A 101743-nucleotide genomic window follows, 5' to 3' on the forward strand; every position below is an offset into this window, starting at 1 on the left:
CGTAACGAATCTGCCACAGGCTCCGGGCGGCGTTCCTCTCAATCCAGCGAGGCCCAGGCCAGCGAACTGCGTGCCCGTGCACGACGCAGGCTGGTCGGCGCATTGGCGCTGGTGCTGGCGGCGGTCATCGTTGTGCCCATGCTGTTCGATAGCCCCGTGCCGCCCGAAGAGACAAGCACGCCGGTCGTCATCCCGGCCATTGACCCGCCTCCATCTCCAGACACCTCAGTAGCATTGGCTCCAGAACCGGCCGACCCGTCTTCCGGGGGCAACATACCTTTGCCGGCAGACACACCGCTGGCGGTCGATCCCGAAACCGATGCCGACACTGCACTTTCAGGCCCCACACCGTCGACCGCGCCCGATACAGGTACGACGGGTGGCCGCAATTCGGAACAGGCGCAGGCACCGGTCAGTCCAGAACCCGTGGCAAAACCAAAACCGGCTGAAAAACCCGCTCCAAAACCGGAAGCAAAGCCGGAAACGAAGTCGGCCACCGAGCGCACCGACGACGGATCAGTGGCGATAGCGCTGCTCGAAGGGCGCGCGCCTGCCAAGAAGGCGCCGGCGCCTGCCGCCAAGGGTAATTTCACGCTACAGATCGCTGCCTACGGCAATGACCAGGACGCCCAGACGCGCCGAGACCGATTGGTAGCCTCCGGGGTGACCAATGCCTACGTTGAAAGCGCCGTGTCGGGCGGCAAGAGCACTTATCGATTGCGGGTGGGGCCTTTCCCTACGCGTGACGCTGCACAGGCCGCGCAGGCCCGCTTACGCGCATTGGGTTACGACAACGGATTCATCTCGACTAAGTGACGAGCTTCGACTATATCGTGCTGGCCATCCTCGGCGTGTCGGCACTGCTGGGGCTGATGCGTGGCCTCATCAAAGAAGTGCTTTCCCTTATTGCCTATGTGGTTGCCTTCATGGCCGGCATCTGGTGGGGTCCCACTGTATCCATATGGCTGACCCCTTATATCGATAACGCGCTGTTCCGTACGGGCGTCGCCTACGGAGCCGTGTTCATCATTGTGCTTTTGCTGGTGGGCCTGGTGAACATCACCTTGAGCACGCTGATACAGAAAACCGGGCTTACGCCTGCCGATCATGGCCTGGGAGCCTTGTTCGGACTGCTGCGTGGCTCGCTGGTTGTGCTGGTGCTTGTGGCACTGGCAGGCTACACCGAATTGCCCAATGAACCATGGTGGCAGGATGCCAGGCTGTCGGGCGCAACCGTCTCGGGCGTGCAGCAATTGAAGCTTCTCCTGCCGCCGTCCCTGGCGTCGTGGTTACCGTATTGATCGTATTCACAGGAATATCAAAATGTGTGGAATAGTTGGGGTAGCAGGATCGGGCCCGGTAAATCAGTTGATCTACGACAGCCTGCTGTTGTTGCAGCATCGTGGCCAGGATGCTGCCGGCATTGCCACGTCGCATGACCAGTTCTTCAATATGTACAAGGCACATGGCCTGGTGCGCGACGTCTTTCGCACCCGCAACATGCGGTCATTGCCCGGCAATAGCGGTTTGGGCCAGGTAAGATATCCCACGGCGGGCTCCAGCGACAGCGTCGACGAAGCCCAGCCTTTCTACGTCAATGCGCCTTTCGGCATTACGTTCGTTCACAATGGCAACCTGACAAACTGGCGCGAATTGCGCGAGGCGTTGTTCAGGGTCGACCGGCGTCATATAAACACCAACTCCGACTCCGAAGTGCTGCTGAATGTTTTCGCGCACGAGTTGCAGCTTGCCGCCAACGGTGGCTCGCTGGACGAAGACGCCATCTTTACGGCGGTATCGTCAGTACACCGTCGTGCAAAAGGGGCCTATGCGGTCATTGCGCAGATCGCCAGTTATGGCATGGTGGCGTTTCGCGACCCCTTTGGCATTCGTCCCCTTTGCCTGGGCTCGATTCAGACCGATAGCGGCACCGAGTGGATGGTCGCATCCGAGTCCGTGGCCCTGACCGGCTGTGGATTCACCCTGGTACGCGACATTGCCCCGGGTGAAGCGATATTCATCGACCTGGACGGCAATATGGTCAGCCGCCAATGCGCCGAACACACAGCGCTGACGCCTTGCGTATTCGAGTATGTCTATTTCGCACGCCCTGATTCGCTGATGGACAACGTATCCATCTACGATGCTCGCCTGAACATGGGCGAGTATCTGGGTGATAACGTGGCTAAATCCTTGCGGCTGGGCGAAATCGACGTCGTCATGCCCATACCCGATTCTTCGCGGCCGTCCGCCATGCAGCTGGCTGCGCGGCTTGACCTGAGCTACCGGGAAGGCTTCATCAAGAACCGTTATATCGGCCGGACGTTCATCATGCCGGGACAGGCGGTGCGCAAGAAGTCGGTACGCCAGAAGCTCAGCGCCATCGACATGGAGTTTCGAGGCAAGAACGTGCTGCTGGTCGATGATTCCATCGTTCGCGGAACGACCAGCCGCGAGATTGTCGATATGGCGCGCGCGGCAGGCGCCAACAAGGTGTTTTTTGCATCGGCGGCGCCGGCGGTGCGTTTTCCCAATGTCTATGGCATTGATATGCCCACCCAGACGGAATTGATCGCCACCGGGCGGGATACCGACGAGGTGGCGCGCGAGATAGGCGCGGATGGCCTGGTGTACCAGGAGCTGGCCGATCTCGAGCAATCCATCCGGGATTTGAATCCAGCCATGCGGGAATTCGAATCCTCCTGTTTCAATGGCCGCTACGTTACCGGCGATATCGATGCCGCTTACCTTGATCGCCTGAGTCTTACGCGTGGCATGCGTCCGACTGCGGGCGAAATGGCCACCAGCAACCAGGAGCAATAGGAAGAAGGGCGCTTGCCATTCTTCGAAGGCGCTTCAGTGCAGATGCTGAAGCGCGGGACGGATTGTTCGCTCATATCGAAAGTTGGGTGAACTGGCTTCTTGGCAGTAAGCGCTTGAAGTCACTATCGAAGCGGGCGCGGTGAACGCAGGAACGCACCGATAAGTCCAAGCACGCCCGTCACGACGAACAGGCCAAGCCCCCACAATGCATACTCCAGGCCCAATAAATCCACCCGGGCGTCCATGCAGGAAGCGAAGATGCCGAACATCCAGGGCAGGTTGGCATCCAGCCCGCTACTGACCATGAATCGATCTGCGAAGGTCATGTCGCAGGAAAACATATTCGCGGCAACGGTGTATTGATACCAGGCGGCGACCACGCCGCCCGCGCTCAGCGCAGCGGCCAGAAATGCGGCGATCCGACCTATCGCCGCGCGACGCCGGCCAAGCAGAAGGCCCAGCACACAGACGGCGGCAATCGCCAGGAAGATCAGGCGCTGCAAGACGCACCAGGCGCAAGGCTGCATACCGAAGACGTGCTGTGAAACCAGCGCTATGGCCACCGCCGCCACGCACAGTAAGGCGATGGCGGAAAGCAGCCGGGAAGTAGTCGTACTCATGGAAGGTTCCTGAAGACGGAAGCTTGACGCAGAAGCCCAAGCAATAATTCCTGCATGCCGTCCCACACGATCTGCACGCCTAGGCACAGCAGAATAAATGCAGACAGGCGCATCAACACCGCCGTGCCATTGGGACCCAGCTTGTGCAGGAACTGCGCAGCGAATCGCAGGCAGAAATAAACAACCAGCGATGCGACGCCGATCGCCACCAGAGACCCCGTCAGGTTGGCGGCGGTATCGAATGAGGCCTCGGTATGCAGTGTCGCGCCGACCGTGAGTGCCGCGGACAAGGCGCCCGGTCCGCAGATCATGGGAAAGGTAAGGGGATAGAACGCCTTCGAACGGACCTGGTCCAGGGAATAGGTTTCGGCCATGTTCTGGGCATGTTCCGCGTCGTAGTCGGATGCACTGACCAGGCGCCATGCGGTGGCAACGACCAGCAGGCCGCCGCCTACACGGATGATCGGCAATGATATTCCGAAGAAATCCAGCACGAGGTTGCCCGCAATCATGGCGATCGCCAGCATGATGCAAATGTTGACAGCCACCCGATGTGCCAACTGTTCACGCGTGCCCGCGCTGGCACCTTCAGTGAGCGTCAGGAAGATGGGCGCAACCGCAGGCGGATTGAGTATGGGCAGCATCGTCGCCAGGGCAAAAAGAAAACTGCGCCCGAAGTTTATTACCAGATCATTGAAGGCCATGGTGGTCTCGGAAGAAAGGCACGGTGATCACGAACCCGAGCTGTCAAGGGTGGCCAGTATATCGCGCTCGAACTGAAGCTGTGCCCGAGGGTGGCCGAGCCTGTCGCCTTCGATGATGAAGATGTCCTCGATCCGGTCCCCAAGCGTCAGGATCTTGGCCATTTTCAGATTTATGGCATTGGCGGCGAACACCTGTGCCAGGCTGTATAACAGGCCCGGCCTGTCGGCGGCGGTTACCGAAAGACGCCACGAGGTGCTGTGCTCGTCAGGCTGCAGCTCGACATTGGGAACAATCGGGAAGATACGTGAACGCCGGGAGCCGGGTCGTCTTGTGAGGCTGTTGCCGGCCTGGTGAGAGGAATGCTCGCGGGCCAGTGTGAGATGGGCGTGCAGCTCATGCTCAACCAGCGACGCATTCGAACGGTAGTCTTTGTCGTGGGCCGGCAGCAGCACGATGAAGCTGTCGAGCGCCCAGCCGTGGTGAGTGGTGTGGATACGTGCATCCTGGATGCTCAGGGCTCTATGATCAAAGTACTGGCATATCTTTACGAAAAGATCATCCCTATCGCGCACATAGACCATTACCTGCAGCGCCTCGTTGTGGCCCACGACACGCGCCTTGACGACTGGCTCGGGCGAGTTCACGCGATAATACAGTTGGCGGGTGTGCCACGCGATCTCGCTGGCCTCGTGGCGCAGGAAATAGGCAATATCAAGCTGTGTCCAGAAGGCATCACGGCTTTCATCCCGCAAGCCCATCAGTCTTATCTCGTTGGCGGCGTGGTCTTTACGCTGGGCCTGTACGGTGCGGCTGTCAGTCTGTGCGCCACCCAGCGCCGCCAGCGTCAGGCGATAAAGGTTTTCGAGCAGCTTGCCTTTCCAGGAATTCCACACCTTGGGACTGGTGCCCCGTATATCGGCAACGGTCAAGAGGTAGAGGGCGGTAAGTTGCCTCTCGTTCTTGACGCACTGGGCAAAATCGCGAACCACGTCAGGGTCGCTGAGATCGCGCTTTTGCGCAACCGTCGACATGGTCAAATGCTGGCGCACCAGAAATTCGGCCAGCTCTCGGTCCTCACCGTCGATACCGTGGTCTTCGCAGAAACGCCGGACTTCCATGGCGCCAAGTTCGGAATGGTCCCCGCCGCGGCCCTTTGCGATGTCATGGAAAAGTGCCGCGACGTAAAGCAGCCAATGATGGTCGAAACCGGCAATCAATTGACTGGCCAGCGGGTATTCCTGCGCGTGCTCCGGCATGGTGAAGCGGCGCAAATTGCGCACCACCATCAGGGTGTGCTGGTCCACTGTGTAGGCATGGAACAGATCGTGCTGCATCTGTCCCACAATGCGGCGAAACACAGGAAGGTAGCGGGGCAGTATGTTGAGCATGGTCATGCGGCGCAGGGCATGCACAATGCCGCGCGGCTGTTGCAATATCTGCAGGAATTGGCGACGGTTGACCGGATTGTGACGAAACTGGGCATCAATGCGCCACCTGGCGTGCCACATGGCGCGCAGGACCTGGGCCGACATGCCCAGAAGCTCAGGGCGTTCCTGCATGACCAGGAAGGCTCGAAAGAGCAGGGCGGGGTTGCGGTCAAAGCTGTCCTCGCGCCGTGTTCCCAGGCGTCCCCGTATCATGCAGAAATCATCGTCGATGATGTGCAGCTGATCGTTGGGCGGAGGAAACAACAACTCTTCGATGCTTTGCATCAATATGATGTTCAGCTGGCTGACCACCCTGGCGGCCCAGTAGTAACGCTGCATCAGGATTTCGCTGGGGCGGCGGGCCCTGATGCCTTCGAAGCCGTAGACGGCGGCCAGGCCAGGTTGCAAATCAAACAGCACGCGATCTTCGCGGCGACCGGACAGCAGGTGCAGTTCTATACGTAGACGCTTGAAGGCGACGTCGGCGCGACGCAGCGCGCGAAACTCGGCCGCCGTCAAAAGATCGCTGCGGGATATCTCGAGCCAGGTGCTGCCAAGTCCTGCAGCCTGGGCCACCCATAGCACTACCTGCAGGTCGCGCAGCCCCCCGGGCGCTTCCTTGCAATTGGGTTCAAGGGCGTAGGGGGTATCTTGGTGCCGGGCATGCCGCTGCTGCATTTCGGCGCGTTTTGCCTGGAAGAACACCTGCGCATCCAGCTGTTCGTCCATCACCTCGCGCAGCGTCACAAGCAGTGATTTATCGCCGGCAAGCCAGCGCGCCTCCATAAGTGCCGTTTCCACAGTGATGTCGTTCGCCGCTTCACGCTGGCAATCTTCTATGGTGCGTACGCTATGGCCGGGCTCGATGCCGAGGTCCCACATGGCGGCGATGAGCGCTTCTATCAAGGCGTTCTCGCCATCGGTGGGCGGCTCGCGCAAGAGAACCAGCACATCGACATCGGAGTAAGGATAGAGTTCACCGCGCCCGTAGCCGCCCACGGCCGCCAGCGCGGAGCCGTCCGGAAGAGGGTAGAGCTTTAGAAGCTCGCGCAGTGTCTGGTCCACAACCCGGCGCAAGGCGGTAAGCAGGAGTTCGGGCCGCAGGTGCTCACGAAAGCTGCGGATGACCTCGCTGCGCCTTTCGGCCAGTTGTGTCCGTAACAACGTCACCGTGGGCGCGCGCATCGTGTTCCTGTCGAACGAAATCAGCTTGCCGATACGAAAGGAGGTGGCGCAGGCATGCCTTTGGATACCGTCAATATCTCGTAGCCTGTGTCCGTGACCAGAATGCTGTGTTCCCATTGGGCCGACAGGCTGTGGTCGCGCGTCACGACTGTCCAGCCGTCGGCCAGCGTGCGAATTTCCTTGCGGCCGGAGTTCAGCATGGGCTCAATGGTGAAGATCATGCCGGCCTCCAGGGTGATGCCCGTGCCGGCCTTGCCGTAATGGAGCACCTGGGGATCCTGGTGAAATTTGCGGCCTACGCCATGGCCGCAATATTCACGCACGACCGAAAAGCCATTTTTTTCCGCGTGTTTCTGGATGGCATGACCGACATCGCCCAGCTTTGCGCCGGGACGCACCTGCTCGATACCGAGCCACATGCATTCGTAGGTGGTTTCGGTAAGCCGGCGTGCAAGGATGGAGGGCTCGCCGATGTAGTACATGCGGCTGGTATCGCCGAACCAGCCATCCTTGATGACGGTGACATCGATGTTCATGATGTCGCCGTTCTTCAGGACCTTGTCACCGGGAATACCATGGCAAATCACGTGGTTGACCGACGTGCAGATCGAAGCGGGAAAGGGCGTGTAGCCGGGCGGCGCATAGCCGACCGTGGCCGACTCGACCTTGAGTTCGTTGGTGATGTAATCGATGCAAAGCTTGTCCAGCTCACCGGTGGTGACGCCGGCACGTACGTGCGGCTCAAGGAAGTCCAGGGTGGAGGCGGCGGCTTGGCAAGCGGCGCGCATTTTATCGAGATCTGCAGGGTCTGTAACGAGACTACTCATGGCAACTTGAATTAGGTGGGCTAAAAATAGTAGAATTATGGGCTTTCTTAAATTTCCTTTAAGAAAGAGGCGGGTTTTTTTGGTTCCTGGGCATTATAGACCCTAGGGCTAACGGCCTTGCTTTTGAAGAAAATCGCGTGCCTGGTTAACTCAGGGTGTTCGCTTTTGCAATGCGTATTACGCAAGCATGGCGGATGCAGACCTGGCACAAGACCAAACCCTCGGAGAATATTATGTCGTTAATGCGTGAAATGCTTGAAGCCGGTGTGCACTTTGGCCACCAGACCCGTTACTGGAACCCCAAGATGGCACCGTACATCTTCGGCCATCGCAACAAAATCCACATCGTCAATCTTGAACAGACTGTCGTCAAGTATCAGGAAGCAGCCAAGTTCGTGCGCCAGATCGCAGCCCGTGGCGGCAACGTCCTGTTTGTCGGCACCAAGCGCGCCGCGCGCGAATTCGTAGCCGCCGAAGCAGCCCGTTGCGGCATGCCTTACGTCGACAGCCGTTGGCTGGGTGGCATGATGACCAACTTCAAGACGGTCAAAAGCTCCATCAAGCGCCTGAAAGAAATGGAAGTCCAGATTGCCGACGGCGCCACCGAGCGCATGAGCAAGAAAGAAGCCCTGATGTTCGATCGCGAACTCGAAAAGCTGAACAAGGCCATCGGCGGCATCAAAGACATGAACACCCTGCCCGATGCACTGTTTGTCATCGACGTGGGCTACCATAAGATTGCCATCGCCGAAGCCAAGACTCTGGGTATTCCTGTCGTCGCTGTAGTCGATACCAATCACTCGCCCGACGGCGTGGAATACATCATTCCTGGTAACGACGACTCCGCCAAGGCCATTGCGCTGTACGCCCGTGGCATGGCAGACGCTGTGCTCGAAGGCCGCGAACAGAACCTGAACGGTCTGGTCGAAGAAATTGCCGAAGGCGATGAAGAGTTCGTCGAAGTCGCACAAGAGCGCGAATAAGCGCCACGGCCGTCATCTCGGCCGGGCCTGGGGTTTGCTGCCATAAGGCAGCAAAATCCCTGATCGTATCGTTGTGCACCTGCCCCGGCTATGCCGGGGTGTGTTTTAGTGAACTGGAGAAAAAAGTGGCTCAAATTACCGCATCTATGGTTAAAGAATTGCGCGAGAAAACCGACGCGCCCATGATGGAATGCAAAAAAGCACTGACCGAAGCCGAAGGCGACCTGGCCCGTGCCGAAGAAATTCTCCGCGTGAAATTGGGAAATAAAGCCAGCAAGGCAGCCACTCGCGTAACCGCTGAGGGCCTTATCGGCTTGTACATTACGCCCGACAACAAGCGTGGCACCGTGGTTGAAGTCAATTGCGAAACCGACTTTGTTGCCAAGAACGACGATTTCGTCGGCTTCATCAATCAAGTGGCCGAATTGATCACCGAAAAGAACCCCGCCGACGTGGCCGCTCTTTCCGAATTGCCCATGGGCGAAGCCACCGTCGAAGCCACCCGCTCCGCACTGGTAGGCAAGATCGGCGAGAATATTTCCATTCGCCGTTTCCAGCGTTTTGAAACCAGCGACCAGTTGGCCAGCTATGTGCACGGCGGCAAGATCGGCGTGCTGGTCGAATTCGCCGGCCCCGACGAAACCGGCAAGGACCTTGCCATGCATATTGCTGCGACCAAGCCCCGCGCACTTGATGCCAGCGGCGTATCGCAAGCCGACATCGCGGCCGAGCGTTCCGTTGCCGAGCAAAAAGCCGCCGAATCGGGCAAGCCAGCCGAAATCGTGACCAAGATGGTCGAGGGCTCTGTTCAGAAGTTCCTGAAAGAAGTCACGCTGCTTTCCCAGCCTTTCGTCAAGAACGACAAGCAATCCATCGAACAGATGCTCAAGGAAAAGGGCGCCAAGGTTACTGGTTTCGCTCTGTATGTCGTGGGTGAAGGCATCGAGAAAAAATCGGAAGACTTCGCAGCAGAGGTTGCCGCGGCCGCCGCCGGTACCGCCTGATACTGACTTGTCAGGAAAAAAGCCTGAGTCGTGCTGCCAGGCAGCCGCGACTCAGGCTCGAACATTTGTTGGACTGCCCACCTAGGATCTTACCCATGACCACCAGATCGTATAAGCGCGTTCTTCTCAAACTTTCCGGCGAAGCGCTGATGGGAGAAGACGCGTTTGGGATCAATCGCGCGACTATTTTGCGCATGACCGAAGAGATCGCCGAAGTGGCCGCCATGGGCATCGAGCTTGCCATCGTAATCGGCGGCGGGAATATTTTCCGGGGCATTGCACCGGGCGCCCAGGGCATGGACCGTGCCACGGCCGACTACATGGGCATGATGGCCACCGTCATGAACGCCCTGGCCTTGCAGGATGCACTGAAGCACCGTGGTATCGATACCCGGGTGCAGTCGGCGCTTAATATCGATCAGGTCGTTGAGCCTTACATCCGCCCCAAGGCCTTGCGTTATCTTGAAGAAGGCAAGGTCGTCATTTTCGCCGCAGGCACTGGCAATCCGTTTTTCACCACCGATACGGCGGCTGCATTGCGGGGCGCTGAAATTGGCGCCGAAATTGTCCTGAAAGCCACCAAGGTCGATGGTATATATAGTGCGGACCCCAACAAGGATCCCACCGCTACCCGATACGCGCGTATCAGCTTCGATGAAGCAATCGTGCGGCGTCTTGAGGTCATGGACGCAACGGCGTTTGCCTTGTGCCGCGACCAGAAACTGCCCATCAAGGTGTTTTCCATCAATAAGTCCGGCGCCCTGAAACGCGCGGTGTCGGGTGAAGACGAAGGTACACTGGTACACGTTTGATAAAGGAACAATAATGAGTCTTTCAGAGGTCAGGAAATCGACTGAATCCCGCATGGTCAAGTCGCTTGAAACGCTCAAGGTCGCTCTGTCCAAAATTCGTACGGGGCGTGCTCACGCAGGCATACTTGACCATATCATGGTCGAGTACTACGGATCTCCGGTGCCTATCAGCCAGGTGGCCAATGTCAATCTGGTGGACGCGCGCACCATCAATGTGCAGGTCTGGGAAAAGAACATGGCCGGCCCGGTAGAAAAGGCCATTCGTGATTCCGACCTGGGCTTGAACCCCATTTCCATGGGCGACAGCATACGTGTGCCCATGCCTGCGCTTACCGAAGAGCGGCGCCGCGACCTGGCCAAGGTCGTCCGTACAGAAGGCGAAGATTCCAAGATTGCGGTGCGCAATTTGCGTCGCGATGCCAACGACACGCTCAAGAAGCTCGTCAAGGAAAAGGAAATCTCGGAAGACGACGAGCGTCGCATGCAGGACGAAGTCCAGAAGCTGACCGACAAGCATGTCATCGAGATCGATAAACTCGTTGCACAAAAAGAAGCCGAAATCATGACGGTCTGACCGCCATCGATACGGAACCTCCTACATGCTACCTAGCACGACATTGTCGGTGCCCGAATGTACGGACGTCCCACGCCACATTGCCATAATCATGGATGGCAATGGTCGTTGGGCGACCAAGCGCTTTTTGCCTCGTACGGCCGGCCATGTCCGTGGCGTGCAGGCAGTGCGGCGCGTGGTCGAAGCCTGCGGCAAGAAAGGCGTCGACTACCTAACCCTGTTTGCCTTCAGTTCCGAGAACTGGCGCCGCCCCCAGGACGAAGTCTCCTTGTTGATGCGCCTGTTCATTAAAACCCTGCAAAAGGAAGTCGACAAGCTCGACGACCAGGGGGTGAAGCTGCGCATTGTTGGCGACTTGTCACCATTTGAGCCCCGTCTCCAGGACCTGATCAAGCTCGCCGAGCAGCGGACACAGCACAATACAGGCCTGAATCTCACCATTGCCGCCAACTACGGCGGACGCTGGGATATCCTGCAGGCCATGAAGCGTCTGCTGTCGGCACGGCCGGATCTGGCCGTCGATCCTCAGGCCATCGACGAAACGCTTTTAAGCGGCTACCTCTCCATGGCGTTCGCGCCCGAACCCGATCTCTTCATTCGTACCGGCGGCGAACAGCGCATTTCCAATTTCCTGGTTTGGCAGCTGGCCTATACTGAGCTATATTTTTCCGACGATTTTTGGCCCGACTTTGGCGCCAAGGAACTTGAAGCCGCTTTCCAGTGGTATCGAACCCGGGAACGCCGATTTGGACGCACCAGCGCCCAGATTGCAAAGAAAACCTGAACGCGGGAGCCCCACTATGTTGAAGCAGCGCGTCATAACGGCGATTGTCTTGCTTGCGGTATTGCTGGGGGCCTTGCTTGCTCCCGGTCCCTGGCCCATTGTCCTGCTCTTCACGATTATCGCCGCGTGCGCCCTCTGGGAGTGGCTCAGACTTACCCTGCCTAGCCAGCGCGCACAACTGCCCATCGTGCTGGCGGTGCTTGCAGGCGCGACACTGCTGATCGTGGCGGGGCAGTGGCTCTCGCCCGAGCCTGCGCCTTGGTCTTTGCAAGTGCAGTCCACGGTCAACCTATGGCTCATGCCTGTCGTCGCCGCCATATGGGTGGTTGTGGGCACCAGCATGGTGATCCGGGGGCAGGCCAAAACACGCAGTCATGGCACGTGGCTCAGTCTATTCGGCGTTCTGGCGGTCCTTGCCGTCTGGGCGGCGCTAGTGCAACTCTTCCTTTCACATGGGGCGTGGTTCCTTGTTTCGCTGCTTGCGCTCATCTGGTTCGCCGACATCGCCGCCTACTTTACGGGCAAGAGCCTGGGCAAGCATAAGCTTGCCCCAAAGGTAAGTCCGGGTAAAACATGGGAAGGCGCCGTCGGCGGGGTGGTCGCGGCAACCGTGTGGGTATTGGCAAGCGCTTATTGGCCGGGCAGCTTCGGGGCCGTTTTATCCCAACGCTGGCCCTGGTGGGGCGTGCTGCTGATTGCAATATTTCTGGCGGCGCTGTCCATCGTCGGCGACCTGTTCGAATCCTTGCTGAAGCGGCGCGCCGCCGTGAAGGATTCCAGCCAATTGCTTCCCGGCCATGGCGGGGTATACGATCGCATTGATGCGCTGTTGCCTGTCGCGCCTTTGGCTTTGCTATTGGCGGGAGTGTCGCTTTGATGACGCATCAACAGGTGTGTGTCCTGGGGTCTACGGGTTCAATCGGGGAAAACACCCTGGATGTCATCGCGAGGCACCCCGAAACCATGTCGGTATACGCGCTAAGCGCACATAGCCGGATCGAACGCCTGGCCGCCCAGGCGCTTGCCACGGGCGCCAAGGTAGTCGTGGTGCCGTCAGATTCGGCCCGCAGCCGCTTCTTGCTGGCCTGGACCGGACCCGGCCCTGTGCCGGAATTGCGCGTGGGCAGCCAGGCGCTTGCGGACACGGCGGCCGACCCCATGGTCACCACGGTAATGGCCGCGATCGTCGGCGCGGCTGGGCTTCCTGCGGCGCTTTCAGCAGCGAAGTCTGGCAAGCGAGTTCTGCTGGCGAACAAAGAAGCGCTGGTCGCCGCGGGTGGCCTGTTCATGCAGGCTGTGCGTGAACATGGTGCCGAGCTCCTGCCCATAGACAGTGAACACAACGCAATCTTCCAATGCATGCCGCAGGGAACACGGGCCACTGCGCCGACGACCCCGGCAAAAGGCGTCAGGCGCCTGCTGCTCACCGCGTCGGGTGGGCCGTTTCGTACGACACCTCTGGCCCAACTGGCTGGCGTCACCCCCGACCAAGCCTGTGCGCACCCCAACTGGAGTATGGGCCGCAAGATATCCGTCGACTCCGCGACCATGCTTAACAAGGGACTGGAAGTCATAGAGGCCCACTGGTTGTTTGCCATGCCGGTCAACCAAATCCAGGTCGTCGTGCATCCCCAAAGCATGGTGCACTCGATGGTCGAGTATGAAGACGGTTCCATTCTGGCCCAGCTGGGTCAGCCCGACATGCGTACGCCCATCGCTTATGGCCTGGGATTTCCCGAGCGCATCAATAGCGGCGTAGGCCTGCTGGCCTTGACCTCGTTAGGCCGACTGGACTTCGAAGAGCCCGATCTTGAACGATTTCCATGCTTGCGCTTGTCATTCGATGCCCTCAAGTCCGGCCAGGCGGCATGCGTGGCGCTCAATGCCGCCAATGAAATTGCCGTAGACTGTTTCTTGAAAGAGCAGATTCTCTATACGGAAATCGCCGGTGTCATCGAGGACTGCTTGGCCCGGATGGAAGGCATGTCGCGTCCGGCACTGGACACACTGGATGACGTCCTGGCGCTGGACACCCAGGCCCGTAGCATTGCCGCCGGACTCTGCCTTCTTAAAGGTTAGTAGCGCTGTTTTTCAGGAATTTCATGCTTTTCACCTTGCTTGCCTTTGCCATCGCCCTCGGGGTGCTGATTACCTTCCATGAGCTCGGCCATTATTGGGTGGCACGTCGCTGCGGCGTCCGGATACTGCGCTTCTCGGTCGGTTTTGGCAAAGTACTCATCCGTCGCACCGACCGTCATGGAACTGAATGGGCGGTTTCGGCCATCCCCTTGGGCGGCTATGTCAAGATGCTCGACGACGCGCCGGAGAACAGCACGGCGGAAGAGCAGGGGCGCGCCTTCAACAATAAATCGTTGAGTCAGCGCAGCGCTATCGTACTGGCCGGCCCTGTCGCCAATCTCGTGCTGGCCGCCTTGCTGTATACGGCATTGGGCCTGGCCGGCACCAACGAACCCGCCGCCATTCTGGCTGCGCCGCCACCCAGCACGACGGCCGCACAGGCCGGATTCCAGGCGGGTGACCAGATCACAAGCGTCAATGATGAACCGGTCCAATCCTGGAGCGAAGCCCGCTGGCAGATGCTTGACGCCCTTACCAGCGGCGGCGAGGCCCGGATACAGGTGAACACCGCGACCGGCCGGTCGCATGAGCGGCGCCTAGATCTGCAGCCAGCCGCGATAGAGCCCGAAGGTTCCGACCTGATGGCCGATGCGGGACTGATGCTGGCAGCTCCACGACCACTGATCAATCAGATCACCCCAGGCGGGGCGGGCGAACAAGCGGGCCTGCGCGATGGCGACGTCGTTATTGCCCTGGGATCGCTCAAGGAGCCGTCCGCCAACGCCGTTGTCACGGAGATCCAGAATCACGCCGGCCAGCCTCTGCCGATTACGGTTCTCCGGGACGGGGCTCCGGTGACTCTAACGGTCACGCCACACGCTCAAGCCGGGGACGACGGCGCAACGATAGGCCGTATCGGGGTTCTGCTGGGTGCCGATTTCCCCATGGTGACCGTGCGCTACGGGCTTTTCGACAGCCTGGGCCGCGGGATATCGCGGACCGTGGATACGGCCTGGTTCTCGCTGAAAATGATGGGGCGCATGGTGACCGGCGATGTTTCGCTGCGCAATGTAAGCGGGCCGGTTACTATTGCCGACTACGCAGGCCAGACCGCGCGCATCGGCTTGGCCGCTTACATAGGGTTTCTGGCACTAATCAGTGTTAGTATCGGCGTGTTAAATTTGCTGCCCGTGCCCATGCTGGATGGCGGCCACCTGATGTTCTACATTATAGAAGCTGTCCGTGGCAAGCCGATACCCGACAAATGGCTGGAAAGCAGTCAGCGTATCGGGCTGGCTTTGCTGGCGGGCCTGATGGGCTTGGCGTTTTTCAATGATTTTTCCCGCCTTTTCACATAGAGGCATTGTGCCTTACAATCTTCCACCAATTATTCCCCCAAGGATCCTCCAGGATGTCGTTTAGCCGGAAATTCCCATTTGCCAAGCGCGCCATGCCCGTTTTGCTGGCAGCTATGCTTCTCCCCAGCCTTGCGAGTGCGTTTTCACCATTCGTGGTGCGCGACATCCAGGTCAATGGCATCCAGCGTGTCGATGCGGGTACCGTATTCAGCTATCTGCCGGTCAAGGTGGGAGAGCAGTTCACCGAAGCCCAGGCCAGTGAAGCCATCCAGCGCCTTTACGCCACTGGTTTTTTCAGCGACGTCAAAATCGACACCGTCAACAATGTACTGGTCGTGTCGGTAAAAGAAAGGCCAACCATCGCGTCGGTCACCTTTAACGGCATGCACGAGTTCGACGCCGCCGCCATCACCAAATCGCTGGGGCAAGTCGGTTTCGGCCAAGGCCGCGTGTTTGATCGTTCAATGCTGGAACGCGCTGAATTCGAGCTCAAGCAGCAATATCTGTCCAAAGGCAAGTATGGCGTCGAGATCAATCCCATCATCACGCCGTTACCGCGCAACCGGGTAGGGGTCAGCTTCGACGTGTTCGAAGGCGACCTGGCCAAGATCAAGCAGATCAATATCGTCGGCAACGAGACCTTCTCGGAAGGCACTTTGCTGGGCGAAATGGAACTGACCGATTCCGGCATGATGACGTGGTACACAGGGACGGACAAGTATTCGCGTGAAAAGCTTGAGGGCGATATCGAGCGCATACGTTCTTTCTACCTCGATCGCGGCTACCTGGAATATTCGTCCGAGCCGCCCCAGGTCAGCATTTCGCCCGATCGCCAGGATATCTTCGTTACGCTCACCATCCATGAAGGCCAGCCTTACACGGTGCGCAGCGTGAAACTGGCGGGCGACCTGCTAGGTCTCGACGCCAATATCCAACCGCTCTTGCAGGTGAAAGAGGGCGAAAAATTTTCCGCAACCAAAACCAACGCAACCGTAAAAGCGATTACAGAATATCTCGGCAGCCTTGGGTATGCATTCGCCAATGTGAATCCAAATCCCGTGCTCGATCGCGAAAACCACGAAGCCGATCTCACGTTCTACGTGGATCCCGGCCGCCGTGTTTACGTGCGCAGAATCGAGATCGGCGGGAACACGCGTACCCGGGACGAAGTCATTCGTCGTGAAATGCGCCAGCAGGAAGCGGCCTGGTATGACTCATCCAGCATCAAGTCATCGCGTGACCGTGTCGACCGCCTGGGCTATTTCAACGACGTAAACGTTCGCACCACACCGGTTGCGGGTTCGTCCGACCAGGTCGATGTCAACGTCGATGTCAAGGAAAAGCCGACCGGCCTGATCAACCTGGGCGTGGGCTATGGTTCCACCGACAAGGTCATTCTGTCGGCCGGCATCAGCCAGGATAATATATTCGGCAGCGGCAATACCTTGTCTTTGCAGGTCAATACCAGCAAGACCAACCGCGCGGCGATTATTTCACATACCGATCCATACTGGACGCGCGACGGCATCAGCAAGACCACGTCGCTGTATTATCGGCGCACGACGCCCTATGACAGTAACAACGCCTACGGCGACTACGAAGTCACGGCCATCGGTGGCGGCCTGAACTTTGGCGTACCCATTTCCGAATACGATCGTATCTTCACGGGCGTCAGCTTCGAGCACAACAAGCTGGGCAAGCTTAACGCGCTTTATACACCACAGGCCTACCAAGACTTCGTTGCCGAATATGGTGATTCCACCAACTCGCTCATATTCAATCTGGGCTGGTCCAAAGACACCCGCGATAGCGCCATTGCTCCTACCCGGGGAAGCTATACCCGTCTTTCCGGCGACATATCCACCGGCGATCTACGCTACTACATGCTCAGCGCGCAGCAGCAATACTATCTGCCCCTGGGCAAAGCGTACACCCTGGCTTTCAATGGCCTCGCGGACTATGGTAAATCGTTTGGCGGAAAATCCTTCCCGGTCATAAAGAACATTTATGGCGGCGGTATCGGATCGGTACGAGGCTACGAGGGTGCATCGCTTGGAGGCCGTGACACCCTTACTAACGATTACCTTGGCGGATCCCGCCGTGTCGTGGGTAATATACAGTTGTATCTGCCATTCCCGGGCGCTACGCGTGACCGCACCTTGCGGTGGTTCCTGTTTACCGATGCAGGGCAAGTCACCACCACTGGCGCCAGTTCATGCGCTCACGGTATAGGGAACGGAGCAGAAGATCCATGCGGCTGGAAGTATTCGGCGGGTGTCGGTTTGTCGTGGCAGTCGCCACTGGGCCCACTGCAGTTGTCTTACGGACGTGCGCTCAATGCCAAGCCGGGCGACGACAAGCAGGCCTTCCAGTTCCAGATCGGCACAGGTTTCTGATTCCCGCCATTTAATGGCACAATAGCTTTTTTATCTCTGCTACATTGCAAGGTAGATTTTTCATGAAGTCTCAATTAGCTTTAAACGTTTCTGCTTTGACCCGTACTATCGGCCGCGGCAATCGTGCCCTGGTCCTGGCTGTTGCCCTGGGCGCAAGCGCCATGGCGGCCGCGCCTGTTTATGCCCAGTCGACCAAAATCGGCTTCGTTAGCACAGAACGCATCCTGCGAGACTCCAAGCCAGCCAAGGCGGCACAATCCAAGATCGAGGCCGAATTCAAGCGCCGCGATGACGAATTGCAGAAAATGGCCAATAGCCTGCGCTCACAAGCGCAGAAGTTCGACAAAGATGCACCGGTTCTGTCCGAATCGGAACGCGTCAAGCGCCAGCGCCAGTTGGCCGACCTCGATTCCGACCTGCAACGCAAGCGCCGTGAATTCCAGGAAGACTTCAATCGTCGCCGCAACGAAGAATTCTCCAGCATTGTCGAGAAAGCCGATGCCGCCATCAAGAAGATTGCGGAACAACAAGGCTACGACCTGATTGTTCAGGATGCAGTTACGGTAAGCCCCAAAGTAGACATCACTGACCAGGTCATGAAAGCACTGGGCGGCTAACGTCAATGCCGGTATTGCTAGCTCCTGATCAGGCGCCCACACTTCACGAACTCCTGGCCGAAGCAAACACCGTCGGCCTGGACTGCAAACCGGTCGATACCCGCAACGAATCCGTGCCGCGTATCCAGGGGCTGGGTTCGTTGACGTCCGCAGGAAGCACGGAAATCAGCTTCCTGTCCAATCCCAAGTTGCGAAATCAGCTGGACGGTTGCGCCGCGGCAGCCGTCATCATGACCGACGCCGACTACCAGTCGCTGGAAGCTCGTGATCACTCCTACTGCATCGTGCTTTGCAGCCAGCCCTACCTGATGTACGCCTTGTTGGCGCAGTGGTTCGACCAACGCCGGGTCAGCCGCCTGGAAACAGGCATACACCCGACCGCCATCATCGCGCCCACCGCGCATGTGGCCGACGGCGTCAGTATCGGCCCGTACTGTGTCATCGAAGAGGGCGTACGTATCGGGCAGGGCTCACGCTTGGGCGCCCACTGTGTGATCGGCACGAACGTGGTGCTGGGCAACGACTGTCTGCTGCACGCGCGCGTAACGCTCTACCATAATGTCACCGTCGGCGATCGCGCCATTCTTCATTCAGGCTCGGTGTTCGGTGCCGATGGTTTTGGGTTTGCACCCGACCCGCATAATGCCGCGGGGGCCTGGGCCAAGATTGCCCAGATCGGCGGCGTGATCCTTGGCAATGACGTCGAGATCGGCGCCAACACCACGGTCGATCGCGGCGCGCTCGAGAATACAGTCGTCGGCAATGGGGTCAAGCTCGACAATCAGATAATGATCGGACACAACGTCAAGATCGGCGACCATACCGCCATGGCCGCTTGTGTCGGTGTCGCTGGCTCGACCATCATAGGACAGCGCTGCACCATAGCCGGTGCGGCCATGCTGTCGGGGCACCTTGTGCTGGGCGACGATGTCCATGTATCGGGCGGCACCGCCGTCACCTCCAATATCAGTACCCCCGGCCGTTACACCGGGGTGTATCCGTTTGCCGAACACAGCCAGTGGCAGCGCAATGCCGCGGTCTTGTCCCAACTGGCACAGTTGCGCCGTCGCCTGCGGGCAGTGGAAAAAACGCACAGTAATCAATAAATCGTATCGTACGATTCAAGCACGCAGGATATAAACAAAGATGGAACTCGACATCAAACAAATCATGGAACGGCTGCCACATCGTTTTCCGATGCTGTTGGTTGACCGTGTCATTGAAATGGTACCGGGCAAGAGCATCGTGGCCATCAAGAATGTGACGATGAACGAGCCTTTTTTCACCGGCCACTTCCCGCACCATCCGGTTATGCCGGGGGTATTGATCATCGAAGCGCTTGCCCAGGCAGCTGCCTTGTTTTCATTCGAGGACAACGATGTCAAGCCAGCCGACAAGAAGATGGCCTATTATCTTGTAGGGGTGGATGGCGCTCGGTTCAGGCGTCCCGTCGTCCCCGGCGACCAGCTGCGCCTTGAAGCGACCGCCGACAAAATCAGCCGGTCCATATGCCGATACAACGCCAAGGCGACCGTCGATGGCCACCTTGTCGCTGAAGCCAAGATCATGTGTGCGATTCGCGTCCTGGAAGATTAGCAATGTCCAGTCTGATACACCCCACAGCAGTAATCGCTGACGGAGCAGTCATTGCCGACAATGTCAGCATAGGTCCTTTCTGCGTCATCGGCGAGCACGTGTCGATAGGCGAGGGTACTGTAGTAGGCCCGCACTGCATGATAGACGGCCACACCACCATAGGCGCCAATAACAATTTCTATCGGTTCTGCTCGGTGGGCGGAATGCCCCAAGACAAAAAATACCGTGGCGAGCCCACCCGCCTCGAAATCGGAGACGGTAATACCGTTCGCGAGTACGTCACCATCAATACCGGTACAGCCCAGGATGTCGGCGTTACGCGTATTCTGGACGATAACTGGATCATGGCTTATGCGCATATCGCCCACGATTGCCAGATAGCCAGCCATACCGTCATTGCCAATGGCGTGCAGCTTGGCGGGCACGTGCATATCGGTAACTGGGCGATTCTTGGAGGCCTTTGCGCCGTCCATCAGTTTGTCCGTATCGGCGACCACACCATGATAGGCGGCACCAGCACCATGCGCCAGGACACCCCGCCTTACCTGATCGGCGCGGGCGATCCGTTTCGCCCTGTAGGTATCAATTCCGAAGGGCTTAACCGGCGCGGCTACGCTCCCGAGGCCATTGCCGCGCTGAAAGAGGCCTACAAATTGCTTTATCGCCGCAATCTGAAGCTTGAAGAAGCGTGCGAAAAAATGCGTGCCTTGCAACAGGAACGGCCCTTGGCCCATGATGCATTGCAGGTAATGATCGACTTCCTGGCCGCATCGACTCGCGGTATTGCACGTTCATGACCTTACGCATCGGCATGGTCGCGGGAGAGCCTTCGGGCGACCTCCTCGCTGCCAGGGCGATACGGGGTGTCATGCAGCATGCGCCCGACTCCCGGTGCGAAGGAATAGGCGGTCCCGCCATGCGCAAGCAAGGCTTCAACGCTTTGCACCCCATGGACACTTTGTCGGTCTTTGGTTATGTGGATGCGCTCAAACGATTGCCCAGCCTGCTTTCCACCTATTCGAATGTGAAGAAACACTGGCTGTCTCAACGGCCGGATGTGTTTGTTGGCATTGACGCCCCTGACTTCAATTTGCGCCTTGAGCTTCAACTGAGGCAGGCTGGAATACCGACCGTTCATTTCGTCGGACCATCCATCTGGGCGTGGCGCTACGAGCGTATCCATAAGATACGGGAAGCGGTGTCGCACATGCTTGTGTTGTTTCCGTTCGAAGAGGAAATCTACCAGAAAGAGAACATACCGGTCACCTACGTCGGTCACCCCTTGGCCGAGCTTATCCCCATGGAGCCCAACCGTGACGCGGCGCGCCGCTACTTGAAGGTCGATACCGGCGCACGGGTTCTCGCTTTAATGCCGGGGAGCCGGGCTTCCGAGATCAAGCTGCTTGGGCCTCGCTTCTTACAGGCGGTGCAATTGCTGGCACGGCAAGATCCGACCTTGCAGGTGCTGGTGCCCATGGTGAATGGTCATCGACGGCGCGAATTCGAGGCCTTGTTGCGCGAGTATCCCGTGCCGAATTGCCGTATTATTGAACAAGCTACGGCTGCCACGCCAGCGCTGGCTGCGGTTTTCGGCACACTTGATAGCGACGCCTATTTCGACGGACGCCCGGCGGCATGGAATGTCATGCAGGCGGCCGATGCCGTTCTGGTGGCCAGCGGCACGGCGACGCTCGAAGCGGCCCTGTTCAAGCGACCCCTGGTGATCTCCTATGTGCTTTCGCCCATGATGAAACGCCTTATGTCCTGGAAATCGGGGCAGGCCAGGCCTTATGTGCCTTGGGTGGGTCTGCCCAATGTGCTGGCCCGCGATTTCGTTGTTCCCGAGTTGCTGCAGGAAGACGCTACACCACAGGCGCTGGCCGAAGCCACCTGGAAAGCGCTTAGCGATACACCGTATGCACAGCAGGTCGTGCAACGATTCCATGCTATCCACGAGTCCTTGTGGCGCGACACCCCCACATTGGCTGCCAAGGTCATACTCGAGCAGGCACGCCATGCGTCAAACTGATCTTTTCGGTGGCACTATGCCGGCGGCGATGCGCGTGGCAGGAATCGACGAAGCAGGCCGAGGCCCTTTGGCAGGCCCGGTCTATGCGGCAGCGGTCATACTGGACCCCGCCAGGCCCATCGCGGGCCTGGATGATTCGAAGAAACTGACGGCACAGCGGCGCGAAGAACTGGCTTTGGAGATACGCAGCAACGCGCTGGCATGGTGCATAGCCAGCGCGACAGTGGAAGAGATAGACAGTCTCAATATTCTCCAGGCCACCATGCTGGCAATGCGGCGTGCCTGCGAAGGCTTGGTCATCCAGCCCGATATGGCGCTGATCGACGGCAACTGCCTTCCGCGCGGGCTGGTTTGCCTGGCTGAAGCGGTTGTGAAGGGCGATGCGACCGTGGCGTCGATTTCGGCGGCATCGATACTCGCCAAGACGGCGCGCGACGCCGACTGCCTGACGCTGCATGCCGCCTATCCGGACTATGCCTTCGACCAGCACAAAGGCTATGGCACGGCCTTGCATCTTGTTCGCCTGGAAAGCCATGGTCCGTGCCCCGCGCACCGACGCAGTTTCTCTCCGGTCAGACGCCTGTTGCCCGACTATTGCGGCTCGATATGAAGCACATCAGTTCGCGCGACAATCCCGCCTACAAGCGCGTGTTGCGCCTGGCCTCCGGCAAGCGTGCTGAAACGGACGACGGGGGGCCACCCGGCCATCATGTCGTGCTCGAAGGCATTCATCTATGCCAGTCCTGGCTGCAGCACGCAGGCAGCCCGCAGCTGGCCCTATTCGACAGCGACCGCCTGCAGGACAGCGACGAGGTGGCCAAACTGGCGCTGGCGGTCGATACACGGCTAAGCCTATCCTGCGAGCCCCGGCTCATGAAATCCCTGTCTCAGGTCGAACACGGGCAGGGCGTCTGCTTTGTCGTGACAGTACCTGCACAGAGCCTGCCACCACGCATAGACCATAACTGCATCTGGCTGGACCGCATCCAGGACCCAGGAAATGTCGGAACACTGCTGCGTACCGCGGCGGCAGCCGGCATACCCAACGCCTATCTTTCGCAAGGCTGCGCATCGGCATGGTCGCCCAAAGTACTGCGCAGCGGCCAGGGCGCGCATTTTGTAATGTCCATCTACGAACACGTCGATCTGCAACAGGCTCACGAACGCCTTGCCATCCCACTGATCGCCACAGCCCTCGAAAACGCGACTTCCCTTTACAAAACTCCCTTGCCCCCCGCCGCCGCCTGGCTTCTCGGCAACGAAGGGCAGGGCATCGATCCCGCCTTGCTCGCCCTGGCCGACAAACGCATCTTCATCCCCCAAGCCGAAAACGTAGAGTCCCTGAACGTAGCCGTAGCGGCAGGCATCTGCCTATTCGAACACCGCCGCCAACACACCCTGTAACTACACCCCGCATTCGCACCCGCATTCGCACCCGCATTCGCACCTTCAAATCCGTGGCGCGAAAGTCAAGCACTGCAATGTCTACGGCGCGGCTATTCAAAGCTGCTGGACACTGAACAAGGTCCACCTCGCAACCCACCGCGATACACGAAACAATGCATTTGAAGGCCCGGCAGGCGGGCCTTCAAATGCGAGCGCCTTCACTTTTCCTCATTGCCAAAAGCGAACGCAAAAACGCCAAGCAACCAGTTCACGCCAAACCCATTACCCCGATTTCGTCTGCAGTCGTTGGCGCCATGGGGCCGGTGCGCCGACGTTCGGGGCCTTCCAGCGAGCCGTCGGCGAAGGCAGCCCGAATGGGCGAACGAGCCAGGCCACGCTGGTTCGGCGCGCAGGGCGCCGAACCGGGCGACGCGTCGGCGCACCGGTCCCATGGCGCCAGCGACGTGTAAGCAATAACGTGTAAGCAGCAAAGAACGCCCAACCCTATGCAATGAAATTCACACGCCCCTCACACTCAGCCTGACGCACGTCAATAAATCCTCCTATCCAACCCCACCTCGTCCAGCACCTTCGTCGATATTTCCTCGATCGACTTCGTCGTCGTCGAAAGCCAGGGAATATTCTCCATTCGCATCAAACGCTCCGCCTCGGCGACCTCATGCCGGCACTGCTTGATCGATGCGTACTGGCTATTGGGCCGGCGTTCGTGGCGCACCTCGGCAAGCCGTGCCGGCTGGATCGACAAGCCAAACAACTTCTTCCGATAGGGCACAAGCGTTGCAGGAAGCATACCCCGGTCAAAATCCTCGGGAATCAAAGGAAAATTGGCCGCTTTGACCGCATACTGCATGGCCAGGTACAAGCTAGTAGGTGTCTTGCCGCAACGGGACACGCCCACAAGAATCACATCGGCCTGTTCCAGGCCATGGACGAACTGGCCATCATCGTGCGCCAGACTGAAGTTGATGGCCTCGATCCGATTGTTATATTGCTTGGACAGGCCACCCATGTGCGAACGACCGACCGAATGGCTGGACTTCACGCCCAGCGCCGTTTCGATATGCTGGACGAACGTGCCAAACAGGTCGAGAAAAGTACAGTTTGCTGTCTGGATCTTGAGTGCTATTTGCGGGTCCACCAACGTGCTGAAAACCAACGGCGGCGCATTTTGCTCGTCGGCGCAGCGATTGATGCGCAACGCGGCGGCGTTGGCTTTTTCGATCGTATCCAGGAAGGGAATGCGTATTGCCTGGAATTTTATTTGTTCGAATTGGGACAGCACGGAATTGCTGAAGGTTTCGGCAGTAATGCCGGTGCTGTCGGAGACAACGAATACCGTACGCTCGATAATAGGAGTGGTCATGTAAGTTGATGCAGAAGATGCCGGAAACGGTACAATCGCAAGATTAACAGTCGCCCAACCAGCAGGCAAGGCTGGTTTGCTTAATGCGTAGCGCATGCACACCTTTCGGCAAGGCATGTATTTCAAGCGCTGCGCAATAAGCAAACAAGCTTTCTTCTATAGTTCAAAGGTGACTTTATGTCTTATGTTGTATCTTTCGAGCAGCTCCGCATGACGGACGTCGACTCGGTGGGGGGTAAAAATTCATCGCTCGGTGAAATGATCAGTCAACTGGCAGAAGCGGGTGTCAGGGTGCCAGGCGGCTTTGCCACTACCGCCGACGCTTTCCGCGACTTCCTCAAATCCACCAAACTCGACCAGCGCATTGCCGATCGCCTGCTCACGCTCGATTCCGAAGACGTGCGCGAGCTCGCCAACGCGGGTGGGGAGATCCGTCAATGGATTATCGATACGCCATTTCCGGCCGACTTCGAGCAGGCTATCCGTACAGCGTTCGCTGAACTGGATGCCGATGGGAACGGTTCGTTTGCCGTGCGTTCATCCGCCACGGCGGAAGACCTGCCCGATGCATCCTTTGCTGGGCAGCAGGAAACCTACCTGAACGTCGTCGGTATCGACGAGGTTCTGGAAAAAATCCGCCATGTATTCGCCTCGCTGTACAACGACCGCGCCATCTCCTACCGGGTGCATAAAGGCTATGCGCATGCCGATGTTGCCTTGTCGGCCGGCATACAGCGCATGGTCCGTTCCGACCGCGGCGCCGCCGGCGTGATGTTCACCCTGGATACCGAAACGGGATTCAAAGATGTGGTGTTTATCACTTCGTCTTACGGACTGGGCGAAACCGTGGTGCAGGGCGCCGTCAATCCCGACGAATTCTACGTATTCAAACCCACGCTCGAATCGGGGCACTATCCCATTATCAGCCGCCGTATCGGCTCCAAACTGTTGAAAATGGAATTCGACCCGGAACGCTCAACCGGTCATGCCGTGCGGACCGTCGATGTGCCGGTCTCCGAACGGAACCGTTACTCGCTGACTGACGATGAAGTCATCGAACTCGCGCGCTATGCCGTGATTATCGAAAAGCATTACCAGCGCCCCATGGACATTGAATGGGGCCGGGATGGTATCGACGGCAAGCTGTATATTCTGCAAGCTCGTCCGGAGACCGTAAAGTCCCAGATGGGGCATCACGATGTCCAGGAGCGCTATCGCTTGAAGGCGACTGGCGAGGTCCTCATCACGGGCCGTGCCATCGGCCAGAAGATCGGTTCCGGCAAAGTGCGTGTCGTGGGTGACATTTCGCAGATGGACCAGGTCAAACGGGGCGACATCCTCGTCACCGACATGACCGATCCCAACTGGGAGCCGGTCATGAAGCTGGCCTCTGCCATTGTCACCAATCGCGGAGGACGCACCTGCCATGCCGCCATCATTGCCCGTGAACTGGGCATTCCGGCCGTTGTCGGCTGCGCGAATGCCACCGATGTCCTTAGCGACGGCAGGGAAGTCACGGTATCCTGCGCGGAAGGCGATGAAGGGCGCATCTACGACGGCCTGATCGAAACCGAAATCGAGGAAGTCCGTTGGGGCGAGATGCCCGAGATCGGCCTCAAGATCATGATGAATGTGGGCAATCCGCAACTTGCCTTCGATTTCTCGCAAATTCCCAACCATGGCGTTGGCCTGGCGCGGCTCGAGTTCATCATCAACAACAATATCAATGTCCATCCCAAGGCAGTTCTCGATTATCCAAATGTCGATCCCGAGCTCAAGAAAGCGGTAGAGTCAGCGGCGCGGGGCTATGCCAGTCCGCGCGCTTTCTTCGTCGAGAAATTGGCGGAAGGCATCAGTACCCTGGCGGCCGCCTTCTATCCGAAGCCTGTCATCGTGCGCCTCTCCGACTTCAAGTCGAACGAGTACCGCAAGCTGGTGGGTGGGTCGCGTTACGAGCCCGAAGAAGAGAATCCCATGCTGGGCTTCCGCGGCGCCTCGCGCTACGTGTCGGCGGAATTCGAAGAATGTTTCAGGATGGAATGCGAGGCACTCAAGAAAGTCAGGGACGACATGGGTCTGACCAACGTCGAGATCATGGTGCCTTTCGTGCGTACCTTGCCACAGGCGGCCAAGGTCGTTGATCTGCTGGCCAAGAACGGCCTGGCGCGTGGCGACAATGGCTTGCGCCTGATCATGATGTGCGAAGTGCCCTCCAACGCCATTCTGGCTGACGAGTTCCTGCACTACTTCGACGGCTTTTCCATAGGTTCCAACGATATGACGCAGCTTACGCTGGGCCTGGATCGCGATTCGGGGCTGGAGCTTCTGGCTGCCGACTTCGACGAACGCGATGAGGCGGTGAAGTTCATGCTCAGCCGCGCCATCAAGGCATGCCTGACCGCCGGAAAGTATGTCGGCATTTGCGGCCAGGGCCCCAGCGACCATCCAGACCTCGCGCAATGGCTGCGCGATGAAGGCATCCTGTCGATGTCCTTGAATCCGGATACCGTCGTCGATACCTGGCAGCGTCTGGCGACCGCATAAATTGCTGGCTATGGCCTCGTGCAAAATCGCACAAGTGCCATAACGGCAACGCGCCTTGCCCACCCGCCCAATAAAGAATCTCTCGAGACTTTATTGGGCGGTTCCGTATACGCGCAGGAAAATGTCCACAATGCAGCCAGCCTTTTGTTCTACTTCCTTGTCGTTCATGACACGACCAGCGCCCAGCAGGTTGCGTATCAGTTCCGACTCGCACAGGCTGCGCAGAAGCATGGCCATCATGTCCGGATCGCTATCGCGCAGGTTTCCTTTGCTGACTTCGTCCCGCAGGACCTTGGTGATTTCGACCCAGCAAGTACGCGTTCCCAATTCATAGAATTGACGTCCGATATCTGATGTGCCACCTACCGAAATGGCTACCCGCAATATTTCTATGGGTTCAGCGGAGCCGACAAGCTTAAGTAGCGATACGACAAAGCGACGCAGTTGCGTGGGTAAATCGTCAGAAGTCTGCAATAGCCGCAGGACTTCGCGCGCATAGTTATCGCCCGAAGCCACCATGGCCGCCAGCAATAATTCCTCTTTAGACGAAAAGTAGTTATACAAGGTCGCCTTCGAACCGCCCACCCGCGCGGCAATTTGCGACATCGATGCGGCATCGAAGCCCACTTCGCGAAACACATTTAGGGCGACCGTCATGATCGCCTCACGCCTTGCCTCGCTTTTCGTTCTCATTTCGCCCTCATAGTGTTGGACCAACCCGTACAGTTTTGCTTGACACGGTTCTTTTGTCAAGCGTAAACTGACCGTACAGTACGGTTATAACAATCTTATTATGAGTTTCTATGACGCCAAATCCATGCCGCCCGTTACTTCAGACGCTTTCCCTATTAGCGGGCGCACTCGTTCTCGCCGGTTGCAGTGAGCCGGTCGCCCAAAGCGGGCCACCTCCGGTGCCCGAGGTCAGCGTGAAAACCATCGCTCCTCAGCCGGTATCCCTGACCACCGAACTGGCGGGACGCACGAGTGCATTCATGGTGTCGGAAGTCCGTCCGCAGGTTGGCGGCATCGTCAAGAAGAGATTGTTCAAGGAAGGCAGTGACGTCGAAGCGGGAGAGACCTTGTACGAGATCGACTCCGCAAGCTACAAGGCGAATCACAACAGCGCCAAGGCGGCGCTTACGAAGGCCCAGGCAAACCTCAAGGTCGCCGGGCTGACTGCCGGCCGCTATAAGGAACTGGTGAAGATCAACGCGGTCAGCAAACAAGACAATGATCGCGCCGCCGCAGAACTTCTCCAGGCGCAGGCCGATGTTGCCTCAGCGAAGGCCGCCCTTGAAATGGCTGCCATTAATTTGGGCTATACCCGCGTCACCGCGCCAATTTCAGGCCGTATTGGCCAATCGAGCATCACTCCGGGCGCATTGCTTTCAGCCAGTCAGGCCAGCCCCCTGGCGACCATCCAGCAACTTGATCCCATCTATGTTGACGTCACGCAATCCAGCATCGAGTTGATGCGTTTGCGCCGTGCACTGGACTCCGGGTCTTTATCCGCCTCGACCGAAGCGCGGGCCAATGTCAAGCTCATCCTGGAGGACGGTACGGAATACGCCCAACCCGGTGAGTTGCAGTTCTCGGATGTCAGTGTTGATCCCGGCACGGGAATGGTTACCCTGCGTGCCGTGTTTCCCAATCCCGGACAACAATTATTGCCGGGGATGTATGTACGAGCCATCCTGGAAGAGGGGGTTCGTGAACAGGCCATATTGGTACCGCAGCAAGGCGTGACTCGGGATTCGAAAGGTAACGCAACAGCGCTGCTCGTCAATGCCGAAGGCAAGGTGGAAAGCAGGGCGTTGACGGCTACACGCACTATCGGCGACAAGTGGCTGGTCGATGCCGGCATCGAGGCTGGCGAGCGGGTGATCGTAGAGGGAGTGCAGAAAGTGCGCCCCGGCGCCCCGGCACTAGCGGTCGAAATCACTGCCGGCTGAACCGACTCACTCCAGGAATACATAGACCATGTCACGATTTTTCATTGACCGCCCGATTTTCGCCTGGGTACTTGCCCTGGTGATCATGCTGGCGGGCGGGTTGTCCATCCTCGGCTTGCCAGTCGCCCAGTATCCCAGTATTGCGCCGCCGCAAGTCACCATTTCGGCCACTTACCCCGGCGCGTCCGCCCAGACACTGCAAGATACGGTCACGCAAGTCATCGAGCAGCAAATGAAGGGCATCGACGGCATGGACTACATGTCGTCGACCAGCGACTCGTCAGGCAGCATGACGATCACCGTTACCTTCGCCTCGGGGACTGATCCGGATATTGCCCAGGTTCAGGTGCAGAACAAACTCTCGATAGCAACACCCATGCTGCCCGAGGAGGTACAGCGCCAGGGAGTTATCGTCACGAAATCGACCGCCAACTTCCTGATGGTGGTCGGCCTGATTTCAGAAGACGGCAGCATGACCGCCACCGATCTAGGCGACTATGCGGTGTCCAGCCTACAGGATCCCTTGAGCCGGGTTGAAGGTGTGGGCGAGCTGCAAGTCTTCGGCAGTCAATATGCCATGCGTGTGTGGCTCGACCCGAACAAGCTGTATAGCTACAATCTGGTGCCGGGCGACGTCGTCAGTGCCATACAGGCGCAGAACGCGCAGGTTTCGGCCGGGCAGCTGGGCGCAACGCCCTCGGTTCCAGGCCAGCAGATCAATGCCACCATTACCTCTCAATCCTTGCTGCAGACTCCGGAGCAGTTTGGTGAAATACTGCTGCGCACCACACCCGATGGCGCGGCGGTACGGCTACGCGATGTGGCGCGCCTGGAAATGGGCAGCGAGACCTACAACGTTGTGGCGCGCTACAACGGAATGCCGGCCGCCGGGATCGGTTTTAAACTGGCCACCGGGGCGAATGCGCTCGACACGGCAGAAGCCATCAAGGCACAAGTCAGCGAGCTGGAGAAAAACTTTCCCCCCAGCATGAAGTCGGTGATCGCCTTCGACACGACGCCTTTCGTGGAAGTGTCGATCTCAGGCGTCGTATCTACGCTGGTCGAGGCGGTCATCCTGGTATTCCTGGTCATGTACCTGTTCTTGCAGAATTTCAGGGCAACGATCATTCCCACGATTGCGGTTCCTGTGGTCTTGCTGGGTACCTTCGGTATTCTTGCTGCTTTCGGCTTCTCCATCAATACGTTGACCTTGTTCGGCGTGGTGCTGGCAATTGGGTTGCTAGTCGACGATGCCATCGTCGTGGTCGAGAACGTTGAACGCCTGATGACGGAAGAAGGCTTGTCGCCGAAAGAGGCGACGCGCAAGTCCATGGACCAAATCACCGGGGCTCTGGTGGGCATCGGCTTGGTGATTTCGGCCGTCCTGGTGCCAATGGCCTTCTTTGGCGGTTCCACTGGCGTGATCTATCGTCAGTTCTCAATCACCATCGTCTCGGCCATGGGACTATCCGTGCTGGTCGCCATTGTGCTGACGCCGGCTCTCTGCGCAACCATGCTCAAGCCTGTTGCCAAGGGCGAGCACGCTACCAAAGGTCGATTCTTTACCTGGTTCAACCGCAATTTTGACCGCGGCACCCAAAAATACCATTCCTGGGTCGGGCATATGATTGCCCGCAGCACCCGCTATCTGCTGATTTATCTGGCGTTGGTGGTTGTCGCCGTGTTGCTGTTTATCAGGATGCCAACGTCTTTCCTGCCTGACGAGGACCAGGGCGTGCTCTTTACTCAGGTCTTGCTGCCGGCCGGTGCGACTCAGGAGCGCACGCTGGCCTCGCTGGACAAGATGGAAGCTCATTTCATAAACAATGAGAAGGACAACGTCGAATCCGTGTTTACGGTAGCAGGGTTCAGCTTTGCCGGGGCCGGTCAGAATGCGGGCCTGGGCTTCATCAAGCTGAATGATTGGAGCATGCGCCCCGGTGAGGAAAATAGCGTTGCGGCGATTGCCGAACGCGCGTCAGCCGCCCTGTCGGAGATTAAGGACGGCATGATATTCGCATTTGCTCCACCCGCCGTGCTTGAGCTGGGCAATGCCAAGGGCTTCGATATGTATCTGCAGGATCGTGCCGGAATGGGACATGAAAAACTGACCGAAGCCCGTAATCAATTGCTGGGCGAGGCCGCCCAGAATCCTGATTTGATCGCCGTGCGCCCCAACGGGCAGGATGACACACCGCAGTATCGCATCGAGATCGATCAAGCCAAGGCAGGCGCTTTGGGACTGAGCATGGGTGAAGTCAACAGTACGCTTTCCAGCGCATGGGGAGGTGCCTATGTGAACGATTTCATCGACAAAGGGCGCGTCAAGAAGGTTTATGTGCAGTCCGAAGCCGACTTCCGCATGGTGCCCGAGGACCTGCAGAAATGGTACGCACGCAACGCGTCGGGCCAGATGGTGCCCTTTTCGGCCTTTGCAACGGCACATTGGGAGTACGGTTCGCCTCGCCTGGAGCGATACAACGGTATCCCAGCAGTGCAAATTCAGGGCGAACCGGCACCGGGCATAAGCTCGGGCGACGCCATGGCGGCGATGGAAGAAATTGCAGCGCGATTGCCGGCTGGTTTCGGTATTGAATGGACCGGGCTTTCGTATCAGGAACGCATGTCCGGCTCCCAGGCGCCGGCCTTGTACGCCATTTCCTTGCTCGTGGTCTTTCTGTGCCTGGCTGCCTTGTATGAAAGCTGGTCCATTCCAGTCGCCGTCATGCTGGTTGTGCCCCTGGGGGTACTCGGGGCTCTCCTGGCCGCTAACGGGCGGGGAATGTCCAACGACGTGTACTTCCAGGTCGGCCTGCTGGTAACCATAGGGCTGGCTGCGAAGAACGCCATCATGATTGTTGAGTTTGCACAGGGCCTCATAGACGAAGGCATGGGCCTGGTTGAGGCAGCGTTGGAGGCAGCAAGGTTGCGCTTGCGGCCTATTCTGATGACATCCATCGCATTCGGACTAGGGGTACTGCCCTTGGCCATCAAGACAGGTGCCGGTTCGGGCAGCCAGAATGCCATCGGTACCGGAGTGCTGGGCGGAACCATTGCAGCAACCGTTCTTGGTATTTTCTTTATCCCTGTGTTCTTCGTGGTGGTGCGCCGGCTGTTCTCGTCAAAGAAGAAGGCCGATCAACCTTTGTCCGACTCCACGGCAACGCCCTCCGAACAGAAGATCTGACATGAAATATTTATCGTTGACATCAATCGCCGCAGCGATGCTGCTAGCTGGATGCACAAGCATGGCCCCCAGCTATCAACAGCCGAGCGCACCGGTGAGCGCAGAATGGCCCACCGGCCCCGCCTATGGTAAAGACGGCGGGGAAGCCGCGGCCGAGGTACCTTTGGCAGCCGACATCGCCTGGCAGCAGTTCATAATCGATGCCGACTTGCGCAAGATCGTTTCAATGGCGCTCGAGAATAATCGCGATCTGCGGGTGGCGGCGCTGAATATCGATCGCGCGCGGGCGCAGTACCAAATCCGACGCGCCGACCAATTTCCTTCGATAGGAATGTCCGGCTCCGGCACAAGCCAGCGCTTGCCCGCCGATCTTGCCCCCACGGGCGAGGCAGGCATAAGCCGTCAATATAGTGCTGGCGTAGGCATGAGCGCCTACGAGCTTGACCTGTTCGGCCGCGTACGCAGCCTGAGGGATGAGGCCTTACAGCGTTACCTTGGCACGCACGAGGCGCGCAATGCCGTCCAGCTGTCGCTGGTGGCGGAGGTGGCCAATGCCTACCTTACCCTGGGCGCGGACCAGGAGCGCCTGCAGCTTGCAAGGCAAACCTTGAAAAACCAACAGGATGCCTACGCGTTGATCCGGCGCAGCCAAGAACTGGGCGTTGCCTCGATGCTGGACCTTCGACAGGCGCAAACCGTGGTCGAATCAGCCCGCGTGGATGCAGCCCGCTTTACCAGCCAGATCGCGCAAGACAAGAATGCATTGGTCCTGCTCGTGGGTGGCAATGTTCCCGACGAATTGCTGCCGACGTCACAACACGACGACAAGGTGACCCTGGCGCAGTTGAATGCAGGTATTCTTTCCCAGGTCTTGCAACGGCGCCCTGACGTCGTCGAGGCGGAACGTCTGCTGCAGGCGGCCAATGCCACTATCGGCGCGGCACGGGCGGCATTCTTTCCCAGAATCAGCCTGACTGCCTCGGCTGGAACCACCAGTAGCGCTCTGTCCGGTCTGTTCGATGGCGGCTCGGGATTCTGGAGCTTCGTGCCTCAGATCAATATACCCATATTCGAGGGCGGACGAAATCGCGCCAACCTGAGGGTGTCTGAGGTGGATCGCGACATTGCGCTTGCCCAGTACGAAAAATCGATACAGGCCGCATTCCGGGAAGTGGCGGACGGATTGGCTCAACGTGGTACTTTAGACGAGCAGCTGAATGCGCAAACAGCCCTGGTCGATGCGTCAGCGGATAATCATGTCCTGTCGACTGCGCGCTTTAACAGCGGCGTGGACAGTTATCTTAATGTGCTGGACGCCCAGCGTAGCCTTTATGCTGCCCAGCAAGACCTGATAAGTTTGCGTCTGACCAAGAACAGCAATCACGTTACGCTTTACAAGGCACTGGGAGGCGGCTGGAATCCACTACCGGTCGTGGCTATTCCTTAGTATCCTGTTCAGTCCATCGCGAGCAAGGGAATAGAAAATGACGCAGGTAGAAGCACACCGGGTTGTGATTATTGGCGGCGGCGCCGGAGGCCTTGAACTGGCCGCCAAGCTGGGACAGCGGTTCGGACCCCAGCATGTCTTTCTGGTCGACAAGGCGGGCGACCACATCTGGAAGCCCTCCTTGCACGAAGTTGCCGCCGGTACGCTGGATATACACCGCGAAGGGCTGTCGTATTTCATGCTGGCCAAGGACAAGGGCTTTACCTTCATATTCGGCGAGGTGGCGCATATCGATCGCGATGCCGGACAGATACAGCTCGAGCCGGTGCTCTCCGATCAACAGGTCGAGGTATTTCCTGCGCGCAGGCTACCTTACGACACACTGGTCCTGGCGGTGGGCAGCAAGTCGAACTTTTTCGGAACGCCCGGCGCCGCCGAGTTCGCAATAGCCCTTGATTCCACGGAAGAAGCGGAACGGTTCCGGCTCCGCCTTCTGCACGAGCTCGTGACTGCAAATCAGAAAAAGTCGGATCACGACAGCTACGCCTTGAATATAGGGATAGTCGGCGGAGGCGCGACAGGCGTGGAGCTGGCGGCCGAGCTGCGCGAAGCCTGCGCCGATGCCGTCTTCTATGGGCTCAATAGCCTCGATCCCCAAAAAGACATACAGATAACCCTGCTCGAAGGGGCCGATCGGATTCTTTCCGCACTATCGCCAAAGATGTCCTCGGCGGCCCAGCAGCTATTGGTCGATCGTGGTATTTCCGTAAGAACCTCGGTGCGCGTGGCCAGGATCGAGGCGGACGCCTTGTACGATACCAACGGCGTGCGATATCCGGTCGATCTATGCGTATGGGCCGCAGGCATTGAGGCGCCTGCCTTTCTGAAGCGCTTGGGTCTGGAAACCAACCGCATCAACCAGCTTGTGGTGGACGGCGGCTTGCGTAGCAACGATCCCGCAATCTTTGCCATGGGTGACTGTGCCCAGGTGCCCTGGGACGGCCCCGGAAAGTTCCTGCCGGCCAAGGCACAGGTAGCCCACCAGCAAGCGGTCTTTTTGCTGCCCATCATGGCTGAACGCATACAAGGCAAAGAAGTCCAGACGCGCCAATTCCATTTCCGGGATTATGGGTCGCTGGTTTCCGTCGGCCATAGCCGTGGCGTCGGCAGCCTCATGGGAGTCCTCACGGGGAAGAACTGGTTCGTGCAAGGACTATTGGCAAGGCTTATGTACATGAGCCTGCACTTGATGCATCACCTGGCCATCCTGGGCTTCGTGCGCACGGCGTCGCTGGCGCTGGGACGGCTGCTGATGAAACGGGGAAGTCCGCGGGTCAAGCTGCATTAAAGCCAGGAGAAGACAATGACGTTTTACGCGCAGATGCCATCGCGGCTGGGCACTATGCTGCTGTGCTCCAATGGCAGCCACCTGAGCGGCGCGTATTTCATCGGCCAGAGCGATTGTCCTTCGCCGAACGGCACAGCCTTGTCCTTGCCTAAAAACGAAGGCCCCTCCACCGGATTGATGGCCGGGCTGCCTATCAGGAAATTCAAGGCGCGCCGGGCTCCGCAGGGCGAACTGTTCACCGCTGCCGTGCCATCCCCCGATGAAGTCAATACTCCTGGTTCCGGTTCCGGTCCCAGTCCCGGAACCGGGCCTGGCGTCCAGGCCTGCGACGCCCCGGACGAAAACCCGCGGAATTCCGCTCTCGTCATGCAAGCGGACACCCCTGATCGCGTCAAGGAACTATTTCAACAGACACAGGAAGAACTCGATGCTTACTTCAGATCGGAACGTAGGTCGTTCACCGTTCCACTGCATGTCGAAGGTACGGAGTTCCAGAAGAAAATATGGCGTGCCTTGCTGGATATTCCTTACGGTGAATCAGCGTCGTACGGCGACGTCGCGCGTGCGGCAGGGCTCACGCCGCAACATGGCCGCCCGACAGGCATGGCAGTGGGGCGCAATCCCATATCCATCATTATTCCGTGCCATCGCGTACTGGGCGGTGGCGGTGTCCTTACGGGCTATACCGGCGGGCTCGATCGCAAGCTGATGCTGCTGCAACTGGAAGGGTTCACAATGGGCAAAGGGGGACTAAACCAGCCCCCCAGACCCTAATTGCGCGTGTCGTGCTTCATGATGCGCTGTTTTTCGCGCTCCCAATCTTTGTCGCGCGCGACATCGCGTTTATCGTGCAACTTTTTGCCGCGCCCCAAACCGAAATCCAGCTTGATCCGGCCATTTTTGTAGTGCAGGTTCAGCGGTATCAGCGTAAAGCCGCGCTGTTCCACCTTGCCGATCAGCTTGCTGATTTCTTCGGCATGCAACAATAGCTTGCGCGTGCGCGTCGAGTTGGGGTGGATATGGTTGGATGCCGTGGGCAATGGGCTTATATGCATTCCGATGATCCATAATGCGCCATCACGCACAATGACATAGCTTTCCTTGAGCTGTACGTGGCCCGCACGTATGGCTTTCACCTCCCAGCCTTCCAGCACGAGACCCGCCTCGTAGCGGTCTTCAATAAAGTAATCGTGCGTTGCTTTGCGGTTGTCGACAATGCTCATGAATCAATTTGGTTGTAGGCTGTAAAATCAATACATTCTATCCATTAACTACTTTCAATGCATACAGTCCAGCGTTCCGTCCTCGTTCCCTATAGCCGTTCGCAAATGTTCGACCTCGTTGCCGATGTCGCGAGGTACCCGGAATTCATGCCCTGGTGTGGCGGCACCGTGGTGCACAAGGACACTGAGAAGGAAATGGAGGCCTCCATCACCATCAGTATCGCGGGCATCAAGCAGACATTTACGACGCGCAACGAGCATGACTATCCGCGGCTTATTACCTTTCACCTGGTCAACGGTCCATTCTCGACATTGACCGGTAACTGGGAATTCCACGAACTGGATGAGAAGGCCTGCAAAGTCGTCTATGTCATGGAATACGCGTTTTCCAGCCGCACGCTCGAAGCGGTGGTCGGGCCTATCTTCAACCGGATCGCCAGCAGCTTCATCGACTCGTTCACCCAACGCGCCCAGGCAATTTATGGTGAATGATGCCCGACGTGAATAAGCTCTCGGTACAGGTGGTCTACGCCCAAGCGCATTCCGTGTGGCAGGTCGTCGTCCAGGTGCCCGCCGGCACCACGGCGGCCCAAGCCCTTGAGGCCAGCCGTTTCGCGAGCAGTTTTCCGAACTATCCGGGCGATACCATCATGATGGGCCTATACGGTCAACGGTGTGTCCCGGACCATATCCTGTCGGACGGAGACCGCCTCGAGATCTATCGGCCGCTTACCTTTGATCCCATGGAATCACGGCAACGACGGGCATTGCATCGCCAGGCATTCATGACCAAATCAAGGCACCGGCCCAAGCGGCGCAAGGCCAGGATTGCTGCAGGGGTCATGGATCCCTGAAAGCGGCAAATTGTCGTGTGCATGACATAAGAACAACCAATAAAGCGCTATGGTAGGCACCATAAAAAACAAGCCGGCACGCAAGATAAAAATAGCGGGCCATTCAGGAGACATGCAAAATGGAATTTCGACTCAGCGACGACCAACAGGCCTTTGCCCAGGCGGCAAGGGATTTCGCCATCGGTGAACTCGAGCCGCACGCGGCACAGTGGGATGCCGAAGGCATCTTTCCTCGCGAAACATTCGAACGAGCAGGCGCAATGGGTTTCTGCGGTATCTATGCGCCCGAGTCGATAGGTGGACTGGGACTACCTCGTTTGGATGCCTCGCTGGTATTCGAGGAAATGGCCGCCTACGACCCGTCCACCACGGCCTTCCTGACCATCCATAATATGGCGACATGGATGATAGGGTCCTGGGCGACGGACGCGGTACGTGAGGCGTGGGGGCCAGCGCTGGCGGCCGGCGAGAAGCTCGGTTCCTATTGCCTGACCGAACCCGGGGCCGGATCCGACGCCGCCTCACTGTCAACCAGGGCCGAAAAACGCGGCAACCGGTACGTCCTTAACGGCGCCAAGGCATTTATTTCCGGCGCCGGCGATACCGAAGTGCTGGTCGTCATGGCCCGTACCGGCGCAGCCGGTGCCAAAGGCATTTCGGCTTTCGTCGTGCCGGCCGACACCCCGGGTGTCACCTACGGCCGCAAAGAAGACAAGATGGGCTGGAACAGCCAGTCGACGCGTCCCGTCGTCTTTGACAATGCCGAGATCCCGGCCGAGAATCTGCTGGGCCAGGAAGGCGAGGGCTTCAAGTTCGCCATGAAAGGCCTGGACGGCGGCCGTATCAACATTGCCGCGTGCTCGGTGGGCGCCGCGCAAGGGGCTTACGAAGCCGCACGGCGCTATATGGGTGAACGAAAGCAGTTTGGCCAGCAGCTGGCCGGCTTCCAGGCCTTGCAATTCAAGCTTGCCGATATGCTCACCAGCATTGTTGCTTCGCGGCAGATGGTGCGCCTGGCCGCCGCCAAGCTGGATGAAGGCGACGCGCAGGCGTCCACCTATTGTGCAATGGCAAAAAGGCTGGCCACCGACCTCTGCTTCCAGGTCTGCCTGGACGCGCAGCAAATACACGGTGGTTACGGCTACCTCAAGGATTATCCCCTGGAGCGCCTGGTACGCGATACCCGCGTCCACCAGATCCTCGAAGGAACCAACGAAATCATGCGCGTGATCATCGCGCGCCAGCTACTCGAAAAAGGAGCCGAGATCCGATGACTTCCCCCGTGTTGTTCCAGGTGCTGGACACCGCCGACGCCATGAAGGTGGGTGTCGCCACACTCAATACTCCACAAACATTGAATGGCCTGTCGCTGGAAATGTGCGAGCTGCTCGAAACGCAGCTTGGCGACTGGCAAGCCGACGATTCGATCGCAATGGTTATCCTTAAGGGTGCCGGAGAACGGGCATTCTGTGCGGGTGGAGACTTGCATGGGCTGTACAAATCCATGCAGGAGAACGCCGGTGGGCAGGCCTGGGACAACGTCCACGCGCGAACCTTCTTCGATACCGAGTACCGGCTCGATTACCTGATCCATACCTATCCCAAACCCATGCTTTGCTGGGGTAGCGGCATAGTCATGGGCGGCGGTGTGGGCCTGATGATGGGTGCCAGCCACCGGGTCGTCACAGAAACCACCCGGTTTGCCATGCCCGAAATAACCATCGGTCTCTTTCCCGATGTGGGCGGTTCATGGATGCTTGCGCGCCTTCCTGGCGGCACCGGCTTGTTCCTGGCACTGACAGGCGCGCAATTGGGCCACAGCGACTGCCGCTACCTGGGCCTGGCCGACTACACCCTGGACTCCGGCCAATGGGAAGATGTCGTCCAGCAAATACAGGCCGAAAGCTGGTCGAAAGACCGTAGCGAGAACGACATCCACCTTGGGCGGTTGCTGCGCGACTTGCGGGCCGAGCCCGAAACCCTAGAGCCTGGCCCACTGGAAAAGCATTATGGGCTTATCAGGCAGGCATGCGACGGCAAGGACTTCGACGCTATCTGCTCGAGCATTTCGTCCTGGATAGACAACGATGATCCCTGGCTGAAGCGCGCCGCAACAACGTTTATGTCGGGGTCGCCGGGTTCTGCCCGGCTGTGTTTTGCACTGCTGGACCGGGTGCGCCTGCATTCCCTGGCCGATGTATTCCGTGAAGAGTACATCGTGTCGCTGCACTGCGGCGTCCAGGGAGATTTCCAGGAAGGCATACGCGCTCTGCTCATCGACAAGGACAAGCAGCCCAAGTGGAATCCGGCCACACTGGCACAAGCCACCGACAGCTGGGTCCAGCGCTTTTTCCAGACGCCCTGGCCGGATTCCGTCGACCATCCGCTGGCCGACCTGGGCGCACAACCGACACGCCGGCAAAATCCGGTCCGCTAGCTGGCAGCCAGCCTGCCATCAATCAACAAGAACTAGGAGACAAACAATGAGTCGTATCGCTTTTATTGGTCTGGGTCACATGGGGGGGCCAATGGCCCTGAATCTGGTGAAGGCGGGCCATGAACTGACTGTGTTCGACTTGGTGCCGGCGGCCATCAAGACACTGGTCGACGCCGGTGCCAGCGAAGCAAGATCGGCGCAAGAGGCCGTCGGGAACGCGGAAGTGGTTATCTCCATGCTGCCCGCCAGCAAGCACGTGGAAGGCCTGTACCTGGGCGAAGCAGGTCTTCTGGACCAAATCGCCGCCAATACCTTGGTCCTCGAGTGCAGCACGATTGCGCCCGAGTCGGCCCGCAAGGTTGCACAAGCAGCCCACGACCGCAAGATACGCATGATCGATGCGCCGGTCTCCGGGGGCACCGGCGGTGCGGTGGCCGGCACGCTGACGTTCATTGTCGGCGGAGATGCCGACGATCTTGAAGCGGCCCGGCCTTATCTCGAGAAAATGGGCAAGAACATATTTCATGCGGGAGACGCCGGAGCAGGGCAGGTGGCCAAGATCTGCAACAACATGCTGCTGGGCATACTGATGGCAGGTACCTCGGAAGCCCTGGCGCTGGGCGTAAAGAACGGGCTCGATCCCAAGGTCCTGTCCGATATCATCGCGAAAAGCTCCGGCCGGAACTGGGCAACCGAACTTTACAACCCGTGGCCCGGCGTCATGGAGCATGCGCCCGCATCCAAGGACTATGCGGGAGGTTTCGGTGTCGACCTGATGCTGAAAGATCTTGGGCTGGCCGCCGAATCAGCCCTGAACGCGCGCGCCTCGGTACCGCTGGGCGAACTGGCGCGCAACCTGTATTCCATGCACAGTGCGCAAGGCAATGGCGCGCGGGATTTCTCCAGCATCCTGAACCTGTTCAAGAACTAGCGGGCTATTCGCTGTCGACTTTGGTCCGATAGGGCAGCGGCAGCAGTTCGATGACAGGACCATCCGCCTTTTCCAGGCGGAACTCCTGCGTCGGAAGGTCGGAAAGCTGCACCTCGATCAGAACATGCAGCGAATCGCAGCTTGCCGCGTTGATGATGCGCCCACAAGGCGCATCCGGGCTGCCGGTCTTGTAGATATCGGTGCCAGCCAGCGTGCCGGCGCTTCTGTCGCCGGCTTGCGCCACTATGCCATAGGCCATGCGGCGTTTTACCGTGCCCCGGTAATGGCTGCGAGCCACCACTTCCTGTCCCGGATAACACCCTTTGGTAAAGCTTACCCCATCGATCAAATCGAGATTCAGCGTTTGAGGAATGAATATGTCCTGGGTGGCGGCATCAATCCATGGCAGACCGGCGGCAATGTCCGCCGCACGCCAGCATTCGTCATCGGCGCCATTACCGGTCGTTTCGAGCGCCGCCTGCACGGACGGGCTGCCAGGATCAGAAGCAACAAACCACCAGCGTGCCGTATCGCGATCGTCCGACGGGGCAGCGATCCAGGTACCGCCGGCACTACGGACGACGTCCCAAGGTTTTTGCTGCGCAGAAATTACGGCAGCGTGCTTGAGAAGATCCGTAGACGCCGTGTTTTCATCGGAGCAAGAATGGTCGACCGTAATTCCGAGCACTTTCAGTGACGACAACTGCAGGGTAACCTTGGCGCGCAGCACGAACATCGAAAGTCGTTTGATCAGGGCGGAGGCGATATCGGCCTTGACAAGCGCATACAGGACGGACGCGTCGTCCTTTTGTCCTGACCAGACCACCATGCTGCCAAGCAAGCGCCCCTTGGCCGTGCAGTAACCCGCCAGGCGTGCCCGATCGGACGCCATCCCCGTGATGTCGTGGGTCAGCTGTCCATGCAAAAAAACGGCGGCGTCCGGTCCGGAGATTCCGATGACGGCAAGATCATTCAGTGGGGCAACAAAGCGTGAAAGGTGTTTCATGGGTAGAACTGGGCTCGCAACAAGAGACATAGGCGGAGGGAGCGTTTATGATAACGGGCTTCAGCAAATTATGCAGTGATACTCATTATCGTGCGGTGCGCCCGACTTCCTACCGATCGCCCCGTTTCTAGCCCGGGCTACACTTTGGTTCAATGACAAAATTAAAATCTTTCATGCTGTACACGCTATTGCTGGTGGCGCTCGTCGCCACCGGCCTGAGCGCGGCGGCCTGGTACTGGGTCGAGCGCCCCGTTTCCATGAACGCGGAACGCATCGACTATGTCGTTGAATCGGGGAGCCGCCCGCGGACCATCGCCCAGTTGATGAATAAATCGGGCATTATTATCAACGAAGACGCCTTTGTCGCACTGGCCCGCCTGACAGGGCGCGATACCTTGATCAAAGCGGGTGCCTACGAGGCAGTACGTGGCGATACGCCGCGCACATTGCTCGAGCGCATGGCCAACGGCGACATGACGCAAACCCAGATAACCTTGGTGGAAGGATGGTCGTATCAGCGCATCCGCCAGGCCTTGGAACAGAATCCGCAGGTCCGGCAGACGCTCTCGACGGTCTCCGATGAAGAAATAGCAAAGAAGCTGGGCGCGACCGAAAGCAGCCTGGAAGGCCTTTTCTATCCGGACACCTATATCTTCGTGCCGGGTTCCTCAGACTTTGATATCTTGCGGCGCGCCTATCATGCCCAGCAACAATTACTGGCTTCAGCCTGGGCCGAACGCGATCCTGAATTACCATTGAAGAACCCTTATGAAGCCCTGATACTGGCTTCCATCGTCGAGAAAGAAACCGGCCACAGCGCCGATAGGCAGCGTGTGGCGGGGGTATTCATCAACCGTCTTCGGCTGGGCATGCCATTGCAGACCGATCCAACGGTCATCTATGGAATGGGTGATGCCTATCAGGGTCGGATACGAAAAAAAGACCTCACCACCGACACGCCCTGGAATACATACACGCGCGGGGGCCTACCGCCAACACCTATCGCCAGTGCCGGAAAGGCAGCATTGTTATCGGCCCTGCATCCCGAAACCCACAAGTTTCTCTATTTTGTTTCCCGAGGCGACGGAACCAGCGAGTTCTCCATGAACCTCGTCGACCACAATCGGGCGGTATCCAAATATATATTGGGGCGACGTAACTGATGCATGTTCAGCGCGGCTGTTTTATTACTCTTGAAGGGCTGGATGGGGCCGGGAAAAGCACGCATGTCCAGTGGCTTGTGGAACAACTGCAGAGCCGGGGCCTGCCGGTGGTGTCTACGCGGGAACCAGGGGGGTCGATCCTGGGCGAACAATTGCGCCAGTTGGTGTTGACGCAATCCATGGACCTGAAAACAGAAACCCTGCTCATGTTTGCTGGCCGGTGCGAACATCTGGAGACAGTCATCAGGCCTGCACTACATGCCGGCAAGTGGGTGGTATGCGACCGTTTCACCGACGCGACCTATGCTTATCAAGGCGGTGGGCGGCAATTGGGCGAGGACCGTATCAGCGCGCTCGAACAATGGGTGCATGCCGATCTGCAACCCGACCGTACCTGGCTTTTTGATGTTCCGCTCGAGGTAGCCCGTGAGCGCCTTGGCAATAGCCGGGATCTGGATCGGTTCGAGCAAGAAGGCGACGCCTTTTTCGAACGGACCCGTCATGCCTACCATGAGCGGGCCCGCAAGCATCCGCAGCGCTTACATATCATCGACTCAACGGTCTCTATCGAAGCAGTGCGCCGGGCTCTGCTCCTGCAGATCGATGAGCTGGTGTCGGCCCATCAGGAAGGCAGCATCCAATGAGTGATCTGGCGTCATTCCTGCCTTGGCAGGAACAGCTCGCGGCGTCGTGGCTCACGCAGCGCGAACGGTTTGCCCACGCCTGGCTCATTCACGGCGTTCCCGGCATCGGAAAGCGCCAATTCGCCCTGGCGGCCGCCGCGAGTCTCCTGTGTGAGTCGCCGCAGAATGGGTTGGCTTGTGGCCGTTGCGTCGCATGTCACTGGCTGGCCAGCGGCAACCACCCCGATTTGCGTCGTGTCCGGCCTGAAGCCGTTGCGCTCGAAGAGGGTTCGGCGGCCGCGAACGGGAACGCGGACGAGGATGACGTAGCGCCAACTACGGCCAAGAAGGCGCCGTCGAAAGACATCCGGGTGGAACAATTACGAGGCTTGAGCTCCTGGTTCAATACCGCAACCCACCGTGGCGGCTGGCGTGTCGCCGTGGTGTATCCCGCGCAGGCCATGAACAGCATTTCCGCGAATGCGCTGCTGAAAGTGCTCGAGGAACCCCCCGAGCATACGGTTTTCCTGCTCGTTGCGGACGCGCCGGACCGTTTGCTGCCCACGTTGCTCTCGCGCTGTCGCCGCCTGCCTTTGCCCGTACCGGAAAAAAGCGCAAGCCTGGAATGGCTGGGGCAACAACAGGTGAACGACGCGAATCTGTGGCTTGCCGCGGCGGGCGGAGCACCCTTGCTGGCGTTGCAATTGGCGCAAACCGGCCAGAGTCCGTGTCCCGATTGGCTCAGCCAGCTGATCGCGCCATTGGCCCAGTCCGCTCCCGTCGATATCGGTCCACTGGCTGACCACCTGGAAAAGGTGCCTACCGAAGTCTGGATCGACGCACTCCAGCGCCTCTTCATGGACTTGCTTCTTGCGGCCAGCGGCGCACCGCTGCGTTATTATCCGGGTCTCGAAGAATCCATACGCCTTGCTGCTGCGCATGCGGCGCTGGCCAATCTGGCGGAAACAGCAAAATGGCTGGCACAGCAACGTGCAACAGCCAGGCATCCGCTCAATGCCAAGTTGCTGATACACAGCACTTTGCAACGCGTGGCACTGGCGTGCCGGCCTTAGGAACGATTATGTACGTAGACTCTCATTGCCATCTCGACTTTCCGGAACTGGCAAAGAACTTGCCTGATATTCTCAGCCGTATGGCGCAAAACCAGGTCAGCCATGCTTTGGTCGTCAGCGTGAACCTGCCGAACTGGCCGGGGCTCATGGAACTGGTCGCGCCGCATCCCCACTTGTACGCATCAGTAGGGGTACACCCGGACTACGAGGATACGCCCGAACCGACGGTTCAAGAGCTGGTGGACATGGCCCAGTCGCCAAAAGTCGTGGCCATAGGAGAAACCGGCCTGGACTATTTTCGCATGGCCGAACCGCTGGAGTGGCAGCGCGATCGCTTCCGTACCCATATCCGGGCGAGTCGCGCCAGCGGCTTGCCCTTGATTATCCATACCCGTTCATCCAGCGCGGACACCCTGCGCATCATGAAGGAAGAGGGAGCCGATCAGTACGGCGGAGTCATGCACTGCTTTACGGAATCATGGGAAGTCGCGCAAGCGGCGATGGAGCTGAACTTTTATATTTCCCTATCCGGTATCGTTACGTTCAAGAAAGCCCAAGACCTCCAGGAACTGGCCACCAAGCTTCCGCTGGATCGCCTTCTGATTGAAACGGATTCTCCTTATTTGGCACCCGTTCCTCACCGCGGTAAACTGAACGATCCGTCGAATGTCATGCATGTGGCGGAAAAAATCGCAGAGCTACGAGGAATTTCAGTCGCCGAGGTGGCAAAACATTCGACTGACAATTTCTTTAGGCTTTTCAATAAGATAGGGAATTAAGTTTAGAAATAGGATTATATTGATACTAGATAATCCGAATCGATGAAAAATTTCAAATAAATTCTTATTAATCAAGTCATTACGAACACAAATTAATGTTGATTATATAAAGCAAAATAGTTAATGTTAATTAGTTAAAGTAAATTATGAAATTACCTCCGCTTTTTCTTGCATGTCGTACCTGGGGGCTCGGCTTGGCAGCCGCACTGCTGTGTCTAAGCGCGCATGCGGCCAATCCGGCTGACTGGTGGGTAGACATCGCGAATGATCGCGTTTCGAACGTAAAGACCATGTTGGCGCGGGGCGCGGACCCAAACGAACTGAGTCCCAAGGGCCAACCCGCCATCATGCAGGCCATCCGTGACGGCGCTTGGGGCGTCTACGACGTGCTTGCCGCGAACAGAAAAACCGCACTCAATGCCATCAACGTCAATCGTGAAACGCCACTGATGTACCTGGCGGTGCTCGGGGATACCAAGCGGGCAAAAGACCTGATCCGGCGCGGGGCGATGGTGAATCGCCTGGGCTGGACGCCGCTGCACTATGCTGCATCGACGGGCAAACTGGAAACAGCCAAGATGCTCATAGCAAATAACGCGATCATCGACGCACCCGCGCCAGACGGTACTACGGCCTTGATGATGGCGGCACATTCAGGAAGCGAAGCGATGGTCCGCTTGCTGTTGGATCATGGGGCGGAAGTCACGACACAGAATCTTCAAAAGCTGGACGCGGCCGACTGGGCCATCAACAACAAGCACACGGCACTGGCGGCTATGCTCGAGTCCCTCACCGACAAGACCCTGAAACAGCGCGCAGCCGCGCGTCAAAGCGAAGGTCAGCGGGCCGAAACCGGCAGCAATGCATCGGGAATCAAGACGATAGACCTGGGCGACGTGGATGCAGGGGCCGCAGCGGCTGAACGCAATGTTCCGCAAAAGAAAGCGGAAAAGCCGGCGTCGACATCGCCTTATTTCGACCTGGACCGCTTCAAGTAAAAAGCGGTGCCTTGAAAAAGGCACCGCTATGATCAGGTAGGTATAAATTCAGGCCGTAATATCCCTCGCAGCCTGCTGTAGGGAATCAGCAGTTCCGGCTGTCCGGACGAGTAGGGCGCGATCTGGTACGAGTCGTATTTCACCAGTAGTCCACCATCCGTAAAGGCGAAATTGCTGCTGGCCTGGAACGGCCACAGCCGGTTGTACGCGGCCGGGTCATTCATGGCATCCGGATTCGTCGCCAGCCATTGCGCATGCACCTCTTTCAGGGCGGCAAGGTAGGCGTCCTGTTTTCCGCTCTCCAGCACATTAGCCAGGCCCAGTACCTTGCCGGTTGCATTGTCCCAGTTCAGGAACTGAGTGGCCGATATGCCATGGGCAGCTCCGGTGAAATACTGCCAGGTATTCAGTTCAACGACAGTCAGGTACTTGTTCCGGTAACGTGTCTTGGCCGCCAGCAGGGTGGAATCGCGTGGGGCCGCCGTCTTCCAGAAGTACGCCTCGTATTCTTTTATTGTTGCATAGGGTGGAGCGCCGCTGCTGCCTACGCCGGTCATGACAGCCAGAGCGTGGTCCACCAATTCGGTCAGTCGCGCAATGCCCGGAAAAACAATGGAGTCCAGCTTTACAGTGGGGCAGTCGCCCTCGCAACCGGGCTTCTTATGTTCCCACTTGACCGCCTGCGTGAACAGGCCGTCTTTGCTGGTTTGCTCAGCGGTCTGGGCGGGAATAAGTGAAATATTGTCCGACGGGCCGCTGGCGCACGCGGTCAATACCGATGCCGCAATAATGGTGAGTGCCAGGCGGACAGTGAGTGCTGAATTCGATCTTTTCATTTGATCGTTGCGGCATCCTGGCCGAAAAGGATTTTACGGGATTCTTCGTCGCTGACCGAAGGCGCCGTGTTGATTTCGTCGGCTAATGCGTAGGCGCGTGCCGTGGCAGGGCGCTGTCGTATGGCGTCGAACCAGCGTTGCAGGTTGGGAAAATCGTTCAGGTCTTGCCCTTGGCGCTCGTACGGAACCACCCATGGGTAGCAGGCCATATCGGCAATGGAATATTCCCCGGCAATGAACTCCCGACCTTCCAGCCGACGGTCAAGCACCTTGTATAGGCGCGCCGTCTCACGCACATAGCGGTCAACGGCATATGTGATCTTTTCAACGGCATAATTATTGAAATGATGATTCTGTCCGGCCATGGGACCCAAACCGCCCATTTGCCAGAATAGCCATTGCAAGGTGTCCACCCGGCCTCGTAGGGTGTTCGGGATGAACTGGCCGGTTTTTTCCGCCAGGTACAACAATATGGCGCCCGACTCGAATACCGAGACCGCGGCACCTCCATCGGCGGGAGCATGGTCGACAATGGCTGGGATACGGTTGTTGGGCGCCACTTCCAGGAATTCTGGCTTGAATTGTTCGCCCTTGCCGATATTGACCGGAAAAATCGTGTAAGGCAGCCCCGTTTCCTCAAGAAACAGGGTAATTTTGTGACCGTTGGGGGTAGTCCAATAGTGCAAATCGATCATGCTGATCCTTTATGTCGTTTCCGGGGAGGCTGCCTGAACGTTCAGGGCCTCTTCAATATCGTTACGCAAGGCATCGGGCTTGGTGGTTGAACCGTAGCGCTGCAGCACCCGGCCGTCGCGGCCCACTAGAAATTTCGTGAAGTTCCACTTGATCGCGCGCGTACCCAGGACTCCGGATTTTTCACCTTTAAGCCATGCAAACAGTGGATGGGCGCCAGGTCCATTGACCTCGATTTTGTCAAACATCGGAAACGAAATTTCGTAGTTGCTGGAGCAAAAATTGGCGATCTCTTGTGCGCTTCCTGGCTCTTGGTGTCCGAATTGATCGCACGGGAAACCCAATACCGAGAACCCGCGCTCGTGGTATTCGCGGTAAAGCGATTCCAGCCCTTGATATTGGGGCGTGAATCCGCATTGGGACGCGACGTTGACGACCAGCAGAACCTGGCCCCGATAGCGGGACAGGTCCTCGTGATCGCCGTGCAGCGTCTGAGCCGAAAAAGAATAGATCGTTGTCATCGCTTACGCATCACTCTCTGGCTATTGATATTTACACTTTACCATTGAAGACCGCCGCTATCGTCACCCCCGATATAGCTTGGGCGCCAGTTCCGGCGAGCCGTTTCGGCTTTCCTCATTTGTTCTTGGCCGCCCATTCTTTGACGGCCGCCATGGTGTTGGCCACATGATTGTCCGGACTCATGCTGCTGTAGTGATAGTAGATTTTTTGATCCGGCGTTATGACATAGGACACGCGGTTGGCCATATCGGGCTTGAACGCCATTTGTGCATCATAGGCATTTATAACCTTGGCCTCTGGGTCGGCCCCCACGGCAAACTTGCCTTGGCAAGCGCTGACTGAAAACTCTTTCAGTTTAGCGAGACCGTCAGCCGACACGCCCAGCACGGTGGCGCCGTGCTTCCTGTATTCGTCAGTCGCTTCAGCAAAATCGTGGGCTTCGATCGTGCAGCCCTTGGTGAATGCGGCAGGGTAAAAATACAGTACGACTGGCCCTTTTTGTAGCGCATCGTTCAATGAAAACGCGAAGGCATTTCCTCCGAGCGCCGCATCGATCGTGAAGGCGGGCGCGGCGGCGCCCACCTCCAGCTGCGCGTGAACAGCGAATGGCAATGTGAATGACAAGGCGAGGGCCGTGCACCCAATAATCTTGAATTGACGAAAAGAACCCACGATTGCTCCCGGTAGGTGATTCAAAGCGCTAAGATAGCGGACCTTACAAGACTTCACGTTAATGGCGATGACCACGATCTATCATAATCCTCGTTGCGGCACTTCGCGCACTGTGTTGCAGGCACTGCAGGCGCGCGGCATAGAAACCAACATTGTCGAATACCTCAAGACACCGCTTTCACGTGGCGAATTACGCGACCTCATACACAATGCAGGCCTGTCGCCGCGCGAAGCCATACGCAGCAAAGAGGCCCTCTTCGATGAGCTTGGCCTTGGAGACCCGGACGTCAATGACGACCAATTGATCGACGCCATGGCCGAGCATCCCATCCTGATGAATCGTCCTTTTGTCGTTACCGGCAAAGGCACGCGGCTGTGCCGGCCCGCGACTGTCCTGGAAGAAATCCTGTAGATACGGCGTGACACTCATGGCCGCGGTTTCCCGATGACGCTACAAGTCTTTTTATTGGTCGTCATCGCGGCCGTCCTTCATGCGTCCTGGAACCTGATTTCCAAGCGCGCGGCAGGTGCCGGCGCTTCTTTCGTCTTCTGCTATCGGCTCATGTCCACGGTGCTGTACGCGCCATGGGTGATCTACATCCTGTGGAATGAGGGCATGGCATGGAGCTGGGAAGTGGCCGCATTCATTGGGCTGTCCAGTGCCTTGCACCTGGGCTACAGCATCTGCCTGATGCGCGGCTATCGGGCCGCCGATCTTTCCGTGGTCTATCCCGTGGCCCGCGGCACCGGTCCACTGCTGGCCAGTGCGGGCGCGTTCCTGTGGCTGTCCGAGGTGCCTACCGCTGTCGGCATACTGGGCATCTGCAGCGTGGTGGCAGGCATACTGCTTATCGCCACCCAGGGAAACTGGCGCAAGTTCGCCCAGGCCCAAGCCTGGACAGGAATACGCTGGGGCTTGCTGATAGGGCTGTTCATCGCCGCGTACAGCCTGAGCGACGCCTACAGCGTCAAGGTTTTGCTGATCGCGCCGGTTCTGCTGGACTGGCTTTCCGCCTGTGGAGGTACGCTGCTGCTGGCTCCTAGCACCTGGGTGCGACGCAAGACCATGATGCAGCAGATGCAGGGCAAGTGGCATTTGGCGCTTGCGGTCGGCGCCTTGTCGCCCATGGCCTATATTCTGATCCTGTATGCCTTGCAGCAAGGCGCAGAAGTGAGCGTGGTGGCCCCCTTGCGCGAGATGTCGATGATGATGGCGACGTTCGCCGGCTTCTTCATTCTGAAAGAGAAGGTGCCGCCCGCGGGATGGCTGGGGTGCATCGTGATTATTGCCGGCGTGATCCTTTTGTCCGTCCGCTAAACATTATGCCGCCTCGTCAAGGAAGACGTGTACCTGCCGCGGCTGAATGACGAGTGACTCGCTCTCCTTCAGCTGTAGTTGTCGCAACCGTTCCTGCGATATCACCACCTCGATCAGTTCGGCGGTATCACTGCGCATGAGCTCGAGCTGTGCCAGTGGACCGACGGCATGAATACGCTCCAGGCGCACCACCAGTCCTTTGGCTCCCTGCGAATAGCGTTCTATATCGATATCGTGCGGACGCACATAGGCCGTACCCTGTATGTCGCGAACATCCTGGTGAGCCGGCGCATGGAACGCCGCATCACCGGTTTCCAGATAGCCATTGTGTACACGTCCTCGGAAGAGATTCACATTGCCCAGGAAGCTGTACACGAAAGGCGTTGCGGGCTGGTTGTACACCGATGCGGGCGTACCCACCTGCTCGACCTTGCCACGGTTCATGACTACGATTTCGTCGGCGACCTCGAGCGCCTCTTCCTGGTCATGCGTCACGAATATGCTGGTGACTTGAAGCTCATCATGCAGGCGGCGCAACCAGCGGCGCAGCTCCTTGCGAACCTGTGCGTCCAGGGCTCCAAAGGGCTCATCCAGGAGCAACACCCGCGGCTCCACCGCGAGGGCGCGCGCCAGCGCAATCCGCTGTCGCTGCCCGCCCGACAGAGCGGCCGGCCTGCGGTCCGCCAGCCAGTCCAGCTGCACGAGCTCCAGCAGCTGCATCACTTTTTCGCGGATGGCGGCTTCGGACGGGCGGAGCTTGCGGGGTTTCACCCGCAAGCCAAACGCAATGTTCTCGAACACGCTCATATGCTTGAAAAGTGCGTAGTGCTGGAATACGAATCCAACTTGACGTTCGCGAACGTGCCGTTCGGTTGCACTTTCATTGTCCAGCAGAATCTGCCCCGAATCCGGATACTCGAGTCCCGCGACAATGCGCAGCAAGGTCGTCTTGCCGCAGCCGGAGGGCCCCAACAGGGCCGTCAGCTTACCGTCGGGAAATTTCAGTGAAACATTATCCAGGGCCGAAAAGTCACCGAACTGTTTGTGTATATGGCGTACTTCAATACTCATGATCCATGCTCCCGCGCATGCTGTGATGGCAGCGCCTGCCATTCAATCCAGGACTTCAGAACCAGCGTCAGCAATGCAAGCAACGCCAGCAATGACGCAACAGCAAACGCGGCCGAGAAGTTGTACTCGTTATAGAGAATCTCTACGTGTAGCGGAATCGTGTTGGTCATGCCCCGTATATGGCCCGATACGACCGATACGGCACCGAACTCGCCCATGGCGCGTGCGTTGCACAGGATTACGCCATACAACAGGCCCCACTTTATATTCGGCAGAGTGACATGCCAGAACGTCTCCCAGCCCGAAGCACCCAGCACCAGGGCTGCCTCCTCTTCGTCACTGCCTTGCGACTGCATCAACGGTATGAGTTCACGGGCGACAAAAGGAAACGTGACAAAAATGGTCGCCAGCACGATGGCGGGCAAGGCAAACAGTATCTTGATATCGTGCTCGTACAGCCAGGGTCCCAGCCATCCCTGTGCACCGAAAATCAGTACATAGATCAGCCCCGATATAATCGGCGACACTGAGAACGGAAGATCGATTAGGGTGATGAGCAGGTTCTTGCCGCGGAATTCGAACTTGGCCACCGCCCAGGCGGCGCTGACGCCGAATACAAGATTCAGCGGCACCGAAATCAGAGCAGCCAGCAACGTCAGCGTGATGGCCGATACGGCATCTGGCTCAACAATCGCCGCAATATAGGCATCCCAGCCTTTACGCAATGCCTCGGCAAAAACCGCGAACAAGGGAATGAACAGGAACAAAACCAGGAAAAGAAGGGCGATTCCGATCAGGCCGTATTGGACCCAGCGCGGTTCGACGGTGGCCGCCTTCCCGCGGACGGACGAGGCTACCGGGGCCACTGCGGTGGGCAAGGTTACATCTAGGGTGGACATATTCAATTTCTCGTCACTTTACTGCGTCCACGTGTCCATGCCTGCAACAGGTTGATGGCCAAAAGAAGCAGGAAAGAAATGGACAGCATGACGACAGCGATGGCGGTCGCCCCGGCATAGTCATATTGTTCAAGCTTGGTCACAATGAGCAAAGGCGCGATCTCCGAAATCATAGGCATGTTTCCAGCTATGAAAATCACCGAGCCGTATTCCCCTGTGGCACGAGCGAATGCCATGGCAAAGCCGGTAAGCAGTGCAGGAAGTATGGTCGGGAATATCACGCGGGTAAAAGTCTGCCAGCGGCTTGCGCCCAAGCTGGCGGCAGCCTCTTCAAGCTCGCGCTCCGCCTCTTCAAGCACCGGCTGCACTGTCCTGACGACAAAGGGCAAGCCGATGAATGTCAGCGCCACGACGATGCCTAGCGGGGTGAAGGCCACCTTGATTCCCAGCGGCTCAAGATACTGGCCTATCCAGCCATTTGGCGCATACAGGGCAGTAAGTGCTATTCCGGCGACGGCGGTCGGCAGCGCAAAAGGCAGATCGACCAGCGCATCGACCAGTCTTTTGCCGGGGAAGCGGTAACGAACCAGCACCCACGCCACAATGCCGCCAAAGACGACATTGATGGCGGCGGCTATAAGCGAAGCCCCAAAGCTCAAGCGATAAGAGGCCATTACGCGATCCGACGTGACGGCCTCCCAGAAGCCGCTCCAGCTCATTGTGAACGTCTTCAAGAAGACCGCGGATAGGGGAATCAGCACGATCAGGCACAGGTACACCAGCGTGAAGCCCAAGGTGATGTTGAATCCCGGAATAACGCGGAAGGGCGAGGATCGCATGGCAGGTATGGCGGCAGCACTGAACATGGTTCAGCGGCCAGGAACGTATATCTGGTCGAAAATGCCGCCATCACCAAAGTGTGCTTTTTGAACTTTATCCCAACCGCCAGCCACGTCTTCGATCGTGAATAGCTTTACGTCAGGGAATTGCTGCGCATACTTCGCAGCGATTTTTTCTGAAGTAGGGCGGTAATAGTTCTTCCCTGCAATATCTTGTCCCACGTCGGTATACAAGTACTGCAGGTACGCCTGGGCAACCTTGCGGCTACCTTTCTTATCCACGACCTTGTCCACGATGGCGACAGGTGGTTCGGCCAGGATGCTGATTGATGGCGCCACAATTTCCACTTTGTCAGGACCCAGCTCTTTGATCGCCAGAAGAGCTTCATTCTCCCAGGCCAGCAGTACATCGCCAATGCCACGCTCGACAAAAGTGGTGGTCGAACCCCGCGCACCGGAATCGAGCACCGGCACTTGCTTGTACAGCTTTCCTACGAATGCTTTGGCGCTCTCTTCAGTGCCGCCAGGCTGCTTCAATGCATAACCCCACGCCGCCAAATAATTCCAGCGGGCGCCGCCCGATGTTTTAGGATTGGGTGTAATGACAGAGACGCCCGGCTTGACCAGGTCGCCCCAGTCCTTGATTTGTTCAGGATTGCCTTTGCGAACCAGAAATACGATGGTGGACGTGTATGGTGAATTATTATTGGCAAAACCTTTTTGCCAATCGGTCTTGATGGCTCCGCGCTGAGCGATGGCATCTATATCCGATGCGAGTGCCAATGTGACGACGTCGGCATCGATTCCATCGATAACCGACCGGGCCTGCTTTCCGGAGCCGCCATGCGATTGCTTGATGGTAACCGTGTCGCCCGTGGTCTCTTTCCAATGCTTGGCGAAGGCCTGATTGAACTCTTGGTAAAGTTCACGTGTAGGGTCATACGAAACATTAAGCAGCGAGATCTCGGCGGCGGTCGCCGACTGCGCGACGACGGCGCCCGCTACAAGCAAAGCGTTGATGAAATTCGGCAGCAACATGGGCACATCCTTATTTATGGCTGTTTTCAGGTACAGGATCAAGACTAAGGGGCCGCGTCCGAAAGTAGAACGAATACTTCGGTCATTGTTAATAAGCGCAAGCCATAAGATTTGCGCGCTATATGCTGATTCCCCGCTGGAGTGCCAGGGTTTCCCATCCGGGTTTTGTCAGACAGGGCTTGTAAACTCCGGTTCCGGAGTATAGAATGACCGTAAAAGGAGTCACGCCATGAGCCTCGCCTACGCTTATCCATCAAGCCGGTTCGAACCGGCGCCGGTTGTCGACCTCAACGACAAGGCCGCACGCGAACGCTTGTCCAAATCGGCCCTGCAAGGCTTTTTCAAGCTTGCGCAGGCATGGAAGCTTCGCGACGAAGATGCCTGCATTTTGCTGGGTGGAGTTTCAAGCAGCGCGTTCTACGAATGGAAGAAAAAGCCCGGGCGCGTACTCGAGGTAGACCGGATCACCCGTATTTCCTACCTCCTGGGTATCTACAAGGCCCTGCATATTCTGTACGGCGACGACCTCGCCGACCAATGGGTAGGCATGGCCAATCGCAACGTCATCTTCGGGGGCAAGACGCCGCTGCGCTATATGCAGGAAGGCGGGCTGCTCGCCATGCAAACCGTGCGGGCCTTGCTCGACGCTCGCCGCGGAGGCATGTAGCGTGCGGGCACCACCGCTTACCCTTATACGCCAACTGGATACCTGCCGCCTATTGCCTTCTCGCTTTGCCGACCAGGAAGACTCAGTGCTTGCACCCCTGGCCGAAAACGCTGCGCATCTGAAAGACCTGTTCGACCTCGATAACGCCAGCAACCAGCGCCTTGCCGCCGAACGCGGTGCCATGCCCGGCATCGGCATAGACGAACTGGTGTTTGGCGTGCCCAACTTTCGCATGATCAATGCGGCCTACGCCTATGCCCGCCCGGAAGGCAGCCGGTTCAACACCGGTGAGCGCGGCGCGTGGTATTGCGCGTTTGAAGTGGAAACAGCATTGGCCGAAATCATTTTCCACAAGATAGTCGAATACGCTGAAATCGATTATTTTCACGATACGATCAGCTATCAATTGTTGTTGGCCGACTTCAGCGCCGAATTTCACGACGTGCGCAACGCCGCGTCGTACATGGCTTGCCTCGACCCCGCCAGTTATGTCGCGTCGCAAAAGCTTGCCGTCCATTTGCTTGAACAAGGTTCCTTGGGCATTGTCTATCCCAGTGTCAGGCGCAAGGGGGGTACCAACCTTGCCTGTTTTCGTCCGGCACTGGTGGGCAATGTCCGCCGGGGTGCTGCCTACACCCTGAGCTGGACCGGCGACCCGCAACCTTCCGTAGCGGCGGTTGCCGCCACACCGAAAACCAAGTCAAAAGCCAGATCCAAACCAGCCAAATAATAATCAACGACAGACGGAGACCCCATGAGCCTTTATGCGCAGCTTCAACAACGAGCCGCAACGAATAACCCCATACGTATCGGGCTGATTGGCGCCGGTAAGTTCGGTTCCATGTATCTCGCCCAAATTCCGCGCACGCCTGGCGTGCATCTGGTTGGAATCGCCGATCTCTCGCCCGATGCGGCGCGCCAGAATCTGGCCCGCGTCGGCTGGAAACCGGAGCAATGCCAGGCCGCGTCCGCGCAAGTTGCACTATCTACCGGCGGCACATGGATCACCGACGACTGGAGGGCACTCGTAAGCCTTCCTCAAATCGATGTCATCGTCGAATGTACCGGCAACCCGGTTGCCGCGGTCGAGCACTGCCTGGAAGCCTTTGCGCAAGGAAAGCATGTCGTCAACGTCACGGTCGAAGCCGATGCATTCTGTGGACCGCTGCTGGCATCCAGGGCCGCAAAGGCCGGCGTTATTTATTCGATGGCGTTTGGCGACCAACCGGCGCTAATTTGCGATTTGGTCGACTGGGCTCGAACCTGCGGATTCCCCGTGGTGGCAGCCGGCAGAGGCCACAAATGGCTGCCTCATTACTCCGAGTCAACGCCAGAGACAGTTTGGGGGTACTACGGCCTTAGCCCCGAACAGGCACAACGCGGCGGCCTCAATCCCAAAATGTTCAATAGCTTCCTCGATGGTTCCAAACCATCCATCGAGAGCTGCGCTGTCGCCAACGCGACCGGTCTCTCCGTACCGTCCAACGGCCTGCAATATCCGCCGGCCAGCATAGAAGATATCCCCTTCGTTACCCGGCCTGTCAGCGAAGGCGGCGTACTTGAACGTAAAGGCATGGTCGAAGTGGTTTCGTCGCTGGAAGCCAACGGCCGGCGCATACCCTACGACATCCGCATGGGTGTCTGGGTCACGATAGAAGCGGAAACCGACTACATCAAGAACTGCTTTGAAGAGTACAACGCGCACACCGATCCCACTGGCCGGTATTTCACGCTCTATAAGCGTTGGCACCTCATCGGTCTGGAAGTCGGCATGTCGGTCGCCTCCGTTGCCCTGCGCGGCGAAGCCACGGGCGTAGCGGCTGCCTGGACGGCGGATGTCGTGGCCACGGCAAAGCGCGATTTGCAAGCCGGCGAGATACTCGACGGCGAGGGCGGCTATACCGTATGGGGCAAGTTGCTGCCCGTTGAAACGTCACAGCGTCTGGGGGGCTTGCCGCTGGGCCTGGCGCACAATGTCAAACTGCTGCGACCGGTAAAGAAAGGACAATGCGTGTCCTGGGACGACGTGGCCATCGACACCACCACGGCTGCGTACACACTGCGCAAAAGCATGGAGCTCTTGTCAAAATCGGATTAGAATCGCAGCTCTCCCCGGCGTTTCTGAAAGATCTCGAAATTGAATAAACAGTGGCTTACACGCTGCGGTTGCCTAATACTGGGCGCAGCCGGAATCACGGCTCACGCGGGGCCGTCGATGGTTCAATGCAACGGCATCAAGGATCTCGTCTTTGTCGCGCACCAAGACGACGATCTGCTTTTCATGAACCCGGATATCGAATCCACTATTGATGCAGGCGGCTGCGTGCAAGTGGTATACCTCACCGCCAGCGAAAGGGGCGAGGGCGAGGCCTATATGCTGGGGCGTGAACGAGGTGTGCGGTCGGCATACTCCTATATGGCCCAGGAACCGAATATATGGGCCGAGGATTTCGCTGCTATCCACGATAGGCATGTGGCGCGTTTTACTTTGCATGGGAACAAACGCCTGCAATTATTGCACCTGCGGCTTAAAGATCCATGGCTGGGCAAAGGCTGGGGCAGCTTGACGCCGCTCTCCCGGACCGAATCCGTAGCAGGCGCAACAGTCGAATCGTTGGGCCCCGCTGCAGAAATCTATTCACGATCCGACCTTGTAGAAACCCTGGAAAACATCATCCAGGACTATCAGCCTTCCACCATCCGGCACATGGATGGCAGCATTACGGTTCCGTATGAGCGCTTATGTTGGCGCTGCGCCGGTCACGCCCATCCCGACCATATCGCAAGCGCGCGGCTGGTGCATGATGCCATCGTGAATCAACCCGGCAATTATGCTGAAATTGCTTACGTTGATTACCCCAGCCAAGAGCGCGCCGCCAATTTGTCCGCTACGGAGATCACCGAGAAGACCCAGGCTTTTCGACGTTACGCCTGGGATGATTACCGATATTGCGCCAATGCCCGGCTATGCCAGGAACCTGCGGGCCCTGCGGCGGCCTGGGTGGGACGGGCCTACTATGTGTCGCGCAATAATGAAGCGCCTTACATAGTAAGTCGCCTCGATGGAGGCTTCTTTGTGTTTGCACTCGGCGAGGCCAATGCCGCGGCCAATGCGTGGCAAAGTACCGGACAGCAATGGATCAGCCTGGGCGGGCGTACTGCCGACCCCATCGCAGCGTTCGAAAGCAGCAACGGCCGCCCAGGAGTCTTTGCCCGCGACGCCACTGGCCTGGCATGGGTCAGCACCCAGACACCGGCAGGTAGCTGGGCAAGCTGGCAACTGATTCCGGGGGCTCGGATCACTTATTTGCCGGTAGTGTCAGCGGAAGGCCCTTTACTTGCGGTTGCGATGGGAAACGATGGTCTTCTTCACTATGCCAAGCCGGAAAATGACTCGGGCGCGTGGACGGCCTGGCGTGCACTGCCGCCGCTGCCGGGAGCCTTGCCTCGGGTAGCTCTTGCATCCGATGATTCCGGCGCATCCATGGTATTTGCAACGGACGAAGCGGGGCGCCTCTGGCATAGCGTCTACCGGACCCGTTGGTCACCGTGGCAACGAATCAATGTGCCCGACACCGACGGAGGGCTGGCTGCACTGCAAAATGCCAGTCACATCATTGAGTTATATCTCCGTGACAAGGCCAGCGGCCACATGCTGCAGATTGTCCAGCAACAAACGGGCGATCCCGCCGGCTGGTCGCAACCGACCGATCTGGGTTTGACCTATATTGGGAGCCCCGCCGTCGGCTTGAACGAAACAGGCGCCGTAGCGGTGGCCGCGCTTGAGCATCCGGGCGGACCCTTATGGCTGATGGAGGCGGGGCAGGCCACAAGGCTGACGGCCACGGCCGGATCGCTGCCATCCCTGGGAACCATTGGAGGCGCATTTTATGTCGCGGCACGAAGCGCGGAAGCAACACAGGCCTATTGGGTAAGGGTGCGCCGCCATGGCGCATGGGACGAGCCCAAGATGATTAAGGCCCCACCCGCGGATGGCGGTGGGGCCTTCAAGCCAGACTACTCTCAGGAAACAATCCCGATCAAGCCTTTACCCTCGCCCTACGTCCGGCAGGGGGCTCCATCGATTGCGGCGTTCACGGGTTCCACCGACGCATTGTCCGGAGACACACACCCTTAGCGAGGCGCAAACGGACCTAGTCCCAATAGCCGTGATGGCCGTAGTATTGGTGCAGTTCCGTTTCGTAATTTCGGTTCAGCGGTGCATCCTCGTCGTACTCGGGGCTGTTCTTGATTTGCTCGCGCGACAATTTCGTCTGGACGGTAGAGTCGGACCAGTCGATACGTTCTATCCACTTCGTGCCCAGCAACACTTTCTTACCGCCCGGCCACCAGTTTCGGGTGTCCACCAACAGATATCTCACCGCCCAGTCCTTATCATCGAAGATGAAATCCTTGACGTGGCCGATTTCCTCGTCCGTGCCAAGGATATGATATCCACTGACCTTATCGCTGCTGCGCAGGTGACTGTCTTGCTGTTCATCCGTCGCTCGCTGAGCCAGATCCTCGGGTCGCTCGCTCATAGGCGGCACGCTCCCGGCGTCCGGCATCGGATACTCGGGATAACCGGCTGCTCCCCAAAGATACGGACCCGTCCAATAATTACCGTAGCCGTAATATTGCGAGTAGTCGCCTTCCAGCTGGCGCGAAATCGGTTGATGCGTGTCGATGTCGGGACTGTTCTTAACTTGTTCGCGCGTCAGCGAGACTTCGATTATTCCGTCTTCGTCGTTGATATGCGTGACGGAATAGGGCGAGATAAGCACTTTACGACTGGACAGCCACGAGCCTGTTTCCACAACAAGGTAACGAATGCCCCATCGCTCATCGTCGAAATAGACTTCTTTGACACTGCCTAATTCGTCATCGGTGGCCTGAATGGTGTAGCCGTGCACACTGTCTACGGTACGTAACATAAGCGTTCTCCTTTTGGTTGTCTGGAATGCTTACAGCAAACACCGTGCCTGGTCGCGCCAGTCATCGACATGGACTTCACTTTTGCACGGGAGAATAGCCGGCCTCGCGTATGGCCGCTGCGACGGCGGCTACGTCGCTTGCGCCATTTACCCTTACACGGTGGCTGGACAGGTCGATATCGACCACGGCGCCCGGCGAGGCGTCCTGAACGGCGCGGGTAATGGCGGCCACACAATGACCGCAGGTCATGTCGTTGACGTGGAAATCAAACATTGCATTCTCCATGAGGTAGCAGCCCAATGCTGCACACAAGAAGATAGCCTAAGGGTTCCTATTATGGTAATGTCAAGGGCGCTATCGCACATATAGGGCATGAACGTGAATATAGGACAAGCATCAGCCGAATCCGGCGTCACCGCCAAGATGATTCGCTATTACGAGAGCATAGAGCTTGTGGCCGCCGCGTCGCGCAGCGACTCCGGCTATCGGCAATATTCCGCGAAGGACGTGCAGGCCTTGCGGTTCATCAAACGGTCACGCGACCTCGGGTTTCCGCTGGAACGCATCAAGACACTTCTCGGGCTGTGGCAAGACACCGGCAGAAAAAGCGGCGACGTCAAGAAGCTGGCACGCGAACATATTGCCGGGCTCGACGACCATATTGCCAAACTTCAGTCCATACGCGACGAGCTCGAACATCTGGTTGATTGCTGCCATGGAGATAATCGGCCTGACTGCCCGATTCTCGCTGACCTGGCGAAATCACAATTGGTAGTTGCCGAAGTCGGCAGGACACAAAATGTATAGTATCTTGATATCCTGTCACACTTAACTCTGGTGCCACCAAGGACTTTCAACATGCGGCTTCCGTTTTATCAACGAACCATCCTGGCCGCTGCGATCTTGTCGGCAACATCAAGCACATTGGCGCAGCAGTCCGCCGAAACTCTCGCTCCCATCATCGTGCAAACCACACGTACCGAGGCATCCTTGCTTGAAACACCGGCCTCGGTTTCGATTATCGACGGCGACACCCTGCGGCAAGACAGGCTCCAGGTCAATTTGTCGGAAAGCCTGGGCAGCGTACCAGGTGTACAAATACAAAACCGCCAAAATTACGCACAGGACCTTCAAATCTCCATACGCGGTTTCGGCGCGCGGTCGGCGTTTGGCGTGCGTGGCCTGCGCCTGTATGTAGACGGTATTCCCGCCACCATGCCCGACGGGCAGGGCCAAACGTCCAATATCGATATCGCGTCCATCGACCGTATCGAAATTCTTCGTGGGCCTTTTTCCGCGCTATATGGAAACTCATCGGGCGGCGTCATCCAGGTCTTTACAGAAGACGGGTCTTCACCCACTACGTTGTCGGCAGGCATGGCGGCAGGAAGCTATGGCACCTATCGCTACGGAGCCAAGGCCAAGGGGCTCAGTCAACTGGGAAGCACGGAACTCGATTACGTACTAAGCGCGAACCGGTTTACAACGCAAGGCTACCGGGACCACAGCGGTACGCGTAAAAACCTGGGCAACATGAAACTGGGCCTGCAGTTCAACGATGACAGCCGGCTCACCCTGATCGGCAATAGCGTGGACATCAAGGCAGACGATCCACTGGGCCTTGACCGCGACACCTTTGAAAACGACCCGCGCAGTGTCTACGGCGGGGCGCTGGACTACAACACGCGCAAGACCGTCAAACAGACGCAAGGCGGCCTGATCTACGATCACCGCATCAGCACGAATCATGAATTGCGCGCCATGGTTTATTTTGGTCAACGCAAAACAACGCAGTACCAATCCATTCCGTTCTTTGCACAAACCAGCGCTTCCAATCCCTTGCACGCGGGCGGCCTTATAGACCTCAAGCGCAACTACGGCGGCGCCGACCTGCGCTGGACCTCCAAGCTGGCTTTTGCCGGCAAGCCCCTCACGCTTATCGGCGGTATTGCCTACGATGAAATGACCGAGCAACGCAAAGGCTATTTCAATTTCGTCAATACCCCAACTGGGCGACAGCTCGGCGTGCAAGGCGACTTACGCCGGGACGAGACCAACAAAAGCTGGAACCTCGATCCCTATCTTCAGGCATCCTGGCAATTTGCAGAGCAATGGACACTCGATGGCGGGCTCCGGTACAGCACAGTCGATTTCTCTTCAAACGACCATTACATCAACCAAATCAATGACGACGGCAGTGGCGATGCGCGCTACCAGAAGGCACTGCCCGTGGTCTCGCTGCGTTTTGCGGCAACACCCGATATCAGTCTTTACGCGTCGGCCGGGCGGGGGTTCGAAACGCCCACCTTCAACGAAATTTCTTACCGGTCCGGCGGCGTGGCGGGCTTGAACTTCAACCTGCAGCCATCCGTCAATAACAGCGTCGAGCTCGGAGCCAAGGCTCAAATCGGGGCTGGTCTCCTCACTGCGGCCTTATTCCAGACCCGCACTTCAGACGAGATCGTGACAGCAGAAAGCGTGGGCGGCCGCACTGTATACCAGAATGCCGGCGGTACGCGCCGCAACGGCTTTGAACTGGGCTGGACCGGGAAGTTCTCGCGCAACTGGAATACCGACCTGGCCTACACCTGGCTAGACGCCGAATATCGTGATAATTGCCTTTCCCCTACGTGCTCCAGTCCCATCTACGCCGGCAATAAAATACCGGGAATTGCGCGCCAGGCCTTCTATGCCGCCGTCGGCTGGACGCCACCCACCGGATGGCGGGCGGGCGTCGAAGCCCGTTACTTAAGTGATATCCCGGTAAACGACGCCAACAGCGAATCAACTCCCGCCTATTTCGTGGCCGCAGTCAGCGCCGGTTACCTGTGGCGTACGGGTCCTTGGGAAGTCAGTACCTTTGCGCGCATCGACAACCTGTTCGATCGGCATTATGCAGGTTCGGTTATCGTAAATGAAGGAAATCAGCGCTACTACGAGCCGGCTCCGGGGCGTAACTGGAGCGCCGGCACGAACATCAGCTATTCCTTCTGAAGCAGCGGTTGCTACCATTCCGCTACAGGCGGCGGCCATAGCCTTACGGGCTACGGTTGCGGCCTTTTTTAATCCGTCAGTTTTTTAATGCTTTTTCCAGCAGCGCGCCTATCACCTCGTTGGTACTGATATTTTGCGCAGTGGCCAAGGCGCGAATTTCATCGGCCTGGGTTTGCTTGATCTTGACGGGAAACGCGACCAGTCCCAGGGCTTGGTCAAGCTTGCGCTGTTCGCGGCGATCAATAGGGGCGCCGGCGGAATCGCTGGAAAAACGACCAGGAGTACCGTCTTTCTTCATTTTCTCCACGATTTTCAACGCTTTGTTCTTTTCCAGATCGGTCTTCTTCATGTGGTTCCATCACTAGGGTTCTATGGCAAGCAAATTGCGCCACGATGTGGATTATACGGTGTGTCCGGGAAATGGCCGACGGGCAGCATGGCAAGAAATAGCCTTGCGCCCGGGTTGATCATCCGGCATTGGGCGGTTCTTGAATTCTAGGGTAAACGGCCTAGTGTTTCAGTAGTGAATGGGTGTAGCATCAATACGCTTGCGGTACCGCAAAAACGCCAAGCTTTTCTCATATCTGGAGACAATACAATGAAAGTCACGATGCGTGTTTCGGCTGTTGTAGTGGGTGTTGCCTGCGGTGCTTTTGCAGGCTTTGCAATGGCCCAGGATAATGTTCAGAAACTCATGAACATGAATACCACGGGGGCATCGCTTGATATCGAATCCGTGCCGCAAACCGGCCCTCAAGCCGATAACATAAAGCGCAATCTCGAAAACATAAAACTGCCGCCGGGCTTCAAGATTGCGCTTTATGCCGTTGTGCCTGACGCCCGGCACATGGCCGTCGGCCCCTCTACCGGCGTGGTTTTTGTCGGCACACGCAAGACGAAAATCTGGTCGGTCACCGACAGGACCAAAGCCCGCGTCGCCGATGACGTAAAACGCTTTGCACCTTCTGTGACCATGAAGGTACCCAATGGCGTGTGCTTTTCCCGGGATGGCATGCTTTACGCCGTCGAGCATAATCGGGTGCTGGTGTATCCGGCCGCGGAATTCTTCTACGAGGGACCGGATGTAGCAGCCGGCATTGTCGTGCCACAAGGCGAACTGGTTCCGGTGACGGAAGAAAGTTTCAACCATGGTGCTCGAGCCTGCCGTGTCGGTCCCGACAACAAGCTCTACATCACCTTGGGCAATCCTTTCAATGTCCCCTCGGCTGAAAAAGCCGAGATATACGGCAAAAACGGGATGATGGGCATCGTACGCATGGACCAGAACGGGCAGAACCGCGAAGTCTACGCGCAAGGCGTGCGCAACTCAGTGGGACTGGACTTCAATCCCGATGACAAGACCCTGTGGTTCACCGATAACCAGGTGGATGGCATGGGAGACGACATCCCTCCTGGTGAACTGAACAGGGCGACCGAAATGGGGCAGCATTTCGGCTTCCCGTATTATGGCGGCGGGGACGTGAAAACGGTGGAATTCAAGGATGCTGAAGTACCCGTCGACGTCGTTTTCCCGCAAGTCGAAATGGACGCCCATGCCGCCGATCTGGGAATGACATTCTATAGCGGCCAGATGTTCCCGGAGCAGTATCGGGGCGGTATCTTTTCTGCTCAGCACGGGTCCTGGAATCGCACTACGCCTGTTGGCGCGCGCCTTATGTTCACCAGCCTCAAGGAAGACGGCACCGCCGACACGACCGAAGTATTCGCCGAAGGATGGCTTAGCCCCAATAACGAGTATCTGGGCCGCCCGGTCGATGTAGCCGTACTGCCCGATGGTTCGTTGCTGGTGTCTGACGACTATGTCGGCGCCATTTACCGGATCTCGTATGAAGGCGAGTAGTTGCGTTATGGCGGTCGCGAGCCAATGTTTCCTGACCTTGGCCGCGCTGTCGCTGACGGCGCCGGCCTGGTCTGCCGATATGGCGGTGGGCCGGGCCAAAGCGGTGCAATGCGCAACATGCCACGGCATGAACGGGATTGCAACGCTGCCCGGGGCACCGAACCTGGCGGGGCAAGACACCACCTACTTGGCCAAGGCGCTGCGCGACTTCAAGTCGGGAGCACGCAAAGACGAGATGATGTCGCTGATGGCGGCAAACTTGTCCGACACCGACATCGAGAATCTGGCGGCGTTCTACGGCGGCCTGCAATGCAAGCCCGAATAAGCTGAAATCGCGGAACTCGCATGATGTGCCTCTATGACATAATAATTTCCGGAGCGACTTTTCACGGACGTAATTATGGAAGCAACTTTTCGCATACTGGCCGAACGGATTTCGAATATCGTAGGCACATCATGGTCGTTCATGACAGCCATCGGCCTGGTTCTTGTCTGGGCAATCACCGGACCGTTGTTCGGGTTTTCCGACACCTGGCAATTGGTGATCAATACTGGCACGACCATCATCACCTTCCTGATGGTCTTCCTTATCCAGAACACGCAGAATCGCGAAGCAGTAAGCGTTCAACTCAAGCTGGACGAACTGCTTTGCTCCGTGCAGGGCGCTCGTACCGAATTGGTTAATCTTGACACGCTTAGCGACGCCGACCTGATGCGCCTGAAGAAAGAATTCGAGCGCCTGGGAAAAGAAAACGGGTCGGACACTATGATGGCGATGGATACCGAAGTCACTTCAGCCTTCCAGCACAACCCTTGATCCATCCGCCAGAATAAACCAGGCCTTTACGCCCATCGTCCGGATCAGCGATTCGGCATCCGGCAAGGGCATGTTCGAGAGCCCGGTGGATAAGGCATCGGCAGTGGTGGCGTTAGACGCCAGCACCGAGACGCTGCGGTACCGCGCTTGGCTTGAACCAGTCCCAGGATCGAAAATATGCGCAAAACGGCCCGCCGCATCCAGGTGCGTGCCGTAGCCGCCCGACGTGGCCAAAGCATGATTCCGAATCGATACTGTTTCAAATACTTGTTCCGGATGCTCGGGATCGGCGAGGCCCACACGCCATGGCAACGCATGTTCATGCCGGTCCATTGCCTGGATCTCGCCCATGTCGACCAGCGCGCGATCCAGCCCCGCCTTGCGCAATAACTGTGTGACCCGATCAGTGATATAGCCTTGGGCAATACCGTTAAGGGTAAGTGCCATGCCGGGGCGCAGCAAGCGGATTCTATCCGCGCCAATCTCGATGCTTTCATGGTCCACCAAAGCCAGGACCCGTTCTATCGCCGCCCGTGAAGGTCCGCCCGGATCGGCATGGGCTTGTGAGAAATGGTCTGCATACAGCGTCCACAAAGGCTGCACGGAAGGATCGAAAGCGCCGCCCGTCACCATACTGAAGTGCCGACTGGTGCTGAGTAAATTCAGCAAATCGGCCGGTGGGGTATCAAGGAACCCTTGGCGGTTAAGGATGGAGAGGACACTACCGTCTTGATAAAGGCTGAATATTTTTTCCAGCCGGTGCACTTCAGCTACGGACTGGTCGATCAGCCTGCGGGCAATCTCAGCGTCCGGATGATAGATATGCAATTCCGCGTCGGCGCCCAAGGCAATGCCCCGCCAGCTGGTCAAGGGCGGGGCAGGTGGTGAGTGGGCGAGCGCGCCGCGCAATGCGCCCGGCACAAGAAGCGAACCCGTGGCGGCCGCCAGTATCCCGATAAAACGGCGCCGGGAAGATAGATTTTTCAATGTGAAGGTTCTCCATGTGGCGACGAGGGGGCAGACTTTAATCCCTGGGCCGCAGCATCGTGGTTCAGGATGTAATGTTCCGGCATGTCGTTGAAGCTGACGACTCGTCCGCGATACTTGTCGGCAAATTCCAGAGCCTTGGCTTTATCGCCAAAGGGCAATGCATCTTCGGCGCCCATTCCTCCGATGAACTCGCTCTCGATGACATAGAAGGCGCTGCGCGCGTCTATCCAGGTGCCGGTCTCCGGTTGGTTCCAGTCGTGCACCTTGCCCATATCGTGCACGTAGATGGCGCTGATACCCTTGGGCTCTTCGGGCAGCAGTGTGTAGGCGAACACCTGTTTGATGGCGGTAAACCAGACAGGAGTTTCACGGCCATAGACAAAGATCTGCCCTTTCGGGCCTGAATGTTCGACCAGGTTCATGCCGCAATAGTGGCCCACCGAATCAAGGGTGACCTCTTGCGCCGCAGGAGGCTGTGCCTTGGGGTCATCTTCGGTGCCGCATGCGGACAGCGCCAGAAAGACGAGGAATACACTTGCGAACCGGCGCAACGTCATAACTGCCTCCGTTGAAAGAAAGCGGCGGCAAGGGAAAACGGAATCACAATCCATAATAACTGAGCAATAACAAGTAGGGGCATGCCCAGACTGGTTTGGCCACTTAAGCCTGCCATTCCTGAGAACATGGACACATTCTCGTACCCCGTCAGGTTAAGCAGCCTGTACACGTCTGACGGATTGAACAGTAATACTTTGTTCAGCAGCCCGGCGGTAATGAAACGTCCCTGGTCCGCAACCAGGACTCCCAGCAGCGCCATATCGTAGATCACCACAAAGAAAAGCCAGACGCCGATGGCGATGCCCGCAGCGGTGGCGCGCTCGCGCACCACCGCGCTGATCATGTAGCCCATGGCAAGAAAGCTTGCACCCAACAATACACTGGCCAGTATCAGGAACGCAAACGCCTGCCATGCGGCCGGGTCAGGTGCGCCATGCACCCATTGCAAGGCTACGCCGGCCGAGCCATAGCCTACCGTCGTGGCGACGGTGAGAACGACCAGATGGCCGACGAATTTTCCCACCATGATCTGCCATCGCGATACCGGGTAGCTGAGCAGCAGCGCCATGGTTCCACGGTCTATTTCACCCACGATGGCGTCATAGGCCAATAGCATGGCGATCAAGGGCACCAGAAATATCGACAGGCTTGAAAGACTGACCACCGTAACTGTCAGCGGGTCGACCTTGACGGCTCCGGTAGGCGAACTGCCCAGAAAGCCCAGCGAAAGTGCCAGCATTGCAAGCAGCAATGCTGTGGCCAGCACCCAGCGATTACGCAGTCCGTCGCGGACTTCCTTGCCAATAATGATGAAAACAGCATTCATAAGTCTTCTCGCCTGAGAAAATGGGCGTACATATCATCCAGGCTGGGGGTATGTATTTCAATATCGTCGATGGCCACGTTCAAGGTTCCAATGCTGCGCATGGCATCCACCTTGTCGCTTTCAGTGCAGGCCAACTCGAACTTCGATTCATCGATCCGCTGCCACACGTCGGGCAACAAGCCGGCTGTCGAACCGTCACCAAGTTTCAAGCGGATACGAATGGGCAGCCCCGCGGTGTGCCGCAACTGAGACATTGATCCATCAGCAATCTTGCTGCCATTTTTCATGACCACAATGCGGTCCGTATGACCATCGAGCTCGGATAAGGCGTGCGTGCTGAGCAACACGGTCGAGCCACCATTACGCAGTTCACGCACGATTTCATAGAACATCAGGCGTGAAGCTGGATCCAGGCCGGTGGTCGGTTCGTCGAACAGCAGCACTTTAGGCTTACCCAGCAGTGCCTGTGCCAGGGCTAATCGTTGACGCATGCCTTTCGAATAGACGCCCACCCGCCGCTGAGCGGCCTGTGCGATGCCCACCCGGGAAAGAAGGGCCGCATTGGCGGAAACGGGCTGCCGTTTGAGCCGGGCATAGAAAGCCAGCGTCTCGGCGCCTGTCAGCGATGGATGCAGTGCTACGGTCTCCGGCAGGTAGCCGATGTTGCCACGCATGCGCACTGCAGCGCGCCCTGACGCCTCATGGCCCAGCAACATCACTTTGCCGGAGCTTGGACGTATCAGTCCGAGTATCAGCTTGATCAGGGTGCTTTTGCCGGCGCCGTTGTGTCCGGCCAGCGCGACACATTCGCCAGCGCGTAGCGTCAAATCCATATTATTGACAGCACGTTGCTTGCCGTAGTTCTTCGTGACGCCTGACAGCGACACATGAAACTCTGTCATGGCAGGTCCTTTGATTTCTTCAGTGCATGCAGTATGGGAGCCTCCATGAGTGGGGCGCTATCGACCACACCCCCTGGCAATATGGCGGGGAATTGGGACTGTGCCCACCGGACTATGGAAACGGCCGGGCTGTTGAGCAACAAACGGGCGGAAGGCGCCCGCCATATCACCTGATCGATAACGTCATTGGGGCGATAAGCGGTGTCGGCAATTCCGTCGCCATCGAGGTCGAAGGCGGTGTTATCGCTCCAGTAATTGCCGCGGCCGTTCCTGGACCAGTCCAGGTGACGCGTTCCAACGTACTTGACCTGATTCCGATTGTTGACGAAAGCATTATTGCTCATGTAGTTGCCTTCGGATCCTGCCGTGAAGTGTATGCCGATGGCGCAGTCCTGGAAATGGTTGCCATCAAATAGATTCTGGTTGGCGTTATAGATGAAAACGCATTTTTCCCCACCCTCGACCAAATTGCCGGTGATGGTCGAGTTGTTTGCATAATTGAGCATCAAGCCCTGGTCCTGGCTATTGATGGAGATATTGTCTTTGACGATCAGCTTGTCCGAGAACATGATGGCGTAGCCAATATCATTGCCCACGGAAACATTGTCGCTGACCTCGCTGTCGTTGGTGTACATATAGTGCACGGCATAACGCAGATCGCTGAAGCGATTGCCGCGGAAGACGTTCCGTTTGCTCGTGTTGACGAAAATACCGTCGCGGCCCTTTGAAATATCATTGCCAATGACACTAGAGCCGGGCGTATTCCATAAAGTTACCCCGTTACCACGTTCTGCAACCCGCAACTCGCTATTGCCGACGATGCGGTTGTCTTGCACGACGACATCATGAGGACCCCACACATAGACGCCGACCGAATTGTCGAGTACATCGTTTTGCTCTACTCGGGCATTGTGGGCGGGTTTATCAAGAAAAATCCCTGCGTCCATCTCGGAGAGACTCAGGCCTGAATTTTTGACCGTTAGATTGCGTATCGTGACATCAGGCGCCTGGACCCACAGGGTCCGGCCCTTTCGCTCGCCCAGGATGATGGCTGATCGATCCGCCGGCCCTTCAATGACCAGCGGTTTATCGATGACAATATTGCCCACATATTCGCCTGGAGCAAGCCGGATAACATCGCCCGATATCGCCGATGCGATGGCGGACTGAAGCTTATCGCCGTCCGCGACATGGATCGTCTTGGCAAGGCTGGCTCCCGACAGGCAGAGTCCGATCAACGATACGATGACCGGCCCCAACCATTGCACTAGAGAATATGCAGGTTTCATGCAGACCTACACAGACGCTTTGGGATGAACGATCAACTGACCCGACATTTCCATATGCAAGGCATGGCAGAACCACTGGCAGTAATACCAATGCACCCCGGGCCGACCCGCCTTGAAGGTGATTGAAGCTGTTGCCTGCGGTCCGATTTCCATGGCCACACCATGTCCCTCCAGCGTAAACCCGTGGGTCAGATCTTCAATGACTTCCATATTGGTCACGACCACGGTGACTTCATCACCTTCATTGACCTCGATTTTTTGAAGGCTGAACATCGGCGCTACGGCAATCATGTAGACGCGCACCTTGTTGCCATCGCGAATGACGTTGGCCGCGCCTTCCAGCGTTACGCCATCCTTCTTGGCCATTTCACGGGCATCTTCCCACATCGGATCGTCACGCTTCCATACGCTTAGAGGCCGAACCTTGCTACGATGCACCAGACACATATCGTGGGGTTCGGCAAAACTTGGGCCGTCGTGCACAAGCTTCATTTCATCGCCCGATATATCGATGAGCTGATCGTTTTCGGGCTTCAAGGGACCCACGTTCAGGAAGCGATCTTTCGAAAACTTATTCAATGAGACCAACCACTTGCCGTCGGCTTCCTTGGTTTCACCCATGGTCGTATGGTTATGACCGGGCTGATAATGGACGTCGAGCTTCTGGATGATGGGGTCGACTTTTTCACCCTTGTAGGCGCGCTTGGCTTTGTCGATGTCCCACTTGACGATCTGACTGTCGATAAACAAGGTGGTGTAGGCATTGCCCCGGCCGTCGAAAGCAGTGTGCAGCGGACCGAGTCCCAACTGGGGCTCTGCCACCACGCAATCCCGGGGCTTGATCTTGTCTTCGAACAAGTCATCCAGCGTGCGAACGTCAAGAACCGTCACCGTAGGCGATAGCTTGCCAGCCAGTACGACGTGGATGCCGTCCGGCGCGGCATTGCAGCCGTGTGGCGAATTGGGTACGGGAATGTAGCGCGTATATTTGGAACCATGACGGCCGTCAATGACCGGTACGCCGCCCATTTCTTTGAAGTCGCCATTCTTGACGGCTTCTTCAATACGCTTGAGGTTGAATACGACGACCCAATCCTGCTCGTTCGCCGAAATCTCTTCGACAGTGACCCCTTTTTCGGAGTTGTAGCAGGTCGAGAATGAGTATTTGCCCTGGTAATCGGCGTCTCCATTGTCCAGGTTTCCGTCCACCATAACCTGCCACGCCACCTTCATGGTGTCGCCATCCAGCGCGGTGTAGACGGCAAAGAAGTTTTTCTTTGGGTCGTCGAGGATCTTTCCGTCGTTGGGCAGAGGAATAATATGTTCGCCGTTGGCAAACACATAGCCCGTGCGAGGGTAGCGCTGCGGACGCAAGCCATGCACACCCGACACATTGGGTATCTCAGTGATCTTGTCCGTTTTCATGACGTCGAGACGGATGCGCGCGACACGGGTATTGGCCTTGTCGTTGATGAACAGGAAACGCCCATCGTAGGTGCCGTCGGTAAAGGATAGATGAGGGTGATGCGCATCACCGTTCGGGAATATACCGCCCTGATCCTTCAGATATTCGCGAGTCCGCGCAGTGAGCCCTTCCGTCAGGATCTTGCGACTTTCGAGCGTGCGGCCCCAGCCGGTCGCGCTGCATTGATTGAAGACCGGAATGCGTAAAAGCTCGCGCATCGATGGCAAACCCAATACGCGGACTTCACCAGACTGACCGCTGGAATTGAACGCATAGTATTCATCGAGTTCGCCTGGACCCACATGTCCGGACATCCCCTTTGCACCCTTCTTGTCGTCCTTGGCATAAGCCGAGGACAAATGGGTACCGCCTACCAGGCCGGCGGCTCCGGAAATCGCGGCGGTCCCGAGGAAGCCCCGGCGACTCAGTCCCGGTTTCTCGAATTTTTGATCAGACATGAAAACTCCTTGCGTTGGTTGGCGTCCGTATGCGAGCTGTCGAATGCCGGCGCCGTGGTGAAGTGCAGCTGTATATAGTCAGTAGCAGAGTGAGGTGTGCAATATCAGGGTTCCGGTTCGGAAGCTGGCCTTTTGGCCGCCGCGGGAATGAAACGGATCACTGTCTCTTCGGGCATGGCGTCCGGCGGTGGCACGTGGCGCTTCTGCCGTTTGGCATTCTTCTGAATCAGGTGCGGGCATTTCGTTTCGTGGTGGTAGAGCATCTGGCAATGGAGGCATTGAATACACTCATTGGGATTGATGTCTCCCTCGGGATTGATGGCCTGCACTGGGCATTCGATATTGCAACGCTGACAGGGATTGCCGCAGGTGCGATAGCGACGCAGCCAGTTGAATACCCGTAAACGCGCAGGAATTGCCAGTGCGGCTCCGAGCGGGCAAAGATAGCGACAGAAGAAGCGTTCAATAAACAGGCCGGCAACCAATAACAACACGGCGAACAATACGAAGGGCCAATAGCGCACGAACTTCAGGATAATGGCCGTCTTGAAAGGCTCCACTTCGGCCAGCTGTTCAGCGACTGAAAGCTCGTACAGTGAGAACCCGAACAGCACGATAAAGATTACGTACTTGATCGTCGAGAGCCGCTGATTCACGCCATGCGGTACATTGATCTGCTTGACGCCCAGGCGTTTGGCAATGCGGTTGGTGAGTTCCTGCAATGCACCGAACGGACATAGCCAGCCACAGAACGCACCACGGTTCCAGAACACCATGGATATGGCGGTTGCGCACCACAATATGAATACAACGGGATCCATCAGGAAATATTCCCAGCGGAAGTCCGTGCGCAATGCGGACGTGAAGGTAAGAACATTGACGACGGAAAGTTGGGCTTGCCCGTACCATCCGATCCAAAACAGCGTGAATGTCAGGAATACCAAGCGGAAGCGATCGTAGAAGACGGGTCGGCTTGCCAACTGATCCTGGAAGAAAAACACGCCCACGAGTATCAACAAGGCGGCCAGTACGGCCGAGACTTGGCCCGTCTTGGCACTCCAGATTTGCTTCCACAGGGGTGGGGCATTTTCGTATTCGGCGGCAATTTCGACATTGCTGCCGGCCGCGCCTGGAGCGGCGGAAGTGCTGGCATCCGCAGAGCTTTCCGGTGTGGTCGCTGGCGTGGCTACTACCGCGGCAGGATCCGTACGCGTATATTCCGATGGCAACTGGTAATCAAGATCGAAGGTAAGGAACGCCTTCTCCTTGACGCTGACGACTCGTTGAACCATAAGCTGCAAGCGCCATGGCGCGACAGGATCCAGCGTCGCGTCATCGGGTACGACGAACAGAGCAATTTCCTTGAACCCCGGCGCGCCTTGCGCGAAGATATCGCCCAGGCGTAGATGATCGCGGTCTTTGAAGCGAAAACTGTTTTCTTGCTGGATCAGCTCAATGCGATCGAAAATACCGCCGCGCACGTAACCCGACCCCTTGAACGAATAGCGCCCATTGCCCGCCACAAGGACGGCCTGTTGTCCCGGTTTCAGTCGTTCGCTTAATATCTTCCACTCCGTCTCGCCAAGCAAACTGCGCCCGATTGCAGGAACGCTGACGAGCGCTGTATACAGGTCGATGAAATCCTCGTCCGGGTCGCCCGATTCGGGATGGTCGATGGCGCCTTGCCTTCCTGTGGCCTCGAAGGCCTTGTTGATGCCGTCGACCGTCAGATGCAGACTGCGCACTGCACCATTGGCAACCAGTTCGTCCCAGCCCTGCACCTTATCCTGCGTTTCGTCGACAATGCGCGCCGCAACCGGCGCTGCCTTGGACTCACTGCTTTCTGCGCTTCCTATGTGATAGGCACGTGCGACACTTATGGCCGAGCGCGTAATGGAGTCGCCGATGACCATCATGGTAACGGTGGCGCCGCTGATGATATCCACCGGTGTGGGTGCGCCGTGGCGCGGAGGGGCATCTACAAAATTCAGCCCGACATAACCTTGGATAAAGTCGTCGACCTTGGCCTGCGGAATGCCTATCAACACGATAGGTTCGTGGTGCTTGACCAGCTTAGCCCCAACGATTTCACCGTTATCAGCGATGGCGACGAGCGTATCGATAGGTTTGCTGGAATAGCCCCTCGTATTGACGACATCGGTCGTGAGGTAGACGAGACCTAACTGACGGTCACCCGCATAGGCGCGGGCTATCATGGGCTTGCCCTCGGGCGGCCCCAGGCGGTCCGCACCGGGGAATATTTCGGCAGGCTTGAGGGTGTCGAGGAATTCGGGAAGCCGCTGTGCATGCGAGACCTGAACCATCACGCTAACTGCAAGCAACAAGACAAGAAAAACGAACTGTGCTGCTCGGACTAGCCCATGTAGTCGGGGGAGGCTGATCATGCGGCTACTCTTTCAACGATTGACTGACTTGAATGTTACGCACTTATCGGCTCCGTCATATTGACCTGGGTCAATTAGCAAGGGAATTCACTACAAGATTCACTGCAAGTAAGAACGGGGAAGAAGACGTGTGATGCTCGGGACCTGCTGCCAACGGGCGGTCCGGATGCCATGGATGCTTTTGTACTGAGCGGAAAGAGCAGGTGGAGCGGATGGAAGAAGTGGAACGAAAAGCACAACGCGGTGACAAGCACCGCGTTGTTGACCAAATTTAGCTGCTGAGTTTCAGCGTGCCTGTCATGATGGCCCAGTGGCCGGGGAATGAGCAGAAGAACGAGTAGTTCTCACCCGCTGCCAACTTGCTGACGTCGAATGTGACGGAATCGGTTTGACCGCCGCCAATGACTTTCGTGTGTGCAATGACGCGGGCATCGTCAGGCTTGACGTAGTCTTTTTCCAGGCCGGCGGTCATGCCGTCAGTGGCTACGCCTTGCTTGTCGGCGGCTTTCGTCAGGACCCAGTTATGGCCCATGGCGGCTGCAGGAAGTTTGCCCGTGTGTTTCAGATGCACGGTGTATTGGGTGCAACTTTTGTCGACGGTCATTTCCTTCATGTTGAACTGCATCGCATCATTGCCTTCGATGGTGGCTTCGCAATTGGCGGCCAGCGCTGGCAGGCTCATGACGGACAGCAGTGCGGCAAAAGCAACTTTAGCAAACATAATAAATCTCCGGTGACAACAGTAGTAAACAAAAACCAAGACTCGCAAAAGTACAACGACTCTATCGTACGATGATATTTAATACCAAGGATAGCCGATAAGTCTTGATCCGTATCAAAAAACCAAGGCATTGAGACCGGTGCAATGCAGGCCCGTCTCTCGCACAAGGCAGTCTTCAAGCTGAAGCCCATTGTACGTGACATGCGCCGTCGAACCCTTGAAAAGCCGCCCGCCCAAGGAGGGTATTCATACGGGTAGTAGCGGATTTCGGCCGCAATCCTGCAGTGACGCGCGCAAGCGTTTCGTTGTTTAGTTGACCCACGTCAATTTCCAACAACTTGCCATATTGCCGCAGCACACTATCTGCAACAGAATATTCACTTAAAAAATGCAGCATACCTTTACAAGGCTATAGATGCGCGTCAATCTACCGGTGTCTCAACAACAATACGAAATCCCCGCCGACACAACGCTCATGTTGGTGACTGACATAAAAGGCCGCATCACCTACGCCAACTCGGCATTCCTGGAGGTCAGTGGATATGGCCCAGAAGAATTGCGTGGCAAAGCACATAATATCGTGCGCCATCCCGACATGCCGCCTGCAGCGTTTGCAGATCTATGGCACACCTTGCATGACGGACATTCCTGGACCGCGATCGTCAAGAATCGCCGCAAGAATGGTGATCACTATTGGGTACGGGCCAATGTCACGCCGGTGGTGCGCGACAATGAGTTGGTCGGCTACTTGTCGGTGCGCACCCGCGCTGGCGCCGACGAAATCAGCAGCGCCCAAGCGCTGTATGCCGAATTCCAGCGTGGCAGCCAGAAGGGACGCAAGTTTCACCGCGGCCTCCTGGTTCGCACCGGATGGCTGCGCGCCCTGTCTTTCAACAAAACAATCTCGCTGCGTGCCCGCTTGTTCGGCGGGGTATCAATAGGCTGGATGCTGGGATTGGCGTGCATTGCCATACTGGATTTACCCCCGGCTCAACTGTTTGCGATGGCCGCGGCGCATACGGTACTGGCCGGCCTTGTCCTGCTATGGCTCGATCTGCAGATCTACCGCCCGGTAAGAATCGTGCTGAAGCAGGCACAAGACCTGGCCGCCGGACAACCCGGTCAGCAAATTCACATGAAACGGGTAGACGAACTCGGGTCTATCGCACGCGCCATAAACCAGGCAGGATTGAACCTGAAGGCATTGGTCGACGATGTTGCCGAGCAGGCTTGCGGGGTGCAGGTCGCGAGCACCGACGTAGCGCTGAGCAGCGACAAGCTGAACGTGGAAACAGACCAGACGGCGGCCAGCCTGCTGCAAACCGCGGCATCCATCGAGCAGCTGATGTCAAACGTCGATAACAGTGCACAGGCGGCCGCAAGGGCTGTGCAGCTATCGGCGACGGCGACCCAGTCCGCCTCCGAGGGTAGCGAAATCGTCAACCAGGTTGCCTCGACCGTGGAAACCATCACGGCATCCAGCAACAAGATCCACGACATCATAGGCATCATCAATAGCCTGGCTTTTCAAACAAACATCCTGGCCTTGAACGCCGCGGTGGAAGCAGCCAGGGCAGGCGAGCGGGGCAAGGGCTTTGCCGTCGTGGCAGCCGAGGTTCGCAGGCTTGCATTGCACAGTGCCCAGTCCGCCAACGAAATCAAAGACCTGATTGGTGGCAGCGTCGCAAGAATACATGCCGTGCGCGCTTTGACGAACAAAGCGGGTGAGGTCATGCAGGGCGTCGTGGATCAGACGCAACGGGTTTCGAGTTTGATCGAAGAGATAAGCCTGGCGGCGGCGGAACAATCGAGCGGCATCGGCGAAATCAATGCGGCGATGACTCAGCTGGAACATGCGACACAGAATAATGCCACCATGGTTTCCGAGTCGTCCCGGACCTCCGAAGGGTTACGCAGTCGCGCCGGCCACTTGGGACGGGTTATTGGCATATTCAGCCGCGGGTCGACCCGACAAGGGACCAGCGCGGGCATATAGCTTGCTATCGTCTCAGTCGACGAATGGTCACACCTTATCTGGTACAAGCATCTACGGTTTATGGGCACGAAAACGACTGATTCCGCTACGCTGTGCCCAATGGAAGGCCTGGTCTACGTCTCTGACGACGTCCCTGGCATTACTCGCCGGCAATCCAGAGGAAAGTTCGTATACCTCGACCCGGATGGTAAAGCAATCAATAACCCGGCAACGATAGACCGGCTTAACGCGCTGGCCATCCCGCCTGCTTATACCGATGTATGGATATGCCCCGATCCGCAAGGACACATCCAGGCAACGGCAAGAGACGCCCGTGGGCGAAAGCAGTATCGGTATCACGAGCAGTGGAAAACAACCCGCGACAACAATAAGTACGAGCAACTCCAGGCATTCGGGCTTGCACTCGCGCGTATTCGGCGCCGTGTCGAGCGCGATATGAAAAGCCGGCTATTGACCCAGGAAAAGACAGTGGCAGTCGTCGTGCGGCTTCTTGAGCTGACGCTGATACGAGTGGGCAACCGGCAATATGCGAAAACCAACAAGTCCTATGGATTGACGACACTCCGGCGGCGCCACACATCAGTGATCGGGAGCCAGGTACGGTTCCAGTTCCGGGGCAAGGGAGGAGTCCAGCACGACGTCAAGATATCGGACCGCCGTATTGCGACGGTGATAAAGCGATGCATGGAGATACCGGGCCACGAGCTTTTCCAGTTCAAGGCCGCGGACGGCACAAGGTGCCGCATTGATTCAGGTTGCGTCAACGACTATCTTAAAGAAGCCGGCGGCGGCGACTTCACCGCCAAGCACTATCGCACCTGGGCAGCCTCGGTTTTCACGTTCAATCAACTGCAACGTCATGCCAGCGTGGATCACGACACAGGACCCAGGCGGCGCATCGTTAACGATGTCATCAAGGCCGCGGCGCAGCTTCTAGGAAATACACCAACGGTGTGCCGCGAGTGCTACATCCATCCGGCCGTCATTGAGGCGTACCTCGAAGACCGCCTGCCTCCGAAGCAGGCCGCATCTACGCCCCGCGGCCTGAATGCCGATGAACGACGGTTTTTTGCCTTCCTGCAAGCCATCCAGGCCGACAAGGCGACCCGGTAGGTGGATTGCCATGCCGCTAATGTCGCCGGGTGAGGCAGTGTCCTGCCAAGACCCCCAATAGCCCGGCCACCCCGATTGCCGACCAGGTATGTTCGCGCACACATTGGTTGACAGCTTTTGACGTTGGCCCGCAGCACAAGGCATTGAGCCATCCTTGTTGGGCCTTCAGATCGCGCACAGCCTCGAGTTGGCGCTTGAGCCTGCCTCGCGCAGCCTCGATATCCGCGCCGGTATAGCTTGCCGTATCTTGCAGAAGCTGTCTGGCTTTCTCCTCCAGCTCGTGCAGGTTGGGTGTGTTGCCGTCTGTCATCATCTATTCTCCTTGGGATTCCGGACCGCGCCAGGCGCGGTGTCAACTGGCCCACCATTGCTTGACGGTCGACCGGAGTACGGCGCCGCCTGAGCCCTGTTCCTTGCTTATCGCCTGGAGGTAGGCCTTGGCTTGCTTGAATTCAATATGTGGCGGCAGGGGCGGCACATTGGGATCCGTGACCATCTCCAGCAACGTGGGTCGATCGGCACTGATCGCGGCATCCCACGCCGCGCCGATATGCGCGGGATCAGTGATCTTTATCCCGTCCAGTCCCAGCAGCTTGGCGTATTCGGCATAGGGAAAGGGCGGCAGAAGCTGGGAATCATCAAATCGCGGGTCGCCACCCATTGCACGCTGTTCCCAGGTCACCTGGTTCAAATCCCCATTATTCAAGACCATAATGACCATGGTCGGCGATTTCCAGCTTTTCCAGCGGCTCGCTATGGTGATGAGTTCGTTGATTCCATTCATTTGCATGGCGCCGTCCCCGACCAGCGCGAAAACCGGGCGGTCGGGAAAAGCAAGCTTGCCCGCCAGAGCGTAGGGAACCGCGCAACCCATTGAAGCCAAGCCGCCGGACACCGATGCAAGCATCCCGTCGCGAAGCTTCAAGTCGCGCGCATACCAATTGGCGGCGGATCCGGAATCGCAGGCAATAATGCTGCGATCGGGCAGGCGGTGCGATAGTTCCCAGAAAACGCGTTGTGGATTGATGGGGTCGGCCTGTACCATTGCGCGGGCTTCCATCGTCTCCCACCACTGAGCGACGCTTTTCTCCACCTCTTCGCGCCAGACCCGGTTCTTCTTGTCATGCAGAAGGGGTAGCAATGCGGCGAGCGTGGCCTTGCTATCGCCAACCAGTCCGACCTCCACGGGATATCGCATGTTCAGATTGCGACCATCACGGTCTACTTGCACCGCCCGGGCCTGGCCTTCGACCGGCAGGAACTCGGCATAGGGAAACGACGTGCCCACCATCAGGAGCCGGTCGCACTCATTCATGAGTTTCCAGCTGGGCCGGGTACCCAGCAAGCCTATGGATCCCGTCACATAGGGCAGCGCGTCGCCAATGGCTGCCTTGCCCAGCAACGCCTTCGCCACGCCCGCACCCAGGCGTTCCGCTGTCTGCTTGATCTCCTGGGTGGCATGCAGTGCACCGGCGCCGACCAGAATCGCCACACGCTCACCACTATTCAGCACATCGGCGGCATTCCTCAGGCCTTGTTCGTCGGGGACATTGGAATGCGCGGTGTAGCCGATTCCGCTGTGCAGTGTTCCGTGTTCATGCGGTGGCGTTTCCACCGCCGGTAAATCTTGCACGTCGTTGGGCAAGATAACGCAGGTCACGGCCCGCCGCTCCATGGCTATCCGCAGGGCGCGGTCCAGGAGGTGCCTGACTTGCACCGGACTGCTTGCCACGTGTACGAAATCGCGTGCCACATCCTTGAACAGGTTCAGGAGATCGACCTCTTGCTGATAGTCGCCACCCAGTGCACTGCGCGCCTGCTGCCCGACAATGGCGACCACGGGCTGATGGTCCATTTTTGCGTCATAGAGACCGTTCAACAAGTGAATGGCGCCAGGTCCCGACGTTGCCATGCACACGCCAACCTGACCCGTGAACTTGGCGTGGCCGCAAGCCATGAACGCTGACATTTCCTCGTGGCGCACCTGCACGAACTCCGGACCCTCTTTCATGCGCCCGAATGCACCCACCAGGCCATTGATGCCGTCTCCGGGATACGCAAATATCCGCTTTACGCCCCATTCCGAAAGACGTTTTAAGATGAAGTCCGAAACTGTTTCCATGCCTGCTCCTGAATTAATGGCGCGGTCGTTGTCGAGCAACCCGCATGCCCGCAATTCGGGGAAGCGGCACTCGACTACATCGGAACCTGCAGCCAGCACAGGCAGAACCGGTTTTCAGGATCCGTCCATACCGCTCCAAACTCGAATCCCGTCTTGGCCGCCATGGTTTGCAAACCGTCGACCGTGTACTTATAGGAACTTTCGGTGTGCAGGGTTTCGCCTTGGGCAAATGAAAAGGCCTGGTTGCAAACCCGGACTCGTTGCGACCGAAGACTCATCAAGTGCATCTCGATGCGCTGCAGCGGCGCGTTGTAGAAGGCACTGTGCGCGAAGGCATCGATATCGAAGTTTGCGTCCAGCTCGCGGTTCGCGCGACTGAGCACATTGCGGTTGAAGGCCGCCGTAACACCTTGGCTATCGTTATACGCAGCATGCAGGATGGCCGGATCCTTGATGAGATCGACGCCAAGCAACAAACCTCCACCCCGTAGGATATGGCGCGCCTGCTTCAAAAACGACAAGGCTTCGGCCGGGCACAGGTTGCCTATGGTCGACCCAGGAAAAAACCCGACCCTGCGATTACTATTGCGGTGCATGGCCGGAAGCCGCAAAGGACCGGTGTAGTCGCCCACGACAGGATGCACGTCCAGCGCCGGATAGCAGTGCTGCAGGGCCCGGGCCGCCGTCGAGAGATGAGTCCCCGAAATATCGATGGGTACGTAGCATCGCGGCGCGTCCATCGCATCCAGAAGCAGGCGTATCTTCTGCAGGGACCCCGCGCCGAACTCCACGATCTCGGCATCCGGCCCCATGAACTCCGCAATTTCAGGGGCATGCCGCTGCAACAATGCTAGTTCGGTGCGCGTCGGATAGTATTCAGGCAATTCGCAGATCCGGTCAAACAGCGCAGAGCCTTGTTCGTCGTAAAAATGCTTGGGCGAAAGACAGCGGGGTCGCGACGAAAGTGCCTTGACCATATCCGTTGAAAAGTCTTCTTCGGGTGGCTTGCCGGCCGCGACACTGAATAGTGCCGTACTGCGATGAGCCTGTTGGCTGATGATCATATATTGTCCCTTGCCAGTCGTAGTCCCGAGAATTGCCAGCGCGCATTCGGGGGAAAAAAATTGCGATAGGTCACCCTTGTATGCCCGGGAGGCGTGGCGAAGCTGCTGCCGCGCAACACCAACTGACCGACCATGAATTTTCCGTTGTATTCGCCCACGGCCCCCGGCGCGGAGCGAAAACCCGGATACGGGTCATAGGATGACCTCGTCCATTGCCAGGCATGCCCGGTTACTTGCGCCATGCGCGGATCGCCGGCAGCCGCTTCCCATTCGAACTCGTTCGGTAGCCGGGCTTGTGCCCATTCGGCGTACGCCGCCGCCTCATAGAAACTGATGTTGGTGACCGGCGCCCATGGATCCAGTGGCCGGACCCCATCCAGGCCGAATATCTCCCAGCCTTCGATTCCGGCGACGACTTCATCAGGCGCCATCCAATATGCCGGCGCCTTCCAACCCTGGGCTTGAACGGTTGCCCACCCATCGGACAGCCATAAGCCGGCCTGCCGGTAACCGCCATCCAGGATGAATTCCGCGTACTCGCCGCAGGTCAGAAGGCGGTCAGCCAGCCGGTAAGGCGACAACAGTACATTGTGCCGCGGTGTTTCATTGTCGAAGGCGAAGTCGTCATCGTCGCCGGTGCCCGCGCATCCGATTCCCACGGTCCCGCCCGGATGGGACAACCATGTCAGTCCATGGGCCGCGCTTATGGACGCGGGGGACAAGGAGTCTTTGTCGCTCCCGGACCGATAGGCGGGCAACAGGGGATTGCAGGAAAGCAAATGGAGGATGTCGGTGAGCAACAGCTCCTGGTGCTGTTGCTCGTGGTTCAAGCCAAGAAGCAGCAAAGGCTTGAGCTGCGGCCAGGCGTCCCCGCGAGCATGCTCGATCAGCTCCTGCATCGCAGCGTCTACGTATCGACGATACTCAATCACCTCGTCAGCGGAAGGACGTGTCAGTAATCCGCGTTGTGGTCTTGGGTGCCGCGACCCCAGGCTTTCATAATAGGAATTGAAGAGGTAGTGATACTGGTCATTGAAAACCTGGTAATGCGGCGAAAAGGGCCGCAACAGCATCGTTTCAAAAAACCAGGTGGTATGGGCCAGATGCCATTTGGTCGGGCTCGCATCGGGCATGGATTGAACGCACTGATCCTCGGCAGACAGGCTGGCTGCGAGCGCAAGGGTATCGTCGCGCACGCGCAGATATTGCCGCAACATGAAGGTGCGCGGCAGGGCGGCCGCTTGCGGCTCGATGGCCGGAAAAGTAGTCACTGACATAGGCGTCTATCGCTTCATCGGCGGCCGGGTCCACGCCGCGTCGCCAGCCGCAGCACGCCATAAGCGATAGCCAGGCCCGCACTGGTCAGGGTCAGGGCACGCCAGCGGGTATTCATATCGGTATAGACGCTGAAGCTGCGCACATGCTTAGTGGATTCGCCTCCTTCCCGCGACACGTCGTCACCGGCGTCCCACAGGGCGTCATGGCGCGGCTGCGCCGGCCGGTCACTGCGCTGGGCGCGGATCATCGAGCGGCCAAGCAACTTGTCGGCGAAAGAAGGCATGCGCTGGCCAAATGCCGAAATGGCCTTGGAGGCGCTGCCGACAAATACGTCGCGCATGGGGTGCTCAGCAGCATAAAGAATGGCTTCCGCCACAACTTTGGCGTCGTAGACTGGAGGAGGTAGTTGCGGCTCGACGTCCAGGTAATTCTTGGCATGTTGGGTAAAACCGGTATCAATCGATGCAGGCTTGATCAGCGTGACTGACACTGGCGCACCATCGGCCTCCAGCTCCATACGCAATGCGTCCGTGAATCCCTTCACGGCATGCTTGGAGGCGGAATACGCACCCTGCAGGGGCACGGCCCGGTCGGAAACTTCGCTGCCCACGTTTATCAATGCACCGCCGGTCTGCCGCAAATGGCTGAGCGCAGTCAGTGAGCCATAGACCACTCCCCAGAAATTCGTTTCGAACAACTGGCGCTGATCGTCGATGGCAACGTCCTCCAGCTTTCCGAAAATGGACACGCCGGCGTTGTTCACCCATGTTTCTATTCCGCCAAAAGCAGTAATGGCGGCATCCAGGATCTTTCGATGGTCTTCCTGTATGCCGACGTCGGCCTTGACCGCGATAGCCTCGGCACCGTCGGCTTTAAGCTCTTCGACCAGGCGATCGAGCGCCGGTTTGTTTCGGCACGCAAGCACGAGTCGGGCGCCGCGCCGCGCGGCCTCGTGTGCCGTGGCCAACCCGATGCCGCTACTGGCGCCGGTAATGACGATAACCTGCTGCTTCAAGGGCTTCAGCGTTGTTTTCAATTCAATTCTCCTTACCGGGGATTAAGCGCCCACGTGTCCGGTCGGTGGGCTGGGGACCTTCTGCGCCAGCAACTGCCGCGCCTGCCTATTTGGGTATGCCATTTGCTTATTCACCCGCGCTGGTCTGCCAGCCTTACTTATAATGAAACGTGTTGGCATAGAGAGACGGTCGGAGCCTTGCCATTATTTGCTTCACCCTGGGAATCGTATGGAAGAATTTATGTCAGAGGTCGCCGCAACGAATCGGCCTAGCGGTAAGCAAGTATCCAGGTTGCGGTACTGGCTGGTCTTATCCATTCTGGCCATCGCAACGGTACTATTGTGCGTCGCCCTCTATACGGTATTGATCGAGCCCGATCGAAAGATGTCTGGAGCGTTATGGGGCGGATCCATGGCGGCCCTGGCCACCGCGCTCGGCACGTTGCCCATACTCTTTTCCTTGAATTTTTCGCAGCGCAGTTACGACAGCATGCTGGGCTTCGGGGCGGGCGTCATGCTGGCCGCCTGCTCTTTTTCATTGATTATCCCGGCGCTGGACGCCGCCGAATCGCAAGGACTGGGACCGTGGGGCGGGAGCGGCATCGTCGCGGGGGGGCTTCTAATCGGTGCGCTGACCCTGCTCCTGATCGACCGCGTGATGCCTCACGAGCATTTCGTAAAGGGCCTCGAAGGGGTACAGGCACGTAAACTCAAACGCGTCTGGTTATTCGTATTGGCCATTTCGCTGCACAATCTGCCGGAAGGACTGGCCATAGGGGTCGGATTCACTGGCCCCGACATATTGGCGGCGCAAGCCTTGGCCATGGGCATCGCCATTCAAGACGTACCGGAGGGCATGGTGGTTGCGTTGGCACTTCGGGGTGTCGGATACAACCGCGGACTTTCAGCCGGGGTGGCCGTCCTGTCGGGATTGGTGGAGCCGCTGGCGGCCGTGGTTGGCGTGGCCATTATCGGGATTTCAGCCTCGCTTCTTCCATGGGGCCTGGCCGCAGCGGCAGGCGCCATGCTTTTTGTCATCAGCCATGAAATCATTCCCGAATCTCACCGGCAAGGCCACGAGTCTGCTGCCACAATAGGCTTGATGCTAGGGTTCGCGCTGATGATGGCCCTGGATACCGCGTTGGGCTAGGGCTTATACATAACCCAAGGCGAGCAATACCAGAAGAATCACAAGCAACAGACCTATCCCACCCGTTGGCGCGTACCCCCAGCTACGACTATGAGGCCAGCTTGGAAGCACCCCAATCAGTATCAAGATAAGTATGATCAATAAAATCGTTCCGACTGTCATATTATTTTCCTTTTTTGGTGACGTTTGATGTTGTGAACTATGCTTGCATACGGAGTGGTCACAGCAATTAACGTTCCCGGACACAGGTACGCCAGTTGCCCATTCGCCTACCAGCGGCCGCATGTCGGCCATCCGCTATCCACCAACACACAGACGTTGCCTATGCCTGCTCTCCGATCGGATCGAACGCTTATGAATTTCCTACTGGCTCTGCTGGTGATCATGGTCATGGCGCCGAGTGGAACCCATGCTGCCGAACCGACGACCCCGCCCGACGCGCAGGCGACATTGACGCCGGCCCAGGCGCGGCACACCTTGTCCATTCTTCAAGACGATGCCAAGCGTGCCGAACTGGAACAGACGCTCAATGCCATCGCTCTGGCTGGCGCCGGGACAGCCCCGGTAGCCGCTGCCACGGTACCAGCCCCTGAAGAGGACGCGCCGGTTGCGCTGACGCAAGGCGGCTTGCTGGATCAACTGCTCGGCGCAATAAGCCAACGGCTGACGGGAGCGGCCGACTGGGTTCGGTCCAGTGGAAGTGCGCTGGGTCAAGTCCGAGATCTTGTGCAAAGGTGGCAGGAGTCCCTGGACACTCCCGAGCAAAAGAAAACGCTGCTGCTTGCCTTGGTGAAAGCAGCGTTCATCCTGGCTGCCGCGCTGTGTACAGAATGGCTGTTGAAGCGTGCATTGAAGCGGGGCCGCGATGTTTTGACTCCCGCAGCAAACAGGACAAGCGACGCTGCGGCAGATGGCAAGCCCCCCGAGGCCGACCGGTATTCAAGCCTGCTGCGCCGTATCCCATACGCCCTCGGTCAATGTGTTCTGAATTTACTGCCGCTGCTCGGCTTCCTCGCGGTCGCCAGCGTGCTGGCCAGCGTCCTGAGCGACCAAGGCTCCATGCTGCATGATGCCACGCTGATTATCGTCGCCGCCTATGTGACAACCCGCCTGGCACTTGCGATCCTGGCCCTGTTCGTATTACCCGGGCACGAAGGCCTGCGCTTGATGCACATAAGCACCGCAAACGCCACGCTTATGTATCGGTGGTTCTCATGGATAGTCGTGATCGCCGTATTCGGTATCGCCCTGGCCAATCTCTTGCTGGAACTCGGGGCAAGCCGTGACCTGCATCAAACCATGTCCAAGTTTGTCGCGCTGATCGTGCACGTGCTTCTCCTGATCATGGTCTGGCGAAACAGGAGATCGACAGCCGCCGCGATTCGGGGCACACCAACCGGTAGCCCGGGCCTGTTCGGAATCAGACGGGTCCTGGCCGATGTCTGGCCCGTCCTTGCTTCAGTTTTTATCGTAGGGGTATGGCTATTGTGGTCAGCCGGGACTCCCGACGGATTTCAACGCCTGGTTCGTTTATTCGCCTGGTCAGCGGTGGTTATCGTAGCCGCCGGTCTGCTTTCAATCTTTATCCTTGGCGTGGTGGACCGCGCATTCAGCCGAGACGAAGAACGCTCGCCCGTGCCAGCCGCGACAACAGAGCGTCCCCGCAATCTATACCGCAGTCTCGTGCACCGCGTCATCTACATCATCATTGCGATCGTCACCGGCCTCGTATTGCTGCAAGTCTGGGGCTTCGATGCCTGGGCCGGATTCAGAGAAGGTTCGGTGGGGCGGCGTCTCGCCTCGGCGGCGATCACTATCGCTATCACTTGCGCGCTGGCCGCGATCGCCTGGGAGAGCTTGAATACGACGATTTCCCGCCGACTTGACCGCTGGCGCGACGCCGGGGAGTTCGCGCGTGCCGCGCGGCTGCGGACATTGGTTCCCATGATACGCACCGCACTGTTCGTGGTGATCGCAATGGTGGTCTTGCTGACGGCCCTCAGTCAGCTGGGTGTGACGGTTGCACCCTTGCTGGCCGGCGCAAGCATCATTGGGGTGGCGCTTGGATTCGGGTCGCAAAAGCTGGTGCAGGACTTCATCACCGGCATCTTCCTCCTCATGGAAAATGCCATGCAAGTGGGGGATTGGGTCACTGTTGCAGGGTTGTCGGGTAGTGTTGAATACCTGTCTATCCGAACCGTCAGGCTGCGTGCCGGCGACGGCGCGCTGCATGTCGTGCCATTCAGCGCCGTATCGACAGTCACCAACACCAACCGTGGCCTGGGCAACGCATCCGTACGGGTCAGTGTTACCGCGGATTCCAATGTGGACGAGGTATTCAATGCGCTCAAGACCGTGGGCGCCGACTTGCGCGCCGATCCAAAGTTCAAGGATCTTATCCTGGCTGACCTCGATATCTGGGGGGTCGATCAAGTGGACGGAAACATGATCACCGTTGCAGGCCAGATACGCACGCTCGACAAGGGCCGATGGCCAGTACAACGGGAATTCAACCGACGTATCTTGCAGTGTTTCCGCGAACGCGATATTCGGCTTGTCAATCCCAAAGAGACGATGGTCGTCAATGCCGGCTAAGTACCCCCAAGTACCGATGGCTCCCAAGCAGGATTAGCGCCATGGACGCCTTGCTGGTTGTAGCCCTGGTCGTCGGCCTGATAGTGCTGATCGACCTCGTACCGAAACTGCGGTTGCGCCACGCAATCCGCTCACCTTTTCCTGACCGGTATGTGGCAATACTGGAGAAGAATTTACCGATCTACCGAAGGTTGCCGGCCGACTTACGTCAGCAACTGCACCGCCTGGTACAACACTTTCTTCATACCAAGGACTTCCATGGCTGCGCCGGCCTGTCGGTCAACGACGAAATGCGGGTGACCATAGCCGGCATAGCATGCCTGCTGTTATTGAATCGCAAAACGCGGGTCTATCCCGAACTGTCGTCGATACTGGTTTATCCGTCCGCCTTTCTTGCGCCCCGTACCGAGATCGACGAGAGTGGGGTAGTCTCATACCATGAGGACGATTTGCTGGGCGAGTCATGGGGAGACGGCCGCGTCGTGCTGGCGTGGGACCATGTAGAGCTGGGCAGCCGCGATTTTACCGATGGCCATAATGTGGTGCTGCATGAATTCGCGCACCAGCTCGATGAGGAATCCGGCGGAGCCGACGGGGCGCCCATGCTGGGAAGCCGCCGTAATTATCAACGCTGGGCATCCGTATTTGCTCATGAATTTGCAAGCCTGCAGGCCATGATAGACCACGATCACGAAACCGTGCTCGACGAATATGGCGCGACGGACCCCGCCGAATTCTTCGCGGTTGCGACGGAAACTTTTTTTGAGAAGCCAAAGGAAATGGCCGATCGGCATGCTGAACTGTACGAAGAGTTAAAAAAGTACTATCGGGTTGATCCGCGCGAATGGGTATAGGTGTCGAGATGAATGATATTTTTGGATTGCAACGCTACGTGGATGCGCAGGATCCCGTCATGAACGACGTCTACGACGAATTGCGTCTAGGTCAAAAACGCAGCCACTGGATGTGGTTCATCTTTCCGCAGATGAGTGGGCTGGGTCACAGCGACATGGCACGAATATTCGCCATTACATCAAAGGAAGAGGGTAGGGCGTACCTGGCTCATCCCTTGTTGGGCAGCAGGTTGCGTGAATGCACCGGATTGGTAAATGCCGTGAACGGTCGAACGATAGAACAGATCTTCGGCCATATCGATGCCATGAAATTTCGCTCCTCCATGACTCTATTCTCGTCTATTGCGCCTGCGGAACCCGTGTTCAACGATGCACTGAAAAAATACTTCGACGGAAAAGCCGACGCCGCCACACTGGCACTGCTTGAACCCGGCGAGCCCAGTTGAAGAGCATCCATGGCGCTCCGCGGCATCCGTACTGATTCCGGCCCATGGTCGGTATTCCTTATTTTTCTGCGCCTGGGACTGACGTCTTTTGGCGGTCCAATAGCTCATCTGAGCTATTTCCACCATGAATTCGTAACCCGCCGCGCTTGGCTGTCCGAGCGCAGCTACGCGGATCTGGTCGCCTTATGCCAGTTCCTGCCCGGCCCGGCGAGCAGCCAGGTCGGTATTGCGCTGGGCTTGTCACGCGGCGGCTATGTCGGAGCCCTGGCCGCCTGGGCTGGTTTCACGCTGCCTTCAGCCATTGCCTTGATTCTATTCGCCCAGGGCCTCGCCATTTATGGCGACGGCATTGCCGCGGGCGCCCTGCATGGCTTGAAAGTGGTCGCTGTCGCCGTGGTTGCACAAGCGGTGTGGGGCATGGCCCGCACCCTATGCCCGGACGTACTGCGTATCACCATCATGGCGGCCGCGGCGTGCGTCTTCGTGCTCGTTCCGTCCGCCTGGGCGCAGGTGGGCACACTGGCCGCGGCGGCGCTTGCCGGGCTGGTCATATTCAAGCCGCAACAAGACAGCCTGCATGACCCATTGCCCATCGCGATCAGCCGGCGCGCCGGCATAATCTCGTTGTCCCTATTTCTTTTGCTGCTGGCCGGACTGCCTGTTTTGGCCAAGACGATGCCGAATCAGACCATAGCGGTGATCGATGCATTCTTTCGCGCGGGATCGCTGGTCTTTGGCGGGGGCCACGTGGTATTGCCCTTGCTGCAAGCCGAGGTCGTGCCTGCCGGATGGATCGGCAACGAAACGTTCCTTTCAGGATACGGCGCCGCGCAAGCGGTACCGGGACCCTTGTTCACGTTCGCAGCATTTGTTGGCGCGTCCATGACAGGGGCTGTGTACGGCTGGATAGGCGGCATGATCTGCTTAGTGGCAATCTTCGCGCCTTCGTTCCTTTTGGTAATAGGCGTGTTGCCGTTCTGGGAACAACTGCGGCGCAACGTTCGCACCCAGGCTGCGCTGATGGGAATCAACGCGGCCGTGGTCGGATTACTGCTGGCCGCGCTTTATCAACCGGTATGGACCAGCGCGATCCATGAACCCCGGGACTTCGGCCTGGGACTGGCCGCATTCGTCGCCCTGATGTACTGGAAGCTCCCGCCCTGGTTGGTGGTCCTGGGCTGCGCAGTCGCCGGGTGGATGTTGAATATAGTGGCGTGAACCGCCACTACGCGCTTATTCAGTCGGCTCCTCATCGATACGCGCCACATGCAGCGTGACGATACGCCGATTGGTCGTTTCCACGACTTCGAAACGAAGGCCATCCAGCTCGATCACCGCCCCGGTTTCAGGAAACTTCTCAAAGCGATCCAGCAAAAATCCCGCAATGGACGTGAACGAATCGTCGTGGCTCAAGACGGCATCCGTCTCTAGCACTTGCGAAAAATAGTGAAGGTCGGTGGCGCCATCTACCCGCCAGCGCCCAGGTCCTATGAGTTGAATGGCTGGCTGCTCGTCCTCGTCGGGAAACTCGCCGGCGATCGCCTCCAGAATATCGATGGGCGTCAACAGACCCTGGATCGTCCCATACTCATCGGCAATCAGGACCAATTGGCCATGCGAAGCCTTGAGCGTTTCCATGGCTTTCAATACGCCCGTCGACTCATGCAGGATAATGGGCCGGCGCATGCTCAAGAGCTGAGTAATATCTTTGCCGTCGATCATATCGGCCATCAAATCCTTGGCCCTAACCACGCCCAGTATGGTGTCCAGCTGGCCGCGGCATACCGGAAAGAAACTATGCGGCGTTTCACGCAGATGGCGCTGTATCGTCGCTATGTCGTCGTTCAGGTCTATCCATGAGATTTCCGTGCGAGGCGTCATGATGGATCGGATCGATCGTTCAGCCAAGGTCAATACGCCGCTCACCATGCTGCGCTCTTCGGCGCCGAATGCCGACTCGTGTACCGGTGCATCGCCCGACGATTCCGATTCCGCCATTTCAGAGCGCTTCCTACTGCCCAGCATGCGCAGCACCGCCTCCGCCGTGCGGTCCCGCAAGGGCATGCGTGCATCGCTTTTAAGTGAGCTTCGCCGTGCAAGCTGGTTGAAAAACTCGATAACAATGGAAAAGCCTATAGCGGCGTAGAGATATCCTTTTGGAATCTTGAAGCCCAGTCCTTCCGCCGTCAGGCTCAAGCCGATCATGAGCAGGAAGCTGAGGCACAATACAACGACGGTAGGGTGCTCATTGACGAACCGCGTCAGCGGCTTGGACGCCCACATCATCATGCCGATGGAGATGATCACAGCGGCCATCATCACCGGAAGTTCGTCCACCATCCCGACAGCCGTGATCACGGCATCCAACGAAAAAACGGCGTCCAGAACCACAATTTGCGTGACCACCACGGCAAACCCCGCATAGGCTTTGCTGGGGCCATGGTGGTGAGGCGTTCCTTCCAGCCGCTCATGAAGCTCCGTGGTGGCTTTGACGAGAAGAAACAGGCCGCCCAGCAGCAGTATCAGGTCTCGTCCCGAGAACGAAAAGGAAAAGACGGAAAACAACGGGGTGGTAAGCGTGACCAGCCAGGACACGATGGTCAATAAGCCCAGGCGCATGATCAGCGCCAAAGACAGGCCTATCAGCCGCGCTTTATCGCGTTGATGCGGGGGCAGCTTGTCGGCCAGGATGGCAATGAAGATCAGATTATCGATCCCCAGCACAATTTCCAGTACGACCAGCGTGAGCAGACCCACCCAAATATTGGGGTCTAAAAACAATTCCATATAAAAATCCAGTAAAAAAAATTGCTGCGAACACGTCAACGTATCCCGGAACGGTAGTCGGGGAAACGTGAGTCAAAACGAATGGCGTGCCAGAAAATAAACGCGCTGCTGAAAGCGGCTAGCGGCTAGCCGCTAGATCACCGGCGGTTTTATGATGGCCAGGAAAACGTCCGAGATAACGGTGTCGATGTAGCGAGGCCGGGAACAAACGGAAAGGTCTCGCCGCGAGCAATCAACATCGGCAATATCGACCGAATCATTGAGGTCGGCGTGGGCGGGTGACGGATTTCCCGGATCCGCTGGCATAGGAGCTTTTACGGACTTCAGGTCGATATGGCCGAGGGCTGGATCGGCGCCGCCGGCGCTGGCATGGGAGGGGCCGGCTATGTACGGCGTTCAAGTCATCGATAGAAGCCGACAGCACTTGCAAGGGAAGAACAAGCAGCAGGAAGAGGACGATAAATCGTCTCATACAGGGAGATTGAAATAATAAGGAGGCCGATTATAGCGCGGGAAACGTGTACGTCGTAGAAGGCTTCGGGGCCAGCTTCACGCGAGGACGCATAAAGTACAGCCGCAGAAGTCACACGAGAACATGCTTTCTTAAAGAAATCGCCGGTGGTGCCGTAAATCAAAAGAGTTTCGCGCGCGGCGAATGCCTGAAAAACTTCACTGGCATTTTGTCCTGTAGAGATCTTTAAGACGAAGCTTATGTGCTGTATCAAGGAATCAGCGTGTCCGACCTTCAATTTTCCGGCTTTTCTAACGATCAGTGCTGTTCATGATGGAGACGAACAAATAATGAACGATGTCGCAGGATTCACAAACATCAGCGACCAGCTGCAGTACGAAAAGCGCCTGTCACAGCTTGAACTGCGCGACGGCCCAACCGGCCTTGCCAATCGAAACCTGTTGACGGAACGAACCAATCAGGCCTTGCTGCAGGCGGAGCGCTACGGCAGAAGCCTGGGGATGCTTTGCATTTGCCTGGATGGCTTCAACGAAGTCAACAACATCCATGCCGGGGACGACGAGCTGCTGAAGCTGGTGGCGCAACAGCTGGTTGCATCAGTGCGCGCCACCGATACCGTTGCAAGGATCACCGCCAACGAGTTCGTGGTGCTTCTGCCGGAAATCGAAGATGCAGACCACGTATTGCTTGTTGCCGCTAAAATCGCCAAGTCACTGGACGAGCTTTCGACCTTGAATGTCGGTACAAGCATAGGCGTCGCACGATACCCGACGGACGGGCAGGATATGCCCGGGCTATTGCGCCACGCCGACGAAGACCGCTTTCGCAACAAGCCCAGACTGCTGAGCAGCGTCTGATCTGTCAATAGCAGAGGGGCGCAAGGCAGCGGCAGCGCAGCGACGCCGGCAATCATGCAGGCTGGGGATTGCTATGGCTCAATGCGTAGCGCCACACGAATATGCCGCGCAATGGCTTCGCAATCATGCGGTTGTAACGCCGCACCCCTATGGGCATCCTCCATATACGCGAGTGCCACTTGTAATGCCGCCGATAGCTGTTCGATCTGTTCGCTCATCTGCCGTGCCTCATCCTGCCGGCCCTGATTGAACGCCTCCACAAGTGAATAAAGACCTCCATAGAGGTACATGTGCCGATGCTCATGGGGCACCGTGCGCCACCACCGGATAAATCCTTCCGGAATATCATCTTCCGATAACCGAGGCCGGCGCCACGTCCCATCGATATGTTCGGTACGCTCCATCATTTGCCTCCCAAAGCGTCAGTGTCAACCAGCCGATGTAGAGGCCAGCTTCCGCTGAACCGAAGGTGCTTCCGGGCGAGGATTTGCGCCGCCTTGATTAGAGTGAAGCATGCTACTGCTCGGCGCGACTACACTGAAAGACCCCAATTGTGCCCGGCCGGCAAGAGGTTTATTCTTTTCTATTCGGAGTGTGCCTTTGCGCGGTGACCGCTGAGATATAAAAGCGAGCGCTTGCAGTAGACATTTGCGGCATTATCCCGGCGAAAATAGGACGAACGCAACCCATGACGTACGCGAATTGCCGGAGCTAACTCCACGACCTCTCGGTTCATCTCCACCCAGACGAGATCGGGGCTAGCGAAGAACGTATCGAATAACGCCAATGTCCCCATGTCGTTGTACTTCATTGGACCTACGCGACACTCAAGCCAGCGGTGTGGCTTGAAAAAGGCACTCAAGGGCCAAAGCTCAACCCGACCTGAGAACGCCTGCACGTTTCCTTGAATGCGCGCACAATTGATCTTGTTTGTGACGTCGCGGCACAAGGAGCCAAGCATGCAAAGCATGACCATAGAGCAGCTACGTGCTGCAAGTGACGCCGGAAGCGTGCCTGACGTGATATTGGCATCACGGTAGGCCAGTTCGACGCGCGCGAATATGACCCGGCCGCTAAGGAACCGGACGCCGGTAACCGGGGCAGGGCCGACGTAATGTGACGGCGGCGCTATACATCATTATCGACTTTGAATTTCCCCGTGTCGGCATCATACGCATCGATCAGAGTGACGCATTGCTCATTTCCCAGCGGGAGTCCATGGGAAATCCATCCGGCACCTTGAAATAGACTGGTCACGAATGGACCATACCGAACCACGACCGCGTCTTGCCTGATTTAGTTGCGGAGGGTGACATGCCAAGCCTGAAAGCTGTAGATGCAAAAGTGATTATGCGTATTTCGGGCTGGCTGCTCACCATGCTGGCCTGCTCACTGGGAACGACCACGTCGGCGCAATCCGGCGTCAGGTTGACCCACGACGATCTTCAGAAGCGCGCCAATGGCGTGCTTGCCTTGATGTCGTTTTCCATCGTTCCAGATATTACGACAAGCTCACTGTCTATCGGCAGCGGTTCGGGCGGGACGCAAGGGTCCAGCGATTTCTTCATGACGCAGCTTGGCGGCGGAGACACGCTCTCCGACACAGTGCCCATCTATCTTGAAGGCGTCTTGGCGGCAAGCCGCTACGATCCTACCTTCGTTGCGACACAGGGTGCCGAAAGACGAAGAATTCCAACAAAATGGAACAGCCTATCTGCTACCGGCGGTATTGGCTGGGACTTCAAGCTTACCGACGAACTGAAGCTGCGGCCGATCTTCAATTTTTCGCTCGGTAACGTCACCAGCGATCTACGAGCGGCGAGCTGGTACGTTGGCCAGCAGACCGGCCGTGATATCAATTTCCTGGATAGGGGATCCCTTAATGCTTACGGGCTGGGTGGGTCGATAATGTTGGACTATGAGCATGTTCGCCCGGGTTATGAAGTGGACGTGGAATTGCGGTATTCCGATATTCGCCTGCAGAGTTTCAATAGTTCAGCGGCAGTCCAGGGCAAGGCGATCGCACAGTCAGCCAACCTCTGGGCGCGCTTCCGGGCGCCTACCGGCATCACCATGCTGCAACGACCGCTACGCTATGTGCTGGAGCTGACCCATTCCGAATTCCTGGGCGACCAGCGAGGCGTGCTGGGCTTCGACCGATTGACTTCGCTGGGTGCAGGCCTGGAGCTGGATTCCAGCGCTTATAACGTTTTCATTACGCGTACGCGACTAGTCGGGCGCTGGGTGTTCGGAACCAATGTCCGTGGTTTTTCGGTGGGCTTGGCCGTGAGCTTTTGAGGAAGCGGTCTACGCGACGGCACGCTACAGCTCTTGATGGCTTTGAGTTCTGGTTCAATATTGTGACGCCGTGATCGGCGCTCCGGCGTCACTTGCCGTAGATTTGCCGCCAACCGGTTCCGACCGTTGCTTGCCTCCCACGGTTCGTGCGCATCCTGCTTGCCTCGCATCACTCGCTGCGACATGTGTTTGCCCACGCGGCTCACGCGATGGCGCTGCGAAGTGGCGCGAATATCACCATCTTTGCCGGGAGTCGGGCGTGGCGGGGCTCGCTGCACTTCAGGTTCTGATAAACAGATAATATCTACACTCGAAGGAGAGAAGCATGACCCAAGCGAAACAACCTGCAGTGAGCCGTTTTCCTATCCCTGAATTGAACGATATGCCCGAGGACATTCGGGAACGGATCCTTGCCGTTCAGGAAAAGTCCGGGTTCATTCCGAACGTTTTCCTGACGCTGGCTCATCGGCCCGATGAGTTTCGTGCGTTCTTCGCCTACCACGATGCGTTGATGGAGACGCCCGGCAACCTGACCAAGGCTGAACGAGAAATGATCGTTGTGGCGACGAGTAACGTTAATCAATGCCAATATTGCGTGGTCGCGCACGGAGCCATCCTGCGCATCCGCGCTAAAAATCCGCTCATCGCCGATCAAGTCGCCACTAACTATCGTAAAGCCGACATCACCGACCGCCAAAAAGCCATGCTGGATTTCGCCATGAAAGTCTCTCAAACCGCGCAGTTGGTTGGCGAGCCTGACTTCGAAACACTGAAGCTGCACGGTTTTACCGAAGACGACATATGGGACATCGCGGGCATTTCGGCATTTTTCGGCATGTCCAACCGCCTGGCAAACGTGACAAGCATGCGTCCCAACGCAGAGTTCTACTTACTTGGCCGGTAGAGCAATGGCCCCTGTACGTAACGCTCGATTCACCGCTGGCCGTTACCATGATTCGAAAAACGCTCAAGAGTTTTGGACCAACACGTTGTCCCGCGTGCGTATCGGAGTGGTTCAACGCGATGGATGAGCGAGACGTCGTTGCCCTTTATCCCTTGAATGCCAGCCATTTTCCGTTGGAACCGGCGGTTCCTTCGATCAAGAACAAACAAGACGTGCACAACAGAACGGAAAATCGCCATGGGGTTTCCGGTTACCTGGACGACAAAGAGGTCGCGAGGCAAATTTATGATGCTCTGGTCTTATAATTCCTAATGGATCATGGCGATATGCAGATGCAGGGTGGTTTAACCCCGCCCCGTGAGCCTCGACCGGTTTGAGTACGGCAGGGGCTTAAAACGGCTGCCTACCAAATCAAACTCTAAGAGAGTACTTAATGAGGAAAATCCTTTCCATTCTGGCTTTGAGCGTACTTCCGACCCTCGCATTGGCTGCAGGTAGCCATGGCGAGGGGCATGGTGCGCCGGCGCATGGCATGCCGGGGCACGACATGGCTACCATGTCGAAGGAACCTTCGCCGACCGGTAAGCCAGGCAATCCAGCTAAAGTTACGCGCATAATCGAGCTGACGATGGACGATACCATGCGATTTACGCCGAGTGACATTCCGGTCAATGCCGGCGAAACCGTTCGTTTTTTTATCAAGAACACGGGCAAAATTGCCCATGAAATGGTGATCGGATCCATTGCCGATCTGAAAGCCCATGCGGCGGAAATGCAAAAAATGCCGGGGATGCATCATACGGAACCGAATATGATCACATTGGCCCCGAGTAAGAGTGGCGGCTTGGTGTGGCAGTTCGATCAGGCGGGCACTGTCGATTTTGCTTGTTTGATCCCTGGTCATATGGAGGCCGGGATGGTCGGCAAGGTAAAGGTCAGTTGAGTGATCACATGTCACAGAAAAAACTGATCTTTGGGATGATTGGCGTCGCCATAGTGGGTATTGCGGCCATTCTTTACAGCACAATACGGCTATCTGCCCCGACATTCATCGACCCTGCTGATCAAGCCCTCGTCCTGCAGGGCAGGGCGATCTATACGAACAATTGCGCAGCATGCCATGGTGAAGCCCTGCAAGGGCAGCCGAACTGGCGCGAGCGTATGTCCAACGGTAGATTGCCCGCACCGCCGCACGACAAGACAGGCCACACTTGGCACCATCCCGATGCGATGTTGGTCGATATGATTAAAAACGGCCTGGTTCCTGGAAAGACCGCGCCTCTTGGGTATGTAAGCGACATGCCGGCGTACCGTGACATCCTAAGCGACCAAAACATCGTCGCCGTGCTGGCTTATATCAAGAGTGCCTGGCCCCCTAAAGTCTTAGAGGCACAGAAGGAAGTAACTTTGCAACGACAGAACTAAGTCATCGGTGAAGGAGGGTCGGATTCTACATCTCCCCGCATCTAAATGTGGCAAGTTCGTTCGGAAAGGGCGCGCAAAATCCCACATGAGCTGGTGGGCGCCGTGCTCGCGCATTGTTGGCGCAACACCACCAGATGCCCCTTTAATTGCATCAACTCGTCGACGCGCACCTCCACCGCTCGGATGTGTTCATCAAGCAAGGCGTTTACGTCGCCACAATCCTCAGTAGGTGTATCGCGGTACCGGAGCAACGTTCGCACCTCGTCCAACGCCATGTCAAGCGTACGGCAGTGCCGGATAAATCGCAGGCGTTCAATGTGTTCCTCGCCATACAAACGATAATTGCCATCGCTGCGAGAAGGCTCGGGCAGCAAGCCCTCCTTTTCATAATACCGAATGGTTTCCACCGTGGACTCTGTACGTTTGGCAAGCTCACCGATCTTTATTGGCATGATGGCCTCTATTGTTCATAACACTAAAGTTACTATAAGCTTGTGCGACCAAGAAATCAAGGTTTTGGCCTATCGCGGATGGAATCAAAGCGCTTGACAGTGAAGCCACTAGAGGCTTTTTAATGGCTGCATTCGAAGGAGAAATTCTTATGCGGTTTCATATCGAGGACATGACATGCGGCGGTTGCGCCGGCAATGTCGTCAAAGCCATCCAGTCAGTCGATCCGAGCGCGAAAGTTATCACCGATCCGCCGACGCGCAGCGTGCAAGTCACCTCGTCAGCGACAAGGGTACAGCTTGAAATAGCCTTGTGCCAGGCGGGTTACCCACCGCGTGGCAGTGATGCTCCGATCGCCAAAAGCGTGGTTTCCGCTCCTGCCCACGAAATGCCTCCAGGCCTCTCCATGCAGGTACAGGGCATGGATTGCGCAAGTTGCGTCGGCAAGATTGAAACGGCTTTAGCACGGATGCCCGGCGTTTCCGATATTCGACTGAACTTTGCGACAGAGAGACTGGAACTGACACTTGCGCCCGAGTCTCCTACCCGGATTGATGATATCGAAAAAACCATCAAGAGCCTGGGCTTTGGCGTATCGGCCAGCACAAGCCAAAAGGCCACGCCAGGCATCGGTACGGATGATCAAGACGCAGGACCCCGCCCGCATTGGTGGCAAACTAAAAGGGGCAAGCAGGTAGTCGGCCTCGGCATCTTGATGGCCGCCGCCTACGCTATCGCGCTGTACTTCCCGAATTACGGGGCCTGGGTGTTTGCGGCAGCCGTGATTGTCGGCGTCTTTCCTTTTGTACGTAAAGCGCTTGCACTGGCCAGGTCTGGCTCTCCCTTTTCGATCGAAACGCTGATGTCCGTGGCCGCGCTTGGCGCACTGGTCATTGGTGAGGCCGAAGAGGCGGTGGCCGTGGTATTTCTGTTCTCGGTCGGCGAGTTGCTGGAGAGCGTCGCTGCCGACCGCGCCCGTGCCGGCATCAGAGCTTTGGCGTCACTGGTTCCGAAAACGGCTGTTCTAATCGATCCACAAGGAGGGCAACGCAAGGTCCTCGCATCCTCGTTGGACGTAAATGACCATGTGCTCGTGCGTCCTGGCGACCGGGTGTCCGCCGATGGCGTGATTATCCAAGGCGCGTCCAGCCTTGACGAGTCGCCCATCACAGGCGAGTCCATACCTCTCGCGAAGACGGAAGGCGATAATGTATTCGCGGGTTCGATCAACGTCGATGGGGTGCTCCAGATTCGAGTAGAAAAGCCCGCGGCCGACAACACGATTTCGCGCATCATCCATCTGGTTGAACAGGCGCAGGCCTCCAAGGCGCCCACCGCTCGTTTCATCGAGCGGTTCAGCCGTTACTACACGCCGGCCGTGATGGCTATTGCCGCGCTGATCGTGCTTGTTCCGCCGCTGACAATGGGGGCAGACTGGGAAACGTGGCTTTATCGTGGTCTGGCGCTGTTGCTTATTGCCTGCCCCTGCGCACTCGTGCTGTCTACGCCGGCGGCTATCGCTTCGGGCTTGGCTGTCGGGACGCGCCGCGGGCTACTCATCAAGGGCGGCAATGCCTTGGAAACCATTGGTCGGGTAAGTACGATTGCGTTTGACAAGACAGGCACCCTGACCGAAGGCAAGCCCCGCGTCACTGACGTGGTTGCCTTTACATCGGGGCGCGAGGACGAGATTTTGGCGCTCGCCGCAAGCGTAGAATCCGGTTCGAATCACCCGCTAGCCAAAGCCATTGTGAGCCATGCCGAAGCCGCCAACAGCCTTATCCCCGCTGCCTCGCATGCCTACGCCACCGCGGGTAAAGCGGTACATGCAAGCGTAGCTGGCCGCCAATTGGCCATTGGGTCGCCGATTTACGCCGCCCAAGCAGCGGCCCTGACACGAGGGCAACACGCACGCATCGAAGCGCTGCAACATGACGGAAAAACCGTTTCCGTTCTACTGGACGAACAGACCCGTGAAGTGCTTGGACTGGTGGCGCTACGCGATGAGCCAAGACAGGACGCACAAGAAGGCGTGGCCAAACTCAAAGCGATGGGCGTGCGCTCAGTCATGCTCACCGGCGATAACCGCCTGACCGCCCAAGCCATCGCCGGCCATTTGGGCATGGAATGGGAAGCCGAACTCCTGCCTCAGGATAAGCTGCGCCTGATCAATGAAATGAAGCGCAGCGCCAAGGTGGCCATGGTGGGTGATGGCATCAACGATGCACCGGCGCTGGCAACGGCCGATGTCGGCATCGCGATGGGGGGGGGCACCGACGTGGCGATCGAAACGGCCGACGCGGCGCTGCTTAAAAGCCGCGTTACGGATCTAGCCCACCTAGTCGCGCTTTCACGCGCAACGATGGCAAATATTCATCAGAACGTAATTTTTGCGCTCGGTTTGAAGGGCATATTCCTAATTACCACTGTGCTGGGCATTACCGGCTTGTGGGTCGCCGTCATGGCTGATACGGGCGCGACGGCAATTGTCACGCTCAATGCATTACGTCTGCTGCGTTTCAAGGGAGCGGCGGCGACAAAGCACCATCAGTTGCCCATACAGCCGGCAAGGGCATCGTAAAAAAAAGTAGGCTGGGGATCCTCTATATCCTCCCGACGATCAAGGCCCAGGATCAGTATGACTACGGTTTCGCGATGGACACGCCTAAGAAGCAGATCGATGAATCGACATTCCGCGGTTTATTGAACAGGGCGAGTACGTCGTACTGCTGGGTTCGTCCGGCGTCGGGAAATAGATGTGACTTTACATAATATACATTATGCGTATTATGTCGCTAAGATTTCGGTTCAGATCCGGCTATTATCCCAACGCTCGAAACCAACTTGTAAGTCCGGATCAGGTAATAATGTCGAGCAATGTTGCCACCAGCGCTCCGAACTAAAGTCGGCAAGGTTCGGTAAGTAAAGTCGGCAAGTTGATGCAAGGCATCCTCTTAACAACTTTACTTCCAAAACGGAATGGCCAAAATAAAGCTCGGTCGGATAGCTCCAAACTAAATTCCGGATCTTTCTTGAACTAAATTCGGGTCTTGATGCGCTACACCTCTACCGCAATTTAGCTCCGTAACGACACCGGGAATCCAGCTGGCCTCTTCATTTGGTTCTCTGATGTAAACCTTTGACGCTGCATACCATTAAAAGCCTATTCATGCTCAGAACGAATTTGGACGCGAGCTAAAGTTGTACCTCTATGTCCTACTATCGTAATTGGCTGTGGAATCGCCAATAATCACGTTCGTTCAGGCCTCGTCAGCGGCGTTCAACTGGTCGGAAGTAAATCGGTCGGCACAAGAATGGTCATCGCACAATCTCCTACACGCCGCCGCATTGCCGCACACGTTAAAAGTTATACCAACGAGGTGTAACTTGGGTATAACGCAGCCAGGCCTAATTTGACGTACTGGTGGCAATCGGAAAGCATCTCCTTGCCGTGAAAAACCGAATCCTACTTGCTCTTGGGGGGTTGGGCCGATTGGTACTACGACTACTACACGTTAAGTCGAACGAAGAGAAAATTGGCTAATGCCCCGGAGTTAACCGTCATCAGGCCAGGTCGACTTTCATCTCGGAAACAGGAACTATCGCCTGACCGCGCTTATGAAGAATGTCGGCTAGGTCTGCGACTCGCCGCTTTTTCGGCCCCAGTTTGAGCGTATCACTTCAAAGCTGGTGCCCGATGGCAGTTTTATGCTTAACGGCACAAGTTCTAAAGAGAATGGTACTTACTTAGCGCCCGAGAAGTTGAGGTCGTACGGCCAAGTGACTGATTAAACAGGAGGGCGGGCCGTCCCAAGGCTTGGTAGGATGGGAGTTCTCACACAACCGTCCATCTCGCCAAAGGTCAGCCCACCATGAATCGTAACGCTCGAAGCCGTCAGCAGCAACACCGCAAGGGAATTGAGCGGCGAGTACGTTCGACCGAAGCGGTGGAGTTTTTCAACATTCTGACCGATGAGGCGCTGCTCG

The 101743-nt window shown here is 57.6% G+C and carries 98 protein-coding genes (1 of these 98 cut by a window edge); 61 read left to right on the forward strand and 37 right to left on the reverse strand.

All coding sequences use genetic code 11. The features are described 5' to 3' along the window. The 3 genes in view from CR159_RS05365 to purF are tightly spaced (at most 22 nt apart) and all read left to right on the forward strand, a layout consistent with a single transcriptional unit that may run on beyond the window. Positions 1 to 816: the 3' portion of an SPOR domain-containing protein gene (locus CR159_RS05365; RefSeq protein WP_102072970.1), read on the forward strand. 15 nt of this gene lie to the left of the window's left edge; only the last 816 of its 831 coding nucleotides appear in the window; its start codon lies off the left edge, out of view; the stop codon is at positions 814 to 816. Beyond that, positions 813 to 1301: a CvpA family protein gene (locus CR159_RS05370; protein ID WP_102072971.1), complete on the forward strand. Its 489-nt coding sequence runs from the start codon at positions 813 to 815 to the stop codon at positions 1299 to 1301. The genes CR159_RS05365 and CR159_RS05370 overlap by 4 nt, the downstream gene beginning before the upstream one ends. A gap of 22 nt (positions 1302 to 1323) precedes the next feature. Continuing rightward, a complete protein-coding gene (gene purF, locus CR159_RS05375; protein WP_102072972.1) occupies positions 1324 to 2823 on the forward strand; it encodes an amidophosphoribosyltransferase in 1500 nt (499 codons plus the stop codon). 122 nt (positions 2824 to 2945) lie between these two features. Here purF and CR159_RS05380 read toward each other — a convergent pair whose 3' ends face one another. From CR159_RS05380 to map, 4 genes are read right to left on the reverse strand one after another with little or no spacing between them, the layout of a single operon-like run. Continuing rightward, positions 2946 to 3443 carry a disulfide bond formation protein B gene (locus tag CR159_RS05380; protein ID WP_102072973.1) on the reverse strand — a complete coding sequence of 166 codons (498 nt, stop codon included), beginning with the start codon at positions 3441 to 3443 and terminating at the stop codon, positions 2946 to 2948. Further along, on the reverse strand, positions 3440 to 4147 hold the full coding sequence (locus tag CR159_RS05385) for a MarC family protein (protein ID WP_102072974.1): 708 nt from the start codon (positions 4145 to 4147) through the stop codon (positions 3440 to 3442). Before CR159_RS05385 ends, CR159_RS05380 begins: the two co-directional genes overlap by 4 nt. Positions 4148 to 4174: 27 nt before the next feature. Continuing rightward, on the reverse strand, positions 4175 to 6760 hold the full coding sequence (locus CR159_RS05390) for a [protein-PII] uridylyltransferase (protein ID WP_102072975.1): 2586 nt from the start codon (positions 6758 to 6760) through the stop codon (positions 4175 to 4177). A gap of 20 nt (positions 6761 to 6780) precedes the next feature. Next, complete coding sequence (gene map, locus CR159_RS05395; RefSeq protein ID WP_102072976.1) at positions 6781 to 7587, reverse strand: type I methionyl aminopeptidase; 807 nt, start codon at positions 7585 to 7587, stop codon at positions 6781 to 6783. Positions 7588 to 7820: 233 nt separating this feature from the next. Here map and rpsB point away from each other — a divergent pair, with 233 nt between their 5' ends. The 17 genes from rpsB to CR159_RS05480 all read left to right on the forward strand — a co-directional run bounded on the left by rpsB (position 7821) and on the right by CR159_RS05480 (position 23675). Beyond that, entirely contained in the window at positions 7821 to 8570 is a 750-nt protein-coding gene (gene rpsB / locus CR159_RS05400) for a 30S ribosomal protein S2 (RefSeq protein ID WP_102072977.1), read from the forward strand. A 125-nt stretch (positions 8571 to 8695) separates the two neighbouring features. Next, a complete protein-coding gene (gene tsf, locus CR159_RS05405; RefSeq protein WP_102072978.1) occupies positions 8696 to 9574 on the forward strand; it encodes a translation elongation factor Ts in 879 nt (292 codons plus the stop codon). A 95-nt stretch (positions 9575 to 9669) separates the two neighbouring features. After that, positions 9670 to 10386, forward strand: coding sequence for a UMP kinase (pyrH, locus tag CR159_RS05410; RefSeq protein ID WP_102072979.1), 717 nt, complete (start codon positions 9670 to 9672; stop codon positions 10384 to 10386). A gap of 13 nt (positions 10387 to 10399) precedes the next feature. Beyond that, positions 10400 to 10960, forward strand: coding sequence for a ribosome recycling factor (gene frr / locus CR159_RS05415; RefSeq protein WP_102072980.1), 561 nt, complete (start codon positions 10400 to 10402; stop codon positions 10958 to 10960). A 25-nt stretch (positions 10961 to 10985) separates the two neighbouring features. Continuing rightward, positions 10986 to 11744, forward strand: a complete 759-nt coding sequence (gene uppS / locus CR159_RS05420) for a polyprenyl diphosphate synthase (protein WP_102072981.1) — start codon at positions 10986 to 10988, stop codon at positions 11742 to 11744. A 16-nt stretch (positions 11745 to 11760) separates the two neighbouring features. Further along, positions 11761 to 12621 carry a phosphatidate cytidylyltransferase gene (locus CR159_RS05425; RefSeq protein ID WP_102072982.1) on the forward strand — a complete coding sequence of 287 codons (861 nt, stop codon included), beginning with the start codon at positions 11761 to 11763 and terminating at the stop codon, positions 12619 to 12621. After that, a complete protein-coding gene (gene dxr / locus CR159_RS05430) occupies positions 12621 to 13823 on the forward strand; it encodes a 1-deoxy-D-xylulose-5-phosphate reductoisomerase (RefSeq protein ID WP_439650489.1) in 1203 nt (400 codons plus the stop codon). The genes CR159_RS05425 and dxr overlap by 1 nt, the downstream gene beginning before the upstream one ends. 23 nt (positions 13824 to 13846) lie before the next feature. Next, a complete protein-coding gene (gene rseP, locus CR159_RS05435) occupies positions 13847 to 15181 on the forward strand; it encodes an RIP metalloprotease RseP (protein ID WP_102072984.1) in 1335 nt (444 codons plus the stop codon). 53 nt (positions 15182 to 15234) lie between these two features. Further along, positions 15235 to 17577: an outer membrane protein assembly factor BamA gene (bamA, locus tag CR159_RS05440; RefSeq protein ID WP_102072985.1), complete on the forward strand. Its 2343-nt coding sequence runs from the start codon at positions 15235 to 15237 to the stop codon at positions 17575 to 17577. Between the two features lie 62 nt (positions 17578 to 17639). Then, complete coding sequence (locus tag CR159_RS05445) at positions 17640 to 18194, forward strand: OmpH/Skp family outer membrane protein (RefSeq protein WP_102072986.1); 555 nt, start codon at positions 17640 to 17642, stop codon at positions 18192 to 18194. A gap of 5 nt (positions 18195 to 18199) precedes the next feature. After that, on the forward strand, positions 18200 to 19300 hold the full coding sequence (gene lpxD / locus CR159_RS05450; protein ID WP_102072987.1) for a UDP-3-O-(3-hydroxymyristoyl)glucosamine N-acyltransferase: 1101 nt from the start codon (positions 18200 to 18202) through the stop codon (positions 19298 to 19300). 40 nt (positions 19301 to 19340) lie between these two features. Next, a complete protein-coding gene (fabZ, locus tag CR159_RS05455; protein WP_102072988.1) occupies positions 19341 to 19790 on the forward strand; it encodes a 3-hydroxyacyl-ACP dehydratase FabZ in 450 nt (149 codons plus the stop codon). Positions 19791 to 19792: 2 nt separating this feature from the next. Then, complete coding sequence (gene lpxA, locus CR159_RS05460; RefSeq protein ID WP_102072989.1) at positions 19793 to 20587, forward strand: acyl-ACP--UDP-N-acetylglucosamine O-acyltransferase; 795 nt, start codon at positions 19793 to 19795, stop codon at positions 20585 to 20587. Beyond that, the gene (gene lpxB, locus CR159_RS05465; RefSeq protein ID WP_102072990.1) at positions 20584 to 21819 is read left to right on the forward strand and encodes a lipid-A-disaccharide synthase; all 1236 of its coding nucleotides are present in this window, start codon (positions 20584 to 20586) and stop codon (positions 21817 to 21819) included. Before lpxA ends, lpxB begins: the two co-directional genes overlap by 4 nt. Next, positions 21806 to 22429 (forward strand): ribonuclease HII, encoded by a 624-nt coding sequence (rnhB, locus tag CR159_RS05470; protein WP_102072991.1) that lies wholly within the window; start codon positions 21806 to 21808, stop codon positions 22427 to 22429. The genes lpxB and rnhB overlap by 14 nt, the downstream gene beginning before the upstream one ends. Next, positions 22426 to 23223 (forward strand): TrmH family RNA methyltransferase, encoded by a 798-nt coding sequence (locus CR159_RS05475; RefSeq protein ID WP_102072992.1) that lies wholly within the window; start codon positions 22426 to 22428, stop codon positions 23221 to 23223. Before rnhB ends, CR159_RS05475 begins: the two co-directional genes overlap by 4 nt. Positions 23224 to 23411: 188 nt before the next feature. Continuing rightward, positions 23412 to 23675 carry a hypothetical protein gene (locus tag CR159_RS05480; protein WP_143705443.1) on the forward strand — a complete coding sequence of 88 codons (264 nt, stop codon included), beginning with the start codon at positions 23412 to 23414 and terminating at the stop codon, positions 23673 to 23675. Between the two features lie 80 nt (positions 23676 to 23755). Here CR159_RS05480 and ppsR read toward each other — a convergent pair whose 3' ends face one another. Next, the gene (ppsR, locus tag CR159_RS05485; protein WP_102072994.1) at positions 23756 to 24589 is read right to left on the reverse strand and encodes a posphoenolpyruvate synthetase regulatory kinase/phosphorylase PpsR; all 834 of its coding nucleotides are present in this window, start codon (positions 24587 to 24589) and stop codon (positions 23756 to 23758) included. Positions 24590 to 24766: 177 nt separating this feature from the next. On the opposite strand from ppsR, the gene ppsA reads away from it, so the two are divergent. Further along, the gene (gene ppsA, locus CR159_RS05490) at positions 24767 to 27133 is read left to right on the forward strand and encodes a phosphoenolpyruvate synthase (protein ID WP_102072995.1); all 2367 of its coding nucleotides are present in this window, start codon (positions 24767 to 24769) and stop codon (positions 27131 to 27133) included. A gap of 90 nt (positions 27134 to 27223) precedes the next feature. On the opposite strand, the gene CR159_RS05495 is transcribed toward ppsA, so the two are convergent. After that, the gene (locus tag CR159_RS05495) at positions 27224 to 27826 is read right to left on the reverse strand and encodes a TetR/AcrR family transcriptional regulator (RefSeq protein WP_102072996.1); all 603 of its coding nucleotides are present in this window, start codon (positions 27824 to 27826) and stop codon (positions 27224 to 27226) included. Between the two features lie 233 nt (positions 27827 to 28059). Between CR159_RS05495 and CR159_RS05500 the strand changes: the two genes are divergently transcribed. From CR159_RS05500 to CR159_RS21650, 5 genes are read left to right on the forward strand one after another with little or no spacing between them, the layout of a single operon-like run. Further along, on the forward strand, positions 28060 to 29085 hold the full coding sequence (locus CR159_RS05500; RefSeq protein ID WP_304528621.1) for an efflux RND transporter periplasmic adaptor subunit: 1026 nt from the start codon (positions 28060 to 28062) through the stop codon (positions 29083 to 29085). 28 nt (positions 29086 to 29113) lie between these two features. After that, positions 29114 to 32272, forward strand: a complete 3159-nt coding sequence (locus CR159_RS05505; protein WP_102072998.1) for an efflux RND transporter permease subunit — start codon at positions 29114 to 29116, stop codon at positions 32270 to 32272. Position 32273: 1 nt separating this feature from the next. After that, a complete protein-coding gene (gene adeC, locus CR159_RS05510) occupies positions 32274 to 33719 on the forward strand; it encodes an AdeC/AdeK/OprM family multidrug efflux complex outer membrane factor (protein ID WP_102072999.1) in 1446 nt (481 codons plus the stop codon). A gap of 37 nt (positions 33720 to 33756) precedes the next feature. After that, positions 33757 to 35067, forward strand: coding sequence for an NAD(P)/FAD-dependent oxidoreductase (locus tag CR159_RS05515; RefSeq protein WP_102073000.1), 1311 nt, complete (start codon positions 33757 to 33759; stop codon positions 35065 to 35067). A 15-nt stretch (positions 35068 to 35082) separates the two neighbouring features. Then, the gene (locus tag CR159_RS21650; protein WP_199173242.1) at positions 35083 to 35841 is read left to right on the forward strand and encodes a methylated-DNA--[protein]-cysteine S-methyltransferase; all 759 of its coding nucleotides are present in this window, start codon (positions 35083 to 35085) and stop codon (positions 35839 to 35841) included. On the opposite strand, the gene smpB is transcribed toward CR159_RS21650, so the two are convergent. Then, the gene (gene smpB / locus CR159_RS05525) at positions 35838 to 36290 is read right to left on the reverse strand and encodes an SsrA-binding protein SmpB (protein ID WP_102073001.1); all 453 of its coding nucleotides are present in this window, start codon (positions 36288 to 36290) and stop codon (positions 35838 to 35840) included. The two genes, CR159_RS21650 and smpB, sit on opposite strands and share 4 nt — an antisense overlap. Before the next feature lie 57 nt (positions 36291 to 36347). On the opposite strand from smpB, the gene CR159_RS05530 reads away from it, so the two are divergent. The 5 genes from CR159_RS05530 to mmsB all read left to right on the forward strand — a co-directional run bounded on the left by CR159_RS05530 (position 36348) and on the right by mmsB (position 40512). Then, complete coding sequence (locus tag CR159_RS05530) at positions 36348 to 36782, forward strand: type II toxin-antitoxin system RatA family toxin (protein ID WP_102073002.1); 435 nt, start codon at positions 36348 to 36350, stop codon at positions 36780 to 36782. Continuing rightward, positions 36779 to 37144 (forward strand): RnfH family protein, encoded by a 366-nt coding sequence (locus tag CR159_RS05535; RefSeq protein ID WP_233208181.1) that lies wholly within the window; start codon positions 36779 to 36781, stop codon positions 37142 to 37144. The genes CR159_RS05530 and CR159_RS05535 overlap by 4 nt, the downstream gene beginning before the upstream one ends. A 119-nt stretch (positions 37145 to 37263) precedes the next feature. Next, positions 37264 to 38418 carry an acyl-CoA dehydrogenase family protein gene (locus CR159_RS05540; RefSeq protein ID WP_102073003.1) on the forward strand — a complete coding sequence of 385 codons (1155 nt, stop codon included), beginning with the start codon at positions 37264 to 37266 and terminating at the stop codon, positions 38416 to 38418. Next, positions 38415 to 39581 (forward strand): enoyl-CoA hydratase/isomerase family protein, encoded by a 1167-nt coding sequence (locus CR159_RS05545; protein ID WP_102073004.1) that lies wholly within the window; start codon positions 38415 to 38417, stop codon positions 39579 to 39581. Before CR159_RS05540 ends, CR159_RS05545 begins: the two co-directional genes overlap by 4 nt. A gap of 46 nt (positions 39582 to 39627) precedes the next feature. Continuing rightward, entirely contained in the window at positions 39628 to 40512 is an 885-nt protein-coding gene (mmsB, locus tag CR159_RS05550; RefSeq protein ID WP_102073005.1) for a 3-hydroxyisobutyrate dehydrogenase, read from the forward strand. A gap of 4 nt (positions 40513 to 40516) precedes the next feature. Here the strand turns inward: mmsB and ygfZ are convergent, their stop codons facing one another. Further along, positions 40517 to 41518, reverse strand: a complete 1002-nt coding sequence (ygfZ, locus tag CR159_RS05555) for a CAF17-like 4Fe-4S cluster assembly/insertion protein YgfZ (protein WP_233208182.1) — start codon at positions 41516 to 41518, stop codon at positions 40517 to 40519. Positions 41519 to 41670: 152 nt separating this feature from the next. Here ygfZ and mltG point away from each other — a divergent pair, with 152 nt between their 5' ends. From mltG to CR159_RS05580, 5 genes are all read left to right on the forward strand, one after another. Beyond that, positions 41671 to 42681, forward strand: coding sequence for an endolytic transglycosylase MltG (mltG, locus tag CR159_RS05560; RefSeq protein ID WP_102073007.1), 1011 nt, complete (start codon positions 41671 to 41673; stop codon positions 42679 to 42681). Next, entirely contained in the window at positions 42681 to 43325 is a 645-nt protein-coding gene (gene tmk / locus CR159_RS05565) for a dTMP kinase (protein WP_102073008.1), read from the forward strand. Before mltG ends, tmk begins: the two co-directional genes overlap by 1 nt. After that, a complete protein-coding gene (gene holB / locus CR159_RS05570; protein WP_102073009.1) occupies positions 43322 to 44377 on the forward strand; it encodes a DNA polymerase III subunit delta' in 1056 nt (351 codons plus the stop codon). The genes tmk and holB overlap by 4 nt, the downstream gene beginning before the upstream one ends. A gap of 8 nt (positions 44378 to 44385) precedes the next feature. Next, a complete protein-coding gene (locus CR159_RS05575) occupies positions 44386 to 45156 on the forward strand; it encodes a TatD family hydrolase (RefSeq protein WP_102073010.1) in 771 nt (256 codons plus the stop codon). A 146-nt stretch (positions 45157 to 45302) separates the two neighbouring features. Further along, the gene (locus CR159_RS05580) at positions 45303 to 46154 is read left to right on the forward strand and encodes an ankyrin repeat domain-containing protein (RefSeq protein WP_102073011.1); all 852 of its coding nucleotides are present in this window, start codon (positions 45303 to 45305) and stop codon (positions 46152 to 46154) included. Positions 46155 to 46186: 32 nt separating this feature from the next. Here CR159_RS05580 and CR159_RS05585 read toward each other — a convergent pair whose 3' ends face one another. The 4 genes from CR159_RS05585 to CR159_RS05600 all read right to left on the reverse strand — a co-directional run bounded on the left by CR159_RS05585 (position 46187) and on the right by CR159_RS05600 (position 48877). After that, positions 46187 to 46990: an RsiV family protein gene (locus CR159_RS05585; protein ID WP_102073012.1), complete on the reverse strand. Its 804-nt coding sequence runs from the start codon at positions 46988 to 46990 to the stop codon at positions 46187 to 46189. Beyond that, positions 46987 to 47685 (reverse strand): glutathione binding-like protein, encoded by a 699-nt coding sequence (locus tag CR159_RS05590; protein WP_102073013.1) that lies wholly within the window; start codon positions 47683 to 47685, stop codon positions 46987 to 46989. The genes CR159_RS05585 and CR159_RS05590 overlap by 4 nt, the downstream gene beginning before the upstream one ends. Before the next feature lie 9 nt (positions 47686 to 47694). After that, a complete protein-coding gene (locus CR159_RS05595) occupies positions 47695 to 48204 on the reverse strand; it encodes a glutathione peroxidase (protein WP_102073014.1) in 510 nt (169 codons plus the stop codon). Between the two features lie 115 nt (positions 48205 to 48319). Continuing rightward, on the reverse strand, positions 48320 to 48877 hold the full coding sequence (locus CR159_RS05600; RefSeq protein ID WP_102073015.1) for a peroxiredoxin: 558 nt from the start codon (positions 48875 to 48877) through the stop codon (positions 48320 to 48322). A 67-nt stretch (positions 48878 to 48944) separates the two neighbouring features. On the opposite strand from CR159_RS05600, the gene arsC reads away from it, so the two are divergent. Together arsC and CR159_RS05610 are read left to right on the forward strand one after the other, a co-directional pair. Further along, positions 48945 to 49289 carry an arsenate reductase (glutaredoxin) gene (arsC, locus tag CR159_RS05605; protein ID WP_439650490.1) on the forward strand — a complete coding sequence of 115 codons (345 nt, stop codon included), beginning with the start codon at positions 48945 to 48947 and terminating at the stop codon, positions 49287 to 49289. A gap of 33 nt (positions 49290 to 49322) precedes the next feature. Then, positions 49323 to 50195, forward strand: coding sequence for an EamA family transporter (locus tag CR159_RS05610; RefSeq protein WP_102073017.1), 873 nt, complete (start codon positions 49323 to 49325; stop codon positions 50193 to 50195). Positions 50196 to 50198: 3 nt separating this feature from the next. Here the strand turns inward: CR159_RS05610 and CR159_RS05615 are convergent, their stop codons facing one another. From CR159_RS05615 to CR159_RS05630, 4 genes are read right to left on the reverse strand one after another with little or no spacing between them, the layout of a single operon-like run. Further along, the gene (locus CR159_RS05615) at positions 50199 to 51266 is read right to left on the reverse strand and encodes a sulfate/molybdate ABC transporter ATP-binding protein (RefSeq protein WP_102073018.1); all 1068 of its coding nucleotides are present in this window, start codon (positions 51264 to 51266) and stop codon (positions 50199 to 50201) included. Next, positions 51263 to 52165 (reverse strand): sulfate ABC transporter permease subunit CysW, encoded by a 903-nt coding sequence (cysW, locus tag CR159_RS05620; protein ID WP_102073019.1) that lies wholly within the window; start codon positions 52163 to 52165, stop codon positions 51263 to 51265. The genes CR159_RS05615 and cysW overlap by 4 nt, the downstream gene beginning before the upstream one ends. Before the next feature lie 2 nt (positions 52166 to 52167). Next, positions 52168 to 53031, reverse strand: coding sequence for a sulfate ABC transporter permease subunit CysT (gene cysT / locus CR159_RS05625; RefSeq protein ID WP_102073020.1), 864 nt, complete (start codon positions 53029 to 53031; stop codon positions 52168 to 52170). A gap of 3 nt (positions 53032 to 53034) precedes the next feature. Next, a complete protein-coding gene (locus tag CR159_RS05630) occupies positions 53035 to 54042 on the reverse strand; it encodes a sulfate ABC transporter substrate-binding protein (RefSeq protein WP_102073021.1) in 1008 nt (335 codons plus the stop codon). Between the two features lie 229 nt (positions 54043 to 54271). Between CR159_RS05630 and CR159_RS05635 the strand changes: the two genes are divergently transcribed. From CR159_RS05635 to CR159_RS05650, 4 genes are all read left to right on the forward strand, one after another. After that, positions 54272 to 54709 carry an MbcA/ParS/Xre antitoxin family protein gene (locus CR159_RS05635; RefSeq protein ID WP_102073022.1) on the forward strand — a complete coding sequence of 146 codons (438 nt, stop codon included), beginning with the start codon at positions 54272 to 54274 and terminating at the stop codon, positions 54707 to 54709. Position 54710: 1 nt separating this feature from the next. Further along, the gene (locus CR159_RS05640) at positions 54711 to 55439 is read left to right on the forward strand and encodes an RES family NAD+ phosphorylase (protein WP_102073023.1); all 729 of its coding nucleotides are present in this window, start codon (positions 54711 to 54713) and stop codon (positions 55437 to 55439) included. 24 nt (positions 55440 to 55463) lie between these two features. Continuing rightward, on the forward strand, positions 55464 to 56807 hold the full coding sequence (locus CR159_RS05645; protein ID WP_102073024.1) for an NAD(P)H-dependent oxidoreductase: 1344 nt from the start codon (positions 55464 to 55466) through the stop codon (positions 56805 to 56807). A gap of 117 nt (positions 56808 to 56924) precedes the next feature. Then, positions 56925 to 58847: a DUF8189 domain-containing protein gene (locus CR159_RS05650; RefSeq protein WP_102073025.1), complete on the forward strand. Its 1923-nt coding sequence runs from the start codon at positions 56925 to 56927 to the stop codon at positions 58845 to 58847. Between the two features lie 16 nt (positions 58848 to 58863). On the opposite strand, the gene CR159_RS05655 is transcribed toward CR159_RS05650, so the two are convergent. Both CR159_RS05655 and CR159_RS05660 read right to left on the reverse strand, forming a co-directional pair. Further along, positions 58864 to 59643, reverse strand: a complete 780-nt coding sequence (locus tag CR159_RS05655; RefSeq protein WP_102073026.1) for a PRC-barrel domain-containing protein — start codon at positions 59641 to 59643, stop codon at positions 58864 to 58866. A 76-nt stretch (positions 59644 to 59719) separates the two neighbouring features. Next, positions 59720 to 59917, reverse strand: coding sequence for a heavy-metal-associated domain-containing protein (locus CR159_RS05660; RefSeq protein ID WP_102073027.1), 198 nt, complete (start codon positions 59915 to 59917; stop codon positions 59720 to 59722). Between the two features lie 99 nt (positions 59918 to 60016). On the opposite strand from CR159_RS05660, the gene cueR reads away from it, so the two are divergent. Both cueR and CR159_RS05670 read left to right on the forward strand, forming a co-directional pair. Then, positions 60017 to 60451: a Cu(I)-responsive transcriptional regulator gene (gene cueR / locus CR159_RS05665; protein ID WP_439650491.1), complete on the forward strand. Its 435-nt coding sequence runs from the start codon at positions 60017 to 60019 to the stop codon at positions 60449 to 60451. A 51-nt stretch (positions 60452 to 60502) separates the two neighbouring features. Beyond that, positions 60503 to 62638 carry a TonB-dependent receptor domain-containing protein gene (locus CR159_RS05670; protein WP_102073028.1) on the forward strand — a complete coding sequence of 712 codons (2136 nt, stop codon included), beginning with the start codon at positions 60503 to 60505 and terminating at the stop codon, positions 62636 to 62638. A 76-nt stretch (positions 62639 to 62714) separates the two neighbouring features. On the opposite strand, the gene CR159_RS05675 is transcribed toward CR159_RS05670, so the two are convergent. Further along, positions 62715 to 62987 (reverse strand): hypothetical protein, encoded by a 273-nt coding sequence (locus CR159_RS05675; RefSeq protein ID WP_102073029.1) that lies wholly within the window; start codon positions 62985 to 62987, stop codon positions 62715 to 62717. Between the two features lie 261 nt (positions 62988 to 63248). Here CR159_RS05675 and CR159_RS05680 point away from each other — a divergent pair, with 261 nt between their 5' ends. The 3 genes from CR159_RS05680 to CR159_RS05690 all read left to right on the forward strand — a co-directional run bounded on the left by CR159_RS05680 (position 63249) and on the right by CR159_RS05690 (position 65316). Then, complete coding sequence (locus CR159_RS05680) at positions 63249 to 64499, forward strand: PQQ-dependent sugar dehydrogenase (protein ID WP_233208190.1); 1251 nt, start codon at positions 63249 to 63251, stop codon at positions 64497 to 64499. Then, positions 64486 to 64824: a c-type cytochrome gene (locus CR159_RS05685; protein WP_233208183.1), complete on the forward strand. Its 339-nt coding sequence runs from the start codon at positions 64486 to 64488 to the stop codon at positions 64822 to 64824. Before CR159_RS05680 ends, CR159_RS05685 begins: the two co-directional genes overlap by 14 nt. A 75-nt stretch (positions 64825 to 64899) precedes the next feature. Continuing rightward, positions 64900 to 65316, forward strand: coding sequence for a low affinity iron permease family protein (locus CR159_RS05690; protein ID WP_102073032.1), 417 nt, complete (start codon positions 64900 to 64902; stop codon positions 65314 to 65316). On the opposite strand, the gene CR159_RS05695 is transcribed toward CR159_RS05690, so the two are convergent. The 8 genes from CR159_RS05695 to azu all read right to left on the reverse strand — a co-directional run bounded on the left by CR159_RS05695 (position 65293) and on the right by azu (position 74930). Further along, positions 65293 to 66303 (reverse strand): FAD:protein FMN transferase, encoded by a 1011-nt coding sequence (locus CR159_RS05695; protein WP_102073033.1) that lies wholly within the window; start codon positions 66301 to 66303, stop codon positions 65293 to 65295. The two genes, CR159_RS05690 and CR159_RS05695, sit on opposite strands and share 24 nt — an antisense overlap. Next, entirely contained in the window at positions 66300 to 66863 is a 564-nt protein-coding gene (locus tag CR159_RS05700; RefSeq protein WP_102073034.1) for a nitrous oxide reductase accessory protein NosL, read from the reverse strand. Before CR159_RS05700 ends, CR159_RS05695 begins: the two co-directional genes overlap by 4 nt. After that, the gene (locus tag CR159_RS05705) at positions 66860 to 67690 is read right to left on the reverse strand and encodes an ABC transporter permease (protein ID WP_102073035.1); all 831 of its coding nucleotides are present in this window, start codon (positions 67688 to 67690) and stop codon (positions 66860 to 66862) included. The genes CR159_RS05700 and CR159_RS05705 overlap by 4 nt, the downstream gene beginning before the upstream one ends. Beyond that, on the reverse strand, positions 67687 to 68592 hold the full coding sequence (locus CR159_RS05710; protein WP_102073036.1) for an ABC transporter ATP-binding protein: 906 nt from the start codon (positions 68590 to 68592) through the stop codon (positions 67687 to 67689). Before CR159_RS05710 ends, CR159_RS05705 begins: the two co-directional genes overlap by 4 nt. Then, entirely contained in the window at positions 68589 to 69881 is a 1293-nt protein-coding gene (locus CR159_RS05715; protein ID WP_102073037.1) for a nitrous oxide reductase family maturation protein NosD, read from the reverse strand. Before CR159_RS05715 ends, CR159_RS05710 begins: the two co-directional genes overlap by 4 nt. A 6-nt stretch (positions 69882 to 69887) precedes the next feature. Beyond that, positions 69888 to 71804: a TAT-dependent nitrous-oxide reductase gene (gene nosZ, locus CR159_RS05720; protein ID WP_102073038.1), complete on the reverse strand. Its 1917-nt coding sequence runs from the start codon at positions 71802 to 71804 to the stop codon at positions 69888 to 69890. 104 nt (positions 71805 to 71908) lie between these two features. Next, a complete protein-coding gene (locus CR159_RS05725) occupies positions 71909 to 74128 on the reverse strand; it encodes a NosR/NirI family protein (RefSeq protein WP_102073039.1) in 2220 nt (739 codons plus the stop codon). 352 nt (positions 74129 to 74480) lie between these two features. Then, positions 74481 to 74930 carry an azurin gene (gene azu / locus CR159_RS05730; RefSeq protein WP_102073040.1) on the reverse strand — a complete coding sequence of 150 codons (450 nt, stop codon included), beginning with the start codon at positions 74928 to 74930 and terminating at the stop codon, positions 74481 to 74483. 415 nt (positions 74931 to 75345) lie between these two features. On the opposite strand from azu, the gene CR159_RS05735 reads away from it, so the two are divergent. After that, positions 75346 to 76926, forward strand: a complete 1581-nt coding sequence (locus tag CR159_RS05735) for a methyl-accepting chemotaxis protein (protein WP_102073041.1) — start codon at positions 75346 to 75348, stop codon at positions 76924 to 76926. A 60-nt stretch (positions 76927 to 76986) separates the two neighbouring features. Further along, the gene (locus tag CR159_RS05740) at positions 76987 to 78039 is read left to right on the forward strand and encodes a DNA topoisomerase IB (protein ID WP_102073042.1); all 1053 of its coding nucleotides are present in this window, start codon (positions 76987 to 76989) and stop codon (positions 78037 to 78039) included. A 16-nt stretch (positions 78040 to 78055) separates the two neighbouring features. On the opposite strand, the gene CR159_RS05745 is transcribed toward CR159_RS05740, so the two are convergent. The 5 genes from CR159_RS05745 to CR159_RS05765 form a co-directional block, all read right to left on the reverse strand. Beyond that, positions 78056 to 78352 carry an ElaB/YgaM/YqjD family protein gene (locus CR159_RS05745; RefSeq protein ID WP_102073043.1) on the reverse strand — a complete coding sequence of 99 codons (297 nt, stop codon included), beginning with the start codon at positions 78350 to 78352 and terminating at the stop codon, positions 78056 to 78058. A 39-nt stretch (positions 78353 to 78391) separates the two neighbouring features. Further along, entirely contained in the window at positions 78392 to 80161 is a 1770-nt protein-coding gene (locus tag CR159_RS05750) for a thiamine pyrophosphate-requiring protein (RefSeq protein WP_102073044.1), read from the reverse strand. A 74-nt stretch (positions 80162 to 80235) separates the two neighbouring features. Continuing rightward, a complete protein-coding gene (gene egtD, locus CR159_RS05755) occupies positions 80236 to 81225 on the reverse strand; it encodes an L-histidine N(alpha)-methyltransferase (protein WP_102073045.1) in 990 nt (329 codons plus the stop codon). Continuing rightward, positions 81222 to 82502 (reverse strand): ergothioneine biosynthesis protein EgtB, encoded by a 1281-nt coding sequence (egtB, locus tag CR159_RS05760; RefSeq protein ID WP_199173243.1) that lies wholly within the window; start codon positions 82500 to 82502, stop codon positions 81222 to 81224. The genes egtD and egtB overlap by 4 nt, the downstream gene beginning before the upstream one ends. Before the next feature lie 14 nt (positions 82503 to 82516). Continuing rightward, entirely contained in the window at positions 82517 to 83539 is a 1023-nt protein-coding gene (locus CR159_RS05765; protein WP_102073046.1) for an SDR family oxidoreductase, read from the reverse strand. 220 nt (positions 83540 to 83759) lie between these two features. Between CR159_RS05765 and CR159_RS05770 the strand changes: the two genes are divergently transcribed. Beyond that, positions 83760 to 84668, forward strand: coding sequence for a ZIP family metal transporter (locus CR159_RS05770; protein ID WP_439650492.1), 909 nt, complete (start codon positions 83760 to 83762; stop codon positions 84666 to 84668). Between the two features lie 3 nt (positions 84669 to 84671). On the opposite strand, the gene CR159_RS05775 is transcribed toward CR159_RS05770, so the two are convergent. Continuing rightward, positions 84672 to 84830, reverse strand: coding sequence for a DUF3309 family protein (locus CR159_RS05775; RefSeq protein ID WP_102073048.1), 159 nt, complete (start codon positions 84828 to 84830; stop codon positions 84672 to 84674). 192 nt (positions 84831 to 85022) lie between these two features. Between CR159_RS05775 and CR159_RS05780 the strand changes: the two genes are divergently transcribed. From CR159_RS05780 to chrA, 4 genes are read left to right on the forward strand one after another with little or no spacing between them, the layout of a single operon-like run. Next, entirely contained in the window at positions 85023 to 87263 is a 2241-nt protein-coding gene (locus CR159_RS05780) for a mechanosensitive ion channel domain-containing protein (protein ID WP_158238506.1), read from the forward strand. 41 nt (positions 87264 to 87304) lie between these two features. Next, positions 87305 to 88117 carry a M90 family metallopeptidase gene (locus tag CR159_RS05785; protein ID WP_102073050.1) on the forward strand — a complete coding sequence of 271 codons (813 nt, stop codon included), beginning with the start codon at positions 87305 to 87307 and terminating at the stop codon, positions 88115 to 88117. An 8-nt stretch (positions 88118 to 88125) separates the two neighbouring features. Continuing rightward, positions 88126 to 88563, forward strand: coding sequence for a DUF1810 domain-containing protein (locus CR159_RS05790; protein WP_102073079.1), 438 nt, complete (start codon positions 88126 to 88128; stop codon positions 88561 to 88563). 9 nt (positions 88564 to 88572) lie between these two features. Continuing rightward, positions 88573 to 89781 (forward strand): chromate efflux transporter, encoded by a 1209-nt coding sequence (gene chrA / locus CR159_RS05795; protein ID WP_102073051.1) that lies wholly within the window; start codon positions 88573 to 88575, stop codon positions 89779 to 89781. Positions 89782 to 89796: 15 nt separating this feature from the next. Here chrA and CR159_RS05800 read toward each other — a convergent pair whose 3' ends face one another. Beyond that, entirely contained in the window at positions 89797 to 91350 is a 1554-nt protein-coding gene (locus tag CR159_RS05800; protein WP_102073052.1) for a TerC family protein, read from the reverse strand. A 401-nt stretch (positions 91351 to 91751) separates the two neighbouring features. Further along, on the reverse strand, positions 91752 to 92075 hold the full coding sequence (locus CR159_RS21405; RefSeq protein WP_143705444.1) for a hypothetical protein: 324 nt from the start codon (positions 92073 to 92075) through the stop codon (positions 91752 to 91754). A gap of 76 nt (positions 92076 to 92151) precedes the next feature. Here CR159_RS21405 and CR159_RS05805 point away from each other — a divergent pair, with 76 nt between their 5' ends. Then, complete coding sequence (locus CR159_RS05805) at positions 92152 to 92679, forward strand: GGDEF domain-containing protein (RefSeq protein WP_158238507.1); 528 nt, start codon at positions 92152 to 92154, stop codon at positions 92677 to 92679. A 71-nt stretch (positions 92680 to 92750) separates the two neighbouring features. Here CR159_RS05805 and CR159_RS05810 read toward each other — a convergent pair whose 3' ends face one another. Next, the gene (locus CR159_RS05810; protein ID WP_143705445.1) at positions 92751 to 93086 is read right to left on the reverse strand and encodes a hypothetical protein; all 336 of its coding nucleotides are present in this window, start codon (positions 93084 to 93086) and stop codon (positions 92751 to 92753) included. A 943-nt stretch (positions 93087 to 94029) separates the two neighbouring features. Here CR159_RS05810 and CR159_RS05815 point away from each other — a divergent pair. The 5 genes from CR159_RS05815 to CR159_RS05835 all read left to right on the forward strand — a co-directional run bounded on the left by CR159_RS05815 (position 94030) and on the right by CR159_RS05835 (position 97306). Next, positions 94030 to 94977, forward strand: a complete 948-nt coding sequence (locus tag CR159_RS05815) for a hypothetical protein (RefSeq protein ID WP_102073080.1) — start codon at positions 94030 to 94032, stop codon at positions 94975 to 94977. Positions 94978 to 95302: 325 nt separating this feature from the next. Next, positions 95303 to 95881, forward strand: coding sequence for a peroxidase-related enzyme (locus tag CR159_RS05820; protein ID WP_102073055.1), 579 nt, complete (start codon positions 95303 to 95305; stop codon positions 95879 to 95881). A 47-nt stretch (positions 95882 to 95928) separates the two neighbouring features. Next, positions 95929 to 96186 (forward strand): hypothetical protein, encoded by a 258-nt coding sequence (locus tag CR159_RS21545; RefSeq protein WP_158238508.1) that lies wholly within the window; start codon positions 95929 to 95931, stop codon positions 96184 to 96186. A 128-nt stretch (positions 96187 to 96314) separates the two neighbouring features. Next, on the forward strand, positions 96315 to 96824 hold the full coding sequence (locus CR159_RS05830; protein WP_102073057.1) for a cupredoxin domain-containing protein: 510 nt from the start codon (positions 96315 to 96317) through the stop codon (positions 96822 to 96824). Positions 96825 to 96832: 8 nt separating this feature from the next. Beyond that, the gene (locus tag CR159_RS05835; RefSeq protein WP_143705446.1) at positions 96833 to 97306 is read left to right on the forward strand and encodes a c-type cytochrome; all 474 of its coding nucleotides are present in this window, start codon (positions 96833 to 96835) and stop codon (positions 97304 to 97306) included. 41 nt (positions 97307 to 97347) lie between these two features. On the opposite strand, the gene cadR is transcribed toward CR159_RS05835, so the two are convergent. Beyond that, complete coding sequence (gene cadR / locus CR159_RS05840; protein WP_102073058.1) at positions 97348 to 97758, reverse strand: Cd(II)/Pb(II)-responsive transcriptional regulator; 411 nt, start codon at positions 97756 to 97758, stop codon at positions 97348 to 97350. 122 nt (positions 97759 to 97880) lie between these two features. On the opposite strand from cadR, the gene CR159_RS05845 reads away from it, so the two are divergent. Then, the gene (locus CR159_RS05845; protein WP_233208184.1) at positions 97881 to 100337 is read left to right on the forward strand and encodes a heavy metal translocating P-type ATPase; all 2457 of its coding nucleotides are present in this window, start codon (positions 97881 to 97883) and stop codon (positions 100335 to 100337) included. The last annotated feature ends 1406 nt before the right edge of the window (positions 100338 to 101743 follow it).

It is taken from the genome of Pollutimonas subterranea (genome assembly GCF_002849655.1).
GTDB classification, from domain to species: Bacteria; Pseudomonadota; Gammaproteobacteria; order Burkholderiales; family Burkholderiaceae_B; genus Pollutimonas; species Pollutimonas subterranea.

What these genes read in the sequence shown, in the direction of transcription:
- purF (WP_102072972.1), top strand. Translation starts at nt 1,324, where the DNA reads ATGTGTGGAATAGTTGGGGTAGCAGGATCGGGCCCGGTAAATCAGTTG.
- CR159_RS05380 (WP_102072973.1), bottom strand. Translation starts at nt 3,443, where the DNA reads ATGAGTACGACTACTTCCCGGCTGCTTTCCGCCATCGCCTTACTGTGC.
- CR159_RS05385 (WP_102072974.1), bottom strand. Translation starts at nt 4,147, where the DNA reads ATGGCCTTCAATGATCTGGTAATAAACTTCGGGCGCAGTTTTCTTTTT.
- CR159_RS05390 (WP_102072975.1), bottom strand. Translation starts at nt 6,760, where the DNA reads ATGCGCGCGCCCACGGTGACGTTGTTACGGACACAACTGGCCGAAAGG.
- map (WP_102072976.1), bottom strand. Translation starts at nt 7,587, where the DNA reads ATGAGTAGTCTCGTTACAGACCCTGCAGATCTCGATAAAATGCGCGCC.
- rpsB (WP_102072977.1), top strand. Translation starts at nt 7,821, where the DNA reads ATGTCGTTAATGCGTGAAATGCTTGAAGCCGGTGTGCACTTTGGCCAC.
- pyrH (WP_102072979.1), top strand. Translation starts at nt 9,670, where the DNA reads ATGACCACCAGATCGTATAAGCGCGTTCTTCTCAAACTTTCCGGCGAA.
- frr (WP_102072980.1), top strand. Translation starts at nt 10,400, where the DNA reads ATGAGTCTTTCAGAGGTCAGGAAATCGACTGAATCCCGCATGGTCAAG.
- uppS (WP_102072981.1), top strand. Translation starts at nt 10,986, where the DNA reads ATGCTACCTAGCACGACATTGTCGGTGCCCGAATGTACGGACGTCCCA.
- CR159_RS05425 (WP_102072982.1), top strand. Translation starts at nt 11,761, where the DNA reads ATGTTGAAGCAGCGCGTCATAACGGCGATTGTCTTGCTTGCGGTATTG.
- dxr (WP_439650489.1), top strand. Translation starts at nt 12,621, where the DNA reads ATGACGCATCAACAGGTGTGTGTCCTGGGGTCTACGGGTTCAATCGGG.
- rseP (WP_102072984.1), top strand. Translation starts at nt 13,847, where the DNA reads ATGCTTTTCACCTTGCTTGCCTTTGCCATCGCCCTCGGGGTGCTGATT.
- bamA (WP_102072985.1), top strand. Translation starts at nt 15,235, where the DNA reads ATGTCGTTTAGCCGGAAATTCCCATTTGCCAAGCGCGCCATGCCCGTT.
- CR159_RS05445 (WP_102072986.1), top strand. Translation starts at nt 17,640, where the DNA reads ATGAAGTCTCAATTAGCTTTAAACGTTTCTGCTTTGACCCGTACTATC.
- lpxD (WP_102072987.1), top strand. Translation starts at nt 18,200, where the DNA reads ATGCCGGTATTGCTAGCTCCTGATCAGGCGCCCACACTTCACGAACTC.
- fabZ (WP_102072988.1), top strand. Translation starts at nt 19,341, where the DNA reads ATGGAACTCGACATCAAACAAATCATGGAACGGCTGCCACATCGTTTT.
- lpxA (WP_102072989.1), top strand. Translation starts at nt 19,793, where the DNA reads ATGTCCAGTCTGATACACCCCACAGCAGTAATCGCTGACGGAGCAGTC.
- lpxB (WP_102072990.1), top strand. Translation starts at nt 20,584, where the DNA reads ATGACCTTACGCATCGGCATGGTCGCGGGAGAGCCTTCGGGCGACCTC.
- rnhB (WP_102072991.1), top strand. Translation starts at nt 21,806, where the DNA reads ATGCGTCAAACTGATCTTTTCGGTGGCACTATGCCGGCGGCGATGCGC.
- CR159_RS05475 (WP_102072992.1), top strand. Translation starts at nt 22,426, where the DNA reads ATGAAGCACATCAGTTCGCGCGACAATCCCGCCTACAAGCGCGTGTTG.
- CR159_RS05480 (WP_143705443.1), top strand. Translation starts at nt 23,412, where the DNA reads ATGCGAGCGCCTTCACTTTTCCTCATTGCCAAAAGCGAACGCAAAAAC.
- ppsR (WP_102072994.1), bottom strand. Translation starts at nt 24,589, where the DNA reads ATGACCACTCCTATTATCGAGCGTACGGTATTCGTTGTCTCCGACAGC.
- ppsA (WP_102072995.1), top strand. Translation starts at nt 24,767, where the DNA reads ATGTCTTATGTTGTATCTTTCGAGCAGCTCCGCATGACGGACGTCGAC.
- CR159_RS05495 (WP_102072996.1), bottom strand. Translation starts at nt 27,826, where the DNA reads ATGAGAACGAAAAGCGAGGCAAGGCGTGAGGCGATCATGACGGTCGCC.
- CR159_RS05505 (WP_102072998.1), top strand. Translation starts at nt 29,114, where the DNA reads ATGTCACGATTTTTCATTGACCGCCCGATTTTCGCCTGGGTACTTGCC.
- adeC (WP_102072999.1), top strand. Translation starts at nt 32,274, where the DNA reads ATGAAATATTTATCGTTGACATCAATCGCCGCAGCGATGCTGCTAGCT.
- CR159_RS05515 (WP_102073000.1), top strand. Translation starts at nt 33,757, where the DNA reads ATGACGCAGGTAGAAGCACACCGGGTTGTGATTATTGGCGGCGGCGCC.
- CR159_RS21650 (WP_199173242.1), top strand. Translation starts at nt 35,083, where the DNA reads ATGACGTTTTACGCGCAGATGCCATCGCGGCTGGGCACTATGCTGCTG.
- smpB (WP_102073001.1), bottom strand. Translation starts at nt 36,290, where the DNA reads ATGAGCATTGTCGACAACCGCAAAGCAACGCACGATTACTTTATTGAA.
- CR159_RS05530 (WP_102073002.1), top strand. Translation starts at nt 36,348, where the DNA reads ATGCATACAGTCCAGCGTTCCGTCCTCGTTCCCTATAGCCGTTCGCAA.
- CR159_RS05535 (WP_233208181.1), top strand. Translation starts at nt 36,779, where the DNA reads ATGATGCCCGACGTGAATAAGCTCTCGGTACAGGTGGTCTACGCCCAA.
- CR159_RS05540 (WP_102073003.1), top strand. Translation starts at nt 37,264, where the DNA reads ATGGAATTTCGACTCAGCGACGACCAACAGGCCTTTGCCCAGGCGGCA.
- CR159_RS05545 (WP_102073004.1), top strand. Translation starts at nt 38,415, where the DNA reads ATGACTTCCCCCGTGTTGTTCCAGGTGCTGGACACCGCCGACGCCATG.
- mmsB (WP_102073005.1), top strand. Translation starts at nt 39,628, where the DNA reads ATGAGTCGTATCGCTTTTATTGGTCTGGGTCACATGGGGGGGCCAATG.
- ygfZ (WP_233208182.1), bottom strand. Translation starts at nt 41,518, where the DNA reads ATGAAACACCTTTCACGCTTTGTTGCCCCACTGAATGATCTTGCCGTC.
- mltG (WP_102073007.1), top strand. Translation starts at nt 41,671, where the DNA reads ATGACAAAATTAAAATCTTTCATGCTGTACACGCTATTGCTGGTGGCG.
- tmk (WP_102073008.1), top strand. Translation starts at nt 42,681, where the DNA reads ATGCATGTTCAGCGCGGCTGTTTTATTACTCTTGAAGGGCTGGATGGG.
- holB (WP_102073009.1), top strand. Translation starts at nt 43,322, where the DNA reads ATGAGTGATCTGGCGTCATTCCTGCCTTGGCAGGAACAGCTCGCGGCG.
- CR159_RS05575 (WP_102073010.1), top strand. Translation starts at nt 44,386, where the DNA reads ATGTACGTAGACTCTCATTGCCATCTCGACTTTCCGGAACTGGCAAAG.
- CR159_RS05580 (WP_102073011.1), top strand. Translation starts at nt 45,303, where the DNA reads ATGAAATTACCTCCGCTTTTTCTTGCATGTCGTACCTGGGGGCTCGGC.
- CR159_RS05585 (WP_102073012.1), bottom strand. Translation starts at nt 46,990, where the DNA reads ATGAAAAGATCGAATTCAGCACTCACTGTCCGCCTGGCACTCACCATT.
- CR159_RS05590 (WP_102073013.1), bottom strand. Translation starts at nt 47,685, where the DNA reads ATGATCGATTTGCACTATTGGACTACCCCCAACGGTCACAAAATTACC.
- CR159_RS05595 (WP_102073014.1), bottom strand. Translation starts at nt 48,204, where the DNA reads ATGACAACGATCTATTCTTTTTCGGCTCAGACGCTGCACGGCGATCAC.
- arsC (WP_439650490.1), top strand. Translation starts at nt 48,945, where the DNA reads ATGACCACGATCTATCATAATCCTCGTTGCGGCACTTCGCGCACTGTG.
- CR159_RS05610 (WP_102073017.1), top strand. Translation starts at nt 49,323, where the DNA reads ATGACGCTACAAGTCTTTTTATTGGTCGTCATCGCGGCCGTCCTTCAT.
- CR159_RS05615 (WP_102073018.1), bottom strand. Translation starts at nt 51,266, where the DNA reads ATGAGTATTGAAGTACGCCATATACACAAACAGTTCGGTGACTTTTCG.
- cysW (WP_102073019.1), bottom strand. Translation starts at nt 52,165, where the DNA reads ATGTCCACCCTAGATGTAACCTTGCCCACCGCAGTGGCCCCGGTAGCC.
- cysT (WP_102073020.1), bottom strand. Translation starts at nt 53,031, where the DNA reads ATGTTCAGTGCTGCCGCCATACCTGCCATGCGATCCTCGCCCTTCCGC.
- CR159_RS05630 (WP_102073021.1), bottom strand. Translation starts at nt 54,042, where the DNA reads ATGTTGCTGCCGAATTTCATCAACGCTTTGCTTGTAGCGGGCGCCGTC.
- CR159_RS05635 (WP_102073022.1), top strand. Translation starts at nt 54,272, where the DNA reads ATGAGCCTCGCCTACGCTTATCCATCAAGCCGGTTCGAACCGGCGCCG.
- CR159_RS05645 (WP_102073024.1), top strand. Translation starts at nt 55,464, where the DNA reads ATGAGCCTTTATGCGCAGCTTCAACAACGAGCCGCAACGAATAACCCC.
- CR159_RS05650 (WP_102073025.1), top strand. Translation starts at nt 56,925, where the DNA reads ATGGTTCAATGCAACGGCATCAAGGATCTCGTCTTTGTCGCGCACCAA.
- CR159_RS05655 (WP_102073026.1), bottom strand. Translation starts at nt 59,643, where the DNA reads ATGTTACGTACCGTAGACAGTGTGCACGGCTACACCATTCAGGCCACC.
- CR159_RS05660 (WP_102073027.1), bottom strand. Translation starts at nt 59,917, where the DNA reads ATGTTTGATTTCCACGTCAACGACATGACCTGCGGTCATTGTGTGGCC.
- cueR (WP_439650491.1), top strand. Translation starts at nt 60,017, where the DNA reads ATGAACGTGAATATAGGACAAGCATCAGCCGAATCCGGCGTCACCGCC.
- CR159_RS05670 (WP_102073028.1), top strand. Translation starts at nt 60,503, where the DNA reads ATGCGGCTTCCGTTTTATCAACGAACCATCCTGGCCGCTGCGATCTTG.
- CR159_RS05675 (WP_102073029.1), bottom strand. Translation starts at nt 62,987, where the DNA reads ATGAAGAAGACCGATCTGGAAAAGAACAAAGCGTTGAAAATCGTGGAG.
- CR159_RS05680 (WP_233208190.1), top strand. Translation starts at nt 63,249, where the DNA reads ATGCGTGTTTCGGCTGTTGTAGTGGGTGTTGCCTGCGGTGCTTTTGCA.
- CR159_RS05685 (WP_233208183.1), top strand. Translation starts at nt 64,486, where the DNA reads ATGAAGGCGAGTAGTTGCGTTATGGCGGTCGCGAGCCAATGTTTCCTG.
- CR159_RS05690 (WP_102073032.1), top strand. Translation starts at nt 64,900, where the DNA reads ATGGAAGCAACTTTTCGCATACTGGCCGAACGGATTTCGAATATCGTA.
- CR159_RS05700 (WP_102073034.1), bottom strand. Translation starts at nt 66,863, where the DNA reads ATGACGTTGCGCCGGTTCGCAAGTGTATTCCTCGTCTTTCTGGCGCTG.
- CR159_RS05705 (WP_102073035.1), bottom strand. Translation starts at nt 67,690, where the DNA reads ATGAATGCTGTTTTCATCATTATTGGCAAGGAAGTCCGCGACGGACTG.
- CR159_RS05710 (WP_102073036.1), bottom strand. Translation starts at nt 68,592, where the DNA reads ATGACAGAGTTTCATGTGTCGCTGTCAGGCGTCACGAAGAACTACGGC.
- CR159_RS05715 (WP_102073037.1), bottom strand. Translation starts at nt 69,881, where the DNA reads ATGAAACCTGCATATTCTCTAGTGCAATGGTTGGGGCCGGTCATCGTA.
- nosZ (WP_102073038.1), bottom strand. Translation starts at nt 71,804, where the DNA reads ATGTCTGATCAAAAATTCGAGAAACCGGGACTGAGTCGCCGGGGCTTC.
- CR159_RS05725 (WP_102073039.1), bottom strand. Translation starts at nt 74,128, where the DNA reads ATGGTTCAGGTCTCGCATGCACAGCGGCTTCCCGAATTCCTCGACACC.
- azu (WP_102073040.1), bottom strand. Translation starts at nt 74,930, where the DNA reads ATGTTTGCTAAAGTTGCTTTTGCCGCACTGCTGTCCGTCATGAGCCTG.
- CR159_RS05735 (WP_102073041.1), top strand. Translation starts at nt 75,346, where the DNA reads ATGCGCGTCAATCTACCGGTGTCTCAACAACAATACGAAATCCCCGCC.
- CR159_RS05740 (WP_102073042.1), top strand. Translation starts at nt 76,987, where the DNA reads ATGGGCACGAAAACGACTGATTCCGCTACGCTGTGCCCAATGGAAGGC.
- CR159_RS05745 (WP_102073043.1), bottom strand. Translation starts at nt 78,352, where the DNA reads ATGATGACAGACGGCAACACACCCAACCTGCACGAGCTGGAGGAGAAA.
- CR159_RS05750 (WP_102073044.1), bottom strand. Translation starts at nt 80,161, where the DNA reads ATGGAAACAGTTTCGGACTTCATCTTAAAACGTCTTTCGGAATGGGGC.
- egtD (WP_102073045.1), bottom strand. Translation starts at nt 81,225, where the DNA reads ATGATCATCAGCCAACAGGCTCATCGCAGTACGGCACTATTCAGTGTC.
- egtB (WP_199173243.1), bottom strand. Translation starts at nt 82,502, where the DNA reads ATGTCAGTGACTACTTTTCCGGCCATCGAGCCGCAAGCGGCCGCCCTG.
- CR159_RS05770 (WP_439650492.1), top strand. Translation starts at nt 83,760, where the DNA reads ATGTCAGAGGTCGCCGCAACGAATCGGCCTAGCGGTAAGCAAGTATCC.
- CR159_RS05775 (WP_102073048.1), bottom strand. Translation starts at nt 84,830, where the DNA reads ATGACAGTCGGAACGATTTTATTGATCATACTTATCTTGATACTGATT.
- CR159_RS05780 (WP_158238506.1), top strand. Translation starts at nt 85,023, where the DNA reads ATGAATTTCCTACTGGCTCTGCTGGTGATCATGGTCATGGCGCCGAGT.
- CR159_RS05785 (WP_102073050.1), top strand. Translation starts at nt 87,305, where the DNA reads ATGGACGCCTTGCTGGTTGTAGCCCTGGTCGTCGGCCTGATAGTGCTG.
- CR159_RS05790 (WP_102073079.1), top strand. Translation starts at nt 88,126, where the DNA reads ATGAATGATATTTTTGGATTGCAACGCTACGTGGATGCGCAGGATCCC.
- chrA (WP_102073051.1), top strand. Translation starts at nt 88,573, where the DNA reads ATGGCGCTCCGCGGCATCCGTACTGATTCCGGCCCATGGTCGGTATTC.
- CR159_RS05800 (WP_102073052.1), bottom strand. Translation starts at nt 91,350, where the DNA reads ATGGAATTGTTTTTAGACCCCAATATTTGGGTGGGTCTGCTCACGCTG.
- CR159_RS05805 (WP_158238507.1), top strand. Translation starts at nt 92,152, where the DNA reads ATGAACGATGTCGCAGGATTCACAAACATCAGCGACCAGCTGCAGTAC.
- CR159_RS05810 (WP_143705445.1), bottom strand. Translation starts at nt 93,086, where the DNA reads ATGATGGAGCGTACCGAACATATCGATGGGACGTGGCGCCGGCCTCGG.
- CR159_RS05815 (WP_102073080.1), top strand. Translation starts at nt 94,030, where the DNA reads ATGCGTATTTCGGGCTGGCTGCTCACCATGCTGGCCTGCTCACTGGGA.
- CR159_RS05820 (WP_102073055.1), top strand. Translation starts at nt 95,303, where the DNA reads ATGACCCAAGCGAAACAACCTGCAGTGAGCCGTTTTCCTATCCCTGAA.
- CR159_RS21545 (WP_158238508.1), top strand. Translation starts at nt 95,929, where the DNA reads ATGATTCGAAAAACGCTCAAGAGTTTTGGACCAACACGTTGTCCCGCG.
- CR159_RS05830 (WP_102073057.1), top strand. Translation starts at nt 96,315, where the DNA reads ATGAGGAAAATCCTTTCCATTCTGGCTTTGAGCGTACTTCCGACCCTC.
- CR159_RS05835 (WP_143705446.1), top strand. Translation starts at nt 96,833, where the DNA reads ATGTCACAGAAAAAACTGATCTTTGGGATGATTGGCGTCGCCATAGTG.
- cadR (WP_102073058.1), bottom strand. Translation starts at nt 97,758, where the DNA reads ATGCCAATAAAGATCGGTGAGCTTGCCAAACGTACAGAGTCCACGGTG.
- CR159_RS05845 (WP_233208184.1), top strand. Translation starts at nt 97,881, where the DNA reads ATGGCTGCATTCGAAGGAGAAATTCTTATGCGGTTTCATATCGAGGAC.